112 protein-coding genes and 2 tRNA genes (2 of these 114 cut by a window edge) are annotated in these 113,773 nt (G+C 41.4%); 49 read left to right on the forward strand and 65 right to left on the reverse strand.

The genetic code is table 11. The features are described 5' to 3' along the window. The 6 genes in view from EWU21_RS07990 to EWU21_RS08010 are tightly spaced (at most 33 nt apart) and all read right to left on the reverse strand, a layout consistent with a single transcriptional unit that may run on beyond the window. Nucleotides 1-425: the 5' end (the start) of a DUF3078 domain-containing protein gene (locus tag EWU21_RS07990; protein WP_130896291.1), read on the reverse strand. Its footprint begins 466 nt before the window's first position; the window shows 425 of its 891 coding nt (coding positions 1-425); its start codon is at nt 423-425; its stop codon lies off the left edge, out of view. A gap of 33 nt (nt 426-458) precedes the next feature. Further along, a complete protein-coding gene (locus tag EWU21_RS07995; RefSeq protein ID WP_130896292.1) occupies nt 459-1,337 on the reverse strand; it encodes an aldose epimerase family protein in 879 nt (292 codons plus the stop codon). After that, on the reverse strand, nt 1,328-2,110 hold the full coding sequence (locus EWU21_RS08000; RefSeq protein ID WP_130896293.1) for a TIGR02757 family protein: 783 nt from the start codon (nt 2,108-2,110) through the stop codon (nt 1,328-1,330). The genes EWU21_RS07995 and EWU21_RS08000 overlap by 10 nt, the downstream gene beginning before the upstream one ends. Further along, nucleotides 2,107-2,268, reverse strand: a complete 162-nt coding sequence (locus EWU21_RS11290) for a hypothetical protein (RefSeq protein WP_161566450.1) — start codon at nt 2,266-2,268, stop codon at nt 2,107-2,109. Before EWU21_RS11290 ends, EWU21_RS08000 begins: the two co-directional genes overlap by 4 nt. Nucleotide 2,269: 1 nt before the next feature. Beyond that, nucleotides 2,270-3,130, reverse strand: a complete 861-nt coding sequence (locus EWU21_RS08005; protein WP_130896295.1) for a septal ring lytic transglycosylase RlpA family protein — start codon at nt 3,128-3,130, stop codon at nt 2,270-2,272. Beyond that, nucleotides 3,117-3,776, reverse strand: coding sequence for a hypothetical protein (locus tag EWU21_RS08010; protein WP_130896297.1), 660 nt, complete (start codon nt 3,774-3,776; stop codon nt 3,117-3,119). The genes EWU21_RS08005 and EWU21_RS08010 overlap by 14 nt, the downstream gene beginning before the upstream one ends. Before the next feature lie 63 nt (nt 3,777-3,839). On the opposite strand from EWU21_RS08010, the gene kdsB reads away from it, so the two are divergent. The 4 genes from kdsB to EWU21_RS08030 all read left to right on the forward strand — a co-directional run bounded on the left by kdsB (nt 3,840) and on the right by EWU21_RS08030 (nt 9,717). Further along, nucleotides 3,840-4,592: a 3-deoxy-manno-octulosonate cytidylyltransferase gene (kdsB, locus tag EWU21_RS08015; protein ID WP_130896299.1), complete on the forward strand. Its 753-nt coding sequence runs from the start codon at nt 3,840-3,842 to the stop codon at nt 4,590-4,592. Between the two features lie 64 nt (nt 4,593-4,656). Next, nucleotides 4,657-8,415 (forward strand): methionine synthase, encoded by a 3,759-nt coding sequence (metH, locus tag EWU21_RS08020; RefSeq protein ID WP_130896301.1) that lies wholly within the window; start codon nt 4,657-4,659, stop codon nt 8,413-8,415. Beyond that, on the forward strand, nt 8,408-9,361 hold the full coding sequence (gene metF, locus EWU21_RS08025) for a methylenetetrahydrofolate reductase [NAD(P)H] (protein WP_130896303.1): 954 nt from the start codon (nt 8,408-8,410) through the stop codon (nt 9,359-9,361). Before metH ends, metF begins: the two co-directional genes overlap by 8 nt. Beyond that, a complete protein-coding gene (locus tag EWU21_RS08030; RefSeq protein WP_130896305.1) occupies nt 9,361-9,717 on the forward strand; it encodes a CoA-binding protein in 357 nt (118 codons plus the stop codon). Before metF ends, EWU21_RS08030 begins: the two co-directional genes overlap by 1 nt. A 4-nt stretch (nt 9,718-9,721) precedes the next feature. On the opposite strand, the gene purS is transcribed toward EWU21_RS08030, so the two are convergent. From purS to selD, 6 genes are read right to left on the reverse strand one after another with little or no spacing between them, the layout of a single operon-like run. Beyond that, nucleotides 9,722-9,973: a phosphoribosylformylglycinamidine synthase subunit PurS gene (gene purS / locus EWU21_RS08035; RefSeq protein WP_130896307.1), complete on the reverse strand. Its 252-nt coding sequence runs from the start codon at nt 9,971-9,973 to the stop codon at nt 9,722-9,724. Beyond that, the gene (gene pssA, locus EWU21_RS08040; RefSeq protein ID WP_130896309.1) at nt 9,973-10,686 is read right to left on the reverse strand and encodes a CDP-diacylglycerol--serine O-phosphatidyltransferase; all 714 of its coding nucleotides are present in this window, start codon (nt 10,684-10,686) and stop codon (nt 9,973-9,975) included. The genes purS and pssA overlap by 1 nt, the downstream gene beginning before the upstream one ends. Further along, on the reverse strand, nt 10,683-11,324 hold the full coding sequence (locus tag EWU21_RS08045) for an MBL fold metallo-hydrolase (RefSeq protein WP_236633201.1): 642 nt from the start codon (nt 11,322-11,324) through the stop codon (nt 10,683-10,685). The genes pssA and EWU21_RS08045 overlap by 4 nt, the downstream gene beginning before the upstream one ends. 2 nt (nt 11,325-11,326) lie before the next feature. Continuing rightward, nucleotides 11,327-12,025, reverse strand: a complete 699-nt coding sequence (locus EWU21_RS08050; RefSeq protein WP_130896311.1) for an SAM-dependent methyltransferase — start codon at nt 12,023-12,025, stop codon at nt 11,327-11,329. Continuing rightward, nucleotides 12,022-12,783: an alpha/beta fold hydrolase gene (locus EWU21_RS08055; RefSeq protein ID WP_130896313.1), complete on the reverse strand. Its 762-nt coding sequence runs from the start codon at nt 12,781-12,783 to the stop codon at nt 12,022-12,024. The genes EWU21_RS08050 and EWU21_RS08055 overlap by 4 nt, the downstream gene beginning before the upstream one ends. Continuing rightward, nucleotides 12,783-13,820, reverse strand: a complete 1,038-nt coding sequence (selD, locus tag EWU21_RS08060; RefSeq protein ID WP_130896314.1) for a selenide, water dikinase SelD — start codon at nt 13,818-13,820, stop codon at nt 12,783-12,785. Before selD ends, EWU21_RS08055 begins: the two co-directional genes overlap by 1 nt. A gap of 256 nt (nt 13,821-14,076) precedes the next feature. Here selD and EWU21_RS08065 point away from each other — a divergent pair, with 256 nt between their 5' ends. After that, on the forward strand, nt 14,077-17,439 hold the full coding sequence (locus EWU21_RS08065) for a TonB-dependent receptor (RefSeq protein ID WP_130896316.1): 3,363 nt from the start codon (nt 14,077-14,079) through the stop codon (nt 17,437-17,439). A 332-nt stretch (nt 17,440-17,771) separates the two neighbouring features. Here the strand turns inward: EWU21_RS08065 and EWU21_RS08070 are convergent, their stop codons facing one another. Genes EWU21_RS08070 through EWU21_RS08085 form a run of 4 tightly spaced genes read right to left on the reverse strand, consistent with a single transcriptional unit; the run spans nt 17,772 to nt 22,092 of the window. Next, nucleotides 17,772-18,743: a UDP-glucuronic acid decarboxylase family protein gene (locus EWU21_RS08070; protein WP_130896318.1), complete on the reverse strand. Its 972-nt coding sequence runs from the start codon at nt 18,741-18,743 to the stop codon at nt 17,772-17,774. Nucleotide 18,744: 1 nt separating this feature from the next. Further along, nucleotides 18,745-20,055 (reverse strand): UDP-glucose dehydrogenase family protein, encoded by a 1,311-nt coding sequence (locus tag EWU21_RS08075; RefSeq protein WP_130896320.1) that lies wholly within the window; start codon nt 20,053-20,055, stop codon nt 18,745-18,747. A 4-nt stretch (nt 20,056-20,059) separates the two neighbouring features. After that, the gene (pafA, locus tag EWU21_RS08080; protein WP_130896322.1) at nt 20,060-21,652 is read right to left on the reverse strand and encodes an alkaline phosphatase PafA; all 1,593 of its coding nucleotides are present in this window, start codon (nt 21,650-21,652) and stop codon (nt 20,060-20,062) included. Next, complete coding sequence (locus EWU21_RS08085; RefSeq protein ID WP_130896324.1) at nt 21,649-22,092, reverse strand: type I restriction enzyme HsdR N-terminal domain-containing protein; 444 nt, start codon at nt 22,090-22,092, stop codon at nt 21,649-21,651. Before EWU21_RS08085 ends, pafA begins: the two co-directional genes overlap by 4 nt. Before the next feature lie 67 nt (nt 22,093-22,159). Between EWU21_RS08085 and EWU21_RS08090 the strand changes: the two genes are divergently transcribed. Beyond that, on the forward strand, nt 22,160-22,933 hold the full coding sequence (locus EWU21_RS08090) for an AMP nucleosidase (protein ID WP_130896326.1): 774 nt from the start codon (nt 22,160-22,162) through the stop codon (nt 22,931-22,933). Nucleotides 22,934-22,965: 32 nt separating this feature from the next. On the opposite strand, the gene EWU21_RS08095 is transcribed toward EWU21_RS08090, so the two are convergent. The 4 genes from EWU21_RS08095 to argS are packed head-to-tail and all read right to left on the reverse strand — an operon-like array spanning nt 22,966 to nt 27,657. After that, complete coding sequence (locus tag EWU21_RS08095; protein WP_130896328.1) at nt 22,966-24,318, reverse strand: tetratricopeptide repeat protein; 1,353 nt, start codon at nt 24,316-24,318, stop codon at nt 22,966-22,968. Between the two features lie 31 nt (nt 24,319-24,349). Further along, nucleotides 24,350-25,258 carry a 1,4-dihydroxy-2-naphthoate octaprenyltransferase gene (menA, locus tag EWU21_RS08100; protein ID WP_130896330.1) on the reverse strand — a complete coding sequence of 303 codons (909 nt, stop codon included), beginning with the start codon at nt 25,256-25,258 and terminating at the stop codon, nt 24,350-24,352. A gap of 1 nt (nt 25,259) precedes the next feature. Next, on the reverse strand, nt 25,260-25,841 hold the full coding sequence (locus tag EWU21_RS08105; protein ID WP_236633202.1) for a glutathione peroxidase: 582 nt from the start codon (nt 25,839-25,841) through the stop codon (nt 25,260-25,262). A 46-nt stretch (nt 25,842-25,887) separates the two neighbouring features. Then, entirely contained in the window at nt 25,888-27,657 is a 1,770-nt protein-coding gene (gene argS, locus EWU21_RS08110; protein WP_130896331.1) for an arginine--tRNA ligase, read from the reverse strand. 113 nt (nt 27,658-27,770) lie between these two features. Here argS and EWU21_RS08115 point away from each other — a divergent pair, with 113 nt between their 5' ends. Both EWU21_RS08115 and EWU21_RS08120 read left to right on the forward strand, forming a co-directional pair. Continuing rightward, a complete protein-coding gene (locus EWU21_RS08115; protein WP_201738100.1) occupies nt 27,771-28,325 on the forward strand; it encodes an L-threonylcarbamoyladenylate synthase in 555 nt (184 codons plus the stop codon). Further along, nucleotides 28,326-29,765 (forward strand): CCA tRNA nucleotidyltransferase, encoded by a 1,440-nt coding sequence (locus EWU21_RS08120; RefSeq protein ID WP_130896335.1) that lies wholly within the window; start codon nt 28,326-28,328, stop codon nt 29,763-29,765. 48 nt (nt 29,766-29,813) lie between these two features. Here the strand turns inward: EWU21_RS08120 and EWU21_RS08125 are convergent, their stop codons facing one another. From EWU21_RS08125 to EWU21_RS08135, 3 genes are all read right to left on the reverse strand, one after another. After that, nucleotides 29,814-30,443: an NAD(P)H-dependent oxidoreductase gene (locus EWU21_RS08125; protein ID WP_130896337.1), complete on the reverse strand. Its 630-nt coding sequence runs from the start codon at nt 30,441-30,443 to the stop codon at nt 29,814-29,816. A 240-nt stretch (nt 30,444-30,683) separates the two neighbouring features. After that, the gene (locus EWU21_RS08130; protein WP_130896339.1) at nt 30,684-31,259 is read right to left on the reverse strand and encodes a YceI family protein; all 576 of its coding nucleotides are present in this window, start codon (nt 31,257-31,259) and stop codon (nt 30,684-30,686) included. Between the two features lie 12 nt (nt 31,260-31,271). Beyond that, the gene (locus tag EWU21_RS08135) at nt 31,272-31,736 is read right to left on the reverse strand and encodes a MarR family winged helix-turn-helix transcriptional regulator (protein ID WP_130896341.1); all 465 of its coding nucleotides are present in this window, start codon (nt 31,734-31,736) and stop codon (nt 31,272-31,274) included. Nucleotides 31,737-31,846: 110 nt separating this feature from the next. On the opposite strand from EWU21_RS08135, the gene EWU21_RS08140 reads away from it, so the two are divergent. Then, nucleotides 31,847-32,455, forward strand: a complete 609-nt coding sequence (locus tag EWU21_RS08140) for a Maf family protein (protein WP_130896343.1) — start codon at nt 31,847-31,849, stop codon at nt 32,453-32,455. Here EWU21_RS08140 and EWU21_RS08145 read toward each other — a convergent pair. Beyond that, complete coding sequence (locus EWU21_RS08145) at nt 32,448-32,774, reverse strand: HesB/IscA family protein (RefSeq protein WP_130896345.1); 327 nt, start codon at nt 32,772-32,774, stop codon at nt 32,448-32,450. The two genes, EWU21_RS08140 and EWU21_RS08145, sit on opposite strands and share 8 nt — an antisense overlap. 150 nt (nt 32,775-32,924) lie before the next feature. Between EWU21_RS08145 and sufC the strand changes: the two genes are divergently transcribed. From sufC to EWU21_RS08175, 6 genes are read left to right on the forward strand one after another with little or no spacing between them, the layout of a single operon-like run. Beyond that, nucleotides 32,925-33,677 (forward strand): Fe-S cluster assembly ATPase SufC, encoded by a 753-nt coding sequence (gene sufC, locus EWU21_RS08150; protein WP_130896347.1) that lies wholly within the window; start codon nt 32,925-32,927, stop codon nt 33,675-33,677. A 1-nt stretch (nt 33,678) separates the two neighbouring features. Continuing rightward, nucleotides 33,679-34,890: a Fe-S cluster assembly protein SufD gene (gene sufD, locus EWU21_RS08155; RefSeq protein ID WP_130896349.1), complete on the forward strand. Its 1,212-nt coding sequence runs from the start codon at nt 33,679-33,681 to the stop codon at nt 34,888-34,890. A 2-nt stretch (nt 34,891-34,892) separates the two neighbouring features. Then, the gene (locus tag EWU21_RS08160) at nt 34,893-36,119 is read left to right on the forward strand and encodes a cysteine desulfurase (RefSeq protein WP_130896351.1); all 1,227 of its coding nucleotides are present in this window, start codon (nt 34,893-34,895) and stop codon (nt 36,117-36,119) included. Further along, nucleotides 36,119-36,535 carry a SufE family protein gene (locus EWU21_RS08165; protein WP_130896353.1) on the forward strand — a complete coding sequence of 139 codons (417 nt, stop codon included), beginning with the start codon at nt 36,119-36,121 and terminating at the stop codon, nt 36,533-36,535. The genes EWU21_RS08160 and EWU21_RS08165 overlap by 1 nt, the downstream gene beginning before the upstream one ends. A gap of 31 nt (nt 36,536-36,566) precedes the next feature. Next, nucleotides 36,567-36,878, forward strand: a complete 312-nt coding sequence (locus tag EWU21_RS08170) for an iron-sulfur cluster assembly protein (RefSeq protein WP_130896519.1) — start codon at nt 36,567-36,569, stop codon at nt 36,876-36,878. A 33-nt stretch (nt 36,879-36,911) separates the two neighbouring features. Next, entirely contained in the window at nt 36,912-37,325 is a 414-nt protein-coding gene (locus tag EWU21_RS08175; RefSeq protein ID WP_130896355.1) for a BrxA/BrxB family bacilliredoxin, read from the forward strand. A 66-nt stretch (nt 37,326-37,391) separates the two neighbouring features. On the opposite strand, the gene EWU21_RS11480 is transcribed toward EWU21_RS08175, so the two are convergent. Then, complete coding sequence (locus EWU21_RS11480) at nt 37,392-40,220, reverse strand: M16 family metallopeptidase (RefSeq protein WP_130896357.1); 2,829 nt, start codon at nt 40,218-40,220, stop codon at nt 37,392-37,394. A 78-nt stretch (nt 40,221-40,298) separates the two neighbouring features. After that, a complete protein-coding gene (locus EWU21_RS08185) occupies nt 40,299-41,702 on the reverse strand; it encodes a tetratricopeptide repeat protein (protein ID WP_130896359.1) in 1,404 nt (467 codons plus the stop codon). An 86-nt stretch (nt 41,703-41,788) separates the two neighbouring features. On the opposite strand from EWU21_RS08185, the gene EWU21_RS08190 reads away from it, so the two are divergent. From EWU21_RS08190 to EWU21_RS08210, 5 genes are all read left to right on the forward strand, one after another. Beyond that, nucleotides 41,789-42,718 (forward strand): Ppx/GppA phosphatase family protein, encoded by a 930-nt coding sequence (locus EWU21_RS08190; protein WP_130896361.1) that lies wholly within the window; start codon nt 41,789-41,791, stop codon nt 42,716-42,718. A gap of 54 nt (nt 42,719-42,772) precedes the next feature. After that, a complete protein-coding gene (locus EWU21_RS08195) occupies nt 42,773-43,525 on the forward strand; it encodes a MotA/TolQ/ExbB proton channel family protein (protein ID WP_130896363.1) in 753 nt (250 codons plus the stop codon). Between the two features lie 4 nt (nt 43,526-43,529). Further along, the gene (locus tag EWU21_RS08200) at nt 43,530-43,931 is read left to right on the forward strand and encodes an ExbD/TolR family protein (protein WP_130896365.1); all 402 of its coding nucleotides are present in this window, start codon (nt 43,530-43,532) and stop codon (nt 43,929-43,931) included. A 99-nt stretch (nt 43,932-44,030) separates the two neighbouring features. Continuing rightward, nucleotides 44,031-46,493 (forward strand): bifunctional aspartate kinase/homoserine dehydrogenase I, encoded by a 2,463-nt coding sequence (thrA, locus tag EWU21_RS08205; protein ID WP_130896367.1) that lies wholly within the window; start codon nt 44,031-44,033, stop codon nt 46,491-46,493. Between the two features lies 1 nt (nt 46,494). Then, a complete protein-coding gene (locus EWU21_RS08210; RefSeq protein WP_130896369.1) occupies nt 46,495-47,430 on the forward strand; it encodes a homoserine kinase in 936 nt (311 codons plus the stop codon). Here the strand turns inward: EWU21_RS08210 and EWU21_RS08215 are convergent. Both EWU21_RS08215 and rpsU read right to left on the reverse strand, forming a co-directional pair. Continuing rightward, complete coding sequence (locus EWU21_RS08215) at nt 47,427-48,293, reverse strand: tyrosine-type recombinase/integrase (protein WP_130896371.1); 867 nt, start codon at nt 48,291-48,293, stop codon at nt 47,427-47,429. The two genes, EWU21_RS08210 and EWU21_RS08215, sit on opposite strands and share 4 nt — an antisense overlap. Before the next feature lie 40 nt (nt 48,294-48,333). Further along, complete coding sequence (gene rpsU, locus EWU21_RS08220) at nt 48,334-48,528, reverse strand: 30S ribosomal protein S21 (RefSeq protein ID WP_130896373.1); 195 nt, start codon at nt 48,526-48,528, stop codon at nt 48,334-48,336. Nucleotides 48,529-48,653: 125 nt separating this feature from the next. Between rpsU and metG the strand changes: the two genes are divergently transcribed. Then, entirely contained in the window at nt 48,654-50,684 is a 2,031-nt protein-coding gene (gene metG / locus EWU21_RS08225) for a methionine--tRNA ligase (RefSeq protein WP_130896375.1), read from the forward strand. A 230-nt stretch (nt 50,685-50,914) separates the two neighbouring features. Here the strand turns inward: metG and EWU21_RS08230 are convergent, their stop codons facing one another. Further along, complete coding sequence (locus EWU21_RS08230; protein WP_130896377.1) at nt 50,915-51,373, reverse strand: hypothetical protein; 459 nt, start codon at nt 51,371-51,373, stop codon at nt 50,915-50,917. A 248-nt stretch (nt 51,374-51,621) separates the two neighbouring features. Beyond that, the gene (gene pth / locus EWU21_RS08235) at nt 51,622-52,182 is read right to left on the reverse strand and encodes an aminoacyl-tRNA hydrolase (protein ID WP_130896379.1); all 561 of its coding nucleotides are present in this window, start codon (nt 52,180-52,182) and stop codon (nt 51,622-51,624) included. Between the two features lie 82 nt (nt 52,183-52,264). On the opposite strand from pth, the gene EWU21_RS08240 reads away from it, so the two are divergent. After that, a complete protein-coding gene (locus EWU21_RS08240; RefSeq protein ID WP_130896380.1) occupies nt 52,265-53,014 on the forward strand; it encodes an SDR family NAD(P)-dependent oxidoreductase in 750 nt (249 codons plus the stop codon). On the opposite strand, the gene rlmB is transcribed toward EWU21_RS08240, so the two are convergent. Further along, entirely contained in the window at nt 53,011-53,805 is a 795-nt protein-coding gene (rlmB, locus tag EWU21_RS08245) for a 23S rRNA (guanosine(2251)-2'-O)-methyltransferase RlmB (protein WP_130896382.1), read from the reverse strand. The genes EWU21_RS08240 and rlmB overlap by 4 nt on opposite strands. A gap of 90 nt (nt 53,806-53,895) precedes the next feature. Between rlmB and EWU21_RS08250 the strand changes: the two genes are divergently transcribed. Together EWU21_RS08250 and EWU21_RS08255 are read left to right on the forward strand one after the other, a co-directional pair. Continuing rightward, complete coding sequence (locus EWU21_RS08250; protein WP_130896384.1) at nt 53,896-54,666, forward strand: class I SAM-dependent methyltransferase; 771 nt, start codon at nt 53,896-53,898, stop codon at nt 54,664-54,666. Then, the gene (locus tag EWU21_RS08255) at nt 54,666-55,304 is read left to right on the forward strand and encodes an O-methyltransferase (RefSeq protein WP_130896386.1); all 639 of its coding nucleotides are present in this window, start codon (nt 54,666-54,668) and stop codon (nt 55,302-55,304) included. Before EWU21_RS08250 ends, EWU21_RS08255 begins: the two co-directional genes overlap by 1 nt. Here the strand turns inward: EWU21_RS08255 and EWU21_RS08260 are convergent. After that, nucleotides 55,281-56,201 carry a lytic transglycosylase domain-containing protein gene (locus tag EWU21_RS08260; RefSeq protein ID WP_130896388.1) on the reverse strand — a complete coding sequence of 307 codons (921 nt, stop codon included), beginning with the start codon at nt 56,199-56,201 and terminating at the stop codon, nt 55,281-55,283. The two genes, EWU21_RS08255 and EWU21_RS08260, sit on opposite strands and share 24 nt — an antisense overlap. Before the next feature lie 58 nt (nt 56,202-56,259). Between EWU21_RS08260 and EWU21_RS08265 the strand changes: the two genes are divergently transcribed. Together EWU21_RS08265 and EWU21_RS08270 are read left to right on the forward strand one after the other, a co-directional pair. Continuing rightward, a complete protein-coding gene (locus EWU21_RS08265) occupies nt 56,260-56,832 on the forward strand; it encodes a DUF3109 family protein (RefSeq protein ID WP_130896389.1) in 573 nt (190 codons plus the stop codon). After that, a complete protein-coding gene (locus EWU21_RS08270; protein ID WP_130896391.1) occupies nt 56,832-57,149 on the forward strand; it encodes an MGMT family protein in 318 nt (105 codons plus the stop codon). The genes EWU21_RS08265 and EWU21_RS08270 overlap by 1 nt, the downstream gene beginning before the upstream one ends. Here EWU21_RS08270 and mtgA read toward each other — a convergent pair. From mtgA to EWU21_RS08285, 3 genes are read right to left on the reverse strand one after another with little or no spacing between them, the layout of a single operon-like run. Further along, nucleotides 57,144-57,923 (reverse strand): monofunctional biosynthetic peptidoglycan transglycosylase, encoded by a 780-nt coding sequence (gene mtgA / locus EWU21_RS08275; RefSeq protein ID WP_130896393.1) that lies wholly within the window; start codon nt 57,921-57,923, stop codon nt 57,144-57,146. The two genes, EWU21_RS08270 and mtgA, sit on opposite strands and share 6 nt — an antisense overlap. Before the next feature lie 25 nt (nt 57,924-57,948). Then, the gene (gene hemW, locus EWU21_RS08280; protein WP_130896395.1) at nt 57,949-59,064 is read right to left on the reverse strand and encodes a radical SAM family heme chaperone HemW; all 1,116 of its coding nucleotides are present in this window, start codon (nt 59,062-59,064) and stop codon (nt 57,949-57,951) included. A gap of 4 nt (nt 59,065-59,068) precedes the next feature. Continuing rightward, a complete protein-coding gene (locus tag EWU21_RS08285) occupies nt 59,069-60,298 on the reverse strand; it encodes a M16 family metallopeptidase (RefSeq protein WP_130896396.1) in 1,230 nt (409 codons plus the stop codon). 68 nt (nt 60,299-60,366) lie between these two features. On the opposite strand from EWU21_RS08285, the gene EWU21_RS08290 reads away from it, so the two are divergent. Beyond that, entirely contained in the window at nt 60,367-61,365 is a 999-nt protein-coding gene (locus EWU21_RS08290) for a glycosyltransferase family 9 protein (protein WP_130896398.1), read from the forward strand. Here the strand turns inward: EWU21_RS08290 and EWU21_RS08295 are convergent. The 3 genes from EWU21_RS08295 to rfbC are packed head-to-tail and all read right to left on the reverse strand — an operon-like array spanning nt 61,338 to nt 63,368. After that, nucleotides 61,338-62,258, reverse strand: a complete 921-nt coding sequence (locus tag EWU21_RS08295; RefSeq protein ID WP_130896400.1) for an aspartate carbamoyltransferase catalytic subunit — start codon at nt 62,256-62,258, stop codon at nt 61,338-61,340. The genes EWU21_RS08290 and EWU21_RS08295 overlap by 28 nt on opposite strands. 2 nt (nt 62,259-62,260) lie before the next feature. Further along, a complete protein-coding gene (gene pyrR, locus EWU21_RS08300; RefSeq protein ID WP_130896402.1) occupies nt 62,261-62,803 on the reverse strand; it encodes a bifunctional pyr operon transcriptional regulator/uracil phosphoribosyltransferase PyrR in 543 nt (180 codons plus the stop codon). 25 nt (nt 62,804-62,828) lie between these two features. After that, nucleotides 62,829-63,368 carry a dTDP-4-dehydrorhamnose 3,5-epimerase gene (rfbC, locus tag EWU21_RS08305; protein WP_130896404.1) on the reverse strand — a complete coding sequence of 180 codons (540 nt, stop codon included), beginning with the start codon at nt 63,366-63,368 and terminating at the stop codon, nt 62,829-62,831. 66 nt (nt 63,369-63,434) lie between these two features. Between rfbC and pyrF the strand changes: the two genes are divergently transcribed. Together pyrF and EWU21_RS08315 are read left to right on the forward strand one after the other, a co-directional pair. Next, nucleotides 63,435-64,259, forward strand: coding sequence for an orotidine-5'-phosphate decarboxylase (pyrF, locus tag EWU21_RS08310; protein WP_130896521.1), 825 nt, complete (start codon nt 63,435-63,437; stop codon nt 64,257-64,259). Between the two features lies 1 nt (nt 64,260). Next, on the forward strand, nt 64,261-64,668 hold the full coding sequence (locus tag EWU21_RS08315) for a DUF2721 domain-containing protein (RefSeq protein ID WP_130896405.1): 408 nt from the start codon (nt 64,261-64,263) through the stop codon (nt 64,666-64,668). Between the two features lie 202 nt (nt 64,669-64,870). Here the strand turns inward: EWU21_RS08315 and glgB are convergent, their stop codons facing one another. After that, nucleotides 64,871-66,769: a 1,4-alpha-glucan branching protein GlgB gene (gene glgB, locus EWU21_RS08320; RefSeq protein ID WP_130896406.1), complete on the reverse strand. Its 1,899-nt coding sequence runs from the start codon at nt 66,767-66,769 to the stop codon at nt 64,871-64,873. Nucleotides 66,770-66,897: 128 nt separating this feature from the next. Here glgB and EWU21_RS08325 point away from each other — a divergent pair. Then, nucleotides 66,898-66,969 (forward strand) — tRNA-Glu (locus tag EWU21_RS08325). Nucleotides 66,970-67,141: 172 nt separating this feature from the next. Continuing rightward, entirely contained in the window at nt 67,142-68,404 is a 1,263-nt protein-coding gene (locus EWU21_RS08330; protein WP_161566497.1) for an alginate export family protein, read from the forward strand. Here EWU21_RS08330 and EWU21_RS08335 read toward each other — a convergent pair. Then, a complete protein-coding gene (locus tag EWU21_RS08335; protein WP_130896408.1) occupies nt 68,381-69,838 on the reverse strand; it encodes a sodium:solute symporter in 1,458 nt (485 codons plus the stop codon). The two genes, EWU21_RS08330 and EWU21_RS08335, sit on opposite strands and share 24 nt — an antisense overlap. A 51-nt stretch (nt 69,839-69,889) precedes the next feature. Between EWU21_RS08335 and EWU21_RS08340 the strand changes: the two genes are divergently transcribed. From EWU21_RS08340 to chrA, 5 genes are read left to right on the forward strand one after another with little or no spacing between them, the layout of a single operon-like run. Then, nucleotides 69,890-70,222 carry an ATP-dependent Clp protease adaptor ClpS gene (locus EWU21_RS08340; RefSeq protein WP_130896409.1) on the forward strand — a complete coding sequence of 111 codons (333 nt, stop codon included), beginning with the start codon at nt 69,890-69,892 and terminating at the stop codon, nt 70,220-70,222. Further along, the gene (gene recR, locus EWU21_RS08345) at nt 70,222-70,827 is read left to right on the forward strand and encodes a recombination mediator RecR (RefSeq protein WP_130896410.1); all 606 of its coding nucleotides are present in this window, start codon (nt 70,222-70,224) and stop codon (nt 70,825-70,827) included. Before EWU21_RS08340 ends, recR begins: the two co-directional genes overlap by 1 nt. Before the next feature lie 16 nt (nt 70,828-70,843). Next, nucleotides 70,844-71,518 carry a superoxide dismutase gene (locus EWU21_RS08350; RefSeq protein WP_130896522.1) on the forward strand — a complete coding sequence of 225 codons (675 nt, stop codon included), beginning with the start codon at nt 70,844-70,846 and terminating at the stop codon, nt 71,516-71,518. A 1-nt stretch (nt 71,519) separates the two neighbouring features. Then, nucleotides 71,520-72,488 carry an isopenicillin N synthase family dioxygenase gene (locus EWU21_RS08355; RefSeq protein WP_130896411.1) on the forward strand — a complete coding sequence of 323 codons (969 nt, stop codon included), beginning with the start codon at nt 71,520-71,522 and terminating at the stop codon, nt 72,486-72,488. Beyond that, complete coding sequence (gene chrA, locus EWU21_RS08360) at nt 72,489-73,658, forward strand: chromate efflux transporter (protein WP_130896412.1); 1,170 nt, start codon at nt 72,489-72,491, stop codon at nt 73,656-73,658. Nucleotides 73,659-73,663: 5 nt separating this feature from the next. On the opposite strand, the gene rfbA is transcribed toward chrA, so the two are convergent. The 3 genes from rfbA to galE are packed head-to-tail and all read right to left on the reverse strand — an operon-like array spanning nt 73,664 to nt 76,596. Beyond that, entirely contained in the window at nt 73,664-74,524 is an 861-nt protein-coding gene (gene rfbA / locus EWU21_RS08365) for a glucose-1-phosphate thymidylyltransferase RfbA (protein WP_130896523.1), read from the reverse strand. A 1-nt stretch (nt 74,525) separates the two neighbouring features. After that, nucleotides 74,526-75,581, reverse strand: a complete 1,056-nt coding sequence (rfbB, locus tag EWU21_RS08370; protein ID WP_130896413.1) for a dTDP-glucose 4,6-dehydratase — start codon at nt 75,579-75,581, stop codon at nt 74,526-74,528. Nucleotide 75,582: 1 nt separating this feature from the next. Then, on the reverse strand, nt 75,583-76,596 hold the full coding sequence (gene galE / locus EWU21_RS08375) for a UDP-glucose 4-epimerase GalE (RefSeq protein WP_130896414.1): 1,014 nt from the start codon (nt 76,594-76,596) through the stop codon (nt 75,583-75,585). An 81-nt stretch (nt 76,597-76,677) separates the two neighbouring features. On the opposite strand from galE, the gene EWU21_RS08380 reads away from it, so the two are divergent. Next, complete coding sequence (locus tag EWU21_RS08380; protein WP_130896415.1) at nt 76,678-77,511, forward strand: transglutaminase-like domain-containing protein; 834 nt, start codon at nt 76,678-76,680, stop codon at nt 77,509-77,511. Here EWU21_RS08380 and EWU21_RS08385 read toward each other — a convergent pair. Beyond that, nucleotides 77,503-78,102 (reverse strand): 4'-phosphopantetheinyl transferase family protein, encoded by a 600-nt coding sequence (locus EWU21_RS08385; RefSeq protein WP_130896416.1) that lies wholly within the window; start codon nt 78,100-78,102, stop codon nt 77,503-77,505. The two genes, EWU21_RS08380 and EWU21_RS08385, sit on opposite strands and share 9 nt — an antisense overlap. A 57-nt stretch (nt 78,103-78,159) precedes the next feature. Here EWU21_RS08385 and EWU21_RS08390 point away from each other — a divergent pair, with 57 nt between their 5' ends. From EWU21_RS08390 to EWU21_RS08415, 6 genes are all read left to right on the forward strand, one after another. Then, on the forward strand, nt 78,160-79,044 hold the full coding sequence (locus EWU21_RS08390; protein WP_130896418.1) for a WD40 repeat domain-containing protein: 885 nt from the start codon (nt 78,160-78,162) through the stop codon (nt 79,042-79,044). 40 nt (nt 79,045-79,084) lie between these two features. Next, nucleotides 79,085-79,984 carry a DivIVA domain-containing protein gene (locus EWU21_RS08395; RefSeq protein ID WP_130896420.1) on the forward strand — a complete coding sequence of 300 codons (900 nt, stop codon included), beginning with the start codon at nt 79,085-79,087 and terminating at the stop codon, nt 79,982-79,984. 1 nt (nt 79,985) lies between these two features. Beyond that, nucleotides 79,986-80,342, forward strand: coding sequence for a dihydroneopterin aldolase (folB, locus tag EWU21_RS08400; protein WP_130896421.1), 357 nt, complete (start codon nt 79,986-79,988; stop codon nt 80,340-80,342). Between the two features lie 48 nt (nt 80,343-80,390). Beyond that, the gene (locus EWU21_RS08405; RefSeq protein ID WP_130896423.1) at nt 80,391-81,413 is read left to right on the forward strand and encodes a LacI family DNA-binding transcriptional regulator; all 1,023 of its coding nucleotides are present in this window, start codon (nt 80,391-80,393) and stop codon (nt 81,411-81,413) included. 114 nt (nt 81,414-81,527) lie between these two features. Further along, nucleotides 81,528-84,122 (forward strand): DNA gyrase subunit A, encoded by a 2,595-nt coding sequence (gene gyrA, locus EWU21_RS08410; protein WP_130896425.1) that lies wholly within the window; start codon nt 81,528-81,530, stop codon nt 84,120-84,122. 49 nt (nt 84,123-84,171) lie between these two features. Next, complete coding sequence (locus EWU21_RS08415; RefSeq protein ID WP_130896427.1) at nt 84,172-85,617, forward strand: tetratricopeptide repeat protein; 1,446 nt, start codon at nt 84,172-84,174, stop codon at nt 85,615-85,617. 189 nt (nt 85,618-85,806) lie between these two features. Here the strand turns inward: EWU21_RS08415 and EWU21_RS08420 are convergent, their stop codons facing one another. From EWU21_RS08420 to EWU21_RS08445, 6 genes are all read right to left on the reverse strand, one after another. Then, entirely contained in the window at nt 85,807-87,180 is a 1,374-nt protein-coding gene (locus EWU21_RS08420; RefSeq protein WP_130896429.1) for a sensor histidine kinase, read from the reverse strand. A 2-nt stretch (nt 87,181-87,182) separates the two neighbouring features. Beyond that, nucleotides 87,183-87,860 carry a response regulator transcription factor gene (locus EWU21_RS08425; RefSeq protein ID WP_130896525.1) on the reverse strand — a complete coding sequence of 226 codons (678 nt, stop codon included), beginning with the start codon at nt 87,858-87,860 and terminating at the stop codon, nt 87,183-87,185. Further along, nucleotides 87,860-88,327 carry a pyrophosphohydrolase domain-containing protein gene (locus EWU21_RS08430; protein ID WP_130896431.1) on the reverse strand — a complete coding sequence of 156 codons (468 nt, stop codon included), beginning with the start codon at nt 88,325-88,327 and terminating at the stop codon, nt 87,860-87,862. Before EWU21_RS08430 ends, EWU21_RS08425 begins: the two co-directional genes overlap by 1 nt. Before the next feature lie 164 nt (nt 88,328-88,491). Further along, complete coding sequence (locus EWU21_RS08435; protein ID WP_130896433.1) at nt 88,492-88,977, reverse strand: helix-turn-helix domain-containing protein; 486 nt, start codon at nt 88,975-88,977, stop codon at nt 88,492-88,494. A gap of 82 nt (nt 88,978-89,059) precedes the next feature. Then, the gene (locus EWU21_RS08440) at nt 89,060-89,908 is read right to left on the reverse strand and encodes a CvfB family protein (RefSeq protein WP_130896435.1); all 849 of its coding nucleotides are present in this window, start codon (nt 89,906-89,908) and stop codon (nt 89,060-89,062) included. 44 nt (nt 89,909-89,952) lie between these two features. Then, on the reverse strand, nt 89,953-90,771 hold the full coding sequence (locus EWU21_RS08445) for a 2,3,4,5-tetrahydropyridine-2,6-dicarboxylate N-succinyltransferase (RefSeq protein ID WP_130896437.1): 819 nt from the start codon (nt 90,769-90,771) through the stop codon (nt 89,953-89,955). 503 nt (nt 90,772-91,274) lie between these two features. Between EWU21_RS08445 and gap the strand changes: the two genes are divergently transcribed. Further along, a complete protein-coding gene (gene gap / locus EWU21_RS08450; RefSeq protein ID WP_130896439.1) occupies nt 91,275-92,267 on the forward strand; it encodes a type I glyceraldehyde-3-phosphate dehydrogenase in 993 nt (330 codons plus the stop codon). Between the two features lie 50 nt (nt 92,268-92,317). Here the strand turns inward: gap and trmB are convergent, their stop codons facing one another. From trmB to EWU21_RS08480, 6 genes are read right to left on the reverse strand one after another with little or no spacing between them, the layout of a single operon-like run. After that, nucleotides 92,318-92,977, reverse strand: a complete 660-nt coding sequence (gene trmB, locus EWU21_RS08455) for a tRNA (guanosine(46)-N7)-methyltransferase TrmB (RefSeq protein WP_130896441.1) — start codon at nt 92,975-92,977, stop codon at nt 92,318-92,320. 11 nt (nt 92,978-92,988) lie between these two features. Continuing rightward, nucleotides 92,989-94,245 carry a bifunctional folylpolyglutamate synthase/dihydrofolate synthase gene (locus EWU21_RS08460; RefSeq protein ID WP_130896443.1) on the reverse strand — a complete coding sequence of 419 codons (1,257 nt, stop codon included), beginning with the start codon at nt 94,243-94,245 and terminating at the stop codon, nt 92,989-92,991. A gap of 7 nt (nt 94,246-94,252) precedes the next feature. Next, nucleotides 94,253-95,125, reverse strand: coding sequence for a hypothetical protein (locus EWU21_RS08465; RefSeq protein WP_130896445.1), 873 nt, complete (start codon nt 95,123-95,125; stop codon nt 94,253-94,255). 3 nt (nt 95,126-95,128) lie between these two features. After that, entirely contained in the window at nt 95,129-96,109 is a 981-nt protein-coding gene (locus EWU21_RS08470; protein ID WP_130896447.1) for an HU domain-containing protein, read from the reverse strand. A gap of 2 nt (nt 96,110-96,111) precedes the next feature. Then, on the reverse strand, nt 96,112-97,776 hold the full coding sequence (locus EWU21_RS08475) for a TonB-dependent receptor (RefSeq protein ID WP_130896448.1): 1,665 nt from the start codon (nt 97,774-97,776) through the stop codon (nt 96,112-96,114). 5 nt (nt 97,777-97,781) lie between these two features. Further along, nucleotides 97,782-100,646 (reverse strand): tetratricopeptide repeat protein, encoded by a 2,865-nt coding sequence (locus tag EWU21_RS08480; protein ID WP_130896450.1) that lies wholly within the window; start codon nt 100,644-100,646, stop codon nt 97,782-97,784. A 157-nt stretch (nt 100,647-100,803) separates the two neighbouring features. Here EWU21_RS08480 and EWU21_RS08485 point away from each other — a divergent pair, with 157 nt between their 5' ends. Continuing rightward, nucleotides 100,804-102,567, forward strand: a complete 1,764-nt coding sequence (locus EWU21_RS08485) for a M61 family metallopeptidase (RefSeq protein ID WP_161566498.1) — start codon at nt 100,804-100,806, stop codon at nt 102,565-102,567. Here the strand turns inward: EWU21_RS08485 and EWU21_RS08490 are convergent. Both EWU21_RS08490 and EWU21_RS08495 read right to left on the reverse strand, forming a co-directional pair. Then, entirely contained in the window at nt 102,564-102,800 is a 237-nt protein-coding gene (locus EWU21_RS08490) for a hypothetical protein (protein ID WP_130896454.1), read from the reverse strand. The genes EWU21_RS08485 and EWU21_RS08490 overlap by 4 nt on opposite strands. After that, nucleotides 102,800-103,237 carry a peptidylprolyl isomerase gene (locus EWU21_RS08495; protein WP_130896456.1) on the reverse strand — a complete coding sequence of 146 codons (438 nt, stop codon included), beginning with the start codon at nt 103,235-103,237 and terminating at the stop codon, nt 102,800-102,802. Before EWU21_RS08495 ends, EWU21_RS08490 begins: the two co-directional genes overlap by 1 nt. Nucleotides 103,238-103,311: 74 nt before the next feature. Here EWU21_RS08495 and EWU21_RS08500 point away from each other — a divergent pair, with 74 nt between their 5' ends. After that, nucleotides 103,312-104,055 carry a tetratricopeptide repeat protein gene (locus EWU21_RS08500; RefSeq protein WP_130896458.1) on the forward strand — a complete coding sequence of 248 codons (744 nt, stop codon included), beginning with the start codon at nt 103,312-103,314 and terminating at the stop codon, nt 104,053-104,055. Here EWU21_RS08500 and menD read toward each other — a convergent pair. From menD to EWU21_RS08530, 6 genes are all read right to left on the reverse strand, one after another. Then, nucleotides 104,041-105,651 (reverse strand): 2-succinyl-5-enolpyruvyl-6-hydroxy-3-cyclohexene-1-carboxylic-acid synthase, encoded by a 1,611-nt coding sequence (menD, locus tag EWU21_RS08505; protein WP_161566499.1) that lies wholly within the window; start codon nt 105,649-105,651, stop codon nt 104,041-104,043. The two genes, EWU21_RS08500 and menD, sit on opposite strands and share 15 nt — an antisense overlap. A gap of 34 nt (nt 105,652-105,685) precedes the next feature. Then, nucleotides 105,686-106,549 carry a sigma-70 family RNA polymerase sigma factor gene (locus EWU21_RS08510; RefSeq protein WP_109323139.1) on the reverse strand — a complete coding sequence of 288 codons (864 nt, stop codon included), beginning with the start codon at nt 106,547-106,549 and terminating at the stop codon, nt 105,686-105,688. A 63-nt stretch (nt 106,550-106,612) separates the two neighbouring features. Further along, nucleotides 106,613-108,766: a polyribonucleotide nucleotidyltransferase gene (gene pnp, locus EWU21_RS08515; RefSeq protein ID WP_130896462.1), complete on the reverse strand. Its 2,154-nt coding sequence runs from the start codon at nt 108,764-108,766 to the stop codon at nt 106,613-106,615. Nucleotides 108,767-108,883: 117 nt separating this feature from the next. Beyond that, entirely contained in the window at nt 108,884-109,159 is a 276-nt protein-coding gene (gene rpsO, locus EWU21_RS08520) for a 30S ribosomal protein S15 (protein ID WP_130896464.1), read from the reverse strand. Nucleotides 109,160-109,233: 74 nt separating this feature from the next. Beyond that, nucleotides 109,234-110,673, reverse strand: coding sequence for an LptF/LptG family permease (locus EWU21_RS08525; RefSeq protein ID WP_130896466.1), 1,440 nt, complete (start codon nt 110,671-110,673; stop codon nt 109,234-109,236). Between the two features lies 1 nt (nt 110,674). Further along, the gene (locus EWU21_RS08530; protein WP_130896468.1) at nt 110,675-111,067 is read right to left on the reverse strand and encodes an START-like domain-containing protein; all 393 of its coding nucleotides are present in this window, start codon (nt 111,065-111,067) and stop codon (nt 110,675-110,677) included. A gap of 170 nt (nt 111,068-111,237) precedes the next feature. Between EWU21_RS08530 and EWU21_RS08535 the strand changes: the two genes are divergently transcribed. Together EWU21_RS08535 and EWU21_RS08540 are read left to right on the forward strand one after the other, a co-directional pair. Then, nucleotides 111,238-111,311: transfer RNA gene (locus EWU21_RS08535), tRNA-Met, on the forward strand. 33 nt (nt 111,312-111,344) lie between these two features. Next, the gene (locus EWU21_RS08540) at nt 111,345-111,803 is read left to right on the forward strand and encodes a deoxycytidylate deaminase (RefSeq protein WP_130896469.1); all 459 of its coding nucleotides are present in this window, start codon (nt 111,345-111,347) and stop codon (nt 111,801-111,803) included. A gap of 349 nt (nt 111,804-112,152) precedes the next feature. On the opposite strand, the gene EWU21_RS08545 is transcribed toward EWU21_RS08540, so the two are convergent. Next, complete coding sequence (locus EWU21_RS08545) at nt 112,153-112,665, reverse strand: FKBP-type peptidyl-prolyl cis-trans isomerase (protein WP_130896471.1); 513 nt, start codon at nt 112,663-112,665, stop codon at nt 112,153-112,155. 98 nt (nt 112,666-112,763) lie between these two features. Between EWU21_RS08545 and holA the strand changes: the two genes are divergently transcribed. After that, nucleotides 112,764-113,773 carry the 5' portion of a DNA polymerase III subunit delta gene (gene holA, locus EWU21_RS08550; protein WP_130896473.1) on the forward strand. It continues 37 nt past the right edge of the window, so only the first 1,010 of its 1,047 coding nucleotides appear in the window; its start codon is at nt 112,764-112,766; its stop codon lies beyond the right edge, outside the window.

Raw genomic sequence — 113,773 nt, forward strand, 5'->3', positions numbered from 1 at the left:
ACGCCCGCTTTATTTTTCTTGCCATAATCATATCCATTAAAGAATTGAGTCTGGAAGTTAGTCGATCCATAAAAGTCCCATTTAGGGCTGATGCGATAACCCGCCTTGAATTCGTATGCAATGCGGTCGATGTTTTTGCGTAGACTTTGAGTTCTGTTTTGGAGAAATCCGACTTGTAAATTCAGGTCAGAATTCAAGCGCCAAGATTCATTCGAAACGTTAGCGCTGTGATTCAAATACCAGCCTATCGCTAAGGTATTCGTTCCGCCACCTTTCCAGTTATCACTGAAACTGGACTGATTTAAGTTAATCCCAGAGGTCATCACTTGTTTCCATTTATTCGCTGTAGAATCCGCCTTAGATTCCCCGAATAGAGGGCTCCAAGCAGTTAAAAACAGTAAAATGACTAACAGATTAAACTTCATTTGACAAATGTACAAAAAACCTGAATGATTGATCTATTTTCCTATGGATAAACGGATCTGTCCTGAAAAGGCCTCCGAAGGGGCTAATTCGATCAAGCCATCACCGGTATTAAAGGCGTCTGTATTGGCAGTCATTGGCTCAATCGCCACCGAGTGATATCCTTCCGGTTGAAAGACCACTAAAAAGGGAAATTGAACAGAGGATTGAGTTAAAAAAAGCGAACGCTGGTGTTTATGATCGATGAATTCTGTGACGTGTTTTTCCCTAGGCTCTAGTCGAAAAACGTGGTCCACTTTCTCTTGACTGAAAACAAATTCGCTCTTACCTTGTAGATTTTCCTCTTTCAAAGGAATCATTTGGGAGTCTGATAAAAAACGGCTAGTGGGATGAAATTTGATAGATAAATCAGCTGCTTTTGTGTCTGGGAAGCTGAAATAAGGGTGCCAGCCACAGGCGAAAGGCATGGACGTTGAGCCCGTGTTCTGGGCCATAAAGGTAATTTCAAGACCGCCTTCCTCTGCTAAGGTATACGTATATCGGAAAGTAAATGGAAAGGGGTAATTAGGTTCAGCACCTTGGTACGCATGTTCTAATGTGACAGACGATTCTGTTTTTTGTAAAAGGGTAAACGGTACTCTAGCCAATAAACCGTGAATAGCGTTTCCTAAGGCGGGTTCGTTGATGGGTAATTGGTAATTTTTACCCTTGAATGAATAGTTTCCGTTACGAACTCGATTTACCCAGGGGGTTAACAAGGCGCTGGGGTGGTAAGGGTTGCTCGCTAAGGGATGATCGGAGCTTCCGGGAAGGTCGATTAATGATAGGCCACCAAGATTTAGTTCGATTAAACTCGCTCCCGTTTTTTCGTCGATACGAAGGTAATCACCCGTCTTTTTGTTGCTTATTTCCATAGCGTTTTTTCTTCGATGCCCATTCCGTAGAGGGCAAAATCATATTTGACAGGATCGCTTGGATCCAGTTCACGTAGCGTTTCGGTAAGGGCCAAAGCCGTTTTCCAATTCGCCTTCTCTTCTTTCATTAGACCCAGTTGGGCAGCTGTGCGCATCGCGTGCACATCGAGTGGACAAACTAATTGTGCTGGTTTGATGGTATTCCAAAGTCCAAAATCAACTCCAGCCTCATCTTTTCTCACCATCCACCGCAAAAACATTGAAATGCGTTTACAAGCCGAGTTTTTCAGAGGAGAAGCAATGTGTTTTTTTGTGCGCTCGGGAGCCCATTCGGATTGAAAGAAATAATCGTAAAAACCATTTAGTCCATTCTCCACACTTAAGTCCTCCGCTTTCAAACCTAGGTTGAACGCCGTTTCTAGGGAATTATTGTTTTGATAATGTCTTTGGAAGAAATCAATAAAATAAAGTGTATCTGGGTATTGAAAAGTCCGGTGTTTGAAATGCTCAAATCGTTTTAGATCAGTTGCTTGATGTCCTAAAATGAACTCATACGGTGTGCCATCCATCAATTCGATGAGTGTTTGCGCATTTTGAAGTATCGTTTTACGCTGACCCCAGGCTAAAATAGCGACCCAAAACCCCATTATCTCCTTGTCTTGCAAACGACTAAAGCGATGCGGAATTTGGATAGGATCGTGTTCAATAAAGCGCGGATGATTGAAAAAAGCGAATTTCTCGTCTAAGATGGCCGCTATTTTTTCTGAAATCATTTTCGGCTAAATAGGGCAATTAAACGGGAGGGAAGGGAGAATATCCAGACCAATACCGTTACCGCAACCGAAAACGCCGCAATAAAGGGATAAGATAAAATGAAGAATACCTCAAAAATAACGTGACCTGCGGTGATAGGCCTTTTTCTCTTGTTCATATTACTGTAATAAATAAGAGATTTCAGCTCTAACGCGCTTATCAACGGCATTCAATTTCTCAAAAGCTTTCGGAGAAAGTTTGATGATCACTTTGTTATCGCCGTTCGGCAAACGTCCGATGACCTTTACCCAAATGCTTTGATTATTCGTTAGATTTTTGACTAAAACCAAGGTTCCAATCGGAGCGGTGCGGTGCAAGGCTAAGAATTTGCCAGAATTATCAGGTACGTCAATCAGTTCCGCAATTCCTGTTTCAATCTTCTTTTTGATGTCCTCAGGGCCTTTTTCTTTCGCGGGAGCTACGACGGTTTCAGCTGGTGCGGATGCTGCTGGTGCTGCCGATTTTGCAGGCAATAAATTGCTCTTATCAACTGCCATAGCGGAACTGGATCCAGCTGGATCTGAGACGATTAAGCGTTGACCTTCTTGTAAACGATCTGAGGTTAGATTATTCCATTTACGCAATTCAGCCATCGTTACTTTGTGCATGTTCGCTACTGAAAGCAAACCTTGCTTAGGGGCTACAATGTGAATTTCTGCTTCCTTAGGTATTTCTGCTGCTTTTTCTTCCACTACTTTAGGGGCTGGATTGCTTTCTTCTAAGTAGTGCAAAGGAATATAAACGATTTCGCCCGTTTTCACAGGGATTTGGACATCGGTATTAGCCGATTTGAATTCGCTTAACGATAAATTATACCGTTTTAGGATCGAAAATAGGGATTGCTTGGGACCTACTTTGAACAATAAAAAAGTCTTGTTGTTCTCCTTTTTTAAGCCCAAGGAATCGAGGGTGCTCGCCTTTGTAGAAAACTGCAATGCAAATAAAAAGGCGATGAGTAAGGTTAGTTTATAATTTTTCATAAATCTTCAATTTCAGTTTATCCTTCACAAAAATCAATTGTTCATTGAGTAACGTAAAGGTTTGGTATCCGATGGTATCTCCTTCAGCGATCTGTTCTAATAAGATCGTGTCAAAGGCTAAATTACATACCCTGAGGTAGTTTTTCCAGCCATTATCGTAAAGATAATAAGAAAATAGTAGCTTATCCTCACCTTCAAAATAATCTATTCCTTTCGCGATCGTTTCGTTGAATTGCTGCTGGAAGAAGGTTTGGAAGTCTTTAAAATAGTCTTGGCTTTCTTCGTAATGCTGGGGTACTTGAAATGAAAAGTCGCTTTCTGTGCTTATTGGGCGAGGTTTTTCTTCTTTCAGTAGCTTCAGTGGCTCTAAAGAATAGGTTTTTATAGACTCTATTCCTGGATTTTTTGACTGCTGTAATTTGATGAAAAGCGCCTCGTTTTCTGAGCCGTGTACAAAGTTTAATTGGGCATAATCGGAGGGAGCCTTTCCTAAAAGGGAAACCTCTTTAGTCGCTAAATCGATCGAATGCCAAAATGCCTCAGCGTTTCCTCTCGTTTCCACCCACAAACGAGGTTCGTCTGGTTTTCCCCAGAAGCGGATGCTCCAGATTGGTTCAGCAAAGGAATGTTCGAAAAATACAGGCAAAGGCTCGAATGTTTGGAAATTATGTGCAAATTTGGCAAAATTCTATCAAAAAACGTAATTAGTATGATTCACGGCAAAAAGGTCGTCGCCATAATTCCGGCTCGATTCGCATCCACTCGCTTCCCGGGAAAACCACTGGTAGATCTGGGAGGAAAACCGATGATTCAGCGGACTTATGAACGCGTCAAGTCGGTCAAAGGCTTTGATCGTATTGTGATAGCGACAGATGATCAGCGAATTTTCGAGGTGGCTGTTGGCTTCGGGGCAGAGGTGATGTTGACAGCTGATACGCATTTAACCGGTACCGATCGATGTGCCGAAGTACTAAGTCGATTAGGTGAAACGGTCGATTATGTGGTGAATATCCAAGGGGATGAGCCTTTTATAGAGCCGGAACAATTACGCAAAGTGGCTTCAGGATTTGCGTCAGGAGCACCTGTTTTGACCCTAATTAAAAAAATAACAGACACAGAAACTTTATTCAATACCAATACACCTAAAGTGATTTGCGACCAGGAAGGTCATGCCCTTTATTTTTCCCGTCAAACCATTCCTTTTTTAAGAGGGGTGGAGCCTTCAGAATGGTTAAATAGGCATACTTTCTACAAACACATCGGATTGTACGCCTATCGGGCTGATATTTTGCCCGGTTTAAGTGCACTTAAGCCCACTTCACTAGAGCTGGCAGAATCCCTAGAACAGTTGCGTTGGATTCAAAATGGCATTCAAATAAAGGCCATCGAAACGCAATTTGAAACCATAGGAATTGATTCCCCGGAAGATCTTGAAAAAATTCAAAAAATGGGCCTCATTTAGGCTGAAAAGCGGTATATTTGCTAGATTTTTGGCATAAACATCTGTCAAAGATTCGATTATACTTATGCAAAGACCACAGATAAAAGACGTATTGCGCGAAAAGATTTTAATTCTTGACGGCGCGATGGGTTCTTTAATTCAACAATACAATTTAACGGATGCGGATTACCGCGGCGAACGCTTCAAGAATTTCCCGCACGAAGTGAAAGGAAACAATGATTTGTTGTCCATCACGCGTCCGGATGTGATCAAAGAAATTCACGCGAAATACTTTTCTGCAGGTGCGGACATCGCGGAAACAAATACCTTCTCTGGAACTTCCATCGCGATGGCGGATTACCACATGGAGGATTTGGTCTATGAATTAAATTTCGAGTCAGCGAAAATTGCCCGTGAAGTTGCGGATGAATTTACGGCCAAGGATCCCTCGAAGCCACGCTATGTAGCCGGTTCCATCGGGCCAACGAACCGTACTCTTTCGTTATCCCCAGATGTAAATGATCCAGGTTATAGAGCGGTTACTTTCGATGAATTAGTTGAAGCTTATACAGAACAAATTCGTGGTTTAGTCGACGGTGGGGCTGATTTGCTCCTAGTGGAAACTATTTTCGATACCTTAAATGCGAAGGCAGCCCTGTTTGCCATTGATCACTATTTCAAGCAAAATTCATCCAAGCCTTATTTGCCGGTGATGGTTTCTGGAACGATCACGGATGCTTCTGGGCGTACCTTATCAGGCCAAACAACGGAAGCCTTCTTGACTTCGGTATCCCACATGCCTTTGCTTTCAGTGGGCTTAAACTGCGCTTTAGGAGCAGATTTAATGCGTCCTTATGTAAAGACATTGAACGATAAATCCCCTTTCTTGGTTTCTGCTCACCCGAATGCGGGCTTGCCGAACGAAATGGGTGAATACGATCAATCTCCTGCAGAAATGGCAGTTATCATCGATGATTTCTTAGCAAATGGCTTCTTGAACATCATTGGAGGCTGTTGCGGAACTACGCCAGCGCACATTCAAGCGATTGCGGAAGTAGCTTCGAAGCACAAGCCACACGTGATTCCGGAAGAAAATGTGAATCAGAAATTGTCTGGTTTAGAGCCTTTAGAAATTACGGAATTAACGAATTTCGTGAACGTAGGGGAGCGTTGCAATGTGACGGGTTCGAAGAAATTCGCACGTTTAATTCGCGAGGAGAAATTCGAGGAAGCCATTGCGGTGGCCCGCGAACAGGTGGATGGTGGTGCGCAGATTTTGGACATCAATATGGATGAGGGGATGATTGATGGCGTGAAAATGATGCCTCAATTCCTGAATTTATTGATGGCTGAGCCTGATATCGCTCGTTTACCGATTATGATTGACTCTTCTAAGTGGGAAGTAATCGAAGCCGGTTTGAAATGCGTACAAGGTAAATCGGTGGTTAACTCGATCTCGTTGAAAGAAGGGGAAGAGAAATTCATTGAATCCGCGAACAAAGTGAAAATGTACGGTGCTTCGGTCGTCGTGATGGCCTTTGATGAAACGGGTCAAGCGGATTCATACCAGCGTCGTATCGAGATTTGTCAACGTGCTTACGATATTTTAGTCGATAAAGTAGGTTTCCCTGCGCAGGATATCATTTTCGACCCTAATATTTTAACGGTTGCGACCGGAATTGAGGAGCATAATAATTATGCAGTTGATTTCATCAAAGCAACCAAATGGATTAAAGAAAACTTGCCGCACGCGAAAGTTTCGGGTGGGGTTTCGAATATTTCCTTCTCCTTCCGCGGAAACGAATTAGTGCGGGAGGCAATGCACACCGTGTTCTTGTACCACGCGATTAAGGCGGGTATGGATATGGGTATCGTTAATGCCAGTCAATTAGGCGTTTATGATGACATTGATAAAACGTTACGCGATTTGTGCGAGGATGTTTTATTGAATCGCAATCCGGAATCGACGGAGAAATTAGTGGCTTATGCGGAGACAGTTAAGTCCGCAGGTAAAGAATTAGTTGTAGATGATGCCTGGAGAAAAGAACCAGTGAACAAGCGTTTAGAACACGCCTTGATTAAAGGTTTGACCGAATTCATCGATGAAGATGTAGAAGAAGCGCGTCAATTAGTCGAGCGTCCGATTCAGGTGATTGAAGGTCCGTTGATGGATGGGATGAATGTGGTGGGAGATTTGTTCGGAGAAGGAAAAATGTTCTTGCCACAGGTCGTGAAGTCCGCTCGTGTGATGAAGAAGGCTGTGGCCTATTTATTGCCTTATATTGAAGCAGAGAAGCAAGGAGGGGAGAGTTCGTCGGCTGGAAAGATCTTGATGGCGACGGTGAAAGGCGATGTGCATGATATTGGAAAGAATATTGTGGGTGTGGTTTTGGCATGTAATAACTACGAAGTAATCGACATCGGTGTGATGGTTCCTTGCGATAAGATCCTGGCTGCGGCGAAGGAGCATAACGTAGATATCATCGGTTTATCCGGTTTGATTACGCCGTCATTAGATGAGATGGTGTATGTGGCCAAAGAAATGGAGCGTCTTGGTTTCAAAGTGCCTCTTTTAATTGGTGGAGCTACAACGTCTCGTATTCACACCGCGGTGAAAATTGATCCTCACTACTCAGGACCCGTGATTCACGTATTAGATGCCTCCCGTTCTGTACCGGTGGCAGGTCGTTTATTGCAAAGTGAATTGACTTCTCAAGAAATCTTCAACGAGATTAAAACGGAATACGCTGAATTGAGAACGGCTCATGCTGCCCGTCAGCAAGAGAAAAATTACTTATCGATCGATCAAGCTCGTGCAAAATCGAGCGGCATTGATTGGACTGGATTTAAATCGAAACAACCGTCATTCTTAGGCGTGAAGTATTTTGAAGACTATTCGTTAGAGGAAATTGCGAAATACATCGACTGGACGCCGTTCTTCTCAACTTGGCAATTGTCCGGAAAATACCCGCGTATTTTCGATAACGAAGTGGTAGGCAAAGAGGCGAAGAAATTATTCGATGATGCCCAGGCTTTATTGAAAGAGATTATTGCGAATAAATCGCTTCAAGCGAAGGCGGCCTTAGGGTTTTTCCCGGCCAACTCGCTTGGAGATGACATTATCTTACACGATTACGTGGAGAAGGCGCTAGAGGTTGCTTGCGAGAAACACGGTTCACACAAACAGGTTTCTTATGAGATTCAACCCAAAGACGAATCTTCTGACAAGAGCCAATGGTTGCACCATTTACGTCAGCAAGGCCAAAAAGCGAGCACGCTTCCTAACCGTTGTTTAAGTGACTTTATTGCTCCTTTAAACTCGGGTGAGACGGATTATATCGGTGCCTTTGCGGTGACGACGGGTCTGGGAATCGAAGCGCTTTTAGATAAGTATGAAAAAGAGCATGATGACTATAACTCCATTATGGTCAAGGCTTTAGCAGATCGTTTAGCGGAAGCTTTTGCCGAATTATTGCACGAACGTGTGCGTAAAGAATTCTGGGGTTATGCTTCAGAAGAGACTTTAAGCAATGAAGACTTAATTTCAGAGAAATACGACGGAATTCGTCCGGCACCTGGTTATCCAGCTTGTCCAGATCACACGGAGAAGAAACGTTTGTTTGAATTATTGGATGCGGAGAAGCAGATCGGGATTCAATTAACGGAAAGTTATGCGATGTATCCGGCTTCCGCGGTGTCTGGATTCTATTTCTCTCATCCCGAGAGTACGTATTTTGGTTTAGGTAAGATTGCGAAAGACCAAGTAACAGATTACGCGAAGCGCAAAGGAATGTCATTAGATGACGTAGAAAGATGGTTAAGCCCCGTATTGAATTATGACTAAGATTACTAAATACTTTGAAGAAGCGGCGGGAAAAACACTTTTCTCGATCGAGATTATTCCACCGATGAAAGGCCAGCATTTGGGCGAATTAATGTCACACATTGAGCCTTTGATGGAATTTAAGCCGCCCTTTATTGAGGTGACGTATCACCGCGAGGAATTTGTAGAGAAAGTGATAGATGGGGTATCGAAACGTATTCCTATTCGCAAGCGTCCAGGTACCCTAGGCATCTGCGCATCCATCATGCAGCGTTTTCAAATCGAAGCCGTTCCGCACGTGATTTGTGGAGGGTTTACCAAAGAAGAAACGGAGGATTTCCTAATCGATTTACACTATTTGGGGATCGAAAATGCCCTTCTATTGCGCGGTGATCAAGAAAAAGGGGAACCTCATTTCATCCCTAAGCCAGGCGGTCACGCCTATGCTAACGAATTAGTGGAGCAAGTAGCGGCGATGAATCAAGGTATTTTATTGCACGAAGAAACGGAATCATTACCCACCAACTTTTGTATTGGCGTGGCAGGTTATCCGGAGAAACATATTGATGCTGTTTCCTTTGATCAAGACTTACGCTATTTGAAGCAAAAGGTGGATGCGGGTGCAGATTATATTGTTACTCAGATGTTCTTCGATAACGCGAAGTATTTTGATTTCGTTAAAAAATGCCGTGAAATGGGTATTCATGTGCCCATTATTCCAGGTCTAAAACCATTGGCAACAGAACGTCAATTAGACATTTTGCCAGAGATTTTCCATTTAGAGATTCCTGCTGAATTTGTCTCGGAGGCTCGTAAATGCTCGAATAATGCTGCCATCAAGCAATTAGGAATTGAGTGGGCAGTCCAACAAGGAAAAGAATTAATTCAAGCAGGTGTTCCTGCCTTGCATTTCTATACGATGAGTAAATCAGATAGCGTACGCGCTATCGCTGAAAAATTATTCTAATGAAAGTTCTGGTCTACGGTGCGAGTACGAATCCAAGTCGATATGCCTATATCGCAACGGAATTGCTTTTGCAACATGGACACGAGGTCTCATTAGTGGGGATTAAAAAAGGGGAGGTGTTGGGCTTGATCATTCAACAGGATCAACCTTTATTGCAAGATATCGACACTGTTACTTTGTACGTAGGTCCTGCGAATCAGGAGGGTCTTTTAGCATACCTTTCGGCTATATCACCCAGACGAGTGATATTCAATCCAGGCACAGAAAATTCGGTGCTAGAGAAAGCTTTACAGAATAAGGGAATAGAAGTAGAAGAGGCCTGCACGCTGGTATTATTGCATACAGGCCAGTTTTAGTCTCTTATTGAGCTGTTAATGTAAACTCAAATTCTTCCATAATCAAGTTCGCTAGCAATTTCTTGCAAGCGTTAGTTACCACCTCATTTGCCTCAGCTTCAGAAGCTGCATCCACTGTTAATGTGATGTGCTTGCCGATACGAACGCCTGCCACTTGGTTAATACCTAAGTTTTGTAAGCCAATAAGTACCGCTTTTCCCTGAGGATCAAGGATTTCTTTTTGAGGCATTACGTTGATTTCAGCTAAGAATTTCATTATTTGTTTGGATTTAAAAGGAAAATAAGGCCGGAAAGAAGGATGTATGCGATCACTAAAACCGGAATTGCTGCAAATTTAAGCATAACAAGGGCAGCAATGCAAAAAATAAGGAAAATGAATTTTACTTGATTGCTTTTCCAATCCCAGGTCTTAAACTTAAAGGCCAACAGGGGCAATTCGCAAACTAATAGATAACTCATGACTATCGCATAAATCAAAAGGCCTTTGAATGATAAAATATAAGCGCTGTATTCCGGCTGGAAATGTAGAATTAAGGGTAAAGACGCAATTAATAGACCATTTGCTGGTGTAGGGACACCGATAAACTGGTCGCTTTGACGTGTATCAATATTGAATTTAGCCAAACGATACGCGGACATCAGAGTCAAAGCAAACACCATAAAGGGCTTGTAGAACCCGAATAGACCCACGGTGCATTGAGTGCCGCAACTTTGTTCGACTAATGAAAACAAGATAAAAGCAGGCAGCACCCCAAAAGAGACCATATCTGCCAAAGAATCCAACTCTTTTCCTAGATCAGAATAAGCTTTCAAGGCGCGCGCTAAAAATCCATCGAAGAAATCGCATACCAATGAGATAAATATACAATAAGAGGCGCTCACTAAATCGCCTTGCATTACGAACCAAAGTCCGATGCAACCCGCTAATAAATTACCTAGCGTTAATAGGTTAGGGATTTCTTTTTTCATGCTTTTACGTAAGGATTAGATACTTTCTCCTCCCCGATGGTGGTGCTTCCCCCGTGTCCAGGATACACAATCGTCGAATCAGGTAAGGTATATAATTGCGTTTGAATACTCTGTACTAAATCAGCGTGGTTGCAAAGTGGGAAGTCCGTTCTGCCCACACTGCGTCTAAACAAGACATCCCCATCAAATAGAAGGCCTTCTTTTTCAAAATACAAGGCCACATGACCAGGTGCGTGACCCGGTACAAACAAGATCTTGATTTCCATTTCGCCAATGTGCAGCACTTGATTTTCCTCATACCAAACATCTACTTCAGAGGGTTGGTAGTGAGGAAATCCATATACTTGTGCCCGATTCGCTGCATCTTTTAATAGAGGCTCATCTTTCGGATGTAGGTAAAAGGGGATCTTGAATTCTTGTTTAAAATATTCTACCCCTAGCACATGATCGATGTGCGCGTGGGTATTTAATATATGAGTTAAGGTAATATTTTTCTCCTCGATGAAGTTTTTTAGCGTTTGGCGCTCTTCGTAGGTATAGCAACCAGGGTCTACAATAATTCCTGTTCCTTTGTTATCCCAAATAACATAGGTGTTTTCTTGAAAAGGATTTAGTGTGAAGGCTTGGTGAAAGATCATATTTATTTACCTAAAAGAAAAATACAAGGTTTTTTGTGCAAATCGGGTTGCGCTTTTGCCCAGTCGCTGGCTTTTTTTGTTTGGACAAAACCAGAGGGCGCGGTCACATCACAGGCAATGCAAATTAGGGAATCTGGGGCACATTGTGCAATCAAATCTTCTAGTAGTGCATTATTACGATAGGGTGTTTCGATGAAGATTTGTGTCTGATCCCATTTGGCTACATCTCTGTCTAGTTGCTCTATCTTGCGAATACGAGCGGCTTTATCGATAGGAAGGTAGCCGATGAAGGCGAAACTTTGGCCTGAAAATCCAGACCCCATTAATCCCAATAGGATAGAGGAGGGGCCTACTAAAGGAATGACTTCGATGTTTTGTTGCTGTGCAATCGAAACGGCTAAAGCTCCTGGATCCGCCACCCCAGGGCAACCCGCTTCTGAAATAACACCGATGTATTCGACTGAACTATGTTTTTTATAGAAGTCGGTGACCGTTTTAGACTGTGTATCCTTATCTAATACTTCAAAAGTCAAGCTCTCAATCTGAATTCCTAATTTCAATTCACTGATGAATCTCCTGGCCGTTCGCACATTTTCGACTAAAAAATGCGTCGTCTGCTGAAGGGCCGTTAAGATTTGAGGAGGTAGGACTTCGGTTGAAGTGTTTTCAGCAATCGGGCAGGGGATTAGAAAAATTTTCATAAATACGATTGAAGCGCTTGTAAAAATAGCTCCGGTTGGTCCGCTTGCACCCAATGGCCTGCGCCTGGAATTTCTACAAGTTCAAAATTAGGGAAAATTTCCGCAATGTATCGTTCGTCTTCCGGTTGAATATAATGGGAATCAGCTCCTTTAATGAATAACGTTTCAGTATTCGAGGCAGCAGGGACGAATAATTCGTGCCCCACTACATCAATATTTTTGGTGATTACTTTCAGATTAATTCGCCACGCAAATTGCTGCTCCGCGTTTCTGTACAGATTCTTTAAAAGGAATTGACGAACGCCTTCTTTTTCTTCAAAGCGCTTCAAATGCTCATTGGCTGCTTGGCGACTTTCCAATGTAGTTAAATTCAGGCTGTTTAATCCTTCCAAAATGTGCGTATGGTGTACTGGATAGAATTTAGGGGCGATATCGACTATCACGATGCGAGAAGCGATGCCCGGATGTAACAAATCAAATTGCATCACTACTTTGCCTCCCATGCTGTGGCCTATTAAAATAGGGTTTTCTAATTGATGCTCCTGGATGAATTCCAACAGATCAGCCGCCATCACCTCGTAATTGAATTCGTCTCCCCAGGGAGATTGTCCGTGGTTTCTTTGGTCCACTAAAAATACGCGGTGATTTTCTGAGATGGCTTTTCCAAAACCTAACCAATTATCGGAGGTCCCAAAAATGCCGTGTAGAATAATAACCGGCGTACCCGATTCACCAAGTGCGCGATAGAATAATTTCATTAGGCTAAGTAAATGGCTTTTTCTTTTCTGTCTGTTAATTCCCCAATCGGACTTAACTCTAATCCTTGCTCCAGTGCAAACTTTTCGAAGGCTGCCGTATGTTCCGCTTCTACAGCGATTAGTAATCCACCAGAAGTCTGAGGATCCGCTCCTATGTAACGTTGACGTTCTGAAATTTCTTCGCTTAAACGTTCGCCATAGCTGGCTAAATTGCGTGCTGTTCCACCTGGGAAGCACTTTTGGTCTAAATAATGATCAATATTGGGAAGCAATGGTAAGTTTTCGAACGCAATTTTAGCGCTCAATCCAGATCCATCCGCCATCTCCACTAAATGACCAAATAACCCGAATCCTGTCACATCCGTTAAAGAGGTAACATAAGGTAGTGGTCCAAGCTTTTCTCCAAATGAATTTAAGGTGCTCATTTGCTTCACCGCACGAGCCAAATCGGCAGGACTAACGATGCCTCGTTTTTGGCCTGTAGATAAAATACCCACGCCCAATGGCTTCGTTAAGTATAACATACAGCCTTTCGTGGCTGTATCATTCTGTTTCAAATGTTCTTTGCGCACTTTTCCAGTGACCGCAAGCCCAAAAATAGGTTCAGGGGAATCAATCGAATGGCCTCCAGCTAACGGAATTCCTGCTTCGGCACAAGCAGCGCGTCCACCTTCAAGTACTTGTGCCGCAATTTCTGGGGCTAATTTATCGATTGGCCAGCCTAAAATGGCGATGGCCATCAGAGGACTTCCGCCCATGGCATAGATATCAGAAATAGCATTGGTGGCTGCGATTTTCCCGAAATCAAAGGGGTCATCCACAATCGGCATAAAGAAATCCGTCGTTGAGATTACGGCTTCGCCATTCTGCCAATCAAATACGGCCGCATCATCTCGGCTCTCGTTTCCGACTAATAAGAGGGGATGGGAAGCCTTTGGTTTATCTGATTTAAGGATTTGGTCCAAAATCTGAGGGGATATTTTACATCCGCAACCTGCGCCGTGGCTAAAAGAAGTTAATTTGATATTTTCTGACATCTGGAATAATTAGGCTACAAAATTATTCTTTAAATAATTAAAAATTAAGTTTCTGTTAAATAAATGCGATTTATAGGACTATAAGAGGCTGCAGCTGTTAGGATATTGCAGGTTTTTTCGAGATTAGTCCTAAATATCAACGAATTAACCCATTTTCGGTGAAAATACTTTTTTGAGATATTTTGGAGTATTTGATTTTTCTCGTTTATTTTGTGCTATCATTTCTCAAATTATTATATAACTAAATTCCAAATTTATGCAGAGAAGGTTTATTACTAAATCAGTGTTATTGGGAGCGTTTTTCGCGCTTGTGATGGCACTACCTGTTGGGCAAGCCTTTGCTCAGGGGTCTACAACATCCGCTTTGTCGGGTATTGTTGTGGATGAAAAAGGAGAAGGATTACCAGGTGCTACGGTAATCGCAGTTCACGAGCCTACGGGTTCTCGTTACGGTGCCTCTACTCGTGGGGATGGCCGTTACAACATCGTTAACATGCGTGTGGGTGGTCCTTATAAAGTGACTGTATCTTTCGTAGGTTACAAAGAATCTGTTCAATCAGGTATTTCTTTGACGTTAGCTTCAGAACTTCGTCAAAACTTCAAATTAGAATTAAACCAAGCTCAACTAGAAGAAGTTAAGGTGGTTGCGTCTCGTTCCTCTGTGATTAACTCAGGTCGTACGGGTGCTGCTACAACGGTTTCTAACAGCTCTATCACTACTTTACCTACGTTAAACCGTTCGTTAGGTGATTTTGCTCGTTTAGATCCACGTGCAAATGGTTTGAACTTTGCTGGTCGTAATGCATTATATAACAACGTAACGGTAGACGGTGCGTTCTTTAACAATGCGTTCGCTTTATCACCTACCATTGGTGGACAAGCTGGTGCTTCTCCTATCTCAGTAGATGCGATCGATCAATTCCAAGTATTAATTGCTCCTTATGACGTTCGTCAAGGTATGGCAACGGGTGCTAACATCAACGTGGTAACGAAATCTGGTACAAACGATTGGTCTGGTTCTGCTTACTATTTTGGTACAGACCAAAACCAAGTAGGTAACAAGATCGGTGATGTGACAAACCAATATGGTAACTTCCAAAGGGGTCAATTCGGTGGTCGTATCGGTGGTGCTTTAGTAAAGAATAAATTGTTTGTTTTTGCCTCATTCGAGCAAGAATTACAAACACAACCAGGTTCTAACTTTGTAGCGCGCCGTGCTGGTTCTACAGCAGGTAATCAATCTATTGCGACAGTGGAGCAATTAGAAAGCATTAAGAGTTTGTTGAAATCGAAGTTCAACTATGATCCAGGTGCTTACGAGAACTGGGACAAAGAAAATTATTCTCAAAAAGCGAACGTTCGTTTAGACTGGAATATTTCTGACAAGCACAAGTTTAACTTGAAATACAACTACCTACGTTCTTATGCTGATGTTAGCCCATCATCATCAGGATCTTTATCAGGTGGTCGTAACCCATCAGCTACGGTTTTACCTTTCCAAGGTTCTTTATACCGTATTAACAACAACTTAGATTCGTACATTGCTGAATTGAACTCTACGTTCTCTGACAAATTAGCGAATAACTTGACTGTAGGTTATACACAAATGCGTGACTTCCGTCAATCACCTGTTAACAACACTCCGTTCCCAACAGTTGATATCGGTAACAATAACTTGAATGAGTTAACTGCTTTTGGTTTCGAGCCATTCTCAGCTAATAACCTTTTAGATTCTGATATCTTCCAAGCATCAGATAACTTAACTTACTATGCTGGAAAGCACGTATTTACGTTAGGTGCTGCATTTGAGATGAATGCATTTAGAAACGGTTTTGCTCCTAACTACTACGGTGGCTACCAATTCAAATCAGTAGATGATTTTATTGCCTCTGTAAACACGGGTGTTTCTAATGCGGTTCAATACCAACAATCTTGGTCTAATTACGCTACATTCCCATTTGCTGAAATGAAGGGTAACACAACTTCATTGTATGTACAAGATGAAATCACAGCAGCTAAAGGATTGAAATTAACTTTCGGTCTACGTGCAGATGGAACTTCATTCCCTGTGGATAATGATCCTAAGTACAACAACGCTTATGTTCCTAGCTTAACTTTCCGTAATAACACGGTATTAAGAACAAATCAGTTACCAGACTTTACGACTTTATGGTCTCCACGTTTTGGATTTAACTGGGATGTGAAAGATGACAAGACTACACAAGTACGTGGTGGTTTAGGTATCTTCTCTGGACGTGTTCCTTACGTTTGGTTATCTAACCAATTGTCTAATAATGGTGTATTATTTGGATCTGAGCGTTTAACAAATCCAACAAACCGTCCATTCAACGCGAATGTAGATGCTTACCGTCCGGCGGTAGCTACCTCTATTATCCCTACGTCTTATAACTTAGCGGTAACAGATCCTAACTTCAAATTCTCTCAAGTATTCCGTGCTAACTTAGCGGTAGACAAGAGCTTAGGAAATGGTTGGTTAGTATCATTAGAAGGTATCTACACGAAAGATATCAACGCAGTCTATTTGGAAAACGTCAACTTGCCAGATTCGAAAGTGAAGGCGGTAGGTGCTGATAACCGTGTTATTTATTACACAGCTTCTTCAGCGGGCATTCCAACGAATACGAAGATTAACCAAATATATGGTAACGTTAAAGGAGTTAATGCTCCAGCTGCAGGTAATTCAGGCTTGAATCCTAATATCTCAGATGCGATTGTGATCAAGAATACACAATTAGGTTATTCTTATGCCTTAACTGCAACGGTTTCTAAGGCATTTGATAATGGTCTATTTGCTTCCTTATCTTACACAAACTCTGATTCACGTTCAGTGAATGACGGTGGATCTATTGCTCAATCACAATGGAGAGATCGCGTTGTGTCTGGTGATCCGAACGAAAACGTAGCTTCTTATTCATCTTACATGCAATCACACCGTTTCAACGCGTATGGTTCATATAAATTGAATTACTTGAACGAAAAGGCAGCAACTACTTTTGGATTTACGTATTCAGTAGCTCCAGCAGGTCGTTTCTCTTATACGTACTCAGGTGATATGAATGGTGATGGCCAAACAGCTAATGACTTAATGTACATCCCTCGTGGAGAAGGTGAAATCATCTTGAAAGACAAAGTTATTTCTTACAACGTTTCTCAGAAATTCACTTACACAGCAGCACAACAATGGGCTGATTTAGATAAGTACATCTCTCAAGATGCTTATTTAAGCTCTCGTCGTGGTCAATATGCTGAGCGTAACGGAGCTGAATTACCTTGGGCTGCTAACTTTGATTTCAAAGTAATCCAAGATTTCTACATCCAGGTAGGTGGTAAGAAAAATACCTTACAATTCACGTTAGATGTATTTAACTTAGGTAATTATGCATCCTCACAGTGGGGCTTAAATCAAACACCTTTACGTGCTGGTTTATTATCTTATGTAGGTAATGACGCTACTACAGGTAAGCCAACGTTTGAATTCCCTCACCGTTACCAAGGTAACCCAACATCATCTGTTCCATTGACAGATTCATTCCAACGTAGCTTTGGTTTAGGGTCAAGATGGCAAGCACAGTTTGGTGTACGTTATATCTTTAATTAATAAAAAAGGGGACTTAGGTCCCCTTTTTTATAGAGTATAGAGTATAGAGCATAGAGTATAAAGTAGGTTAACAAAAAAGGCGCTTAAAGCGCCTTTTTTGTTTGTATAGGAAATAATTTTCTCCGGACTCATTGACTAAGCCGAGGGCGGCTCCGCCGCTTGAGGCGACTCTTTGACTACTGTTGTAGAGTAGAGATTGTCGAGTAGAGAGTAAAGATTTGGTTAACAAAAAAGGCGCAATCTGCGCCTTTTTTGTTTGTATAGTTCCCAGAAGTTTTAAAAAATGCGAGGGCACAAAATTATTGCAAAGCACAATTTTAGCCCTCGCTTTTTTAAAACTCTTTATGATGCGCCATTCGAAACAAATCGTCCTTACTCAACGACTTGAAGTAATCGTAAGTGATCTTCAATCCCTCTGCGCGACTCACTTTGGGTTCCCAGCCTAGAATGCTGCGCGCCTTGGTAATGTCAGGTTTACGTTGTTTGGGGTCATCTGTTGGCAATGGAAGAGAAATTAACTTCTGTGATGTACCTGTTAATTTGATGATCTCCTCACCAAATTCTTTGATCGTTATCTCATCCGGATTTCCAATATTCACAGGTTGTGCATAGTCGCTCAATAAGAGGCGATAAATGCCTTCGACTAAATCATCTACATAGCAGAACGAACGCGTCTGAGAACCATCGCCAAACATCGTTAAATCCTCGCCACGTAACGCTTGTCCAATAAACGCAGGCAATACACGACCATCGTTTAGTCGCATGCGTGGTCCATAGGTATTGAAAATACGAATGATGCGAGTTTCTAAACCGTGGTAAGTATGATACGCCATCGTCATGGCTTCTTGAAAGCGTTTGGCCTCATCATATACGCCACGTGGTCCCACTGGATTTACATTTCCCCAATACTCTTCTGGTTGTGGATGTACGTTCGGATCACCATACACTTCGGAAGTGGATGCAATCAAAACGCGCGCATTTTTCACGCGGGCTAAACCCAAGCAATTGTGGATACCTAATGATCCCACCTTTAAGGTTTGGATAGGTATCTTTAAATAGTCGATAGGAGAGGCTGGGGACGCAAAGTGTAGAATATAATCCAATTCACCTGGAACGTGGATGAATTTGGAAACATCATGGTGGTAGAATTCGAAATGTTCTAATTTGAACAAATGTTCGATGTTCTTTAGATCGCCCGTGATTAAATTATCCATCGCGATTACGTGGTAACCCTCTTTGATAAAACGATCACATAAATGAGATCCTAGAAATCCAGCTCCGCCGGTGATTAAAACTCTTTTCATATTAGTGTATGGTTTGACGGCCGATAGAATAATAGGTGTATCCTAGTTCCTGCATTTGGTTTAATTCGTATAAATTTCTGCCGTCAAAAATGACTTTGTTTTTCAATAAACTATCCATTCGCTCGAAGTCTGGCGTTCTGAATTGCGGCCATTCTGTGACGATTAAAAGCGCATCCGCATTCTCTAAAGCTTCGTATGGATTTTTAGTAAACGTAATTTTATCGCCCATTAATTGCTTCACGTGGCCCATTGCTTCAGGGTCATAGGCACTCACGGTGGCACCTAATTCCAGTAAAGCGTCGATATTGTACAAGGCGGGTGCCTCCCGGATATCATCGGTATAGGGTTTGAAGGCTAAACCCCACATCGCAATTTTCTTTCCAGCTAAATCGCCTTTAAAGTGTTTTGCCAAATGCGGAATAAGTTTCGTTTTCTGGCTTTCATTTACTTGCATCACGGAGTCCAAAATCTTAAACTCATAGTCGTTCTCTGCCGAAGTTTTAGCCAGCGCTTGCACGTCTTTAGGGAAACAGCTTCCACCGTATCCGATTCCTGCGAATAAAAAGCGTTTCCCGATCCGAGAATCCGTACCGATTCCTTTGCGCACCTCGTCTACATTCGCGCCTACGAGTTCGCATAGGTTCGCGATTTCGTTCATGAAGGTGATTTTGGTCGCTAAAAAGGCGTTTGCTGCGTATTTTGTTAACTCCGCAGATCGTTCATCCATAAAGATGATCGGATTTCCTTGGCGAACTAATGGCGCATACAAGCGAGACATTAAGTCCTTCGCACGGTCAGATTGGGTACCGATCACGACACGATCTGGTTTCATAAAATCCTCCACTGCCACGCCTTCGCGTAAGAATTCGGGATTAGAAACGACGTCGAAATCGACGGTAGCGTTTTTCGCGATGGCTACTCTCACTTTATCAGAGGTTCCTACGGGAACGGTGCTTTTATCGATGATAACGGTATAATCTGATAAGATAGGTCCTAAATCATTGGCCACCTGCAGAATGTATTTTAAATCGGCAGATCCATCCGCGCCCGGAGGGGTAGGGAGGGCTAAGAAAATGACTTTAGCTCCTTCGATACCCTCTTTTAACGAAGTGGTGAAATGAAGGCGTCCTTCTTGGGTATTTCTTTGGAATAAATCATCTAATCCAGGCTCATAAATGGGAATTTTCCCGTCCTGCATTTGCTGTACTTTTTCTTGATTGATGTCTACGCAAGTCACTTGGTTTCCTGTTTCGGCGAAACAAGTTCCTGTGACTAAACCTACGTATCCAGTTCCTACAACGGCTATTTTCATATAATTACTGTATTACTTTTCCGATACTTCCTGACGGTTCGTTGATTTTTAACCAATTGGCCAAGGTGCTAGAAATATCACTGATATGTGTTCTTTGGTTAATTTCTTTTGGTTTTACGTTCCAGCCAAAAAATAACAAAGGAACGTGTGTGTCGTAGGCATAAACAGCACTATGTGATGTGCCTGTTTTGTAGCCGGAGAACCATTGTGGCTTCAATAAATACATGTAGTCGCCACTTCTGGCTTGATTATAACCGTTGATGATCATTTCGCGGTAAATGGCAGGGATGGGACTTGAAGCGGCCGCTCTCATGTCCACTAATTCAGCGAATCCTGATTGGTTTTTAAACGATTTCTCCAAAACCTTAGCCACCGCATCCTTCGTAATATGTAATCTTTCTAGGTTAGCGTGATTCAAGTAAATTTGGTAATTATCCGCTCCAGTCATCAATTCCACCTCTCCAAATTCCTTCTTTAAAGCTGCTTTTGCTTCATTAATCGCTTTGCCATTATCAAATGATCCACCCGGAAGGCGTTTGCTTTTAATATAAGAAGGGATTTCTGCGACTGCGTGATCTGCGGTTAAGAAAACCAAGTATTGATTCTTGCCTAATTTGGCATCTAAATGTGCCAAGATGTCCGCAATATCTTGATCTAAACGTAAATAGGTGTCTTCTAATTCGATCGATTGTGGTCCAAAAGAGTGACCCACGTAATCCGTCGATGAGAAACTAATCGCTAAGAAATCGGTTGTCCCGTTCTTACCTAATTTTTCTTCGTCTATTGCTTTTATAGCGAAGTCTTTCGTTAGATTATTGCCATATGGTGTCGTACGAATAACTTCCAATGCATTACCCCCTTTCAGTTCATGCGGAAATACGGGTGCCTTCTCTCCACTTAATTTGCTCTCATACGGGCTATCATCCTCTGCTGAGCGAGTGTAGGATGCGATTGGATACAAGGTATTCCAGCCCTTTTGAATGTATTTCTGTGGGCGACCCTCTAGATTGAATTTCTGAACCCAGGTAGGTAATTCTTTGGCATAAAAAGAAGAGGTAATCCAATATCCTTCCGCTGAATCATACCAATAGGCTGCGTCTGCCGTATGTCCACCTGGCAAAATAGAACCTCTATCTTTCAGAGCGATGGCGATGGTCTTTGACTTGTAATTTTGCGCCATCTTTAACTGATCCGTGATGGTGGAGGTGAACATATTTTTAGGGGACATAAGACCCGCCTTGCTTTTGCTGCCCACGGTTTGTACTGTAGTGTCATCCACACAATACATCTTTTTACCCGTAGCTACTTCGATCCAATCATTTCCCACGATGCCGTGAATAGCAGGAACAGTGCCTGTGTAAACACTTGCGTGCCCAGCTGCCGTGACCGTAGGTGCGTAATTGTAGTGATTATCAGTGCAATTTATTCCCTCTCTCATCAAGCGCTTGAAACCCTTATCCGAATAGCGATCGTAATATTTATTGAGGTATTCATAGCGCATTTGGTCTACGACAATACCTACTACTAAGGCTGGTTTCTTTTGGGCTAAGCCGGAAAAAGATAAGAGTCCTAAGAAAATGAAAAGGGCTTTTTTCATGAGTATGAGGGGAATTCGTTTACTATTTCTGTTGAATGATGTAGTATAATATTTTGTAGGCCATTGGTGATGACTAGGTACTCTGCTTGCTGTATTTTTTGGTACTGGCTGATTTGTTGTAGGGTATTTAAACTAATATCCACATGAGGTGCTTTGCATTCTATCAGCATAAAAACCTCCCCATTGTTTTTAAATAGCCGGATATCCGTACGTCTGTTTAATTGATCTACCCTCATGCTTCCTTCTATTTGGAATAATGACGCTGGGTATTTTAAATCGTTCACTAAATAATGCAAGCAGTGTTGCCTAACCCATTCTTCAGGCGTAAGTAATCGATATTTCTTGGTGATCTCTTCCAAAATATACAATTTCCCTTCCTTTTTCTTTACTTTGTGTGAATAGGCAGGAAAGACTAAGTTTAATTCGGGAGATGTGATCATCTTTATCAATATAAGCTCTAAATTAATCTATTTGCTTAATTAATTCATCACAAAGGAGAGTATAAATATGAAAACCAAAGAGGAAATTGTACAGAACTGGTTACCCCGCTATACGGGAACGAATTCGGAAGATTTTGGACAGTATATCTTATTGACCAATTTTAAGAATTATGTGGATATGTTTGCGGAGAAATTTGGGGTTGATATTAAAGGCCTAGATCGCCCCATGCAGACGGCTACAGCACATAATATTACCATCATTAATTTTGGGATGGGTTCTCCTATGGCCGCGACGGTGATGGATATTTTATCAGCTATTAGTCCGAAAGCGGTGTTGTTTTTAGGTAAATGTGGCGGTTTGAAAAAGAATTTAGCCCTAGGGGATCTAATCCTTCCTATTGCCGCGGTACGAGGAGAGGGAACATCGGATGAGTATATGCCCAAAGAAGTGCCAGCCCTACCTTCCTTCCGTTTACAGCGCGCGGTTTCATCGATGATTAAGAAACACGAATTGGACTATTGGACTGGATTGATTTATACCACGAATCGTCGAGTTTGGGAGCACGATGAAGTGTTCAAGACCTATTTGTCTGATATTCGCGCGATGGGAATTGACATGGAAACGGCAACGATATTTACGGTCGGATTTAAAAATAAAATTCCTCACGGCGCCCTTTTGTTAGTATCTGATAATCCGATGACACCGGATGGAGTAAAGACAGATGCTAGCGATAAGAAGGTGACGGCTAATTTTGTCGACAAACACCTCCAAATCGGTATCGATGCGCTGGAGGAATTAGCGAATTCTGGTGAGTCCGTGAAACACTTACGATTTGATTAAAAAAAAAGGCCTTCTATTCAGAAGGCCTTTTTTTAGTTACAATAATCTCGAATCACATTATAGGCTACTGCGTAACCCAGTTCGCCTGCTTTGCTTAAATCCAGGCAACCTGTTGAATCGTTTAAGGCCAGCTTGATGATGCCTCGAATGAAATAGGCTTCGGCAAATTTGTCATTCAATTCGATGGCATTGTTGCAATCTTGAATGGCATTGCGTTGGTCTCCTAGACTTGATTTAGCGATACCACGTTGGAAATAAGCATCTGCATACGTAGGATGGAAGGAAATAGCTCGATTATAATCATCTATCGCGCTTTTAGGGTCACCAGATTTCACTTTGGCTAAGCCGCGTTGGAAAAACACTTCCGCTCTTCCTGAACTCATGTCGGTCATTTTCGTGCGATCAACTAATCCATTGCGGATTTCATCTAGTTGAATTTTACCTAGTTTCGCGGTGTAGAGAATCTTTGCATTTTCATTATTCCCAAATTCAATTGCCTTGGTATAATCTTCCATCGCCGCCCGCTGGTCTCCTAATTTGGCTTTGACGAATCCACGGCCATACATCGCTTCAATGTTCTCTGGATCTAATTCTAAGGCCTTATTGAAGTCCTCAAGGGCCCCTTTTTCTCCATTCTCTCCTCTGTAGTTTTCCAGTTGTGCTTTACATAATCCAGAATAATACCACTCCTCTGATTTCTCAGGACTCAATTTTAATACCTCAGTGAAATCCGCTATTGCGCCTTTGAAGTCGGCTATTTTCATCTTCGCAAAGGCGCGTCCTGATAGGTAATTCGTACGCTTTGGCGTTATCTCGATTGCTTTGTTGTAATCTTCAATGCTGCCAGCATACTCCCCTAATTTTGACTTACTATCTGCTCTCACGGCTAAGGTAGGGGCATAGTCGGGCAATAACTCCAGCGATTTGTTGAAATCAGTGATGGCTCCACGGTAGTTTTCTAATTTGTTTTTGGAAATACCTCTACTTAAATAGGCCGTTCCTTCTAACGGATTCAAACGAATCGCTTCGTTGTAATCTTGAATCGCTAAGGGGTGGTTGTCTTGCTTGCTGAAGCTTTGGCCACGTGCAATAAACGCCTCGAAGTAATTGGGCTTCAATTCCAGGGCTTTATTGAAGTCCAAAATCGCTCCTTGAAAATCTTTCAAATTGTATTTTGCAAAACCCCGGTTATAAAACGCAATGGGATTAGGGTTAGCAGCGTTTTTCTCAATTTCTAAACTGAAATTGCGTAAGGCGTCCGCATAATTTCCTGTTTTATTTTGGTTTAAACCGATCTCTAAATGATTGATTTCAGCTGTTTGCGCTGATAACGGGAATTGGAAAGCCAATAAGGCGAAGGCAAGAAAGCCCACTTTGAATTTCATAGTAACTTATTTTTTGTAAAAATAAGCGAAATTACTGGCTTGTTAAAATTTGGATGATCCCGAAAACGATGATCAAAAAAAGCGTTCTTAAAGCTGTTTTTTTCAAATAGGGATCAATTTGTTCCGAGTTCATCCCTGAATGTAATTCGCGGAACAACCCAATAATGGGGTATATACCCACAATAAGTAACTGTTGATTGACACCTATTTTTATTCCAGCTACGAAAGGATAGGCATAAAAGCAGGCGATAGCTGCTATATAAAGTGCTTTCTGGTAATAAAAACCAAAGGTTTTGCCTATTCGAACGGGAATTGAATTCTTACCTGTCTTGATATCATTATCGATGTCGCGTAAATTATTTAAATTCAATACTGCCACGGATAATAATCCACAGCCAGATGCCGGGAGGAAAATGGCTACATCTAAGTGATAAGTCTGTAAATAAAAGGTGCCTAGCGTCCCAATTAAACCGAAAAATAGAAAGACGGAAATATCTCCTAATCCCATGTAGCCATAAGGTCTTTTGCCTACCGTATACGCAATGGCTGCGGCAATGGCGGCTACACCTAAACCCAGAAAAGTGCCCCATACTTCTAGCGTGGCATTCTTTAGTCCGAAAAATAATAAGGAGATGCCTGAAACAAAAGAAAGAACTGCAGTCCCTATAACGGCAGTTCTCATCTCTTGTTGACTGATTTTTCCGGTTTGAACGGCTCTTAAAGCCACTTTGCGGTCTGCATTATCGACTCCATTCGAGTAGTCGCCTAAGTCATTCGCGAAGTTCGACAGGATTTGCAAAAGAAGCGTAGTGAGTGTCGCTAGAAGAGCAATTAGGAAATCAAATTTTCCAGACGCAAAAGCCAGAAAATTACCTAATAATATACTACCAACCGCCAGCGGTAAGGTTCTAGGTCTTGCCGCGTCTACCCATCTATTCATCTTATTTTCCGATCGCAGCTAAAAATTCTGGACTATTTGGTTTGATACCTGAAGCAAAGAAGTTTTGCAATTCGCCTTTTTCATTGATCACGTATTTGCAGAAGTTCCAGCTTGGCTCTTTTTCATTCCAACCATTCTTCGATTTGTCTGAAAGCCATTGGTATAATTCACATTTTTCGGATCCTTTTACCACGACTTTTTCCATCATTTGGAAGGAAACGCCATAGTTTAATGAGCAGAAAGAAGAAATCTCTGCGTTAGACCCTGGTTCTTGTCCACCAAATTCATTGGCAGGAAAGCCTAAAATAACGATGTCTTTGTTTTCTTTGTGGAATTTCTCCCAATCAGCGTATTGTGGTGTGTATCCGCATTTAGACGCGGTATTTAATACGATGATTTTCTTTCCTTTGAATTGAGAGAAATCAATCTCTTTTCCATCGATTCCTTTCATTTTGAAGGAATGGAAGTTGGTAGTTGCAGCGGGATTTTCCATTTTTTCTGGTCTGTTTAAGACGGTTTTTTGAGTGAATGGTAAGGCCAAAGCCGTTAATAACGATCCGATTTTCATAAAACTTGCGATCATGATAATGATGATTAAAAAGGTGAGGTAAAGGTATTTACGTTTCAAATTACATTCGATTAGGTGAAACTATACCTAATAACGACGTAGCATGCTGAATTGTTTTTCCTGTCAGCTCAGCTAAGGTAAGTCGAATGTTCCGCTTCACCTCATTTTCCTCCGATAGAATACTCAATTCATTATAGAACTTATTAAAAGTCTTCGCTAAATCATAGGCATAATTCGCGATGACCGAAGGAGCAAAGTTCGCCGCAGCTTGCGCAATAGACGCCTTGTATTCGCCTAATAAATAGATTAATTCTTGTTCCGATTCAGCTAATTCGGAATCGGTCGAAACAGCTGTAATCTCTCCTCCTTTACGTAAAATCGAGCAAATCCTAGCGTGTGTATATTGAATGAAAGGACCTGTATTACCTTGGAAGTCGATGGATTCTTCTGGATTAAATAACATGCGTTTCTTAGGCTCCACTTTTAATAAGAAATACTTTAAGGCTCCTAATCCTAGGTTATGGAATAATTCATTTGACTCCGCTTCTGTGAAGCCATCAATTTTCCCTAATTCTAGTGTGCGATCTTTCGCTGTTTGAATCATTTCAGCCATCAAATCATCGGCATCTACCACCGTTCCTTCGCGAGACTTCATCTTGCCACTCGGTAAATCAACCATGCCATAGGAAAGGTGGAAATTGCCTTGTGAGAAAGGTTTGTTTAATTTCTTTAGAATATGGAAAAGTACTTCGAAGTGGTAATCTTGCTCGTTACCCACCACATAAACTGATTGATTTGCTTTGAAATCTTCGTATTTTAACTGGGCTGTTCCCATATCTTGGGTGATGTAAACGGAAGTTCCGTCCTTACGTAACACCAGTTTTTCATCTAGTCCCTCGGCCTCTAAATTGATCCAAACCGATCCGTCAGGCTTTTGGAAAAATACACCCGCAGCTAATCCTTCGTCTACTAATTGCTTTCCTAACAAATAGGTATTGGATTCGCGGTAGATTTTATCGAATGAAACACCCATCGTTTGGTAGGATTTCTCAAAACCAGCGAAAACCCACGCATTCATGGTATTCCACAAGTTCATCACCTCTTCGTCACCTTGTTCCCATTTCAAAAGCATTTCTTGTGCCTTCAGTAGGATAGGGGCTTGTTTTTTAGCTTGTTCTTCGTCTAAACCTCCGGCCTTTAATGCTGCGATTTCTTCTTTATAAGCTACATCGAAAGCCACGTAGTATTTACCTACTAAGTGATCGCCTTTTAATCCAGAGGTTTCAGGTGTCTCATGATTGCCAAAAAGCTGGTAGGCTAACATCGATTTGCAGATGTGTATGCCGCGGTCGTTCACTAGGTTCGTTTTAACAACGTCATAGCCACCTGCCGCTAAGATTTGTGCTACAGAAAAACCTAAAAAGTTATTGCGTAAATGGCCTAAGTGTAAGGGTTTATTCGTGTTAGGAGAGGAGTATTCGATGAGTACTTTTTCGCCTTTTGATTCAATTTGGAATGGATTTTTATCCGAGGCTACGCTGGCTAATAAACCTAACCAAGCGGAATCTTGAATGGATAAATTTAAAAACCCTTGAACAACTTGATAAGCCTTCACGATGGAACAATTCGCTAACATATATTCCCCTAAATCCGTCGCAATGGATGCAGGAGCTTTTCCGGCTTGCTTGGTAAATGGGAAAACAACTAAGGTGTAAGCGCCTTCAAACTCTTTTTTCGTCTCTTGTAACACGATTTCGGTCACTTCGATTTGAAAGAGGGCCTTTAATCCTTTCGCTAGTTCTAGCTGTAATGTTTGTTGAATGTTTGACATCTAAATGGCTGTAATTTATCAATCAACAAAGGTAGCTAAATTCGGCCTAAACATTGCCTCTGATGCTCAGAAATGAATAAATTAATCTTACCTTTGCCCTAATTATGCAAAATATGTACCACGAGGCAATTCAAACTTTAAAATCAGGAGGCGTGCTGTTGTATCCCAGCGACACGATTTGGGGTTTAGGCTGTGATGTTCGAAATGAGCAAGCCATTGAGAAGATTTTGGAACTAAAAAATAGGCCTGCCTCTAAAGGTTTGATCGTATTGATCTCTAAAATCGAGCAATTGAGCGAATACGTGGAACAGGTGCCAGATCTCGCTTGGGATTTAGTGGAATTTGCGGAGGATCCTTTGACGATTATTTATCCCAAAGGAAAAAATGTTTCCCCCTCTTTATTAGCACCAGACGGTAGTATTGCTATTCGTTTGGTCAAAGATGAGTTTTGTAAAGGATTGATTTACCGCTACCAACGGGGAATTGTTTCTACTTCCGCGAATCTTTCTGGGGAACCTTCTCCATTGAATTTTGCTGGAATTGCGCCTTCCATTATAGCTGGGGTAGCTCATGTGTTGAAAAATCCAGCAGGAGAGGGACCCGCGAAGAAGGCGAGTAAAATTGTGCAATTAGGCCTTCACGGCGACTATAAGTTAATCAGAGGATAGATGAAAGAAGGGAAGGAGATTGTAGCAGATCCGATATTTTCCAAGATTGGCCTAGCAGCTGATCGTTTAGGGGTGGATAGTTACGTCATTGGAGGCTATGTGCGGGATGCGATTTTAGGTCGAGATTGCAAGGATATCGATGTGGTTTGCATCGGTTCTGGCATTGATTTAGCCCTAGAAGTAGCAAAGGAATTTGATTTGCCCGAGCATGCAGTGTCAGTTTTTAAGAATTTTGGCACGGCGATGATTAAAGTCGATGACTGGGATCTAGAGTTTGTAGGCGCGCGCAAAGAGTCGTACAATCGAGATTCTCGTAAGCCTGTAGTGGAAGAGGGAACTTTAGAAGACGACCAAAACCGCCGCGATTTTACCATCAACGCGATGGCGGTTCAATTGAATAAATCGAATTGGGGTAAATTATTAGACCCATTTAATGGTCTTGATGATTTAAAGGCCAAAATCATTCGCACCCCATTAGCCCCCGGCATTACTTTTTCAGATGATCCACTTCGGATGATGCGTGCGGTTCGTTTCGCAGCTCAACTCGGATTTGACATTTTACCTGAAACATTTGAAGCCCTAAAAACAGAAAAAGATCGCTTATCGATCATTTCGATGGAGCGCATTTCGGATGAATTGAACAAGATGATTCTCTGTAAAAAACCGTCTTACGGTTTTCTTTTGCTTGATGCCTGTGAAATTCTCCCCATCATTTTCCCCGAGTTTATGAAGCTGAAAGGCGTGGACACGGAGGATGGCAAGGGGCACAAAGATAATTTTTACCATACTTTACAGGTGCTGGATAATATTGCAGAAAACACAGATGACCTTTGGTGGCGCTGGGCTGCGATTTTACATGATATTGCCAAACCGCAAACCAAACGATTCGCCCAAGGTAAAGGCTGGACTTTTCATGGACATGAAGAAATGGGGGCACGTCAAGTACCGAACATCTTCAAACGCCTGAAATTGCCGCTAAATGAGAAGATGAAGCTAGTCCAAAAGCTAGTTCGCCTACATCTACGTCCCATTGCCTTATCGAAAGAAGAAATTACCGCTTCTGCCTTACGTCGTCTTTTATTCGAAGCGGGAGAGGAATTAGAAGCTTTGATGACCTTATGTAGGGCAGATATCACATCGAAAAACGGCGATAAAGTCAAACGTTACTTACGTAATTTCGATACCGTTGAGCAAAAACTAAAAGAAGTCGAGGAAAGCGATTCGCTTCGAAATTTTCAACCTGTTTTCTCTGGCGAAATCATCATGCAAGTATTCGATCTTGGTCCAGGCCGCGAAATTGGCTTGATTAAAATTGCGATGCGAGAAGCCGTTCTGGAAGGAACCATTCGAAATGAATTGGCCTCTGGTTGGGATTTGCTTCTAGAAGAGGGACGAAAATTGGATTTAAAACCGGTCGTTTCTCTCGCTGAAATTCAATAAAAAAGGCTCCTAATTAGGAGCCTTTTTACATTCTTAAGCGGATGTAAATTATAAGTTGATCACTAGATCTTCTTTCGCATAACGAACCTTAGTAGCAGTTGCCATAAAGTCATTCGCCGCATCGCGCTCACCTACGGCAAGCATCAATACAGAGTGTAAGCCCATCGCTTCTAATCCTAATAACTCATCTAATTGAGCTGGAATAAAACCTTCCATTGGAGTGGAATCAATTTGTAATTCGCCAGCCGCGGCTAAAGCAGTACCCATCGCTAAATACGCTTGGCGTGCTGCCCAATTTCTTTTTGCTTCTACTGGACGACCTAAAAGTGAACCAGCGATTGCTCCCCGGTAATCTCCTAGCATATCTACCGAAAGACCACGTGTGTCAGCCACTAATTGGATGAACGCATCGATTTGTGCTTCAGTGATATCATTCCAAGCTGCAAAAACTAATAAGTGTGACGATTCTACCGCCTGAGGTTGACCATAGGCGATCGGTTGAATTTTAGCTTTTAATTCGGGGTTTTCAATAACCAAAATTTTGTATGGCTGTAAACCAAAACCTGATGCTGATAGGCGGATTGCTTCCAATAAAGCATCCATTTTTTCTGCGGAAACTTTGTTTCCAGTCATTCTTTTGGTGGCGTAGCGCCACGTTAATGAGTCGATTAAAGACATATTGTTGAATGGTGAATGGTAAATGGTGAATGATAAATTTTAAGGCTTACTCTGGAAAATGGTCTGCGATTTATTTTCTGCGAATAAGCCTTAAATTTTATCGAATTAAATAATTCGAATTCTTTTACTCTATTCCTTCTTAATTGAGAGCGATAGAGTTATTAGATTATCGAATAAATATAAAAAATGGGATTCGCAGAAAATATGGCAAAGACCATTTTCTAGAATCCCTTTTTTATATTATTCTGAAACTAAAGATACGGTAAGAGCGAAATCATCATAAATCGCCTTATCACCAATTGAATCAAAGAATTTCTTAGATCCGTATTTGATATTGAAATCCGTACGATCAATCGTGATGTTCGCTTTCGCGTTCAATTTTCCGCCTTTAACAGCGATTTCAGCTGGAAAAGTGATTGATTTTGTAATTCCTTTGATCGTTAAATTACCCGTTACTTGGTTGCCAGCCACTTTAGTGATAACGAAAGACGCTGTTGGGAATTTTTCGATTTCGAAGAAATCACCTGAAGTGATGTGTCCAATGAATTTTTGGTTGTAACCTGGATCCGTGATATCCAATGCTTTGATAGTTTTCAAATCAATGGTGAAATTTCCTCCGATTAATTTGCTGCCATCAATGTTTAAAGCGCCAGCAGAGATTCCTACTGTTCCATTGTGCTCACCAGTTACTTTTTTAGCTAACCAAGCGATTGAACTAGCTGACTTGTTTACGTTCACTACTTTCGGTGCAGCTACACCAGCGAAAGTAAGTAGGCCTAATGCCAACGTTGCGATTACTACTTTTACAGATTTCATATAATTTATTGTTTAATTGTGAGAAAATACGGTTCTAAATTCGTCCAAAATTTGGTTCATTTCTTCGAGCCTTTTAACTCCTAAAGCGTCGAAATGTTTTCCCCAGTCATTTTGGACCTGGTCTACTTGGGTTAATAAATCCAGTCCAGCTGGTAAAATCAATACATCTACAGCTCTGCGATCTTGAGGACATTCGCGTCGAAGCACTAATTTCTTCTCTACTAATTTATCCACTAGGCGAGAGGCGTTGGACATTTTGTCAAGCATACGCTCTGTGATAGCTAAAACGGTCATTGGGTTTCCTTGTTGTCCACGAAGAATACGAAGTACGTTATATTGTTGTACCGTAAGTCCAAAAGGTTTCAATAATTCCTGTTGTTGCTGAACGATCCAGTTGCCTGTATAAATCGCGTTTACGACAGCTTTTGCGGCCTCAGACGGAAATTTTGACTGTTTTAAATCCTCGGAAATACCCATGACTAAAATTTGATGTCGTAAAATTAAATGTAATTACATTAAATACAAAGGAAAATAAATTTATTTTTTCAAAAACCCTGATATTTTTAATTTTTGGCCTATTTTTGAACATGCAGACATCCTTATCCCTCCAGTATCCTTTTATATTAGCTTCTAATTCACCTCGTAGAAAGGAGATCTTACGTTCCGCTGGTTTCGAATTTGCAGTTTTACCCAGTGATGTGGATGAATCCTTTTCTGCTGATATGAGGCCTCAAGAGGTGCCGGTACATTTGGCAGAAAGAAAAGCGAATGAATTAGCGCGAATTTCCCCTAATGCCTTAGTGTTAGCGGCTGATACGGTTGTTATACTTGGAAATGATATTCTGAATAAGCCGCAGGATAAATCGGAAGCAATCTATATGTTGCAGCAATTATCTGGAAAAACACACGAAGTGGTCACAGGGATTGCGTTACATACCCCTCAAGGTTTGTTTACCAAAGCAGACTCGGCCTTAGTCAAATTCAGGACTTTCGAAGACTGGGAAATTGATTTTTATGTTCGAGAAGGATCTTGCTTAGACAAGGCAGGCTCTTATGGTGTGCAAGATTTCTTAGGAATGGTAGGCATAGAGTCCATTCAGGGATCTTTTTACACGGTCATGGGTTTGCCCATATTTGACGTGTATCAATTCATGAAACCTTATATTTTAGACGGGAAGCAGCTTCTTATTAGATAGAGAAACTTTCGCCACAACCACAGGTGCGGCTTGCGTTCGGGTTTTTAAATTGAAAACCTTTTCCATTTAAGCCGTCTGAGAAATCTAATTCGGTGCCAGCCAAGTAGAGGATTGATTTCTTGTCTACCATTACTTTAACCCCTTTGTCTTCGAAAATCATATCGTTTGGCTGTGCTTCTGCGGCGAAATCTAAATTATACATTAAGCCAGAGCAACCGCCTCCTTCTACAGCCACGCGGATGTTGAATTCCTCCGTTAAACCTTCTTTAGAACGTAATTCCTTAATTCTATTGGCAGCTAAATCCGTTATCGTAAGCATGATGGTCGTATTTTGATGAAAATCTGATACAAAAGTAGCCCTTTTTTTGATAAAAAAAACCTTTATTTAGAGTGAATCTAAATAAAGTCTAGTTTTTCAAAACCATTGGTCTTAATTTTGTGTTTCAAATGCAGATTAAAAACACATACCATGCTTTCAATAAAGAATTTACAAGCGAGAATAGGGGAGAAGGAAATCTTGAAGGGGATTAATTTAGAAATCAAAGCCGGTGAGGTTCACGCTATTATGGGACCCAACGGATCAGGTAAATCGACCTTAGCGTCCGTTTTAGCGGGTCGTGAAGATTACGAAGTGACCGGTGGATCCGTGGAGTTTTTGGGTAAAGATTTATTGGATTTAGCTCCGGAAGAACGTGCAGCAGAGGGTTTATTCCTTGCTTTTCAATATCCTGTGGAGATTCCAGGGGTATCTACAACGAACTTTATGAAGTCAGCGGTGAACGAAATTCGCAAATACCGTGGCGAAGAGCCTTTGGACGCTGTTCAATTTTTGAAAATGTTCAAAGAGAAAATGAGCTATGTGAATATAGACCAAAGTTTATTGTCTCGTGCCTTGAACGAAGGTTTCTCCGGTGGAGAGAAGAAAAGAAATGAAATCTTCCAAATGGCGGTCTTAGAACCTAAGTTGGCCATTTTAGATGAAACAGACTCTGGTTTAGACATCGATGCCTTGCGTATCGTAGCAGAAGGAGTGAATAAATTGAAATCCCCAGATAACGCGACGATTGTGGTGACTCACTACCAACGTCTTTTGGACTACATCGTACCGGATTTTGTACACGTTTTGTACAAGGGAAAGATCGTGAAATCAGGTGGGAAAGAATTAGCGCTTGAATTAGAAGAGCGTGGGTATGATTGGATCATTTCAGCTTTAGGAGAATAAGATGTTGTATACAGAATTAACTTCGTCGGCTCAGAAAGAGGCTTTAGAGCGTTTTAAGGCCAAAGGATTTCCTACCAACAAGTGGGAAGAATGGAAGTATGCGTCCTTGAAATCGTGGAATGAAAAAGACCTAGATTGGGCTCCCGCTCCTTTAAATGAAACCTCCTCAGCGAGTTTACAAACGCAAAATGGGAACACTCGTTTTCATGGTGCATTGCCTGCAGGGGTAGAATTCATTTCATTTGATGCTTTCATTGCAGCTAATCCAACGATTGCAGCTACTTGGGAGCAACGTTTGCCTATTTTAGATCAGAACTCATTGTACGATTTAAACATAGCGCTTACCCTAAATACGCAGGTTTTATGGGTAAAAGCAGGTGTTTCAGTTGATCAGGCAATTACACACGATTATATTTTATCGGTGGCAAAAGCCTCAGCGGTTCAAAGTCGTTTAATCGTCTATCTAGAACCAGATGCTTCCTTAACCTTAATCGAGCGTGCCTTTACAATAGCGGGTTCTGCGGAGGTTTTGTCCAATTTTGTACAAGAAATATATGTGAGTGAGAAGGCGAATTTGACCTATGTGAAGGAGCAAGATTTGGCCCAAAACACGACCCACATCGATCATACGTTTATCACTCAGCTTTCGAATAGTCAGGTTGATTTGTTTACATTCTCCCTGAATGCGGCTTATTTACGTAATAATCTGCATTTCTACAGCGATGGCGAAAATGTGGTTTCGAATCTGAATGGCCTGTACGTGCCAGGAGAAGATCAATTAATGGATTCTCACACGGTGGTAGATCACCGCAAACCGAACTCCGAATCGCATGAATTGTACAAAGGCGTGTTACTAGGAAACGCGACTGGAGTGTTCAATGGTAAAATTTTTGTGCGTCCAGATGCGCAAAAGACCAATGCTTTCCAAAGTTGCAAAAACGTCCTTGCGTCCACTCGAGCTACGATGAACACGAAGCCTCAATTAGAGATTTGGGCGGATGATGTGAAATGTTCACATGGAACAACAACAGGTCAATTGAATCAAGAAGCTTTATTCTATTTACGTTCAAGAGGTATTTCTTTAGCGAATGCGCGAACTTTATTGTTACTCGCTTTTGTTCAAGAGGTAATCGATCGCGTAACACACGAGGAAACGAAGTTGCGTTTGACAGATAAAATTATTTCAAAAATCCAGACTTCCTTAGCGATTTAATCATGACGGAAACATTGAATATAGATCAAATTAGAGCGGATTTCCCTGTTTTACATCAGCAGGTGAACAAGGCTCCATTGATTTATTTTGATAATGCAGCGACCACTCAAAAGCCGAAAGCTGTCATTGACGCGCTTTCAGCTTATTATGAGCAGGATAATGCGAATATTCACCGAGGTATTCACACCTTGGCGGAACGTGCGACAACCGCTTATGAGTTGACTAGAAAAAAGCTAGCGGCCTTTTTGAATGCTCCTTCCACAGATCAGATCATATTCACTTCGGGGACGACAGCAGGGATTAATTTAGTGGCCCAAACTTTTGGACGCGCAAACGTCGGTAAAGGAGATCAAATCATCGTTTCTAACCTGGAACACCACTCGAACATCGTGCCTTGGCAGATGATTGCGGAGGAAAAAGGAGCAGAGATCAAGGTGATTCCTGTGAGTGATGCCGGTGTTTTAGATATCGAAGCTTATAAAGCTTTATTGAATCCCAAAGTCAAATTAGTCGCAGTCAATCACGTTTCTAACGCGATTGGGACGATTAATCCCATTGTTGAGATTATTTCTTTGGCACATGAAGTAGGGGCTAAGGTATTAATTGATGGGGCCCAATCTGTGGCGCATTTAGCCGTAGATGTGCAAGCCTTGGATATGGATTTCTTTGTGTTTTCTGCGCACAAACTTTTTGGGCCTACGGGCGTGGGAGTATTGTACGGGAAGCGTGATTTATTAGAGTCGATGCCGCCTTACCAAGGAGGAGGAGAGATGATTAAAGAGGTGAGTTTTTCGGGTACGACCTACAACGAATTACCTTATAAATTTGAGGCAGGAACGCCTAATATTGCAGATGTAATCGCATTTGGGGCTGCTTTGGACTATGTTCAGGCTATCCCTTCGGAAGCTTTAGCCGCGCAAGAAGAGGCGCTTTTAGCCTATGCTACACAAAAATTGCAATTGATTCCTGGTTTACGTATCGTGGGTACAGCTCCTGAAAAGATCGCCGTTATTTCATTTGTGATTGACGGAGTTCACCCGCAAGATATTGGGGTGTTATTAGATAAATTTGGCATTGCGATTCGTACCGGACATCACTGTGCGCAGCCATTGATGCAGCGCTACGAGTTAGTGGGTACGTGCCGTGCCTCCTTTGCTTTCTACAATACGTTCGAGGAGATCGATCGTTTTGTACTTTGTTTAGAGAAAACCTTACAGATGTTAGGATAATGGGAAAGTCGATTAATGAAATACAAGAGGAATTAATTGAAGAGTTCGGTCTTTTTGAAGATTGGGCGGATAAATACGAATATTTAATTGACCTAGGTAAGAAGTTAGCGCCTATGTCAGATGCCTTTAAAACGGAGGAAAATGTGATTAAAGGCTGCCAAAGCCGTGTTTGGTTACACGCCGAAAAGCAAGGCGATTTAGTCGTTTTTCAGGCGGATTCTGAGGCCATTATTGTGAAAGGAATGATATCGATGTTGATTCGGGTTTTGTCGAATCACACGCCAGCGGAGATTTTAGCCGCGGATTTATACTTTATCGAGCAAATTGGTATGAGCCAGCATTTGGCCCAAACCAGATCAAACGGATTAGTTTCCATGGTAAAACAAATGCAACATTATGCGTTGGCCTTCTCTTAAGCGATTATTTAGTATGGAAAATTCAAGTCAAATGAATGAGGTAGAATTAAAGGAAAAAGTGATCAAGGCGATCAAAACCGTCTATGATCCAGAAATCCCAGTGGATGTATACGAGCTCGGATTAATCTATGAAATCAAGATTTTTCCGGTCAATAACGTGTATATCTTAATGACTCTAACTTCACCCTCTTGCCCATCTGCAGAGAGTATTCCGGTGGATATTGAAAAAGCAGTGAGAGAGATAGAAGGTATTGCGGAAGTCTCAGTAGAATTAACATTTGATCCTCCTTACGAGCAGGATATGATGTCTGAAGTGGCCAAATTGGAACTTGGTTTTATGTAATTGCGTTTAATTTAAAATCTAATATAAAAATATATGTATCCAGAACATTTAGTACATCCTATGCGGATGGATATCGTTGCCGGAGGTTTCCAAGAATTGAAGTTAGCTTCAGAAGTGGAAGACGTGATGGCTAAGCCAGGTACTACCTTGGTATTTTTTAACTCAGTTTGTGGATGTTCAGCTTCTACAGCTCGTCCAGGTGTAAAACACGCAGTAGCTTCATCAGCTAAGAAGCCTAATCAATTAGTGACGGTTTTCGCGGGTGTAGATCCAGAAGCAGTTCAAAAAGCACGTGAGTATACTTTACCTTACCCTCCTTCATCTCCATCGATTGCTTTGTTCAAAGATGGCGAGTTAGTTCATTTCGTAGAGCGTCACCACATTGAAGGTCGTTCAGCAGATATGATTGCTGGACATTTAGAAGGTGTATTTGACGAGTTTTGTTAATATTAATACCATAAAAAAGGGAGCTTCCATCAGGAGCTCCCTTTTTTTATATCCTTTCAGTGAGGATTATTGCTTAGGCGCGCCGCCCATCGCTCCTGATTCTGACGTACTATTTTTGGCTTTCTCAGCCATTTTCTTCGCAGCACCTTCATAGTCACCCGCTTTAATGAAGGACATCTTCAATAAGTCGATTGATTTTTGAGTTGCTTCTTGAATTTGTGCTGGGGTTAAGCTCTTCACTTTGTTCTCTAATTCTTCAGACCATTTCATGTTACGGCCTAAGAACAAGTTGCTGTTCAAGCTTCCCACTAATGCATTATCTTGAGAACGCGTCACTTGACGAGATTGTAGCCAAGATTTCTTCGCTTCGTCGATTTCTTTCTGAGTGAAACCCTCTTTCAATACTTTTTCAATTTCTTCTTTGAAAGCAGATTCAAGCTTCGCTAAGTTCTCTGGTGCATAGATCGCATAGCCGATAAACGCGCCGCTTTGGTCTAAAGGACTAGCCACGAATTGTGAACCTACACCGTAAGATAAACCGTCTTTTTGACGGATACGGTTCATTAAACGGGAGCTTAAACCACTACCACCACCTAACATGTAGTTAGATAATTCTAAGGCAGCATAGTTAGGGTCGCTATCAGAAATTTTTAACGGTTGATAAGCTAAGAAGAACGCATTTGCTTTATCCGGCGTTTCGATGGAGATCGCTTTTCCTCCCGTCTCTTTGAATACATCCTGAACGCGTTTGTAAGGCTTAGGAGACTTCCAGTTAGCAAATTCTGCTGTAATTACATCTTTCAATTCTTTTTCATCAAAATCACCTACTGCAGAGAATGTTGCATTAGATGCGCCATAGAAGTTCTTGTAGAAATTAACAGACTCTTCTAATTTAACCGCACCATAATTAGCGATTTGCTCCGCCATCGTAGGTTGGTAACGAACGTCTTTCTTATCATAGTGACCCGCTCTTAATTGACCTAAAGCTTCTGAACCTTTTGCTTGTGGCTCACTTTTTTGGCCTTCAATAGCGGTTAAGTTCTCTTGCTTTAATTTCTCAAATTCAGCTGCTGGGAAAACGGGTTGCTTTAATGCTTCAGCTACTAATTTCATAGCCGGGATTAAATTCTCGCGAGTCGTCTCGATAGAAACGTTGGCTTGAGTAGCACCTCCAGAAATACTTACACGCGCTTTTAACTTGTCTAATTCGTCTTGGAATTGTTGACGTGTGTGTTTCGCTGTACCTTTTGTTAACATATCAGCTGCTAAGTCAGCCGCTGTCACTGTTCCCATTAATGATTTTTCATCACCAAAACGTAAAGTCATACGCGCATAAACTGAATTACCACGAGTTTTCTTAGCTAATAGCGCTAATTGAACTCCACCGATTTTCTCCGTCTTCGTGCGTGCATCAATGTTAGCTGGAGATGGATCAAAAGCCTCACCTTGGCTTACTGCTGCCTTTGGCTTGAAGTCTTTTAAAATCGTAGCTACGTCTTTCGCCTCAGGAATCTCTGCGCGTTCTGGTTTTTCGGTAGGATAGAAAGTTCCAGATGTTCTGTTAGAAGATTTGAAGTAAGCTGCTGCCACACGCTGAATATCCTCAGGAGTTATTTTCTCTAATTGATTACGTGTGTGGAATAATAAACGCCAATCGCCTTGAGCGATGTATTCTGATAAACCTACGCCCACACGTTGTGCGTTATTTAGTAATAACTCGATATTCTTGATGCCCTTCGTTTTGATGCGATCGACTTCTTCCTTAGTTGGAGGAGTTTTGGCAAAATTCTCAATAGTATTAAACATAATCTGACGAACAGAGTCCACAGATTTCTCTTTTAAAACTTCCGCGCCGAAATAAATTAATCCTGGCTCTTTTAATTGGAAGGAGAATCCAAACTGGCTACTTGCCTTCTTCGTGTCAATTAACGCCTTGTATAAACGTCCTGATGGTGCATCTGTCAATAAATCAGCCATCACATCTACCGCCACATAATCCGGGTGTAAGCCAGAAGGAATATGGTAGGCCATACCTACTACTTGCACATCACCCACGCGACGAAGAGACACTTCTCTTTCTCCATCCTGCGTAGGTTCAGCCGTGAAAGTAGGCGTTAAAACACGCTCAGGACGTGGAATAATGCCAAATTTCTCGTTAACTAACTTTAATGTTTTGATTGGGTCAAACTTACCTGCCACTAACAAAACCGCGTTATCTGGCTGGTAGTATTTACGATAATAAGCTTGTAAGTTCTCGATAGGCACTTTTTCGATATCAGAACGCGCACCGATAGTGGAGTTGCCATAGTTATGCCATAAGAAAGCGGTAGAAACGATACGCTCCATTAAGACACTACCTGGATCGTTTTCTCCACGCTCGAATTCGTTGCGAACTACCGTCATTTCGGTCTCTAATTCGCTCTTCGCAATACGAGAGTTGATCATGCGATCAGCCTCCATATCTAAAGCCCAATCTAGATTTTCATCCGTTGAGGCGAATGTTTCGAAGTAGTTCGTGCGGTCTAACCAAGTAGTTCCATTGAATTGAGCACCATGATCAGAGATTTCTTTCGCTACTTCTTTGTGTTTTTCTTTTGTACCCTTGAACACCATGTGCTCTAACAAGTGGGACATACCTGTTTCACCATAGCCCTCATGACGAGAACCTACTAAATAGGTGATGTTAACGGTAATGGTTTGCTTCGATGGGTCTGGAAATAATAATACTTTTAAGCCATTGGCTAATTTGTATTCCGTAATTCCTTCCGCTTCCGTTACCTTTTCAGGTATGGGAAGGCTAGCAGATGCCTTTTGTGTGGTTGGAGTGGGTTTAGGCTGAGCTAATGCAGGTTGCAAAAGACAAAGTAGTAAACCCGATAGAATAATTTTCTTCATAGGGGTATTTTGTTTTTAGAATAGAAAATTAAAAATTAATTAAATCGGTGATGCTGATAAAATGATGAACGGCAAAAATTATTTCTTGTATTGCTGGATTAACTTGTAAATCGCCTTTTGTGTTTCCATGTTTGGGAAATACTCGAAAATAATTTCGTGTTTATCATAGTCTAAAAGGAGACCAGATTCTAAAAAATGAAAGGCTTCCTTGAATTGACCTGCTTTAATTAAGAAGATCGCCGCGCGGTAATATAAATCTGCTTCTTCTGGCAGTTCATCGATGGCGGAAAGCATTATTTCGGCACACTTCTCGAAGTCATTCAAATCATAGTGCAATTGTGCCCATTTCACCCAAGTGGGAGCGAAGAAGGAGTCTAGATCTACGGATTTGGCATATGCCTCATCAGAAGAAACCGGATTGCCTAGGTAGGCCTCTACGTCCGCTAAACCTGTCCAATACAGAGGATTCGTATCATTTAATTTCAGTGCTTTCTTCAGAAAATGCAAGGCCTCAAACCATTTGTCCAATTCGGTCAAGCAAACGGCTAGACCATAATAGCCTTCATCCCAAAGAGGGTCGACCTTAATCGCCTCTTTGTAGTGAGTTAAAGCCTCGTCAAAACGACGTTGACGCTCAATACTAGCGCCTAAACAGCAATAAAGTTCCGGATTCGGATCATCGTATTTTAAACAAAGCTGATAAGATTCTTCCGCCTTCGCATACTCCTGAATATTCATGTAGGTATTCCCTAGATTGAATAAGGAGGACCCAAAGGTAGGTTCAATGGCCAGGGAATATTCGTAGGCATCAATCGCTTTTTCAAACTGCTTTAGCTTCGAATAAGCAATACCTAAATTGTACCAGGCTGTAAATGAAAAGGGATCTGCGTCGATGAATTGCTTGTAATAGGGGATACTTTCCTCGATTTTCCCGATTTCATCTAGACAATTAGCCAGTTCCACTAGCGCATTTTCATTTTCTGAATTGAGTTCTAAACATTTCTTCAGCATATCTACCGCCTCACGAGGTTTGCCCCAGGCTTGGTAGCTTAGGCCGATGCGAAAATAGACCTCGTCTTTTTCTTCAGTTCGGTCTAAAGAAGCTAGAAAAAGTTGTATGGATTCTTCGTGTTGCCCTAACTGGCTGAGTAAATAACCTTTTACGAGCGTTAATTCGATGTCATTGGGGAAGAGTAAAATGGCATTTTCAATTAATTCCATTGCCTCTTCTGGCTTCTGCATTTCGCCTAAAATTTGCGCTTTCAGGGTAATTAATTCCAGCGAATAGCTGTAATGGCTGAGGCCTAAATCCACCGCTTCTAAGGCTTGATCAAAACGCGACTGCACGAAGTAGTGTTCTGCGATTTGTTCCAAAGTTTCTGCATCGAAAAACGCGTTTTCTTGCTGATTAATCATGTTCTCGTACCGTTGAACGGAAGATTGAATGTCTTCTTTGTTCTCGTCGAATTCGGGATCTAGCATTTTTTTGGATACATTTTCACTAAAATAAAGAATATTATTTATTCTTGAACGCCTTTTCGGCTTAATTTTGTTCCAAACATCTGATAATGTCAAAAATCTGCGCCATTGCGGACCTCGGTACGAACACTTTTCAATTATTGATTTCTCCCTTGGCTGCCTTTCAGGTGGAGGAGCACTTGCAACGACCGGTCGGTTTAGGGATGGGGGCGATGGAAGAAGTGACTTTGCAAGCTGATGCGATGGATCGGGCAATCGCCTGTCTAGCTGAATTTAAGCAGGTTTTTCTCGCCAAAGGTGGGGATTTACGTGATTTTTATGCCATCGGGACGAGTATTCTACGCCGAGCCTCTAATACTAAAGAATTTCAGGAGCGTGTCTTTAGTGAATTAGGGATCCATATTCGTATTATTGATGGAATTCAAGAAGCAGAATATATTTATGCCGGCATACGAAATTCCTTGCCCGAACGTTGGGAGAAAACAAGTTTGGTGATGGATATAGGCGGGGGAAGTGTGGAGTTTATCTTATTTAAAGGTGAACAGGTATTATATCGAGTGAGTTTAGAAATAGGGGGATTACGGTTGAAATCGCTTTTTTCGGTAGATAATGAGTTTAATCTCTCTGTTGTAGGAGGTTTAGATGCGTATGTTTCGAAGGAAATGATTTCGCTTTTGGAAGCTTGTCGCGAGGCAAAACCCAGCGTTTTGATCGGAGCTGCGGGGGCTTTCGAAACTATTTTGGAATTAGAGAATAGGCCTGGTGGAGCTCCGGCCTCTTGTGAAATCGATGTTGACGTGTTTTTACAGCATAAGACAACTTTAGATGCTTTGCCCTATGAAGATCGAGTGGATTATCCAGGAATGAAGGCGTTCAGGGCAAGTATATTCCCTTATGCTACTTTTTTAGTGGAGAAAGTGCTTCGGGAATTGGAGATAAAGGAGCTTTGGTTTTCGTCGTATAGTTTGAAGGAAGGATTTTGGTTTACAGAACTCCAATCTTCCGTAAGTCAGCCTTAGAATTTCAAAAAAAAAGTGTAAACTTGTAGTTAATAAGATTAATCAATTCATCCTATGGCTTTATCGCTAGCAACTATTTTACTTCAGGCGGGTGCGACCGTCGATTCTCTTTCTTCTGCGGTAGCAGATTCTATCGTTAATGCTTCCGGTCCCGTTCAAGAGGTGACTAAAGTAGTCGTAGAAGAATTTTCGGTGTTAGACTTATTAGGAAAAGGGGGATATGTGATGTATCCTATCGGTTTCCTGTTCGCTGCTGCCGTTTTCTTGTTTGTTGAGCGCTATTTATACATTCGCAAGACAGCAAAATTAGATGAGAATTTCTTGCACACGATCAACGACATGTTGCAGGCTGGGAATGTGCAAGGGGCGATTAATTTTTGCAAAGCGACTTCTTATCCGATTGCGAAGCTTTTGGAAAAAGGTTTATCCCGTTTAGGTTCTCCTATACGTGATATTGAAGCGGCGATTGAAAATAAGGCCAAAGTAGAAATCTACAACATGGAGAAGAATTTAGGGATTCTGAGTGCTATCGCGCGTATTGCCCCGATGTTTGGATTCTTGGGAACGGTGACGGGTATGATTCGTACTTTCCACAATATTTCGATCTCGAATAAAATTGATATTTCAACGATTGCCGGTGGTATTTATGAGAAGATGGTGACTTCTGCGTCGGGATTGATCGTGGGTATTATTGCGTATGTTTTGTATACGTTATTGACGACGATGATTGATCGTACGATTAATAAAATGGAAATTACAGCCATTGATTTCTTAGATATTCTTCACAAACCAGCGTCTAAAGCCTAATTCGATGAACTTCAGAAAAAGAGCCAGAGAAGCATCGGAGGTAGAAACAGGAGCCCTAGCGGATATTCTTTTCTTTCTATTGATGTTCTTTTTAATGATCTCGACGTTAGCTTCGCCGGATGCAATCAAATTGCTTTTGCCTGAGACAGCAAAGCCCATGCCTACGCCTGCGAATGAAGTGATCCGTTTAACTGTGGACGAAAAATTGAACTATTATATCGATGATCGTTTAGTAGATGTCGCGAACTTAGAGACTGAACTTTCGAATGAGGTGACTTCTAAAAAAGCGGTGACTTTAGTAGTTCGAATGGATCGAAATCAGACAGTTCAAGAATTAACCAATATCTATGACCTGGCAGCTAAATTGAAGTTGTCAATGGTGATGGCAGCGGAAAAGAAAAAATAGAAAACACCGATTTTTTGGGCAAAATACGGCCTAAAATCGTATATTTGTCCTATATCTCAACTGTTTGTAGAGTTGAGAATCATTTTGTTTTCTTAATTAATGGAAAAAATCCTAAAATTCGGTGGGACCAGTTGTGGAAGCATCGAAAGCATTCAATCCGTTTTGGCGATTATCGAGTCAAACGGGAAATCCTCCTCAGATTTTGCTGTTGTCTTTTCTGCGATGAGCGGTGTGACCAATCGTTTGTTGGAAGCGGGCACACTGGCTGCTCAGCCGAAAAGCACGGTAAATACCCTGATTGAGACGATTGAAACACGTCATTTCGACGTAATTAAGCATTTTATTCCGGTGACAGGTCAGAGCCAAGTGATCGCACATGTGCGGACTTTGGTGAATGAATTGCGGGATGTGTTGAAAGGAATAAACTTGATTAAAGAGATATCGCCTAAGACTTCTGATGCGTTAGTTAGTTTTGGGGAGCGATTATCCACTTATTTAATCTTTGCCATTTTACAGCAAAAAGGTCTTCCCGTTTTCTATGTAGATGCTCGGGAAATTATTAAAACGAATAGTTCTTTTAGTCATTCCGAAGTAGATTTTGCGGTGACTAATCCGTTGATTTCTAGTTATTTTGAAGCGAATAAGGGTAAAATTGGTTTAGTTACCGGTTTTATTGCGTCTAATGCTAAAGGGGAGACAACAACCTTGGGTCGCGGTGGATCTGATTATACCGCTTCGGTAATTGGTGCTGCTTTAGGGGTAAAAGAGATTGAAATTTGGACAGATGTAGACGGAATGATGACAGCTGATCCGCGAAAAGTGAAATCAGCTTTTACGATTCCTTCGATTTCGTATGCGGAAGCAATGGAATTGACTCATTTTGGGGCTAAAGTCATTTATCCTCCTTCTTTACAGCCTGCTTTCGCAAAGAACATCCCGATTCGGGTACTTAATACGTTTAACCCCTCTTTTGAAGGCACCGTGGTTAGTAAAGAGCCTACAGGGAGTCCTTACATTATCACAGGAATTTCGTCGATTGACCAGCTTGCGTTAGTTAATTTACAAGGTTCAGGGATGATCGGTGTGGCTGGGGTTTCGGCCAAATTATTTACGGTTTTAGCCCGCGAAAAAATATCAGTTGTCTTGATTTCTCAAGCCTCTTCTGAGCACAGCATCTGTTTTGCCATCGATCCTTCTGTGGCTGATAAAGTGCGAAAAATACTTGAAAAAGAATTCGCGGCTGAAATGGCAGCGGGTGACATTGAGGGAATTGATATCCAAAAAGATTTATCAGTTATTGCTGTAGTGGGTGAGGGGATGCGTAAGCACACCGGTGTGAGTGGAAAGTTGTTCTCCTCTTTAGGGAAAAACGGGATCAATATTGTCGCTACAGCACAAGGTTCATCGGAGTTAAATATCTCAGTCGTCATTGAAAATAAGGATCTTTCTAAGGCCTTGAATGTTATTCATGAGACGTTCTTCTTCTCTCAGATTAAAACATTACATCTCTATTTAGTGGGTGCGGGTTTAATCGGAAAGACTTTAATTGAGCAAATTATTGGTCAGGAGCATTATTTGGCCAAATACAAAGGCATTAAAATTAGGTTAATCGGAATCGCGAATAGCCGCAAACAAGTGTTAAAAGAGGAAGGAATTGAGTTAGATCAAGCTTTGAGCTTGTTGGAATCCGCAGGCGAACCAGCCGATTTAGCTGGATTTATTGCCCAAATCAAAGCTTTAAACTTGCCTAATTCCATTTTCGCAGATTGTACAGCGAACAAAGAGATTTATACAAATTACTTAGGCTTATTCCAGTCCAATATTTCGGTCGTAACACCTAATAAGGTGGCTAATTCAGGGCCATATGATTTGTATGCACAATTGCATCAAACAGCTCTAGCTAAGGGAGTTAAGTTCTTATATGAGACGAATGTGGGGGCTGGTTTACCAGTAATTAATACCCTTCAAGGTTTGATTGCTTCTGGGGATCGCTTTGAGAAAATTGAAGGAATTTTATCCGGTACTCTATCTTTCTTGTTCAATCAATTTACGCCAGGGAAGTCATTCGGTGAAGTATTACGTACGGCCAAACAAAAAGGGTATACGGAACCTGATCCTCGCGAAGATTTAAGTGGAATGGATGTGGCGCGTAAAATTTTGATTTTGAGCCGCGAGATTGGATTGAAATTAGAATTCTCTGATATAACCATAGAAAAGATCATTCCTCCGGCTTGTGAGGCAGCTCCCACGGTGGATGCCTTCTTCGAGGAGATAGATAAGGCCAATGATTTCTTCGAGAAATTGGTGAATGAGGCTGCTGCGAAAGGCGAAGTTTTACGTTACATCGCTTGTTTAGAAGACCAAAAAATCACCATCGGTTTGCGTTCTGTCGGTCCCGCTCATCCATTCTACCAAATGGATGGGGCTGATAATGTGATTGCCTTTACCACAAAGCGTTACCATGACCGTCCTTTAGTGATTAAAGGGCCTGGTGCTGGAGCTGAAGTGACTGCATCGGGTGTTTTTGCAGATATTGTATCCATCGGTAGTCATCTCGCATAATATGGAAAAGATACGCGTATATGCGCCAGCGACGGTAGCGAATGTAGCTTGTGGATTTGATATCTTCGGCTTTGCTGTGAATCATCCTGGAGATGAGGTCGTGTTAGAAAAGAAAGCGACTCCAGGAATCGTTATTAAAGAAATCACAGGGGATGATGGCCGTTTGCCTAAGGCTGTAGAGAAAAATACCGCTGGTATTGCCATCCAAAAGTACTTAGCACATATCGGTCGCGAAGATCAAGGATTTGAATTGTCGCTGCATAAAGATATGCCTTTAGGCTCCGGCTTAGGGTCTTCAGCTGCTTCAGCGGTTGCGGGCGTTTTTGCAGCAAATGAATTAATGGGCCGCCCTTTATCACAAAAGGACCTCTTGCCCTTCGCGATGGAAGGCGAGCGCGTCGCCTGCGGCTCCGCGCACGCAGACAACGTAGGTCCTTCGCTCTTAGGAGGCTTTATTGTCATTCGTTCCTACGATCCCTTAGATATCATTCAAGTGCCTGTGCCTGCAGATCTATATGCGAGTATTGTCCACCCGCAAATCGAGGTGAATACGAAAGATGCGCGCGGAATTTTAGATAAAGAAATCTCATTGGCCACTACCATCACCCAAATGGGGAATGTTGCCGGACTAGTAGCAGGGTTACTATTGCCCGATTATGAGCTGATTGGTCGTTCCTTAGTCGATGTGATCATCGAGCCCTCTCGAGCGATCTTAATCCCTGGTTTTGCGGAAGTAAAAGCTGCTGCGATTGCTAGCGGTGCGCTAGGTTGTTCCATTTCAGGTTCCGGACCTTCGTTATTTGCCTTATCTAAAGGAGAAGAAACCGCCCAAAAAGTAGCGAAAGCGATGGCCGCAGAATTTGCCGCCTTGGGTATTGGATCAGAGCAATATGTTTCTCAAATCAACCAAAAAGGTCCAGTTGTTTTAGCCGATTAGGCCTTCGGATGCGCTTGTAAGTAGATCGCTTTCATTTTCTCCATCGAGTTATGGGTATATACTTGCGTAGCTGCCAAATTCGCATGTCCTAATAACTCTTTGATGGCATTCAAATCCGCCCCTTTGTTCAAAAGGTGTGTCGCATAGGTGTGACGCAATACGTGTGGAGAAAGCTTCTCTAGTTGGCTATATTCTCCTAGATTTTTCTTGACTAAACGTTGTACAAACATGGGGTACAGTGGTTCCCCTTTATCTGTGAGTAGTAAATGGGCGTGTTCTACGGTGCAAAAGCTGCGATACGTTGCTATTAAGTCAACAAGTAAGCCAGGAATAGGAATCATCCGTTCCTTATTTCGCTTTCCGATTACTCGAATTGTTTTAGCTGCTAGATTGACTTGATTGTTTTGCAGAGAAATCAATTCTGCCAGACGAATGCCTGTTCCGTAAAGTAAAAACAGGATAAGTTCGTCTCTCGCCTCGCTGAAATTCGTAGCGATTTTCCGGTTATTCACCAGGTTTTCCATCTCTGATTCCCGGACAAATTGGGGTATTTTCTTGGTGGTTTTGACCATCCGAATAGAGGTCATTGGATTTTCTGCTATTTTCCCCGTACGCAAAAGGTACTTATAGAAGGTACGAAGTGTGGCCAATTTGCGGTTAATACTTCGGTTTTGGATAGAATCATCGGATAAGCTGATGAGCCATTTTCGAATGGTTAACGCTTGGACTTGTGATAGCTCCGTAGAAGCGATGAAAGCGCTAAACTGTTCTAAGTCAGTGGAGTAGGAGGTAATTGTATGCGAACTGAGGCGCCTTTCGATGGACAGGTGGTCCAAAAAAAAATTGACTAATTCACGATTCATCATCGAAATTAGTCAATTCCTTTAAAGAATGTATAGGAAATTAGTTATTAATATTTCCGTAAGTGATTTGCTTGTAAGCAGCACGAATCATTTCTTTACGACGACCTACAGAAGGTTTTTCGAAAGCAGATCTTCTACGTAGTTCTTTTACTACACCTGTTTTTTCAAATTTCTTCTTGAAGCGCTTTAAAGCCTTATCAATTGATTCGTTCTCTTTTATCGAAATAATTAACATTTTCTTTTGTCTGTTTTTTTAAATTGTGTGCAAAGATAGTCATATTTTTTTGATGCGCAATAGGTAAATCGATTATTTCAATGAATGTTTTTGCCTATTTTTGTGCTTTCATTTTACCCAATTTTATGTCAGACTTTTCACGGACTACCGTTACTGCAGCGTTAATTTATGCGAATGGACCTATTCACATCGGTCACTTGGCCGGATGTTATTTACCTGCAGATATCTATGTGCGCTATTTGCGCTTGCAGAAAAAGGACGTGATTTTCGTGTCTGGAACAGATGAGCATGGCGTGCCTATTACCATTAAGGCTGCGAAAGAAGGGAAGACACCTCAGCAAGTAGTCGATTATTATTATAAAGAAATCAAGGATTCGTTCGAGCAATTCGGCATTTCCTTTGATATATATGGAAGAACTTCTGATCCAGTACATCACGAAGTTTCTCAAGAGTTCTTTTTGAAATTATATAACGAAGGGAAATTTATCGAGGAAGTGACGGAGCAATTCTATGATGAAGAAGCGAAACAATTCTTAGCGGATCGTTATATCACGGGCGATTGTCCTTCTTGTAAGCAGCCAGGCGCCTATGGCGATCAGTGTGAAAAGTGTGGAACGACGCTTTCTCCTACGGAATTATTGAATCCTAAATCGGCTTTGAGTGGTTCTAAACCTGTTTTAAAGCCGACCAAAAACTGGTTTTTGCCTTTAGATCAATGGCAGCCAGAATTAGAAAAATACATTAACTCACACCCTGAATGGAAGTCGAATGTGACGGGTCAGGTTAAATCTTGGTTGCAAGAAGGCTTGAAGCCTCGTGCGATGACGCGTGATTTGAACTGGGGTGTGCCTATTCCTTTGCCAGATACGGAAGGCAAAGTGCTTTATGTGTGGTTTGATGCTCCCATCGGATATATCTCGATGACAAAGCAATTAACGCCAGAATGGGAGACGTATTGGAAGGCAAAGGATAGCCGCATCGTGCATTTTATAGGGAAGGACAATATTGTGTTCCATTGTTTGATCTTCCCCGCCATGTGTATGGCGCACGGAGGTTATCAATTAGCGGATCAGGTGCCGGCGAATGAATTCATGAACCTGGAAGGGGATAAGATTTCTACCTCGCGTAATTGGGCGGTTTGGTTACATGAATATTTAGTGGATTTCCCGGGCAAGCAGGACGTATTGCGGTATGCGTTGACGGCTTCCAGTCCAGAAACGAAAGATGCCGATTTTACGTGGGCTGATTTTCAGACCAAAAACAACTCCGAATTAGTCGCCATTTTAGGCAATTTCGTGAACCGTGCTTTTGTATTAATTGATAAAAACTTCGGTTCTGTAGTGCCTCCTAAGAGAGAAGGAGCCGGATTAGAAGCCGATTTGATGGCTGCGGTGGCTGAAATTCCAGCTAAACTAGCGGTAGCATTAGAAAATTATAAATTCCGCGATGCACTTGTGTTAGCGATGGAGATTGCTCGATTAGGTAATAAATACTTAGCGGAAGCGGAGCCTTGGAAAATCATGAAAGAAGATCCGGCGAAGGCTGGAACGGTATTGAATTATGCGGTGCAATTAGTGGCTCAAGCAAGTATTGCCTTAGAGCCATTCATTCCGTTTAGTGCACAGAAATTGCGTACTGCGCTAGGTATGGAGAGCTTTGAGTGGTCAAGTATTGGTGATTTTGAGGTGATTGCTGCAGGGACAACCTTAAAAAATCCGGGCTTGTTATTCGAGAAAATAGAAGATGAAGCGGTTCAAAAGCAGGTAGATAAATTAGTTCAAACGAAAGCGCAGATGGAATTAGCGACTAAAACAGTGCCAGCTCTTAAAGAGACGGTGGCTTTTGATGATTTTGCCAAAATGGATATTCGCATCGGTGAAATTGTTGCGGCAGAGAAGATGGAGAAGAGTAAGAAGTTGTTAAAGCTTCAAGTGAATGATGGTTTTGTGAATAGAACGATTTTGTCTGGTATTGCAGAGCATTTCGCACCAGAAGATCTCGTAGGTAAGCAGGTGACCTTTTTAGCAAATCTAGCGCCGCGTAAAATGATGGGAATTGAGAGTGAGGGGATGATTTTGATGGCAGAAGATGCAGACGGAAGTCTGGCATTAGTACAACCTAACAAACAAATTTGGAATGGAGGGACTGTTAATTAGGTCCTCATTTTCAGGGTGGTATAAAATAAAAATAAGGTCAGAAGAAACTTCTGGCCTTATTTGTTTAACCTCTAAACCTATTTAACTATGAAAATTTATACAAATATAATGCTTTAGTGGATATTTTATAAGTTTAGTGCAAAAAAAATAAAAAAAAGGTGAAGTTAAAAACTTCACCTTTTTTGATTACCTCTAAACCTATTTAACTATGAAAACTACTAACAATCTACTTATAACATAACAATCAAGTGCTCTTGCTGTTCTGAGCTGTTATCAAAATTAGTATCGATAACGGGTTCAGTGCCTACAATTGACCACACTAGGTTGATCTTTTTAGCTGTTTGATTAATTTCTTTGATCCAGTTTAACGTCTTGGTGTCTGAAAAATTTTGACCTTGCTCAGAAATAGTTTTGATGGTTTGATTGAAAACCACTTTTTCTGACTCAGAAGCTTTTAAGAACTCTGTTTTGTTATTTTGGAAATCTTCTAAAATCGATATAGTCAAACTCGCAGCGCTTGCACTCTTCAGTTGAGCGTCTTTGCGAATCAACGAGGTGATCACTTCTGATAATGTTTCTGTTTTTACTGATAAATCGTTTGAACGATTAAATGAACGTGCTTCTTCTCCTGCAACCGCAACTAGGTTTAATCCAATTAAACAGCTAGCTAATAATAATGTCTTCTTCATATTTTTGTTATATTTATTATCTAAATCAACGATGCAAAATTATTGCATTTTTTTAATATGTCAAAACTTTATTTTAGTCTATTTTGTGTGTTATTTTTCAGTATATTCCGAATTTGAATTCAAAATCAGAATATTTAGTATAATTTATGAAGTATTGCAGAATAATATTTGGCTTATTATTTTAAATCGTTTGATTAATTCTTATTTAAAAATTACGGAAAAATTCAAAGATTCTTTAAAAAGTACAATTATTGGTTGTATTTGTTCATTGTTTTAGTGAGTCCTTCAACGCAGAATGTTTCTATTATCTCCGCGGTTTTGTCCAAAATGAAGGGGATTGTCTCTAATTCGGCTTCAGAAAAGTTACTTAAGACATAATCAGCCTGCCTTCCTTTGGCAAAATCGCTACCAATTCCCATACGCAAACGAGGGTATTCTGTGCCTCCTAGAACGCCTTCGATACTTTTAAGGCCATTGTGCCCGCCAGATGATCCTTTGGGCTTAAGACGCAAGGTATCGAATGGGATAGCTAAGTCATCCACTAATACGAGCATGTTCTCTTTTTCAATCTTATAATAGGAGAGCCAGTAATTAACCGCCTTACCGCTCAGGTTCATGAATGTCGTGGGTTTGATCAGGTATATCGTGTGTCCTTTTAATTTATAAGAAGCAACGGAGGCTAATCGATCGGTTTTGAAGTTGAGGTCCTTTTGTTTGGCCAAAAAATCCACCGCCATAAATCCAATATTATGGCGTGTAAATAAATATTGCGGGCCTATGTTGCCCAATCCAACGATTAAAAAGTTCATAGGGTATTGAATTTGGATACAAATTACGCTCAAATTTTTTAGAACACCTCTTTGCGCTTACCTTCGCATTAAATTAATTCCTATGAAAAAAATCGCCTGCATCACGGGTGCGAGTTCCGGAATCGGTCGCGCCACTGCTCAATCCTTAGCTAAAGAAGGTTTTCAATTAATCCTTTGTGGTAGAAGAAAGGAACGTTTAGAGGAGCTGCAGGCTAGTTTATCGGTTCATTCGACGCTGTTAACGTTCGATGTGAGCGTCCAATCTGCGGTTATTCAAGCGTTTGAATCTCTTCCAGCTGAATGGAAAAATATCGATGTCTTGGTAAATAATGCGGGTAATGCACATGGTATGTCTGCTATTCAAGATGGAGATGTAGCTGATTGGGATGCGATGATGGCCTCTAATGTGACAGGTTTATTATATGTGTCTAAGGAAGTGATCAAAGGAATGGTCGAAAGAAAATCGGGTCATATCATTAATTTGTCTTCTATTGCAGGAAAGCAAACATATCCGAATGGGAATGTGTATTGTGCCTCCAAAGCGGCAGTAGAGGCCTTATCAGCGGGGATGCGCCAGGATTTAAACCCGTTTGGGATTAAAGTTTCGAATGTGGCTCCAGGGGCAGTTGCTACCGAATTTTCCGAGGTTCGCTTTAAAGGAGATCAAGCAAAAGCAGAGGCGGTATATGCCGGATACGAACCTTTAGTCGCGGAAGATGTGGCAGAATTAATTCGTTATATCGTCGCAGCTCCAGCGCACGTCAATATTGCAGACGTGACTATTTTGCCGACAGCGCAAGCGTCGGCTTTTCAGATACTTCGTAAAAATTAAATAGAACGTTGGCGAACGGTCTCAAAAATGATGACACCCGCTGCAACTGATACGTTTAAGGATCCTACTTGACCTGCTTGAGGGATTTTAGCGATCTCATCTGATTTGCGGATGATTTCGACTGTGATTCCATCTTCTTCTGATCCCATAATGATGGCGATCGGGTCCTTGTAGTCTATTTCGTAGATCGTGCTTTTGGCTTTCTCTGTACAAGCTACCACGCGCAAGCCCGAATTTTGCAAGAAGTCAATCGTTTGGATTAAGCTGTCTTCCTTACATACGGGAATAAAGTTCAACGCTCCAGAGGATGTTTTCATCGCGTCTGCGTTGATTTGAGCGGCTCCACGAGAGGGTAAAACAATGGCGTGAACACCCGCGCATTCTGCTGTACGTGCGATAGCACCGAAGTTTCTTACATCTGTAACGCGGTCCAAAATCAAAATAAAGGGTATTTCGCCTTTCTCAAAGGTGTCTGCAATGACATTCTCTAATTTTGCATAGTGAATGGCAGAAACGAAAGCGATGGCTCCTTGGTGATTTTTCCGTGTAATGCGGTTTAATTTTTCCAAAGGTACCTTTTGTACTTGAATGCCTTTTTCTTTGGCTAAATCAAGGATTTCAGTGTTTCCTAGTTCTCTTTGGACTAATAAACGATCAATTTCTTTCCCAGAACGAAGCGTTTCTAAAACAGATTGCACCCCAAACACAAACTCTTTATTGTCTGTTACAGGAGCTGTAAAATGTCTAAATGGTCTCTTAAATGGGGGTCTTGATGCGTTTTCTTCTGACACGATGTTGCTTGAAATTTTGCACGAAGGTCGACATTTTTTTTAACATTTCAGCTAGATAATTCCTTACCTTTGTCTCTTAACTTTATTAGAATGTATAAAACTACCGAAATCGCTTCCTCTGATATTCCTTCAGATAATCCCGTTCACCAACGTTTATTGTATCCTTATATCCACGTCAGCCAATTACTTTCTGGCAATGTATTAGAGATTGGATGCGGCACAGGACGTGGTGTGGGTGTATTAGCTGACGCGGTAAGTGACTATACGGGAGTAGATAAGAACACAGAATTGATGGAGAGTTTATCGAAGACTTATCCTAAGTTCAAGTTCATCGATATGTTCTTACCTCCATTGAAAGATTTGCCTTCGAATCATTTCGATTATGTGGTGACTTTTCAAGTGATTGAGCACATCGAAAACGATGATTTCTTCTTAGCGGAAGCGGCTCGCGTGTTAAAGCCGGGCGGTAAATTGTATTTAACGACCGTGAATAGGAAATTCTCCTTAACCCGCAATCCATGGCACGTACGCGAATATTTGGCGCCAGAATTACGCGACTTGATGAAGAAACACTTCTCTGAGGTTATTACGGAAGGGGTGCACGGAAATCAAAAAGTGATGGATTACTATGAGGAAAATAAGGTAGCAGTCAAGAAAATCACGCGTTTCGATATTTTCAACTTACAATATAAATTACCAAGAACTTGGTTACAGGTACCTTATGATATCGCGAATCGCATGAGTCGCTTATCGATGTCTAAGTCGAATAATTCACTGGTTTCATCGATTCAGGTGGATGATTATTTCCTTAGCCAGGATCCTGATCATTCATTGGACTTCTTCTACACAGGGATTAAATAATGGAATTCATTGACGAAGGAATAGAGGAATATGCACGCCTGCACACGGAGCCAGAAAATGACTTGTTAAAGGAGTTAGTTCGGGAGACGCACGCGATGGTGTTGCAGCCTCGGATGCTTTCTGGTCATTTGCAGGGGCGTTTTTTGTCTTTCATTGCCAAAGTTTATCAACCTTCTCTCATCCTCGAAATAGGGACATATACCGGTTATTCTGCCCTTTGTATGGCGGAAGGTTTAAAAGCAGGTGGTCGTTTGATTACGATTGATGTGAATGAAGAGTTAGAGACGTTTACGCGTTCATTCTTTGATCGTTCTCCTTATAAGGAGCAAATTGATTACCGTATCGCGGATGCCGCTCACGAAATTCCTGCTATTGAAGGCCCTATCGATATGGTATTTATCGATGCGGATAAGCGTAATTATGCGCTGTATTTTGATCTTGTTATCGACAAAATGCGTCCAGGAGGACTTATTTTAGTGGATAATGTGCTGTGGAGCGGTAAAATTATTGAGGAAGCGGCTAAAGACAAATCGACACAAGCTTTGCGTGATTTCAATACCAAAGTGGCGAATGATCCACGTGTAGAGCCTTTACTACTTCCTATCCGGGATGGATTATTCCTTCTGCGGGTTATCTAACTTCTTTTTAGGCGGTAACAGAAAATCGTCTGGCTGTAAAATCTCAGGGATTTGGATAGAGTTATCAAAGAAGGTAACTGTGGATGGGTGATAAATAATGTAATTCTTATCGCTAGGCACGTAATCGTTCAATATCCATGGATTGTATTTCTTCAAATCATCGAAGCTGACATTTAGCTCATCCGCAATTTCATACAGGTTTTTGCCGCAGGAATTATCGTAACAAATTAGTTTAGACTGGTTAATTGGTTGAATACCAAGAGAATCATCTTTTTTGAATTCATCTGCCCAGAATTTTTGGTAAGCTAAAAAACGCAGCACATACCAATCCGTACTTGAATCCACCTGAATGTCCGATTTTCCCACCCAATCCATCACATAGGACGTTTTCTTCGCCGTTCCTAAACCTACTCGGTAGGAGAGAAGTGTTCCTACCCAGTTATTCAATACTCGATTATTGCGGGTGAAATAGTTCGCAGCGCCTTTTGTGGCCTCAATAATGTGCTTTCGTTCATCCACATTTGCATTTACTTTCATTCCCACATCTGTCGCAGTACCTGATTTGAATTGCCAATATCCCACAGCTTGCGAGCTCGAAACTGCGATCGGATTTAATCCACTTTCCTGAACCGAAAGGTATTTGAACTCATTGGGAATGCCTGCTGATTGTAATAAAGGCTCCATGACAGGAAAATAGAAGCGCATTTTTTCCTTCATACTCTCCACAAATTTCTTGCTGCTGCCTAAGCGCTTTTGCTCTGTTTCGAGGATGGATTTAGCAGAAGGATGAATGAATACCTTTACGTTTCCGATCAAAAGTGAGTCGGGAAACGAGGTTTTGGCAAAAACCGGTAAACAGATTAAAAGTATTAATAAAAGTATCCAAAGGGATTTCATAGTGTAAAATTACCTATATAAACTATAATATGTACCTTTGTGGTTCAAAAATAAGCAGATGATTTTAATTGACGATACGGTAATCTCTTCCGATGTAGCAGACGAATTTTTCGTGTGTGATTTAGCCAAATGCAAAGGCGCTTGCTGCGTAGAGGGCGATTTAGGGGCTCCGTTAGAGGAAGATGAATTAGAGATTTTAGAGCGAATTCAGGACGATATTAAGCCTTTTTTATCCGAAATAGGGTTAAAGGAAATTGAAAAATCGGGTGCCTGGGTGAAGGACGACGACGGTGATTTTTCCACGCCAGTGATTAAAGGAAGAGAATGCGCGTATGCCTTGTATGACGACAAAGGCCATTTGAAATGCGGCATCGAGCAAGCTTATTTTGCAGGAAAGACGGATTTTAGAAAGCCTATTTCATGTCATCTGTATCCAATTCGCTTAGCTAAATTAGCCGATTACACGGCCTTAAATTACGATCGTTGGTCTATCTGTTCAGATGCGTGTTCGAATGGTGCGTCCTTAGGTGTTCCCATCTATGTGTTTTTGAAAGAGCCTTTGATTCGCAAATTTGGGGAGAAATGGTATGCCGAGTTATGCCAAGAGATCGAAGAGCGTAAAGAAGAATAATGGCTGATTTTGAAGCAATTTACCAGGTGGTAGCGTTGATCCCTCCCGGCAAAGTGTCGACTTATGGTGCTATTGCAGGTTATTTAGGTTCCAAAGGAGGTGCTAGATTAGTGGGCTGGGCGATGAATGCGTCGCACGGTCAGGCAAATATTCCTGCTCATCGGGTTGTAAATCGTAATGGAGTTTTGACTGGTAAGAACTTTTTTGGAGCTAATCGAATGCAGGAATTACTAGAAGAAGAAGGCCTCACGATCAAAAACGATCAAATTCAACAATTCTCCAACCATTTCTGGGATCCTTCGGTCGAGTTATTATAGATTCTTCAGGTAGTTTTTACCTCCTAAAGCTTTCATTTGGCGTTGAATGGCTGAGGTACGTTTGCGCACATAAGCCGATGGATGTTCGATGGAAAAACGATTTGGGCTCGGTAATACGGCCGCAATTCTTGCCGCTTCTGAAGCTGAGATCTCGGTTCCACTGTGACCATAGTATTGGCGACAGGCCGCTTCTACGCCAAAAGTCATCGGTCCCGTTTCTGCCACATTCAGATAGACTTCTAAAATGCGTTCTTTTCCCCAGATTAATTCAATCAAGAACGTAAAGTATACTTCCAGTCCTTTTCGGATATAGCTTCTGCCTTGCCATAAAAAGACGTTTTTAGCCACTTGTTGCGAAATAGTGCTCGCTCCACGGATTTTTTTGCCCTTCATATTGTATTTCACTGCGCCCCACATCGCGTCGAAATCAAATCCGTGGTGATCTGGGAAAGCCTGGTCTTCCGAGGCTATCACGGCGATGGCTACATTTTTGTCTAGTTCTTTGTACGAGCTCCATTGGCTGTGAATCTTGGATGGTTTTCCTTCTAAAAGGGCATCAATCTTCCTTGAAGCCATGGTTGGCGTAAAATAGACGGGAAAGAATTTGAGAAATACGACCGTAAACAAGCTAAAAATCCATAGGTAGAGGAAGAAGAAGCCGATTTTCTTGAGCCAAGAGCGTTTTCTAGGGCTTTTCTTCGCTAATCGTTCAAACTTTTTACTTCCGTTAGAGGGGATAGGTGATTTCTTATCGTATTCGATTCGCTTTGCCATAGGGTTGTAAAATTACAAAAAGGGCTTAGACCACAAAAATATCACTGCTTAAACGATCGGCAATTAATTTGCCTTTGCCTTCTAGTAGTAAACTGTCATTTTCAATTCGAGCGAAACCTTTTGCAATCCAGGTTTCAAATTCCTTTTCAGGGTAAATTTGACCTATTTTTTCATAACAATCGCTCACATAGTTCAGGTCAATACCCCATTTTGTTCGTAAGCGAACCATGAGGTATTCATTGAGTTGATCGGCCGGACTAAGATTTTCTTTCTCCGCTAAAGCGAGACCCTCTGCCATATATTTGGCGTTATTTGCCACGTTCCATTGCCGCGAATGCCCATTGAAACTGTGCGCGGAAGGTCCAATACCTAAGTAGGGTTCTTGCTGCCAATAACTGGTGTTGTGGACAGAATAATGGCTCTCTTTGGCAAAATTAGAGGTTTCGTAGCCCTCGTAACCTTTGGACTCTAAATAATCTCGTACTTGATTGAAGGCGTTTGCCATCGCGAAATCCGGTATTTCCAGAAAAGTCCCTTTCTTTTTTTGAACGCCAAAAACCGTTTTAGGTTCCACCGTTAAGCTATAAGCTGAAATGTGTTGGACTCTCAGCGAGGTGGCCTTTTCCAAATCTTCGGCTAATTCTGCTTCAGAGTTTGAAGGAATTCCGTAAATCAAATCGATGCTGATGTTGTTGATACCTGCTTTTTGCGCATTCTGAATCGCCTGGATGGAATCGGATGCCTGATGGTTTCGGTTCATCAGAACTAGGTTTTTCTCTTGAAAGGATTGAATGCCGATACTCAGGCGATTGATTCCTTTTGAGGCAATCAGTTGGCAATAGTCTGATGTTAAATCTTCTGGATTCGCCTCTAAGGTAATCTCAGCGTTGTTAGCTATGGTGTGGTAATCGCGAATGGTATTGAATATCAAATCTAAATTGCCCGCATTTAAAAGAGATGGAGTACCTCCGCCAAAATAGATCGTCTTTAATTCTGCCCCTTTTAAATAGTCTTTCTGTTCCACTATTTCGCGACACATGGCGTTGACCATTTCTTCTTTTCGGCTCGTATTCGTCGAAAAATGAAAATCGCAATAATGACAGGCTTGTCTACAAAAGGGGATATGGAGGTAGAGGTGCACTGAATTAGGGTTCGAAAATCAAACAACTCAAGGTAGCTGGATCGAGCATTTCTTTCGCCAGCGATTGAATATGCGCGCTGTCGATGAGGTCAATTTGTTCGAAAATTTCGTCTAAACTCTCGATTTTCTCTCGATCCAAGAGATTCTTAGCCATCATTAACATGAAATTGAGGTTTCCCTCTTCCGCCATCGCTAATTGCCCTTTTAATTGACTTTTTATCTTAGTCAATTGAGGTGCCGTTAACTCTTTTTCTTGCAGTTTGGCAAACTCTTTATGAATCAATTTTAAGGATTTATTCACCTGATTAGGTTCAGTCCCAAAATAAATGGCCCAATAACCCGAGTCTAAAAACGAAGTCAAACTAGCTTCAATAGAATAAACTAAGCCATGTCTTTCCCTAACTGAAACATTTAACAAAGAATTCATTCCAGGCCCTCCCAATAGATTGACTAATAGGAAAAAGGCTAGTCGATTCGGGTTTTCAATGGCAAAAGATTGACGGCCTAAAGCCACGTGGGATTGCGTAATGCCTCTTTTGATGACTTTGGTCTGTGGAATCATAGGTGAAGGAGCAAGACGTTTTACGATTTGCTTCTTCGCTTTAATGGATCCTAAATGCTTTTCTGCCCAGGCAAAAACCTTCGCTGGATCTAATTTCCCAATCGAAGAAAAAACGATTCGGGAAGTGTCTAAATTACGTTCAATGAAGGATTCGAGGTCCTTTTTTTGGAAAGCTTGAACCGTCTCTGTGGTTCCTAAAATATTGACGCCTAAAGGGTGATTGGGAAATAATAATTCATCAAAATCATCCTGTATCGCTTCCTCCGGTGCGTCATAATACATCGACATCTCCTCTAAAATGACCGAACGCTCTTTCTCTAATTCCTTTTCAGGAAACACGGATTCAAACGTAATGTCAGTTAATAGTTCTAAGGCCCTTTCGAAATAGGGGCTTAAAATGGAGGCGTGGAAACAGATTTTTTCTTTAGTGGTATAAGCATTCAATTCCCCACCATAAATTTCAAGGCGGTTAATGATCTGCATATTGTTCTTTTTCTTCGTCCCTTTGAATGCCATATGCTCCCAAAAGTGCGCTAAACCCTCTTCTCCCGCTAATTCATCCCGACTTCCGATGTCTAACATAATCCCTAAATGCGAGATCTCTGTGTGAAGCACTTGCCTGTGCACCACCGTGATTCCGTTTGAGAGGGTATGCAGGTGAATGGAATTCATAAATGGAGTTTTGGTGAAAAATGTCTCAAAAATAAGTAATTTTATGGCTAATCGCTTCCTTTTCTTCTATGAATCCAGTGTCCAAGGTGTTAATTATTCAGACCGCTTTCCTCGGGGATGCGGTTTTAGTAACGTCATTATTGGAGAAAATCCGGATAGAATCCCCTGAAACGGCCATTCATTTGTTAGTTCGAAAAGGGAATGAGTCTATTTTTCAGGCTTATACACATCCTTGTTTGGAGCGCGTTTGGACCTATGATAAGTCGAATAAACGGGTTTCTTGGCTTGATTTGCGCACTCATTTGAAGCAAGAATCCTTCGATAAAGTCTTCGTGGTACAGCGATTCTTCGGAATGGGTTTGTTAAGTCTGATGATTGGAGCCAAACAGGTTTATGGGTTTGCAAAAAATCCACTATCCTGGTTTTTTACGAAGTCTTATCCACACCCTTTTGGGAATGGGATCCATGAAGTGGAACGAAATACGGCTTTATTGAGTGATTGGTTAGGGGAGAAGGTACACAAACCTTTCTTGAATCCTTCGAAGGCACCAGCTCCCGCTACAAATTACATCTGTATTTCCCCCGGAAGTGTGTGGGAGACGAAGCGTTTACCCATTCAGAAATGGATCGATTTTATTCATGTATTGCCTCGCGATCAGGCAGTTGTGTTAATGGGTTCGCCTAATGAAAAGTATTTGTCAGATGAGATTGAGCAAGCCTGTCTAGGTTGGCCTATCTTTAATGAAACAGGAAAACATGCGCTCTTAGCGTCTACGTCTATTTTTGCCCAAAGTAAAGGTAATTTCGTCAACGATTCAGGTCCGATGCACCTTTCCTCTGCGGTGAATGTGCCTACGGTTGCCTTATTCTGTTCTACGATTCCGGATTTTGGCTTTGGCCCTTTAGCGGATCAAAGTCAAGTCATTGAGGTATCAGAAAAATTAGATTGTCGTCCTTGTGGAGATCACGGCAAGAAAAATTGCCCGCTAGGCCATTATGCTTGCGGAAATCACATCTCTACCCAAAAAATGTTATTGGCTTACGAAGCTCTCGAAGCAAGTAAATAAAGGACAGCCATTCTCACGGCCACGCCATTTTCTACCTGATCTAAGATGATTGAATGCGGCGAATCTGCTGCATCAGAACTTAATTCCACCCCGCGGTTTATTGGGCCTGGGTGCATTAAAACGATTTCTTTAGGTAATTCCTCCAGCATCGCGCGATTGATTCCAAAGAACTGCGAATATTCGCGAAGACTCGGGAAGTACTTGATTTGTTGTCTCTCTAATTGGATACGCAATACGTTTGCGGCATCACACCAAGCTAAGGTACTCTTTACGTCGTGAGAAACTTCGACGCCTAAACTTTGTATGTGCTTCGGAATCAAGGTGCTAGGTCCGCAAAGGCGAACTTCTGCTCCTTGTTTTTTCAAGGCGTAAATATTGGAAAGGGCTACGCGAGAGTGCAAAATGTCACCGATAATGGCGATTTTTTTGCCGGCTAAGTCGCCTAGTTTTTCTTGCAAGGAGAACGTATCTAATAAGGCTTGCGTCGGATGCTCGTGCGTTCCGTCGCCTGCATTGACGATATTGGCTTTAATATGTTTCGCTAGATAATGAGGCGCTCCTGGACTCGCGTGGCGCATCACAATCATATCCACTTTCATCGCCAAGATATTATTGACCGTATCAAGCAATGTTTCCCCTTTTTTTACCGAACTGCCTGAGGCTGAGAAGTTAATGGTGTCAGCAGAAAGTCTTTTTTCGGCTAATTCGAAAGATAATCGGGTACGGGTGGAATTTTCAAAGAAGATATTAGCAATCGTCACATCGCGTAGAGAAGGAACTTTTTTAATGGGTCTGTTCAGGACCTCTTTAAATTCTCTGGCCGTTTTAACAATCAATTGAATGGATTCTTCATCCAGATCTTTGATTCCTAATAAATGTGGCGACTTTAACATAATTATTCAGGTTGAGGAATTAACCAAATTCTGTCCGCTTCGTGGCCTTGTTCTGTCCACTCTACGAGTACTTTTTCGGTGGGTAAGGTATTGACACTTTTACCCACGTAATCTGCGTTAATGGGCAAATCACGGTTATAGATACGGTCGATTAAGACACATAATTCCACTTTAGCCGGTCTCCCAAAACTATTCATCGCATCCAGCGCCGCCCGCACCATTCTGCCCGTAGCTAATACGTCATCTACTAGGATAACACGCTTGTTTTCGATTAAAAAGGGGACATCGGTTGAATTAGGCGATACCGTTTCTCTGCGGCGGTAATCGTCGCGGAAGAAGGTAGCGTCTATTTTTCCTACGCTAGGAGCTTTTTCAAGGTGTTTGCTTAATTCTTTCGCGATACGTTCTGCAAAGAAGATTCCGCGCGGCTGTAAGCCTAGAATTACCGTTTCAATACCGTTGATTTGATTCTCAATGAGCTCTTGACACAACCGAGAGATGGTTATTTCGAGTAATGGGCTTGATAAAATCAGCTTGCGAGTCATTGATGCAAAGATATCAAAATTTTAATTAAAAAATCGGATGATTGGGGTCAAAATCGGGTAGAATTTGGTCTTTATCCGATACAATTGGGTTTTCAACGCCCCATTCAATCCCTAATTGCGGGTCATTCCAGCGAATACCTGATTCTGCCTCTTTATTCCAAAAATTGGTGCATTTGTACACAAAAATGGTCTCTTCAAGGGCGATAAAGCCATGCGCGAAACCGATGGGTACATACAGCATATTGCCTTTATCTGCATCCAAGACGAATTTTTCGTGCTGTCCAAAGGTAGGGGAGTCCTTGCGTAAATCCACCACCACGTCTAATGCTTTCCCGGTCATTACACGCACTAATTTCCCTTGACCATTCGGATTATGTTGGAAGTGCAAGCCTCGCAATACACCTTTAGTTGAGAAGGAATAATTGTCTTGCACAAAATCTTCGGGGATTCCATTCGCAGCAAAACGCTTTTGGTTATAGGATTCGTAGAAAAATCCTCGTTCGTCATGATATTTTGTTGGTATGCACTCAATGACTCCTGATAAACGATGCTTAATGAATTCCATAAATTGTTTTTTGGCAGGGAAAGGGATAGATTTGTGGCAAAATTAATCCTATTTTCCTTCTTTCACATGAATTCAGCGGAATTAATTAAGCAGATTGAACAAAAGAGATCCTTTTTGTGCGTGGGTTTGGACACCGATATTTCGTTGATTCCAAGTCGATTTAAGACGGAAAAAGATCCCATTTTTGCCTTTAATAAAGCGGTCATCGATGCCACTTTGCCTTATACGGTGGCCTATAAACCGAATATCGCCTTTTACGAGGCTTTAGGGCCTGCTGGTTGGGAAAGTTTACAGAAAACGATGGAATATATGCCTAAGGACGTATTTTCTATCGCAGATGCGAAGCGTGGTGACATTGGAAATACGGCCACGAAATATGCTCAAACCTTTTTTGAGCCTGCTCGTGCTGGATTCGATTTCGATTCGGTAACGGTGGCTCCTTATATGGGGGAAGATTCGGTGACTCCCTTCTTACAGTTTGAAAATAAGTGGGTGATTCTGTTAGCCTTAACCTCTAATCCAGGAAGTAATGATTTTCAACAAATGAAAGACGAGAATGGCATTCCATTTTACGAGAATGTCATGCGTAAATCGATGGAATGGGGGAATGAGGATCAATTAATGTTTGTCATAGGAGCTACGAGGACGGATTATATTGCCAAAGTCCGGGAAATCGCTCCAGATAATTTCTTCCTAGTTCCTGGAGTAGGAGCGCAAGGGGGAAGTTTGTCTGATGTGGCCAAATTTGGTATGAATAGCCGTGTGGGTCTGTTAGTTAATTCCTCTCGTGGCATCATTTATGCAGGGGATGATACCTCCCTTTCTGCCGCTAGAGAGGCAAAAAAAGTACAAGAAGAAATGAATCAATTACTAGATCAATATTATAAGTAATATGGAATTAAGCATCGGTACTCCAGCCTTATTATTCTCAACCGTTTCCTTGTTGATGATTGCCTTTACGAATCGCTTTATGTCAATGGCTTCGTTAATTCGTGGTTTGCATGAAAAATTTCAACAGAATCCGGATGATGCGATTCGCATGCAAATCGATAACCTGCGTCTACGAATGAAATTGATTCAGCGTATGCAGATTATCGCCATTGTGAGTTTGATTTTGAGCGTAGTATGTATGTTCCTGTTATTTATGAATCAACAACTCATTGCTCGTTGGTTTTTTGGGATTGGTTTGCTAGGAATGAGTATTTCGTTAGCGTTAAGTGCTTGGGAAATAACGATTTCTACGAAAGCGTTAGAAGTGGAACTTTCCGATATGGAAGAAATTATAAATAAGAGGAAATAATGCTATTTTTTATCTGAATAGTAAAAAATATCTATCGAAATATTTTCCGCCTATAAAATATTTACTACTTTTGTGTACAATAATTACATTTCATACAAACGAAGATTTTGAATGACTTAGGTCATAAAAAATACTACTTAGGCGGATTGAATAAAGGCTCGGAATTTTTCTGAGTCTTTATTGTTTCTACCCATTTCGGATCTTAGGCCTTTAAAATAAGCGCTGAAAGAGGAGGGAGGTTGATCGCGATCGAAAATGCTTTCCCTTGCCAGTTGATTTCTTCCGTCATCGTAGCACCTGAAACAGGGTAATTGCTTCCCCCGAATTCCTCCTTATCAGAGTTGAAAATAGTCTTCCAAACCCCAGGAAGCGGCACACCTATCCGATATCCATCTCGAGGTGCCGGCGTTAAGTTCAAGATGACAATCACTTGTTGCTTCGCTGTTTCTCCTTTTCGGATATAAGCAATCACGGAATTGCCTTGATCGTTTGATTCAATCCACTCAAAGCCCTCGTAATCAAATTGCTTGCTGTAGAAAGCTGGTTCTGATCGGTAAAGCTGATTTAAAGCTTTTACGGTCTCTTGAATTCCTCTGTGGGAATGTTGTTCTGTCAAATGCCAGTCAAGGCTTTGGGTGTGATTCCATTCTTCTCTTTGGCCAAATTCGCCTCCCATAAATAATAAATGAGAGCCTGGATGCGTGAATTGTTCTGCTAAAAGCAATCGTAGATTCGCAAATTTCTGCCAATCATCGCCGGGCATTTTAGTCAAAAGGGAGCCTTTACCATAGACTACTTCGTCGTGCGAAAGTGGTAGACAGAAATTCTCTGTAAACGCATAAATGAGGGAGAATGTCAGCTCATTGAGGTGATGCTGACGGTAAATCGGATCTTTTTGGAAGAAACGCAGGGTGTCATTCATCCAACCCATCATCCATTTTTGGCCAAAACCTAAGCCACCCATATGTACCGGCTTAGTCACACCTGGGAAGCTCGTGGACTCCTCTGCAATCATTTGGATATGAGGGAATTCGCCGTATATATGACTGTTTAAGTCTTGTAAGAAAGAAATAACCTCTAGGTTATGGTTGCCACCAAACTGGTTAGGTTCCCATTCTCCGTCATTTCTCGAATAATCTAAATACAACATAGAAGCCACCGCATCCACGCGCAATCCGTCCACGTGGTAGCGATCGCACCAGAAAAAGGCATTTGACATTAAAAACGAACGAACCTCGTTCTTTCCATAATCGAAGATATAGGATTTCCAATCCGGGTGATAACCGCGTTTCGGATCTGGATGCTCGTAAGCGCTACTGCCATCAAAGTTAAATAACCCATGCGCATCGCCTGGGAAATGGGAGGGAACCCAGTCTAAAATCACCCCAATTTCCGCCTGATGAAAGGCTTCCACTAATCGCATAAATCCTTGAGGGTCACCAAAACGCGCCGTAGGAGCAAAGTATCCAGTGATTTGATATCCCCATGATGGATCATAAGGATATTCCATCACAGGCATAAATTCCACGTGCGTAAAGCCCATTTCTTTGACGTAATTCACCAGTTTTACCGCTAAATCGTCATAAGTTAGGTAGTCATTTTCTAAGGTCTTCATCCAAGAGGCTAAATGTACCTCATAGATAGACATAGGTGCATTCAGGGCATTTTTAGAAGCCCGAACTTCTTGCCATTTGGTATCTTTCCACTCTTTATAGGTATTCCAAACGATACTCGCCGTCTTAGGTGGAGCCTCGCAATACAAGCCCATGGGATCTAATTTTTCCAAATATTCCCCACCTGCCGTTTCAATACCATATTTATAGGTTTCTCCTGTTTTTACACCTGGAATGAAGCCTTCCCAGATACCAGATGAGTCCCAACGAGGAAATAAGGGGTGCGAATAGCGGTCCCAAAAATTAAAATTACCTGTTACAAAGACATTTTTCGCATTGGGAGCCCAAACCGCAAAAAAGGTTCCTACAGTCCCTTCGTGCTCTATCTCAAAAGCCCCTAATTTCTCATAAAGTCTTGTATGTTTGCCATTTAAGAATAGGGCAATGTCGAAATCTGTTAGTCGAGAATAGGGTTGTACGTTCGCCATAAGGGGTTCTGCTTCAATGATTAGGCTAAAATAGCGAAAATAAATTAGAAAATAATTAGTCTTTTTTTGGCTGGTAGTTTTGAATATAAAAGGGAAAAGCCTACCTTTGTGCCACCAAAATAAATAATGGTCCGTTCGTCTAGGGGTTAGGACACGTCCCTTTCACGGATGAAACACGGGTTCGATTCCCGTACGGACTACTTCGGTAGGCAAAAAACCACACAACACGTGTGGTTTTTTTGTTTTATAATGCCTTCATTTGTCTTTTGAATCTGTTATTTACCCTTGAGACTTTTCTTTTTCCTTTTTCTTTCCTTCTCTCTTTCTGCTCAGCAAATTGCTCGATTGCGATTTGATGATAATTTTTCGGCCTTGAAAAATGATAGTTTGAAGAAGGAAGCGGTGGATTATTTGAAAGAGATTCGCCTGGGAAAAGAAACGAGATTGAGCTTGGGAGGGGAATGGCGAGAACAATACCAGTCGTATACCCATTTTAATTTTGGGGAGGTACCTGCGGATTTTGTGACCCAAAGTCCGTATCAACTCATGCACCGCACGATGTTGCATGCGAATCTCGAATTTCCTCGAGGTTTTCGCGTATTTACACAACTAAACAGTACGGCACGTTTCTTAAATCCGAATCCGATCACCGGACAATTGGATCAGAATGTGTTATCGCTGCATCAATTATTTGTCGATATTCCTTTTTCTAGGCAATGGAAACTAAGGGTAGGAAAGCAGGAATATTCATTGGGTTTGGAGCGATTTGTGGCTACGAGGGAAGGGCCAAATACGAGAACGCCTTTTTACGGAATCAATCTTAAATACCAGCTGAAGAATCTACAGTGGGATGCTTTCGTTTCGCATCCAATTCGCATTAAACCGGGTGTGTTTGACGATGAGCCAACCGATGAGATACTAGGTGGTCTCTATGCGAATTACCGGGCTCAAAAAAGAATGCAGTTTGAACCCTATTATTTTTATTTCGAGAGTGATTTGCGGGAATATCAATTCAAACGCGGTTTGGAAAAGCGTCATACGTTTGGTTTACGATCATTTTCTAGTCCAGGAAATTGGAATTACGATATTGAATTAGCGGGCCAAACGGGTCAGTTTAATGACCTGTCTATCTCAGCCTTTATGGGTGTTTGGGACTTTAATGTGGCCCTTAAAAAGGCGTTTTATGTCGGATTTTCGGGAAATTATGTGCCTGGAGATCGTTCTGGATCCGATACTAAATTGAATACGTTTAATACCTTATTTGCGAGACCGCCTTTTGGCCAAACCGTCGCCTTAAATATCACGAATACATGGAATTTTAGCCCCTACATTCGGTATCAAGACTTCAAGAAGTGGTTAGTGACGGGTAGAGCCTCTTTCGTATCAAGAGAGAGCACGGCTGATGGTATTTTTACACCTAATATGACGCCAGCGAGGCCTATTCTAGGCAAAAACCTAGGAAGTGTTGCTACAGATATCTGCAACATTTATGCCTTAGATGCCCAGTTTTTCCCCACGAAACACTTTAGCTTTCAAGTAGAACTAGGTTATTGTGATGCGGGTGACTACCTAAAAGTAAGTGGATCAGGCCAAAACGTCCACTATTACGCCTTACGCAACGTGTACCGATTCTAGGTTTTTGTCCCGAATCATCCACAACATCACAAAGCAAATCGCTCCGTTCAAGATCAATTTAGCGAATCCAAATCCTCCAAATAAACTCTGCGCCTGTGTTTCTAACACGAATGTAATGATAGGCGAAAGCACACAGATAATAGGCACCCATTTATCCCGGATGGCATAGTTCGTAAACAAACCGAACGAGAATAAGCCTAACAAGGGCCCATAAGTATAACCCGCTAAATTGAAGACCGCGGCAATCAATTCAGAGGTATTGAAGATGTGGAATAAGCCAATCACGACGAAAAACAAAGCAGAAAACCCGATGTGCACGAAATGCTTCATCTTCTTTTGTTTTTCCTCCTTGAACTTCTCAATACTCAAGAAATCGATGCAGAAGGAGGTTGTTAATGCCGTTAAGGCTGAATCAGAGCTGGCATAAGAGGCCGCGATAATCCCTAATAAGAAGGTGACAGCAGCTAAGGTCCCAAATTCGCCACCTAAGGCTAACATCGGATATAATTCATCTGTTTTTGCAGGTACTTCGATTCCTTTAGATGCCGTATAAATGTACAATAAAGCACCTAAAGAAAGGAACAAGATGTTAATGAAAAGAAGCACCCAGTAGAACCAGAACATATTTTTCTGTGCTTCTCCGATCGATTTACAGGTCAGGTTCTTTTGCATCAAATCCTGATCTAATCCCGTCATAACGATGGCGATAAAAACACCCGCCAGGAAGTCTTTTCCGAAGAAATGGGGATTCTTCCAATCCCACTCAAACAGATGCGAATACTTGCTCGCGCTGACTTGCTGGATCATATCAGGGATGCTCATGTCCATTTTTTGGCCCACTAAAACAATGGTAATGAAGAGCGCAATCAATAAAAACAAAGTCTGTAAAGTATCCGTCCAAATAATCGTTTTAACCCCTCCGCGGTGCGTATACAGCCAAATTAAGAAGATCGAAACAAATACGGTCACGATAAAGGGTACGCCGATAGGGGCGAAGATCGCAATTTGTAACACGTTAACGGCTAGGTACAAACGAGCGGCAGAACCGATCGTTCTGGACAATAAAAAGAAGGCAGAACCGGTCTTATAAGACCAAAAACCAAAGCGTTTTTCTAAATAGCCATAGATGGAAATTAGATTCAATCGGTAATACAAGGGCATTAAAACCAGTGCAATAGTCAAATAACCAAAGGAGTGGCCTAAAATAACCTGATAATAGGTGAAATAGGTTTTTCCCACAGCACCTGGCACCGAAATAAAGGTTAAGCCAGAAATCGACGTTCCAATCATCCCAAAGGCCACCAGCCACCAAGGCGACTCGCGATTAGCTGTAAAAAATGCGTGGGTATCAGCGCCTCTGGAGGTAAAATAAGAGATCGCTAACAGCAGGCCAAAATAGAGGGCAAGAATTCCTCCAGCTAATTGTACAGACATAAGGTTTGGAACGGATTTTTTTTTAAATTTGATTTCAAATTCATCAAAAATATGGAATTCTGTGTAGATAGTATTTATCGTCTACCTTTTTCTTTTCAAAATCAGGAAAAATGGCAAGAAGACACGTCGACCCTCGTAGAGGAAGAGGTGATCGAGGCCCATCAGCTGATTGTTTACAATGATGAAGTCAATTCCTTTGAATATGTCATTTTAACGCTAATTGAAGTGTGTGAACACACGCCACAACAAGCGGAGCAATGTACCTTACAGATTCATTTCAGAGGGAAATGCGGCGTGAAAACTGGTGGATTTGATGAGTTAGTAGCTATGCGCAATGAGATTTGCCGTAGAGGAATTTCCGCAGAAATAGAAGCCAGCGCCTAATGAATAATTACCCCTCGAAGATGATTGAGCAAGCCGTGGAAGAGATTTCCAAACTGCCCGGCATCGGTAAAAAATCAGCACTGCGCCTCGCTTTGCACTTATTAAAGCGCCCAGAAGCCCAATCTTTGCAACTAGCCCACGCGGTAGTTCAACTGAGAACGGAGACGAAATACTGCCCCCAATGCCACATGATTTCAGATGGTGATTTATGCGGCATTTGTGCGAGTCATAAACGCGATGAAAGCATCATTTGTGTGGTGGAAGATCTACGCGATGTGTTAGCGATTGAAAATACGGGTCAGTTTATGGGGCTATATCACGTTTTGGGCGGGATTATTTCGCCTTTGTCCGGTATTTCACCAGGAGATTTGACGATTGAATCCTTAGTGGCGCGCGTCGCATCTGGGAAAGTGAGTGAAGTGATTTTAGGCTTGAGTCCTACGATGGAAGGAGATACGACGGCTTTTTATTTGACCAAAAAGCTGAAAGAGTTTCCCGTCAAATTATCCACGATTGCGCGTGGTATTCCCATTGGCGGCGATTTAGAGTATACCGACGAGATTACACTTGGCCGAAGTATAGTAGGTCGAGTTATGTATGAATAGTATAAACCGAAAAATGATGAAACGTGCTGAATTTCTTAAAAATTCACTAGTTCTTGCAGGAGCTAGCGTGGTTTTGCCTTCTTTTTCAGCTCCTGTAGCTGATTCTTTTAGTTTACCAGCCTTACCTTATGCTTTTGATGCGTTAGAGCCTCATATCGATCGTTTAACGATGGAAATCCACCACGACCGACACCACAAGGCCTATGTGGATAATTTAAACAAAGCTTTACCAGGTACTACTAGATCTCTTGAAGAGATTTTAGCCACCGTTTCTACTCAGCCTGTTGCCGTACGCAACAATGGGGGAGGACACTGGAATCACAGTTTTTTCTGGAATGTGTTAGGACCTGCCAAAGGCTCTAAACCTTCAGCATCCCTAGCGAAGCAAATAGAGTCTGATTTTGGCTCATTAGATGCCTTTAAGGCCGAATTTACGAAAGCGGCGACGTCTCGTTTTGGATCAGGCTGGGCTTGGTTAATCAAGAAAGACGGGAAATTGGTGATTTCTTCGACGCCTAATCAAGATAATCCATTGATGGATGTGGCGGAAGTAAAAGGTCAACCCATTTTAGCTCTAGACGTGTGGGAGCACGCGTATTATTTAAAATATATGAACAAACGCGCGGATTATATCGCGGCGTTTTGGAACCTAGTTAACTGGGACTTTGTATCAACAAACTTTAGTAAATAAGATGTTATTAGATGAAATTCCTTCGTTGGATTTAGCAGATTTCCTTTCTGGGGACGCGAATCGCAAGGCGAAATTTGTACAAGATTTAGGGGCTGCCTTCAACACGATTGGTTTTGTGGCGATTAAGGGTCACGGTTTGTCGAATGACTTTACGAAGAAGCTGTATTCGGATGTAGAGCAGTTTTTTCAATCGCCTGATTCGCTGAAGCAAACCTATGAAATAGAAGGAATTGCAGGCCAGCGTGGCTATATCGGAAAGCGAAAAGAAACGGCTAAAGGCTTTAAAGTACCTGATTTAAAGGAGTTTTACCACGTGGGTCAACCGCACAAGGAAGATGGAGATTCCGTTTGGTCTGAATATCCAGCGAACGTTTTTCCAGCGGAATACCCTGATTTCGAAAAGAACACAGTGGAAGCCTACCAAACTTTAGAGAAAGCTGGGAAAGCACTTTTGCAGGCGATTGCGCTCTATTTAGAATTGCCACAAGACTATTTTGAATCCCGTGTGAAAAACGGTAATTCCATATTACGTGCGATTCACTATTTCCCTATTTTGGATCCTGATTCCTTGCCAGAAGGAGCGGTGAGAGCGGCTGCACATGGCGATATTAACTTGATTACCTTATTGATGGGAGCTTCTGCGGAAGGCTTAGAAGTATTGCGTATGGATGGGAAATGGATTCCCATTACGGCTTTACCTGATCAGGTAGTGGTAAATGTGGGTGATATGTTAGATCGTTTGACGAATCATAAATTGAAATCAACGATTCATCGGGTGGTGAATCCACCGCGTGAGAAAATGGGTACATCTCGTTATTCGATCCCTTTCTTTATGCATCCGCGTTCTGAAATGGATTTGACTTGTTTACCATCTTGCGTTTCGACGGAATATCCGAAGATCTATACGGATATGACGGCTGGGGCGTTTTTGAATGAGCGATTGATTGAATTAGGACTTAAAAAGGCATAAATGAGGCGGCTAAAACACCTGGATTTCCTGTGGGATGTCTTGCTTTTAGCCTGCACCTCTTTTGGTGGCCCTCAAGTGCATTTTGCGCTCTTTTTAGATCGCTTAGTGAAGAAAAGAGCCTATTTAACGGAGGAAGAGTTGTTTGAAATTCAAGCGCTTTGTTCCGTATTACCAGGCCCTACCTCGACTCAAATGATCACTGCGATCGGTTTGAAGCTAGGTGGGGCTTCTTTGGCTTATTTAACATTACTTTGTTGGATTACGCCTGCGGTCTTAATTATGACCTTAGCGGCGTATGGAATGACTTTTTTACGGAATAGTTCGATTCTTCATTACGTTCTTCCTGTGGGTATTGGTTTGATTTTGCAGGCGGGATGGTATATGGCCAAAAAGGTCATTACAGGCCCCATGTATGTCATCATTCTACTCGTGACCTTGTTTTTAGGGATCGCGTTTCATAGTCCCTATATTTTTCCCTTGGTTTTAGTTCTAGGGGGTGTAGTGTCCTCTTTAAACTACAAAGATTTTCCTCGCCAGACTAAGCATAAATTCGTTATTCCTTGGGCTAATTTTCATTTGTATTGGGGTTTTTTGCTCTTTTTGGCGCTTTTAGGCCATTTTAGCGATTATTTCCCCATTCGTTTATTTGAGAATTTTTACCGAAACGGATCCCTTGTTTTTGGGGGCGGGCATATTTTAGCACCTGTTCTTTATACGGAATTTGTCGAGTTTAAACAGTTAATTAGTTCAGACGCCTTTTTGACGGGAATGGCTCTTTCGCAAACGCTTCCGGGTCCTGTATTTGCTTTTACGTCTTATTTGGGTGTATTATTGATGAAGGACTATGGTTTGTGGGGCGAATTGGCGGGTTCGTTAATCGGCGCCCTGGGAATCTTTTTGCCAGGTACTTTTTTGATCTTCTTCGTGTTTCGAATTTGGGGGCAATTGAAGCAATATCGCTTCATTCGCGCTTCTCTAGCAGGTATTCAAGCCGCTTCTGTGGGATTGACTTTAGTGGCCGTTTTTACCTTTACAAAGCCTATGGTGGTAGATGCGCAATTTGTCTCTCTTGGAATCGTAGCGGCAGCTTTTGTATTGGCCGAGAAAACAAAAATTCCCGCCATCTTGCTGTTTGGATTAGCGTTGATAGCGGGAATTCTAGGTATTTAAGCCGATTAGGCGATTAAATTCAAGAGGTATTGTCCATAACCACTTTTCACCAGTGGCTCAGCGATTTTCTTTAATTGTGCTTTGTCGATGTAACCCATTCGATAAGCCACCTCTTCGATACAACCTACTTTCATTCCTTGGCGTTCTTCGATCACTTGAACGAATTGACCAGCTTGCATTAAGGACGCAAAAGTACCCGTATCTAACCAAGCTGTTCCACGGTTCAAAATACCTACCGAAAGACGGCCTTGCTTCAAGTATTCCTTGTTTACATCCGTAATTTCGTATTCTCCGCGAGGGGATGGGGCGATGTTTTTGGCAATCTCCACCACATCATTATCGTAGAAATACAAGCCTGGGACGGCATAATTCGACTTAGGTTTCGCTGGTTTCTCTTCGATCGAGATCACTTTATTGTCTGCATCGAATTCCACCACACCATAACGCTCCGGATCATTCACTGAGTAAGCATAAACCACACCACCTGAAGGATCATTGTTCGCTTGTAATAACTTACTTAAGCCGGAACCGTAGAAGATGTTATCGCCTAAAACCAAGGCCACCTTATCTTTTCCAATGAATTTCTCGCCGATGACAAAGGCTTGCGCTAAACCATTCGGCTCCGGTTGGACGGCATATTCGAAACGACAGCCAATTTGGGATCCATCGCCCAATAACTTCTCGAAATGAGGCAAATCGTGCGGCGTAGAGATAATCAATATCTCTTTAATGCCTGATAACATCAAAATAGACAAGGGGTAATAGATCATCGGCTTGTCATAAACCGGCATTAATTGCTTACTAACCGCTAAAGTTAATGGGTGTAATCTCGTTCCGGATCCACCCGCTAAAATAATTCCTTTCATCTTATCTGCCTGCGTAGTTTTTTTCGTAATATTTCTGATAATCACCTGAAGTGACATCGTTTAACCATTTTTCATTCTCTAAATACCAATTCACGGTTTTCTCTAAACCCTCCGCAAATTGCAAACTAGGCTCCCAGCCTAATTCTTTCATAATCTTGTTCGCATCGATCGCGTAGCGCAAATCGTGACCCGCACGATCCGTCACATAGGTAATTAATTGAACCGACGTTCCGGCTGGACGACCTAGTTTCTCGTCCATAATTTTGCATAATAAATGGACTAAATCAATGTTCTTCCATTCATTAAAGCCACCTATGTTATAGGTTTCGCCTATTTTTCCATCGTGGAATACGGTATCAATAGCACGCGCGTGGTCAATTACAAATAGCCAATCACGTACATTTTCGCCTTTTCCATAAACCGGTAGCGGTTTGTGATGAATAATGTTGTGAATCATCAAGGGAATTAACTTCTCTGGGAAGTGATTAGGCCCATAATTATTTGAACAATTCGTGATCACTGTAGGTAAACCATAGGTCTCGTGGTAAGCCCGAACGAAGTGATCTGAGCTGGCTTTAGAGGCAGAATAAGGCGAACGAGGGTCATAAGACGTCGTTTCTAAGAAGAATTCTTTCGGATCGTGCAACTCACCATATACCTCATCCGTAGAGATGTGGTAAAAGCGCTTACCCTCCATTTTTCCTGCCCAATGTTTCTTCGCGGCTTGTAATAAATTCACCGTTCCGATAACATTTGTTCTAACGAAGGCCAAAGGATCCGTAATCGAGCGATCTACATGAGATTCAGCCGCTAGGTGCAGTACACCATCAAATTGATGCTCTGCAAAAAGGGCGTCGATATGCTCGGCATCCGTAATGTCTGCTTTAATGAAGTGGTAATTTGGGGCAGAAGCTACATCTTCATTGTTCGCTAAGTTGCCCGCATACGTCAAGGCATCCAAATTATAGATCTGGTACTCCGGGTATTTGTTCACAAACAAACGAACCACGTGCGATCCAATAAATCCGGCACCGCCGGTGATAACTAATTTTTTCATCTTATTGATTGATTGCTTCTTGCCATTTCCAGGCGTCTTGCAAGGCTTTTTCTAAACTAAATTGTGTTTTCCAACCCAAAACCTGGTTCGATTTATCGGTTGAGGCATAAACCGCCGTGATATCGCCTGCTCTGCGGTCTCTGATTTCATAAGGGACTTTCTTGCCAGTCGCCTTTTCGAAAGCGGTAATTACCTCCATGACAGAGCTTCCTTGACCTGTTCCGATGTTAAAGAAATCGTAGTTTTTGGTTGATTTTCCGTCGATTAAGTGGGCCAAAGCTTTCACATGCGCCCCAGCTAAATCCACTACGTGAATATAATCGCGAATCGCTGTTCCATCCGGAGTAGGATAATCCGTTCCCCATACCTGTAATGGTCCACGTAAACCTGCTACCGATTGTGTTAAAAACGGAATCAAATTTGCCGGAGGTCCGATGGGTAATTCCCCAATTAAGGCCGATTCGTGTGCTCCAATGGGGTTAAAGTACCGTAAAGCAATGGCTTTTAAAGCTGAAGACGCTGCTACCGTATCGCGAATAATCTCCTCACAAATTTGCTTCGAGTTGCCATAAGGGGAGGTAGCCGGTTGAACTGGCGATTCTTCCGTAGCTGGGAGTGTTTCTGGTTGACCGTATACCGTACAAGATGACGAGAATACTAAGTTTGAAAGACCGTATTCGGCCATTTTTTCTAAAAGGAGAACCGTCGACGCTACATTATTTCGGTAGTATTTTAAGGGGTTCTCCACTGATTCACCTACTGCTTTAGAAGCGGCAAAGTGGATAATTCCTCTAATATCGTATTTCTTGAATAGTTGATCGTAGGTCTCCGGATGGTTGACATCGCCTTCTTCGAAAATCACCGGTTCTTTTGTGATGATTTCTAGGTTTTTAATGACCTTTTTCGAAGAATTGGAGAAGTTATCTACGATAATAGGGGTGTAACCGTGTTCTTTCAAAACCACATAGGTATGCGATCCAATGAATCCAGCTCCTCCCGTAATTAAAATTTGCATACGTAAATGATAAGAATTAAAGACAAATTTAGGGGAAAATAGGCCAAATGTCTTTAATTTTGTCAAAAATATACGTTCTCTATGACGGAAGCTGCCATTAAAGCCATGATTCATTTATTAGACGATTCTGATCAGGAAGTCGTGACTATGGTAGAGCAGCAAATTCGGACCTTAGGACCCTCGATTATTCCGGTTTTAGAATCGGAATGGGAGACTGAGAGCTTAAATCCAATTCTCCAAACCAAGATTGAAAACTTGATTCACGATTTCCAATGGCAATCGGTGAAGACTCGTTTACAGCTTTGGAAGGAATCAGGAGGAATGGATTTATTAGAGGGAATGTGGATTTTAGCGACTTACCGCTATCCTGACTATACTTTTGAGCAGTTAAAAGTGGAAATGGATCAGTTATATTATGAGGTTTGGCCACAAATGCGGGAGGAATTACACCCAATGGACCAAGTGAAGGTCTTGAACACGGTGTTGTTTGATCAATTGAAGTTCGGTCCGAATTCGAAGAATTTCCATGCAGCCAATAACTCGTTCATTAACAATGTGTTATCCTCTAAAAAAGGGAATCCCATCAGCCTGTGTGTTATTTATATGTGGGTCGCACAGAAACTAGGTCTTCCTATCTACGGAGTCAACCTTCCTAATCTTTTCGTCTTAACTTACAAGCAGAAGGGTTTGCAGTTTTATATCAATGTGTTCAATAAAGGATTGATTTTCAATAAGATAGATATCGATAACTATATTGCTCAATTGAACTTGACTCCTAACGAGATCTATTATAATCCTTGCACTAATTTAGAAATCATCCGCCGTGTCATTCGCAATTTACTGATGGCTTATGAAAAAGCAGGAGAGCAGGAATACAAGGATGAACTAACGGATCTGATTGATCTATTAGATTAAGGCAACAGTCAGGCTAAATTCCGGGAATTCTTCCCAATAGATAGCGATCTCTTCCTTGGTAGAAATCTGCGCTTTGCAAGGATTTTGATTAAAATCGATTATCTCCATTTCTTTTTGAAACGATAGCCCCGGTTTTCCGACCGCTTTATAGATGGATTCTTTGGCGGACCAGGCCAAAGTCAACAGATTTGAGGTATCTTTCCATTTGGCTAATTCCGCGGGGCATAAGAAACGTGGGGCAATTTTCTCGATATTTCTACCCGGTTTCTCCAGATCAATTCCGATGCGTTTCTCAGGTGAACAGGCCGCTGCCACATAAGGATAGGAGTGGGTAAGGCTGATGTGCCATTCAGAATTTTGGAAATAAGGTCTATTACGGTCGTTTTGGACGAGAACTAGGCTTTCAAATTCGGGTGACAGCTGATACAAGCAATACCTTGCTGCTATCGATTCCCGTTTTTTAATCGGATTTTCAATTTCTGGCGTGGACCAGGATGCCGGAAAAGTTTCAAAAAAAGCGAGCGGTTCATCGATTTTCCAAACCAAGATTTGGAAATCATTCGCGCTAATTTTTGAAAATAGTTGGGGCATAAAATGAAATTATGCTTGTAAAATTATCATTTTTGTAGCTAAATCGATGGAAATAATTTGAGTACGCTACAAATTGAACGTATTGATACCTTTTCAGGGCACCGTGGACCAGTTTATTCGCTGGAAAAGGGTGTTGATTCCTTGTTTTATTCGGCGGGTTCTGATGGCTGGGTAGTACAATGGAATCTCGCAAAACCGGATTTGGGGAAAGTCATTGCCCAAGTTGAAGGTTCTGTCTATGCGATGAAGCTGGATGCTGCCGGTATCTTATGGGTAGGCCATAACTACGAAGGTATTCAGGGAATCCAAGTAGCCGATCAGGCGCAGGTATTCTCGATTCCAACGAAGGGTTTATCCTTATTTTCTATTGCTTTTGTGGGTTCTAATGCCTGGATTGGACATAATGAGGGTTTGATTACGGTGGTGGATATGGCTACAAAATCGGTCATAAAGCACATCAAAGCGAGTTCAAAAAGCGTGCGTTGTTTCTGTACTTTAGCGGATGATTTCGTGGCTGTAGGCTATTCTGATGGTTTTATTCGTGTTTTTGACACTACTTTTCAATTAGTGCACTCATTCAAGGCGCATGAATCGTCTGTTTTTTCGCTCCAAAGCAGGGGAGGGGAACTCTTCAGCGTAGGCAAAGATGCGCGAATTAAGCGTTGGAGTGCTGATTTTCAGCTTCTAAACGAAGTGATTGGGCATATATATGCCATTCATGATTTACAGTTTTCTCCGGATGGCAAATGGTTTGCGACGGCCAGTATGGATAAGACGGTGAAAGTTTGGGAAAGTGAGACTTTAACCTTACGAAAAGTACTAGATGCTTCCAGGCACGGAGGGCATAAGAATTCGGTTAATAAACTAATCTGGTCTTCATTCGACGATTTGCTGGTGTCTGCTTCAGACGACAAAAATCTTTCTATTTGGAAAATTCACTAAATAATTTCCTATTTTAGCGTTTCTATATCTAAATCAATCAATGTTGGAAGCTTCCTTTTCTAAATCTTTTCGCGGTTATGATGTCTCAGAAGTAGACGCTTATGTTCAAAGTGTACAAGACTTTGAGACCGAATCACAAAACTCTTTGGCTAAATCAAATCAGAAAGTAGCTGATTTAGAAGCGGAAGTAGCTCGTTTAAGAGAAATTGAATCCAGTTTATTTAGAGCGCTAAAACTAGCCGAAGAAAGTCAGCAAAACTTCAGTGCTAAGATGGAGAAAGAGGCAAAAGGAATCCTTGATAAAGCGTCAAAGGAGGCCGATGCCATCAAAAAGAAAGCAGAAACAGAGGCTCAAAAGCAGTCGTTATTATCCGAAAATGAGCGTAAACAAACCCTAGCGCAAGCTGGTCAGGAATTAAAGGAACAAGAGCGCCAATTGCGCAATTTGCAAGAGGCACAGAAGGAAATAGCGGCGCAATTAAAGCAAATAGCGGAGCAAACATTAGGGTCTATTTCCCAATGGAACGCGACCGAATTAGTGAAGCCAGTGGCTTCTATCGATACTGTTGCTGCACCAGCGGCTAAAAGAGGTCGCAAGCCAGGTGTGAAAAATAAGCCTAAATCTAAGGCAAAATCAGCTACCAAAGCTAAAGTCGCGAAATCTAAGGCCGTAGCGAAACCAAAAGCTGTTTCTAAACCGAAAGCAGTCGCGAAACCTAAGGCAGTTAAAGCGGAAGTTCCTGCTAAGCCCAAAGCTGTTCCAGCAAAACGTGGTCCTAAGCCGAAAGTGCAAGCCGCAATGCCAGCTGCTAAACGCGGTCCTAAGCCTAAAATCACTTTGGAAACTGTATCTGACGAAGGCCTACCTACCTTGAACAAGGTGTTAGAGGCATACGCAAAGTCATCAGGTCCACGCGGTAAAGTAGGGGAGATCAACTAAGATGGCAAATTACCAAGTTTCTATTGATGACATACGTATTTTTGCGTTTCACGGATTATATCCCGAAGAGCGCATTTTAGGGAATTGGTATACGCTGGATGTAGTAGTGGAGTCTGAAACGCAGCCTGCTTTTTCAGATGATATCGCTAACACGATCGACTATTCTCAGATTTATGCCATTTGCAAGCAGCTAATGGCAGAACCGGTGGATTTATTAGAAACCGTTGCAGAAGCCATTGCTCAAAAAATCAAGTCTGAGCTAACGGAAGAAGTAGCTGTTTTAGTTCAAATTTCAAAGGAAAATCCCCCTATGGGAGTCTCGGCTGGTAGAAGTACAGTCGTTTATCGTCTCAATTGAATTTTGTAAAGATTTATTGTGTAATTTTGGATAAGCTAAACTTAGAAAATGCGTCACCAAGTTACCATTAAAGATATTGCCAAACAGCTGGGAGTTTCAGTTGCGACCGTATCCAGGGCTTTACGTGATTTGCCAGATATTCATCCAGATACGAAGAAATTAGTCTTGGATCTTGCTAAAGAGCTTGATTATCAGCCTAATGTACTCGCTACCAGTTTAGTTAAATCCAAGACTAAAACACTTGGTCTCATCGTTCCTGATCTAGGTTACTATTTTTTTTCTACGGTAGTGAAAGCTGTTGAAGATGCCGCTATTGCTGCCGGATATTCCTTACTTATCGCTCAAACTCAAGAGTCTTTCGAGCGTGAATTAACGAACATTCAAAACCTTTCTCGTTCCCAAGTGGAAGGCATTATTATTTCCTTATCGCGTGAAACGGTCAATTTTGAACATTTGACTCGTTTGCAACGAAGAGGAATTCCACTGGTCTTTTTTGACCGAGATAGTGAAGAAATAGATGCATCTAAGGTAATGGTCGATAATGAGCAGTCTGCTTATGAGGCTGTTAAGCACCTGATTGAAAATGGGTGCAAGCGCATTGCTTTTTTAGCAGGGCCCAAGAACGTTTCTGTTAGTAACCAACGGCGCTTAGGTTATTCAAGAGCGCTTCAGGAGGCTGGAATTGAAGCTGACCCTTCCCTTATCATACATAGTGATTACTTCCAGGACTCAGCGATTGCGAAGACTCATCAGTTGATGAAAGAGCCGAATCGTCCAGATGGTATATTGGTTGTATCTGATCGTTTAGCGATTGGTGTGTTAATTGCGCTTCGGGAATTAAATATCTCGATTCCAGAAGAGGTTAAAATAGTGAGTTTTAATAATGAACCTATTTGTTCTTTAGTTTCCCCTACGATTTCCTCTATTGCCCAGCCTTTAGAAGAAATAGGCCGCTTATCCGTTGAATTATTAATAGAGCAGATCGAACATAAAACGGATAATCCGGTTCCTAGAGTGGAAGTTTTAAAGACAAAATTGATTGTACGGGAATCTTCCGTTCGCAAAAAATAATCCCCTCATTTTACCCTCTTTTTTTCTTGGAAAAATAGGCAAAATTTAAGATATTTGTTCTATTGAAAAATACCGCTTTTCGCTGTGTTTTTCTCTTGAATCAAAACAGTTTTTATGTCATTACAAAGCAATGTTATCCCTATCAACATCGAAGATGAAATGAGAGGGGCGTACATCGATTATTCGATGTCAGTAATTGTGTCTCGTGCGCTTCCAGACGTACGTGATGGGTTGAAGCCAGTTCACAGAAGGGTTTTATTCGGAATGGAGGAACTGGGGGTTAGTTACAACAAATCCTATAAAAAGTCTGCTCGTATTGTGGGTGAGGTGCTGGGTAAGTATCACCCACACGGTGATTCATCTGTGTATGACACGATGGTGCGTATGGCCCAAGATTGGTCTTTGCGTTATCCGTTAGTGGATGGTCAGGGTAACTTTGGATCCGTGGATGGTGATTCTCCGGCAGCGATGCGTTATACGGAGGCTCGTTTAAAGCGAATTGCGGATGAGTTGCTTTCTGATTTGAACAAAGAAACGGTTGATTTTCAACCTAACTTCGATGATTCCCTAGAAGAGCCTACGGTTTTACCAGCTAAGATTCCTAATCTATTACTGAACGGTACTTCGGGTATCGCAGTAGGTATGGCGACTAATATGGCGCCACACAACCTGAATGAGGTGGTAGATGGTATTTCTGCTTATATCGATAACCGCGATATCACGATTCTGGAGTTAATGCAATACATCAAGGCGCCAGATTTCCCTACGGGAGGTACGATTTATGGCGTTCAGGGTATTCGCAATGCATTCGAGACAGGTAGAGGTCGTATTGTGGTGCGTGGAAACGCTACTTTTGATACGTCTAAAACGGGTAAAGAGCAGATCGTCGTTTCGGAGATTCCATATATGGTCAATAAGGCTTCCTTAATCAAGCAATGTGCTGATTTAGTGAACGATAAAAAGATCGAAGGTATTTCTGAGATTCGCGATGAGTCTGACCGTCAAGGGATGCGTATCGTATTCGATTTAAAGCGTGATGCGGTAGCGAATGTCGTATTGAACAACCTGTACAAGCATACGGCTTTACAATCATCGTTCTCGGTGAATAACGTAGCCTTAGTAAAAGGTCGACCGATGATGTTGAATCTAAAAGACTTGATTCACCACTTCGTAGAGCATAGAAATGAGATTATCGTACGTCGTACACAATACGATTTGCGTGAGGCGCGTAAGCGTGCACATATTTTGGAAGGCTTCATTATTGCCCTAGATAATCTAGATGCGGTAATTAAGTTAATCCGTGAGTCGAAAGATCCGAATTCGGCTCAAGAGGGCTTAATGTCTAAATTCAACTTGTCTGAACTTCAATCGAAGGCTATCCTGGAGATGCGTTTACAACGCTTAACCGGTATGGAGCGTGAGAAGATTATGAATGAGTTTGCGGAGATTATGAAGTTGATCGAAGATTTGGAAGATATTTTGGCCAAACCAGAGCGTCAATTACAGATCATCAAAGACGAATTAACAGATATTAAGCAACGTTATGGTGATGAGCGTAGAACGCAAATCAACATGACGGATGAAGAATTCTCGGTAGAGGATATGATCGCGGATGACGAAATGTTAATCACCGTTTCTGCACAAGGTTATATCAAACGTACACCGATCACAGAATACCGTTCACAATCACGTGGTGGCGTAGGTTCTCGTGCTGTTGCAACGAAAGATGACGATTACACGGAGCATTTGTTCTCTGCAACGATGCACAACTGGTTATTGTTCTTCACAGAGCGCGGTAAATGCTTCTGGTTACGTGTTTATGCGGTTCCTGAAGGATCGAAAGTATCGAAAGGTCGTCCTATCCAAAACTTGATGAACATCGAGAACGGTGACACCATTAGAGCCGTGATCAATGTGAAGTCGATTTCTGATCCAGATTATATTGATAATAACTTTATTGTGATGTGTACAGAAGACGGTACGATCAAGAAAACGTCGTTAGAGGCGTATTCTCGTCCACGTCAAAATGGTATCATCGCCATCACCATCCGCGAGGGAGACCGTCTATTAGACGTTGCCTTAACAAATGGTAATAACCAAATTGTTATTGCTACTAATACAGGCCGTTCTGTTCGTTTCGAAGAGACACGCGTTCGCCCAATGGGACGTTCTGCCGCTGGTGTGAAAGGTATTTGGATCGATGAGGATATTCCAACGGAGAAAGTAATCGGAATGGTTTGTGTATCTGATCCAGAGGTACAACAATTGTTAGTGGTATCGGAGAAAGGATTTGGTAAGCGTTCTGAAGTAGAGGATTACCGTTTAACTAACCGCGGTGGTAAAGGGGTTAAAGCCTTGAATATCACGGAGAAAACGGGTAATCTAGTCGCTATCAAAGAGGTGAATGATAACAATGACTTGATGATTATTACTAAAGCGGGTATCTTAATCCGTACAAGCGTTGCAGAACTTCGCGTGATGGGACGTAATACACAAGGGGTTAAATTAATTCGCTTGAAAAATGAATCTGATGAGATTTCATCTGTAACGAAGATCGAAAAAGAGCCGGAGCCGGAAGAGGTTGAGGTTTTAGAGGGTGCTGAGTTAACAGAAGGAGTAGTGGATACAACAAATGCCGTTACTGAAGCTCCAGAAGGAGGGGAGGAGACCGCATCTGAAGCAGCCTCAGAAGAAGTAACTGAAGAATAATACCTGAGCCCAGACGAAAGTCTGGGCTATTTTTTAATTAAATAAAACAATGAAAAAACTACTTTTATCCCTGTTTACGGTGGCTTTGGCGATGAATGCTTCATTTGGCCAAGCAGAAAAAGCACTAGTTGATGCACAAAAGAAAAACATCAGCGAAGCGATCAAAAAATCTGACGAAGACGTTAAAAAGGCCCCTACAAAGGCTCGTTTATGGTTGACTCGTTCACAAGCTTATTTGGATTTAGCTTCTTTTCCAGATTCTACTTTCGCATTAACTAACCCAGAAGCAGCTTTCCAAGCGTTGGAATATGCTAATGAGGCGATCAAATTAGATACGAAAGAAGGTAAAAAAGGTTCTGTAGCAAAAGAAGCTGACCAAATGATGGTTGACAAGAAATTCTCTAATGCCTTTTTAAATATGGGTGTGGTGAAATACCAAGGGAAAGATTACAAAGCTTCTCTACGTTATATGGCAAAAGCTTCTGAAGTAGCTCCTAATGACACGATTACAGCGATGTACACAGGTGTGACGGCTCAACTTTGCCAAGAAGATAAAATAGCACAAGCGGCTTACGAGAAGTATTTGACTATTGGAGGAAAAGACTTAGCTATCTTGTACGGTTTATCTCAAATCTACAAAAACAACAAAGAAGAGGACAAGGCGATCGGTTTGATCGAAAAAGCCATCGCTATTTATCCTTCAAACAAAGATTTGAAAGGGGAGAGGTTCAATATGTTAATTGCATTCAACCGCATCGATCAAGCGATTGTTCAATTGACTCAAACGACGGCTAACGATCCTAAAGACGGTATTTCTTGGTTAAACTTAGGTTTATTATACGAAAATAAGGTTTCTGGTTTGAATGAGGAGATTAGAAAGATTCAAGACAAATCATTCAAAGTACAGGAGGCAGATCGCCGTTTAGTAGCTCAAAATGATCAAATTTCTGCTTTCCAAGACGAAGTGAAGCGTACGAAAGCGAAGTTAAAAACAGCCACAACACCTAAGGCGAAAGCATCTGTAAACAGCCAAGTAGCGAGCCTAGAAACTAAAGTAAAGGATTTAGTTGAGGTTCAAAAAGGGATCCAAACAGAGAAAGCAGCCGCAGAAGCTGCAGCAGGGGATGCCGCAGCAAACAAAGCTAAAATTGATGAATTAACAGCTAAAGTGAAGGAAATTCGTACTAATTTACCTAATTACTATACGAAAGCGTTAGAAGTTGATCCAACGAATTATGACGCTTTATACCAAATGGGTGCATACTACTACAATGATGCCGTTGAAATTAAGCGTCAAGTAAACAGTATGGATATGAACGAATACAAGAAGACTGGTAAGGATTTAGAAGCTAAATTAGCGGTTAAATACAACGAAGCTTTACCGTATTTCGAGCGTGGTTATAAAGTAAAGAAAGACGAAGACTTGAAAGAAATTTTAAAGCAAGTCTATCGTGAATTGAAAGATGAGGCTAAATTAGCTGAGTTAGATAAATAATAGTCACTAGATTATTGTGGAAAGGGTCACTTAGAAATAGGTGGCCCTTTTCTTGTGGTTTACAATCTATTTAACATAATATAAATTATATAACAAATCAGTATCCAGTAATCAGTATCCAGTAAACTGTATGTTAATTCATCTATACTCTATACTCTTCTAATCTATTTCCTGACTACTGTCCACTGACTACTGGTTACTGACCTGAAATGTCACTGTAAACTCCGTATAGGAATCCGGTACCGAAACCACCGATATTTGGCCATTGTGTAATTGAACGATGCGTTCAACGAGGGATAATCCGATACCGTATCCCTTGGAAGAAGCCGTATTTTCGCCTCTAAAGAACGGTTGGAAGATATAAGGTAAATCGTTCGCTGGGATGCCTTTTCCTTCGTTTCTGACGAAAATTTGGATGGAATTTCCGGAGTTCTTGAAGCTAACTTGTGCCGAATTTGACGGGCTGAATTTACAAGCATTCTCCATTAAATTCTTAAGGGCCGTTAAGATTAGTTTGTCATCTGCCTTGATTAATAGCATTTCCTCATCTTCCGGCATATGTGAAGTGTCGATGCTGACTTTATAGGCGGAGTTTAGTTTTTGGGTTAGACTTCTTGCTTCCCAAAGAATTTCATCGATTCTCCATTCATGAAAGCCTGCCTGGCTGTCAGATAAGCTTAATTTGTTTAACTCTAATAAGGATTCCGTGATGGCAGCTAATTCTTGGGTATCTTCTAAGACTGAGCTGATCGTTTTTTTGTAGTCACCTGATTCTCTTTCCTTTAATAAACTCACTTCTAATTGAGAGGATATTTTTGTCAAAGGATTTTTCAATTCATGCGAAACGTTCGCAATAAAGGTCTTTTGCAATTTAAAGGCGTTCTCAATACGTTCTAGTAAGCGGTTGACCGTGGACACCATCTTCCCTATTTCGTCCTCAAAATCAGGCGATTTGAGACGTTCTTCCAGGCGTTTGGGTGATAATTTATCAACTTGTTGGATAACTTCAGAGATCGGATTGACTGCTTGACCGGCAAAAAACCAGCCTGATAGTACTACAATAAGGATAAATAAGAGAAATAAGGCGATGAGGATGTTCTTTAAATCTTTGGCATTCTCTGCCGAATATTGATCCACTGCCCCCGCAAAGACGACTAAACGACCCTGTGGAGTGGCGAAAACGGTCCCTAAAACCTCGATATCTTCCCGTTGGAAGGTGATTTCTTGCTTTTGGCGGACTTGTTTAATGAGATCAACATCGATATGAAGATTGATGCTGTCATTCGATGCGTAGATACGCTCGTTGCATAAATCGTAGACCAAAATGCTCTCCCGGAATAGTAAATCGCGGTTCGTTTGCCCGATGATCCCCATTAATTTGGAGTCTACTTGGTTTACATTGACCAATAGTTGGGCCGTAGTGTTCGCTTTTTGGCGTAAACGGCTATAAAATTTGTCTTTGTAATTCTCTTGCGTGAAAATGTAGATGATGAAATAGGATACGAATAAAATCGCAGACACGAGGTAGGTAAACTGGTAGGTCAGCCTGGATCTAATCTGCATAATTATTCGTTTTTAAGGATATAACCTCTGCCAAATTGAGTGTGAATCAACTTACTTGCAAAGCCTTTATCTACCTTTTTACGTAAGTAATTGACATAAACTTCGATCAAATTCGAGCTATTTTCATCCTCTACTTCCCAAATATTCTCGGCTATTTGAGCCTTCGAAATCACCATTTCTTGGTTTCTTAGAAAGTACTCCAATAATTGAAACTCTTTGGAAGTCAAATTGATGGATTGCCCAGAGCGCGTGACTAATTTACTGATGAGATCCATCTCTAAATCAGCGAATTTCAGCACTTGCGCATCTAATTGGGTTTGTGATGAACGTTTTAATAGGGCCTTGATACGTGCCAAAAACTCCTTAAAATCAAAGGGTTTGCCCAGATAATCATCTGCACCAGCATCAAAACCAAGCAGCTTGTCGTCCGTTGTACTCAAGGCTGTCAGCATTAAAATGGGCGTCTGAATTCCCTCTGCTCTCAACTGTTTACATAATTCAAGGCCATTGATGCCCGGAATAATGATGTCCGATACAATCAAGGAGTAATTATTTCGCAAGGCTAATTGCTTCGCGATAGTTCCGTCATAGGCCACTTCAACCTCATAGCTGTTCTCTTCTAATCCTTGTTTCAGGGATTGAACAGTTTTAGGTTCGTCTTCTATGAGGAGTATTTTGATCATTTTAGGATGGATTTCAAGTCCGCTGGAGAGTAATTAATGGACTTTAATACTTTATTATCAGCCTTACGGTACACTTTCCAAACACCGTTTTCTTCCTTTATCTCCGCTTCTGTACCATCTTTATCTTTGTAAAATTTCACGGTATATTCTGCTTCTTCTAAGGATGCACAGGCTTTGGACATATTCGAACGCTGTACTTCATTAAATAATTCGACGAATTTTTCACCCATTCCAAACTCCAAAACAGCTCCGGATAAAACATATTGAAGATCACAAAGTGCATCAGCAACCTCCACTAAATCGTTCGCCGCTATCGCTTCTTTTAATTCGTCTAATTCTTCTGCTAAAAGGCTTACACGCAGATTGCAACGTTCGATAGCTGGAATAGCCGGTTGAGCAACGACAGGGGCTCCAAAGGTGTGATGAAATTGTGCTACCTGGTTTAATGAGTCTAATTTTTCCATATAAATGATTAATAGAATAAAATTAATCAATTAATGCGGGGGAAGCAATAAGGTTCAGAACCAGAATATCGAAAATACAATTGTGCACAAGTGTGGATAACTTGTGGATAACTCAAGAGCAATATGTGGATAAGTCTACTATTTGTTCACAATTCTCATTTTGTTTACACGGGTTTACTTTCAGAGAAAGTACCATCTGTATAAAAAATAAGGACGCGTTCAATCTTTTTAGCGAGATGAGTAGTAGTCGTGGGAGCTGCCACCACAGGTTGACTTGCTTTAGGGCTACTTTCTCTAGGGCGTCTGAGATTCGATTGTACGATCGTTTGTTCAGGTAAACTATTTCTAAGCGATTCTGGAGCGCTAGGTGTAACAGCATCAAAAAGTGATGGAGTGGAAGCGATCGGAGAAGGAGCTGTTTTAGGAGCGGGTGCCGAAATAGATAAATCCCGTTTATCATCTAATAACTCCTCCGCGGGGATTTCAGGGAAAGCGATGAGAATCTTTTGTACAACATCTAAGCTAGGCTTATTTCTGCCCGATAGAATATGAGAAATACTACTGCGAGGAATTCCTAAGGTATCTGCAAACTGAGAGGCACTTAACTTCTTAGCCTGAATTAACAATTCTATTTTTGCGCTTAGATTCATTTTTGTAAACTTGATTAATATGTTACAAATTTAAACAATCTAATCAAGTTTACAAATTGAAATTTGAGTAATAAGTGATAGTTTACAAAAGTGACACACAATCAGAATGCAATGCAATCAGTTTACTTTTGTATAATCCTCCAATCGCTTTTTTGAAGTCCTTTTTAGACATACCTAACTGATCGTAGATATCTTCGGCTGGGCTTTTATCGTGTAGATATAGAACACCTTTGTTATCTTTAATTGCTTGTAATACTTTCTCTACTTGCGCATCTAAACGTATACGTCCTACCGGTTCCAAACGTAAATCCAGGCGCCCGTCTTCGCGTAAGTTCTCGATGTATACAAATGTACTTCTGCCTAATATCACATTTGCAAATATTTCATTTTTGAACAGCATTCCGATTTTACAATTGTCAACTAAGCATTTAATGCCTAAGTCAGTGTATTCAAATGGAACTGCTTCTATTTTTGTACCAGCTGCAAAACGATTCTCCTCATCTTCTATGAAGGCGGGTAAGAAGTTTTCTATTCTAGCTGATGCGACGATGCGATCTGTTTGTGCATCGAGGTATATATAAACGAGGTAGAATTTCCCTACCACCATTTTTTGATACTGTTGACTAAAGGGAACAAATAAGTCTTTTGCTAATCCCCATTCTAGGAATACACCTAATGGAGTAACTGATTTAACCTCCAAATAAGCGAATTGCTTAATAGTGGCGTAGGGTTTTAAGGTGGTGGCGATGATGCGATCTTCCGAGTCACGGTAGATAAATACATCAATCGATGAATCGATTTCATACGTTTCTGGAACGTATTGCAAGGGTAAAAGGATTTCATCTTCGTAACCATCTAAATAGAGGCCAAAAGGTACTTCTTTGATAATACGAAGGTGATTGTATTCACCAATTTTCAATTCATTTTCCATAAAAAAAGCCCGGCTGTGAACCGGGCATTTATTCTTGTTATTAACTAAACGACTACGTTGTTCTCTCTTAATGCTTGATTAAGCGATGTTTTTAAGTCTGTACTTTCTTTTCTTTTACCAATGATTAAGGCGCAAGGTACGCCATACGTTCCTGCTGCAAAACTCTTTTGTATGCTACCGGGAATGACTACTGAGTTTTCTGGTACATAACCAATGTATTCAACGGGCTCTGGGCCTGATACATCGATGATCTTAGAAGAGCCTGTTATCGTAACTCCAGCGCCTAAAACGGCTTTTTTACCAATATGTGCACCTTCCACCACGATACAACGAGAACCAATAAAGGCGCCGTCTTCAATGATGACAGGAGAAGCTTGAGGTGGTTCTAATACGCCACCGATACCTACTCCACCACTTAAGTGTACATGTTTACCAATTTGAGCGCAAGATCCAACCGTAGCCCACGTGTCTACCATAGTTCCTTCATCCACATAGGCACCAATATTTACATAAGAAGGCATTAAGATCGTCCCTTTCGCTAAGAATGCGCCATAACGGGCTACTGCAGGAGGAACAACACGAACACCCAGTTCTTTGTAATTAGATTTCAACTTCATTTTATCGTGGAATTCGAAGATACCCACTTCTGAAACGGCCATTTGGCGAATAGGGAAATACATCACGATCGCTTTCTTTACCCATTCGTTCACTTGCCAGCTACCATCAGCTTTAGGTTCTGCGGTACGCAATTCTCCTTTATCCACTAAGTCTACGACTTTTTCAATCGCCTCGATGGTTTCAGCCTTCGAACGAAGCTCCGGGTTGTCCCAGGCAGCTACAATAGTTTTTTCTAATGAATTCATAAAAATGATATGCAATAAATGAAGATGCAAATTAATCAAAAAAGGCTTGTCTTCTCCAGAACGGTGGAAATAAAATCGGTATCTACTGGCTATGAATAGGCAAAATGCCTGAAAAATAGAAATAAATTTAACTTGAACTTTAATAAGTCATTTATATGATTATCAGTTAGTTATGCTTCGGCACAAAATTATATTTCGGTAAATTACGCTAGAAAATTAGCTAAAAAGACAAGTGACATTCTGTCACTCTCCTACCCCATCGATCTGGAGCGTTTGTTTCTTATGTAAATATGCGAAAAACTTTTGGATAAAAAACGTATCCGAGTAATTTTTTCTGCAAAAGTATTTAATTAGCAATAATGCTAAATTAAAAATGAGTGATTTACTTTTGTAAAATAGGCCTTGTAAACGTTTAATTGGGTTTATTTTATCCTATTGCTCTTGGAATAATACATTTTAAATGCTATATTTGGTCTTTGTATGAAATCAAATTAATTTATTCAATGAAAAAAATTAAAGTTGCTATTAATGGTTTTGGTCGTATCGGTCGACTTACTTTCCGTCGTTTATTGGAAAAAGAAAATGTGGAAATCGTTGCTATTAACGATTTAACTGACAATGCTACTTTGGTACACTTACTAAAGTATGATTCAGTTCATGGTCGTTTTAATGGTACTGTTACTTCTGATGCAGACAGCATTACTGTTAATGGTAACGTGATTAAGGCTTTTGCAGAACGTGATCCTAAGCAATTACCTTGGGGTGCTTTAGGAATCGATGTTGTTTTAGAATCTACTGGTCGTTTCATCGATCAAGAAGGTGCTGGTCAACACTTAGTGGCTGGTGCTCGTAAAGTAATTATCTCCGCTCCTGCTAAAGGTGATATTCCTACAGTCGTTTTAGGTGTTAATGATGATACATTGACAGATGATATGACGATTATCTCAAACGCATCTTGTACAACTAACTGTTTAGCTCCAATGGCTAAAGTATTAGATGATGCTTTTGGAATCGAAAAAGGATTCATGACTACCGTTCACGCTTATACAGCGGATCAAAACTTACAAGATGCACCTCACTCCGATTTACGTCGTTCTCGTGCTGCAGCTTATTCTATCATCCCTACATCTACAGGTGCTGCTAAAGCGGTAGGTTTAGTTTTACCTCATTTGAAAGGTAAATTAGATGGTAACGCGATGCGTGTTCCTACTCCAGATGGATCAGTTACTGATTTCACGGTAGTATTGAAGAAAGACGCAACGGTTGCGGAAATCAACGCTGCTTTGAAAGCTGCTGCTGATGGCCCAATGAAAGGTATCTTAGAATTCACGACAGATGAAATCGTTTCTATCGATATCATCGGAAACCAACACTCTTGTATCTTAGATTCTAAGTTAACAACAGCGATGGGTAACTTAGTGAAGGTAGTAGGTTGGTATGATAACGAATTTGGTTATTCATCTCGTGCAGCAGATTTGATCGCTCGCGTAGGTTAATCAACCAATTTGATATAAATGAAAAAGCCTCTCGATCTGAGAGGCTTTTTTTATTTCGAATTTATAGCTCTGAGGTAATTGATGTTAAATCCTTTTTCGTAGAACATCTCCTCGAAGCGTGTTTTGATTCCAAAGTGATCGTCCATCCATTCGGATGTGTATAGATCATTCGTCTTGACGATGACGTCCCATCCATTTTCTGCTAGCGAGCCCTCAGAAAATTCGAAGAAAGGCAAGGAATCTGTTTTTAGGTGAAGAATTCCGCCGGGCTTCAAGATTTTCTTGTAGCGGTTAAGAAAGGTATGAAAAGTGAGGCGGCGTTTCTCATCGCGATCTCGAAGACGTGGGTCCGGAAAAGTAATCCAAATTTCATCGACCTCATTTTCTCCAAACTGTTCGTCTATCTCTTGCATATGGATACGCAGAAAGGCTGTGTTTGTTAATTCAAGTTCTCTCGCAGCTCTCCCTCCTTGCGCTAAACGATCTCCTTTGACATCCACCCCAATGAAATTCATATCGGGGAATAGTTTACCTAGGCCATTGGTGTATTCTCCTCTGCCACAGCCCAGTTCTAAAACTAATGAGCTGTCGTTTTTAAAGTAATCCGATTTCCATTTGCCCGCTAATGTTCCGAAAATGGGTTTCGGACTTTGGATGACATTGTCTAAGGCGATGGCTAAATTGTATTTGGCTGTTTTTCTTCTGCTCAAGGGTACGCGAATTAAAAGGTAATTTCTCCTACGAGATAGGTGGATCCACAGATAAGAATTCCATCTGAAGGTTTTGAATTTAATTTTGCCAGGGCAATGGCGTCGTTTACGGAAGGAACGACTTTGCCATTCAGTCCTTTAGTTGCTGCTAATTTTTGAAGTTCTAAAGCGGAGATCGCTCTCGGGTTATTTGCTTGGGAAAAATAGTAGCTGGCCTCTGTCGGAAATAAGGATAGGACCGAATTGATGTCCTTATCTGCGACCATCCCTAGAATAATGGTCAAATGATCGAAACCTTCCTGTTTTATTTGCTGCATAATCTCTGTTATGCCACTTTTGTTATGCCCAGTGTCCGCAATGATTTTAGGGCTTTCGCCTAAAATTTCCCATCTGCCTTGTAAACCCGTATTTAATCGGGTTCGCTCGATTCCGGATTTGATTTTTACAGCTTCTAGGGGAATGATGGATTGAATCTGCTCGCACCAAGCCCAAACACCACGTATGTTTTTTTGCTGGTAATGACCTTTATAAGGGCTATTTACTTTCATTTCACCCCAAGTGGGGCTTGTGAAAGTGAAATCTACAGCGCTAATAATATCTGAAGCAAATTGTAAAGGGGCATTTACGGAGGTAGCTTTGGCTAGAAAAACCTCAGACGTTTCTGGCTGTTTTTCACTGATCGTAACCGGAATCAGAGATTTAATGATTCCAGCCTTTTCTGATGCAATTTTTTCCAACGTATCCCCCAATAAATCTTGGTGGTCAAAACTGATGTTCGTGATCAGGCAAGCCAAAGGTGAAATGATATTCGTTGAATCCAATCGACCGCCTAAGCCCGTTTCAATGATTGCATAATCGACCTGCTGTTCCTTGAAATAGGTGAAGGCCATAATGACGGTCCATTCAAAAAAAGACGGGCGCACAGTTTCAATCAGATTTTGATGGTTCGTGACAAAATCAGCCACCCATTCTTCTGCGACCTGAATACCATTTATTTTAATCCGCTCTGTAAAGGAATGCAGGTGTGGTGAAGTATATAATCCCACCTTGTAACCATGTTCCTGAAGAATAGAGGCCATAAAATGGGAGGAACTCCCCTTTCCATTCGTACCTGCAATATGCAAGGACTTAAATGAATCCTGCGGTTGCCCCATGAGATTACAAAGTGCTTCAATATTGCCTAAACCAGGTTTGTAGGCTTTGGCCCCTTCCCGGTGAAATACCGGCAATTGTGCATATAAAAAGGAAATGGACTCGGAATAATTCATCAGATGCCTATCTTTCTCCTACGCGGAAGGTGATAGACCCGGTCGCCTCTTTCGGGCTTGGGCCTGAAGACGTTTTGATAAATTTAGATTTTTCGATGGCTCTTTTATATTTCTGTGCCAAAGAGTTAGAGAATGAATTCTCCGCAATCACTAATTTGATGATATTTCCGTCTTCATCGATTTTGATTGTGAATCGAATCATACCCGTTTCACCTGTATCATCTTTGACATTCGGACGATTAGCGATTCTCCAGCCAGCAATATTCACAGAAGAGGATCCAGAACCCTCTCCGCTTCCGCCATTACCGGAGTAATTCGTCGAATTGTTGATTTTTCCGTTCGGGCTACCTTTATCCCCTATTTTTCCAGCATCTGGTCCATTGGAATTTCCTCCTGGATTCGGATTGGTGCCTCGAGTACCGTTACTGGTTGTTTTCTTTTTGAATAATGCACCCTCATCGATTTTTTCGACTGGTTCTGGTGTCGGCTTCGTTGAAACGGTAGTAGTCTTTTTTGTATTCTCTGAAATACTAACTGGGCTTTTAACCACGGATGAAATCACCGTTTCTTTCGAGCTAGGTGTCGGTTTCGCTTTCGTAACAGAGGCTACTTCGGTTTCTTTTTCCGCTGGTTGTGATTCGTCGTTATTCGGTAAATCACTCGCTTGATTATAAGATTGGACATTTCCTCCGCCCTCGTCATCTGTTCCGTAATTCACTTCGAATCCAGGCTCAGGCAATTCCAGCTTCATTTCTTCTGCGGACCAAATCTTTGCATACCAAAACAACAAGAACAGCAAACCTTGAATCACGATCGTGATGGCCAAAGCTTTCCGTTGGTTTTTGCGTTCTATTGCTTGTTGTTCGATGCGTTGGTTCATATCTTATAGCGCCTTATACACCCAAATGTCTACTTTCTTGGACGCTTTCAATTCACTAGCTCTGGCATAACCCGCATCCATCGAATGCTCTGTGCCTAAACTAATACGGTAAAATTTCGTCTGCTCGTTCTTAAGTATAATCTCTGCTTGATCGAAACCGCGTGATTTGAACTCCTTAAGTCCTTTTTCGGCTTGTGTTAAGGATTGAAAACTCGCCGCGACTAAATAAATCACCTCTTGATCTGCAGGTGCCTCTACTGAAGCGGGGGTAGCAATCACTTCTTTCTGAACAGTATCTACTTGCACTGGCGTTGGAACCGCAGGTTCCGCAACGGCTACAGGAGTGGCCACTTTTTTCTCGATTTTGATCGGATTTAACGAACTCTGCGATTGATTACCAGCGGGTTCTGTCAGGAAAAATGCTCCTATTCCCCCTATAATAAAGGCCATTAGCGCATAAACGTAAGCGGATCTGCTGACCTTGATTGGGGAAGGTTCTGGCGTATAGCTTGGAAGATCTTCTGCCACCGGCGCTTCTTCCAATACCGTTTTCTTCTCTTTAGGTAATGCGTGTCCTAAGCCCACTGGAAATAGTCCGAAAACGGATAAATCCGCATTAAAATCAGGATTTGGAGAGAAAGATAAGCGGTTTTCTGAATTCAAGGTAAACGCTCCTAATTCTCCTATAGTCAAATAGCCTTGAGTGGATATTTGGGATTTTAATTCCTTAGAAATGGCTGTTATTTCAATGGAAGCCTCTTTTTGTGAGATGGACTTCTTTTTAGCCCATTCTGTCGTTAAGAAACGATCATCTGTTTTTAGCTTCTCGTTGAAAGCAACGCACTTTCTCTTCGGATAAATCTTACCTTCTTGAGCATTGAACTGAAAATCTTGTGCATTCACTACGAATCCACCAAATTGTGGAATAATCACACATTCGTGATCGTAGAGTAAGTGCTCGAGAAAGGTATAAAATTCAGTCATTCTTAAAATGAATATGCGAGAGTTGCTGTAAAGTTAAAACCTTGTGTTGGATAAAATAAATATCGCTGGTAATTTTTTCCTACTATATTATTTGCGGATAAAGTAGCCGTCAATTTCTCTGTAATCGCATACTCCCCTTTTACATTGATATCCACGATGTTATCTAAAGTCGTCGCCTTTTGAGTTCTCGGATTGAAGCCATAAAGACCTCCTAGATAATAGATTTCCGGTGAAATTTTGAATTTAGGAAGCACTGCAATGGTATTTCTCCAAGCGATCTGGATATTAGGACGGTGGTAAGCGTACAAGAAATTACCTAGGTTTCCGTAATTCGTATAATCTACTTGTATGTCTGACTGGATTTTATCCGTGACAGTCATCTTCACGTTTGCCTGTAGGGAAAGTACTGAAACAGCTGCATCTGCAGTAGAATATTGGATATCAAATTGCGACAGGTCCGCTGCTGAAGCTGTGAAGAAGGCCATTTTAGCATATTCTCCATACGTAGCTTTCAATTCATAAGATACATTGCGCTCGTTTGTTCCCGTTAAACCTCCCGATACCGCCCATTTTTGTTGGGTATTTTGTAAGGTGATGGATTGAGAAAGCCAAGGGTTGGTTAACAAGTTACTGTGATAAGAGTTAAACTGGGTATCTCCTTCAAATCCAGCGAACAAGCGAATGAAGTCATTTGCACGAAAGCGAACTTGAACGCTTGGGTAAATGCTCAATTCTTCCTCTTGTACCGCATTAATGCCCGCTTGCAGATTTAAACGAGGTAAAACATCATAAGATAAACTTGGTTTCAAACGGAAGAAATTGCGATTAGTTGACGTATTGCTCGTAAAATTGGATAAGATGGCATCTCCATTGATGCGAAGCGATAATCCTTCCGAAATCGCATAATTTGCCTTTACGTAAGAAGTTGACATCCACTCTTTAGGGGCTAAATTTCCGGCTAAAGAGGAGAATTCGGTGCCAGCCTGGTAGGAGAATTTCTTGCCTTCTGTTTGGCTGTAGACATCGCCATTGAACTTAATCTGATCGTAACGTACCCCAAACGCATCTTCTGGCGTGTTCGCAGGTATGCTTTCTTTGCCGTAAAAATTCGTCGCGATACGGCGGTAATCCACTGAACCTTTCAATAAGGCTTTAGACCAAAGGGATTGGCTGTAAATTTTCACTTCATTTTCTGAGCGACTTGAAAAGGCATTATCTGTGGGTCCAATCGAGTTTGCGTCGTGATTGATGTACAAACCACGCAATTCTTTAGCCGTAGGATTATAGCCAAAATGTCCATTCAATAAGGTATGGCCATAATTACCAGCTCCGATTTTAATGGAGTTTTTTGCCTTCGAGGCATAAGGGGACTTTAGCTCCTCTCCTGTTCTAGGTCCTAAGACATTCGTTTGAATGCCGGGTAAAACGAGGGATTGCGGCTTAGAAAGGTCAAAATTAAAATCAACTTTATGGTCTTTGCTGTAGTCCGGAATTTCATTCAAGGCCTCAAATGAACGACTCATTGTGGGCTGTACCTCAATTTTACGCACTTTTTCCGTGACAAATTCTTCATTTTGGATAGTACCTTCCTTTTTCTGTTGACCAAAACTTAGGATGGAAATCAGGCTGAAAGAGGACGCTAAAACGATTTTGGATGGGAATCTCATATGCATTATTTAGGGAAATAGGTTTTCAAAAGGGCTTTAGCAGCTTCTACGCTTTCTTTGTCCTCTGAATTATCAATAATGGATTTTAAGGTAGCTTTCGCCTGAGCGAGGTTTTTTAATTCGTATAGGTTTTTGGCCAAAATCAAATAGGCCTTCCCTAGCGTCGCATCAGAAACCTCTGCAAATTCATTTCTGAATTTGTCTAAAATCATCTCATTTGAAGTGGCATAATTACCTTTCGCATTATTCAATTGAATGATATCTAAGTATTTAACTGCCGCTTCTTCTAAACCTTCAGCTTCTTTTACAGCAAGCGTGTGGTAATCCGCATAAGCAATCATAGCTGAATCAAGCTCTTTTAATTGAATGAAGGACTCTAAAATCCGCTTGTTTGAACGTTGAATAACAGTCGAATCGACTCCTTTCTCCTTCAATAGTCGGTAGTGGCCGATAGCTTCTCTATAGGCTGCAGAATCAAATTCAATATCAGCCACCTTCGTAATGACCGAATTCAATGATGGGTGTACATTTTGTTCGATGACCTTTTTGTAGAATTGGAAAGCCAAAGCTTTGTTATTCGAGCGGTTAGCCGCATCTGCGATTAAATAGGTCACTTCTGAAACGCGTTCATCCGCTGGGAAATGCTCCACGAATTTCTTCAAAGGCTCGATTGCCTTATCGTATTTCTCCCCTAAATAGATTCCTTTCGCCGCTTGGTACTCTAAATCAGTCTTCTCCTCTTCGTTTAGGCTACCGCTTTGATAGATGCTCAAATAAGCGCTCATCTCTTCTGGACGACCTACTTCATTCAATTCCTCTTGTAAACCGGCGACCGCATCTTTCGCGAAAGCCTCTTTCGAGTATTTCTCGATCACTACCTTGTAATCTGTAATGGCCTTCTCTGGTTGCTTCGAGTTAGAATACGATTGCGCTCTTTTTAAGATGGATTCAGCGTAATAGGGACTATTCGGTTGATTGTTAATTAAATCAGTGAAGCCAGCAATCGCTTCTGCATATTTACCTGTACGGAAGGAAATTAAGTTTTCTTGGAAACTCGCATCATCACCAAATTTCGTATTAGGGAATGACTTTTTCAAAGCCTGGAACGTCGCTTTCGCTTCTGCATCGCGTTCAAGGTAGACTAGCGTGATTCCTTTTTGGTACATCGCATAATCCTTCTCCGTCTTCGCATTTTCAATGGCCTGGTTGTAATAGCTCAAGGCCTCTGTGTAATTTTTAGCTACTAAATAAGTGTCAGCTAAACGTAGAACGGCATTTGCATTTGCTTTACTAGATGGATTCGCTTTTAATTGATCTACATAGGTCTTGAAATAGGTATTTGCATTCGTGAAATCCTTCACGGAGAAATAGGCATAGGCAATCCCAATGCGGTTTCTTTGTAAAAAATCAGCCGAATGCTTGCCTGAAAGCAAGGGTTTATAGACTAAAATGGCAGCCTCAAAGTCTTTCAATTGAGATAGACATTCCGCCTTTCCAAACGCTGCCTCATCCGTTACATTTTGATTAGCGCCTTGTGAAATTGCTTTGTCAAAGTAGGAAATGGCCTCTTTGTATTGTTCTTTATTGTAGGCCTTGATGCCCAGATTATACGTTAACGTCTGGTAAGCCACTTTCAATTCATCTGAAACGGGTACTCCAGATTTCATAAAATCGGTGGCTGGAGCTAATTCAGGCAATTTAAGGATAGCATCTGCAGCGAAACTTTGGTAAGCAGCTGTAAAGGAACTGGATGGATAGGTTTTGCTAAATTGCGCAATCGACTTCAATCCTTTCAGCCAATTTCCTAGGTCAATAGCAATGCTGATGGACTTGAATTGGGCTTCTTCTTGTTGATTAGGATCAAAAGCAAGAGCGCCTGATTGATTAAAGGATTCTGCCGCCTCCGTTTTTTTACCCAACTTTAACTGCGCTAAACCTTGTAAATAGTAGGCTTTCTGACCTAGTGAATCTGATTTTAATAATCCGCTGATGGTTTGAATCGCGTCTTCGTATTTATCGATGGAATAGAGTGCGAAGCCTTTCTTGTATGTAGCCGCTTCGTTTTTATGCTCCTTTAAGTAATCGCTGAAACTCTTCGCTGCCTTTGCAAATAGGCCTTTCTTAAATTGAACCTCTGCTACTAACAGGGCTAAATCGGGGTGAGTTGAAATGATTGGCTCCGCATATTTCAATAGTTCATCCCATTGTGCCGTTTGTTGATACGATGAAATCAACCAATAAGGTAAATCTTTGCGGTATTTCGAATGGCCATTGGATTTTTTGAAGTCTGCAATCGCTTCAAGGTAATTCTTTTGTTGGTAATGAATGACACCTGCGTAATAGGCCGCAGAGAAGGCATATTCTTCGTCTGGGTCCGTTTTTACTTCATTGAATAAGGCAAGGGCATTATCGAAATCTTTATTCTCAAAATAGGCAACGCCTAGTTTATAACGGGCTTCTACGTTTCCTAAAGACGAATTTTCGAGGTAGCGTATCGCTTTTGCATAGTTAGCTACATCATAGAAATACAAACCTATTTTTCTAAATAATAAATTACTCTGTGGTGAATTCGGGTGATTTAAGCTGAAATGATAGCCTAAGACATCGATTTCGGGTTGATTTAAATAAAGCGCACACAATACTTGGTAGTATTCTGCCAAAATCACTTCACTCTTATTTGCATCCGTTTGTCTGCCTAAAAAGTTCGCGAATTCTTCGCGGGCTGCGACATAGTTTTGTGCCTCAAAATACTCTTTGCCTAAACTATAATGTATCTGATTACTCTCAAAAGCCAGAGATTGCTGCGCAAAAGAGGAGAAATGAAGGGATAAAAATAGGACGAGGCAGTAAAAGGAAGATTTAAATACCATAGGTTTATTGTCAATAGTCACGACTAAACAATAATACGATTTTTATGTGAATTAATTGTCCCGTCATTTAGAATTATTTGGAAAAAAATAGCATATGCTAGACTATACGGCTGATTTTTATAATTTTACTGAAATCTATTTCTCAACAAAAATCAAAATGAATTTAAAACTACTATTCCTTAGTGTTATCCTGTCTTTTGGCTGTTTTGCCGGACCGATTAAACATGAAATCAGCATGCCTGAACCTTTCTCTCACTATTTTGAGGTGAAAACGACGGTGGATGTCAGTAAAGAGACCTCCTACTTCGATCTTAAAATGGCAGCCTGGACGCCTGGCTCCTATTTAATTCGAGAATTTGCGAAAAACGTAGAATCGGTTAGCGCTGAATCAAATGGATCTAAAGTCGCTATTTCGAAGATTAGCAAAAATACCTGGCGCATCGCTCTAAGCCCAGGATTAAAGCAAGTTTCTGTGCATTATCGCGTCTATGCGTATGAAATGTCTGTTCGCACTTCTTTCTTAGATGATGCACATGGCTATATTAACCCGGCAAGTGTATTGATGTATGCCCCTAAATTTGCAGCTCAGCCTCAGGAATTGACGATTGTCCCGCACAAAGACTTCAAAAAAGTTTCTACTGCCATGAAAAATGTGGGTGGATTTAATTTCGTGGCGAAGAACTTAGATGAATTGATTGACTCCCCTATCGAGATTGGGAATCACAAGGTTTGGGACTTCAAAGTGAACAATATTCCGCATCAAATTGCCTTTTACGGCCCCGCTAAAGTGGATTCAGTTAAATTTTTAGCAGATGTGCAGAAGATGGCGGAAGAAGCGCAGAAAGTAGTGGGCGAACATCCTTGCGATCATTATTTGTTTATCATTCACAACTTAAATCGCGGTGGTGGCGGTCTAGAGCACTTGTATTCAACGACTTGTCAGGTAACTCGTTCAAATTATGAAACGACAAAGGGCTACCAAGGAATTATGAATTTGTTAGCGCATGAGTATTTCCATCTTTGGAATGTTAAGCGTATTCGTCCCAAAGCACTAGGGCCATTTGACTATGAAAATGAGAACTATACCCATAATTTATGGTTCTCAGAAGGCATTACGAGCTATTATGCAGATGTGATTAATCAACGTACTGGTATGGTTTCGACTACCGAGTACATAAAGGCGTTAGGCGATGAAATTGCGGGTGTAGAGAATACACCGGGTAATCAAGTGGAATCTGCGGCTGAATCGAGCTGGGATGCGTGGATTAAGTATTACCGCCCCAATGAAAACTCCCGTAATGCTTCTGTCTCATATTATGACAAAGGTTCTTTATTAGGTGGCGTTTTAAACATGTGGATCATTCAGCAATCGAAGGGCACGAAATGCTTAGATGATGTATTTAAGTTCTTATACCAAACCTATTACCTAAAAGCAGGTCGCGGATTTACGGATCAAGAATTAGAGGATGCGTTCTCTAAAGTGGCAGGTGCATCAGCGGCTGAGTTCTTTAAAACCCATATTTATGGGGTGAAGACCCCAGCTTATGCTTCAATGTTCAAGGCTTTTGGCTATCAATTTTCGGATGCAAATGTAACCAAAACGGTTCCTTACATAGGAGTTGGTATTGTTGCTGGACGTGTTACTTCGGTATACAAAGGTGGAGCAGCTTATGTGGCTGGCTTGAACGTAGGTGATGAAGTATTGAAAGTGAATGGGGCTGACTTCCCAGGAATCGATAAATTGTTAGCGGATAAGAAACCGGGGGACTCGTTAGTGTTCTCTGTTAAAAGAGATGGAATGGAGCGTACGTTCTTAGTGGCCGTACAACAAACACCATTAAAGTCTTTTGTAATTGAATCAGAGGCTACACCGACAGAAGCGCAATTGAAATTACGCCATAAATGGTTAGGCGGGAATTAATCAGCCTGTTTGGCCATTTCGGCATACATATTTTTAAAGGTCTGTAAGACGAAATCTTGAAAGGAGGAGCTGGATACCAGCTCCTCTATTTCATTTTGGGAAGAAAAGTCCATCACTGAATACTTATAGCTCTGCTCTAGATGCGGAGTCTCAAATTTCACGATGTATTTCGAATTCCACTCAAAAAGGGAGATTCGCATCTGTGGATGGCTTATTTCCTTGATAAAATGCATTAGTCTTGAATGATTTTAACGCTTTGGATTTTATCTCCTTCACGTACTAAATCGATTACGTCTAATCCTTCTACTACTTTACCAAAACACGTGTGTTTACGATCTAAGTGTGCCGTATTGTTACGAGAGTGGCAGATAAAGAATTGAGAACCACCTGTGTTAGGTCCACGGTGAGCCATCGATAAAACGCCACGATCGTGGAACTGGTTGTTTCCTGTTAATTCGCAAGGAATCGTGTAGCCTGGGCCACCTGCTCCAGTTCCGTCTGGACAACCTCCTTGGATCACGAAATCATTGATGACGCGGTGAAAAGTAATTCCATCATAAAAGCCTTTTTCAGCTAAGTCGATGAAGTTTTTAACGTGGATAGGTGCATCCTCTGTGTAGAATTCGATTTTCATTAACCCTTTATCGGTTAACATTTCTGCGTATGCCATAATTTTACATTTAATTAAGCTACAAAGATGCGAATGAAATTTGAATTATTTAAATTGAACTTTCTTTTAGATCGATGAAATACCTACTATTCTTTTTTGCCTCTTTGTTCCTTTTGAGTTGTTCCACTTCTTCTGAAGAAGAGAAACGTGAATCAAGCGCCTTCTTTTTGCGTGGAAATGCGAAATGGAAAGAAAAAGAATACCACGAAGCGATTAAATGGTATTCAGAAGCGATCGAAATACGTCCAGATTTCTCAGATGCCTATTACAATCGGGGTTTAGTGTACCAAATCTTAGAAAAGAATGACGAGGCTTTAGCGGACTTTACGAAGGCGACGGAATTAGATGTAAAATTCGCTCCTGCCCTCTTTAAGAAGGCCGAAATGCTGCAAACCTTGCAACAATCAGAGCAAGCCGCAACCGCAGTAGAATTATTAGTTAAAATTTTTCCTGATTCTGCCGCTAATTGGACATTAAAAGGGGATATTTTGCTTCAAAAAGCTGATTTATCAGGTTCTTTGTCTTCATACGAACGTTCATTGGCACTAGATTCTACATCAGTAGAAACGTTGATTAATAAGGGCGTCGTATTACAGGAGATGAATGAAATAGATTTAGCGGAAGCGGTTTTCAAGAAAGCATTAAAATCAGGTAAATACACTGATTTGCTCAATAATAACCTGGGTTACCTCGCTATTCAGCGAATGCAATGGGATTTAGCCGCTTCTTATGTCAAGAAGGCGTTAGAAAAAGATCCTAAAAATGAGTTGTATCTAAAGAATTGGGCCAAAATTCAGGCTAAATCAAGCCTTAAATAAGGCCATATACTTTTTCAATTCTGCCGCGTTTTCGATCGAATTCGTGTGAATTTCTAACAGCGCAGGGCCTTGGTTGTGAAGAAATGCGTTAAGGTCTAATTCACTTGGGTTCGAAGCAGAAAAATAGTTTATTCCTGCGTCCTTGGCTGTATTTTCAGCGGTAAACCCTTGACGCGTTTCCATAAACTCATCCAGTTCTGGCAGGTCTTTCGCTCCATCTAGATTGCGGAAAATACCCCCACCCCCATTATTAAAGACGATGATGCGCAAATTTGCTGGAATGTAGTGATTCCAAAGGGCATTGCGATCGTATTGAAAGGCCACATCCCCAATAATGGAGATGCATAATTTGTCCGTTTTTTGAGCGGCACCTACGGCTGTACTTAGGCATCCATCAATTCCAGAAGTACCTCGATTAGAGTAAACTTCGGTTTTTATGAATTTTGCCAAAGTCCAGTTAATGTATCTGACAGCTAATGAGTTAGCAATATGAACTTCAGCCTCCTTTTGTTCAATCGCTTCGGTTACTTGGTTATACAGATGTAATTCCGTCCAACTGGGATTAGCAAAAAACTCGGTTTGCTTAGAGTCAATTTTGGCTGAATTCCAGCTATTCCAAGTTTTCGAACTCCACTCGGCACCTTCCATAAAGCTATTTGAATCCGTATTTACCACGTGAGTCAAACACAAGAAGGGATCCGGTCTTCCGATCGGATTCGGATGAATGAGCCACGATTGCTTCGGCTTGTGAGTGCGTAAAAACTGCTTAATTCGCTTGGAAACAAAGGATTTACCGAAGTGAATGTGCAAATCAGGTTGCAAAGCTGGCCATACGGATTCGTCAGCTAAGAGTAAATCGTGTGCAATCGTACTGCCACAATTAGACGTCGCATCGCCTATTACAGGAATCCCATAAGCGGAAAGCGTTTCGAAGATCGAATTATCTTCCATTTGACCTACGGTAACGAGAATTTTCTCTGCAGAAGCGATAGCTTGGTTGAAATAGGCAAAGTCAACTTTATTCTTTGTGCTTTGTGCTTTGTGCTTTGCTAGTGTTTCATTTTGGAAAATAGCTGAGCTATTTTCCAAAATGAAACCTGGCTCCGGATAAAACGGCTCACTTATCGGCACATTAATCTGCACAGGACCTTTCGGTTCCGCCATAGCCGTCAATGGTGCAGAAGTGCAATCATCCGTTTCAAAGTCAAAAAAGGCTTTTGCGTGTTTCCCAAATAGGTTTTCTTGGTAGATCGTCTGTCCATCCCATTGTCCGATCCATTCCTTGGGACGATCTGCTGTTAAAACAATTAGCGGAACTTCTTGGAAGAAGGCTTCGACTACAGCAGGAGCAAAATTTAATCCGGCAGAACCTGAGGTACAGCAAATAACGACAGGACGTTCTGTTTTCAGGGCGATACCTAGGCCAAAAAATCCAGCCGAACGTTCATCTGCTATGGAGTAGCATTTGAAACCGCCGTGGCGGGTTAAGGCAATCATTAAGGGGGCATTTCGGGATCCCGGGCATATAACCGCCTCATTTACACCTTGTTGGTATAAAGAGTCCACTAGTTCGATGATGCCTTTTGGAAATGCCATAGCAAAAAAAAGCCTCATAAGAGGCTTTCAAAAATTATCCAAGATATGTTTTTAGTGCTTTGCTTCGAGAAGTGTGTCGTAAACGACGGATCGCTTTCTCTTTAATTTGTCTTACACGCTCACGCGTTAAATTAAATTTCTCGCCGATCTCTTCTAAAGTCATTGCATGTTCGCCATTTAAGCCGAAATACAAGGTAACCACATCCGCCTCACGTTGAGTTAAGGTAGATAAAGCGCGTTGTACCTCACGACGAAGGGAATCGTTGATCAAACCAGAATCTGGCTTGTCTTCAGAATCATTCTCTAATACGTCTAATAGCGAGTTTTCTTCTCCTTGAACGAAAGGTGCATCCATAGAAACATGACGACCTGAAATTTTCAAGGTATCTACTACTTCACCAGTTGAGATCTCTAAAACCTCTGCTAATTCTTCTGGTGAAGGCTCACGCTCGAATTTTTGCTCTAATTCAGAGAATGTTTTTGAAATCTTGTTCAAAGAACCTACTCTGTTCAAAGGCAAACGTACGATACGCGACTGCTCTGCTAAAGCCTGAAGGATCGATTGACGAATCCACCAAACCGCGTAGGAGATAAATTTAAATCCACGAGTTTCATCAAAACGTTGTGCAGCTTTGATCAAACCTAAGTTTCCTTCATTAATTAAGTCACCTAAGCTAAGACCTTGGTTTTGGTATTGTTTTGCAACGGATACCACGAAACGAAGGTTCGCTTTTGTTAAACGCTCTAAAGACAATTGATCTCCATCACGGATTTTCTGCGCGAGAATTACCTCTTCATCCGGAGTCAATAAATCGACTTTACCGATCTCTTGAAGGTATTTATCTAGAGATTGACTTTCCCTGTTGGTAATTTGTTTGCTAATTTTTAGCTGTCTCATAAGATCTTACAACAGAATGAAAGCGTCGCGCACGAATGCGCGACGCTTGAATAAACATTTTTATTATTCAGCTGAAGCAGCTGGAGCCTCTGGTTTTTCTGGCTTAGGTAAAAGAACCTTAGCAGATAAACGGAATTTGCCCGTTTTCTTATCTACCTCGACTAATTTAACCTTGATTTTATCTCCTTCTTTGAAAACACCGTCCATCGTGTCGATGCGATCCCATGAAATCTCAGAGATATGTAATAAACCATCTTTACCCGGTAAAAATTCCACAAAAGCTCCGAATGCTTGAATATTCTTCACTTTTCCTTCATAAACCTCTCCTACTTCCGGTAAAGTGACGATTCCACGAACCATACTTACCGCTTTCGCCATGGCATCTCCGTTAGAAGAGAAGATACTTACGTATCCACCGTCTTCTTTTTCTTCGATGGTAACGGTTGCACCTGATTGTTTTTGGATATCTTGAACGACTTTACCACCTGGTCCGATTACGGATCCGATTTGGTCTTTCATAATCTTGATAACCGTAGCACGAGGAGTTTGAGGTTTGAAATCTTCTCTCACGGCTGGCATCGCCTTCTTCATCTCGTTTAAGATGTGTAAACGACCTTCTTTCGCTTGAGTTAACGCTTCCGCTAATACTTCGTAAGATAAACCTTGAACTTTGATGTCCATTTGGCAAGCGGTGATACCGTTCTCCGTACCCGTTACCTTAAAGTCCATATCGCCTAAGTGATCTTCATCACCTAAGATATCAGATAAAACCGCGTATTTTCCTGTTTTTGAATCAGAAATTAATCCCATCGCGATACCTGACACTGGAGCTTTGATTTTTACACCTGCATCCATTAAGGCCAAAGTACCTGCGCAAACTGTCGCCATCGAAGACGAACCGTTTGATTCTAGGATATCAGAAACGATACGTAAGGTATAAGGGAAGTCTTCCATTTTAGGTAAAACCTTCTTAATCGCACGCATCGCTAAGTTTCCGTGACCTACTTCACGACGACCTACTCCACGGTTTGGTTTAACCTCACCTGTTGAGAAGCCTGGGAAGTTGTAGTGCAACATAAATTTGTTGTACCCTTGAGTCATTGGTTGGTCGATGATTTGCTCATCCATTTTCGTACCTAAAGTAACAGTAGTCAAGGATTGAGTTTCACCACGAGTGAAAACAGACGAACCGTGAGGAGTAGGTAAATAATCTACTTCACAAGTAATCTGACGGATTTCATTCAATTTACGACCATCTAGACGGTAACGCTCTTGCAATACTAATTGACGAGCAGCTTCTTTTTCGATATCGTGTAAATACATTTTTGCCATTGAAAGGTTCACTAAGTGATCTTCAGGCAACGTAGCAATGTACTCATCAACGATCGCCTTGAAACCAGCTTTACGCTCGTCTTTCTTCGGATTCGCTAATTTTGCAACCGCTAAGTATTTATCGTAGTAGTTTTTCCACAATTCAGCACGCAACTCTTCGTTGTGTGATTCGTGTGAGTAGCTACGTTTTTCTGTCTTGCCACAAGCTACGGTCAATTCATTCAATGCAGCGCATTGGATTTTGATCGCGTCGTGCGCAATACGTAAAGCCTCTAGCATTTCGGTTTCAGAAACTTCGTCTCCTTCTCCTTCTACCATCAAAATATCGTTTGCGTTTGCCGCTACTAATAATTCTAAGGAAGCACCTGCTAATTCGCTAACGCTTGGGTTTACTTTATATTCACCGTTGATTTTCGCTACGCGAACTTCTGAGATAGGACCATTGAATGGAATATCGGATACGGCCAAAGCTGCCGCTGCCGCTAAACCGACAAATGCATCTGGTAATACTTCTGAATCTGCTGAGATCAAGTTAATTAGTACTTGAACATCTGCGTGGTAATCATCTGGGAAAGTAGGGCGCAATGCGCGGTCTACTAAACGAGAGATCAAGATTTCGTAATCAGAAAGGCGCGCCTCTCTTTTTAAGAATGATCCTGGAATACGTCCATTTGACGCAAATTTTTCTTGATAGTCTACTGATAAAGGAAGGAAATCAACTCCTTCTTTGGCCTCCTTGTTAGCCACTACAGTAGCTAACAACATCATATTTCCTGATTTGACTACGACTGCTCCGTCCGCTTGCTTGGCTAATTTGCCTGTTTCAATCGAGACTTCTTTGCCGTCAGGCATTGAAATATGCTTTATAATGATGTTAAATGACATACGTTTCTGAATAAATTTCACGCAACCTCGCGTGATTTAAGATGTTGTTTGAACAGTTCAAACGTTTACAGCGGGGAAATAAAAGAGGGCTCCATCGAAATGAAGCCCTTTTTTATCTTATTTACGAATACCTAACTCCGCGATGATCGCACGGTAACGTGAGATATCTGTACGTGTTAAATAATCTAGCAAGCTACGACGCTTACCTACTAATTTTAAAAGTCCTAAGCGTGTGCTGTGGTCTTTCTTGTTTTTCTTAAGGTGCTCAGTCAAGTGATTGATTCTGTACGTGAATAACGCAATTTGCGATTCAGAAGAACCAGTATCGATCTTAGACTTTGCTTTACCTTTTGCTTCGAAAATTTCTTGTTTTTTCTCAGGTGACAAATACATCTTTTACCAGTTTAAGTTTAAAATATTTATTGAATTTGCAAAAGTACTCTTTTTCTTGCTACGAAGCAAATGTTTTAGGCGTCTGTTTTTACGCTTACGAATTTACCTTTTAGTCTGTCCCAAACCACTCGATAGAAGTCTGTTTCAAACAAACGCGAATCAGCTAAGGCGATCTTGAGGAAGTAGGCTCCTATTAAAGCTAATATGCCATTTGCGAGCCACGCTCCTATCTGGATGATTAAGGCGCCTTCTTTGGCCATCTTATCTCCTTGCTGCGTTAAAATGTACAACAATATAAAGAAAGAAACCGCTACCACGACCGGTACGCCGAATCCCCCCTTCTTAATAATGGCCCCTAGCGGAGCTCCGATTAGGAACATCACTAAAATGGCAATCGCATTTGTGAACTTGTGGTGCCACTCTAGGTTTGTCTTGTTTAATTTTGACTCGAAATCCTCTAAAATGGCCTTATTCGTTTCGCCAGCCGTCATCATGTTCTTCGCTTGTTGCGCTGCTAGATCGTAGGGAACAGGATTTTTAGCCGCCAAACCCTTCGCTAAACGAGGCTTGATCCAATCCGTCTTCTGAAAGAATTGCAAGGTTTTCTTCACTGGCGTCACCTGGTAAAGGAAATTAATGGAAGATGACTTGAAAAAGCCCTTTTTAACGGTTGAAATCGTATTGGCTAAGGAATCTGCATCATCCGCCAGCTGGTAATTATTGCGCATAATCTCGTGGTGCGCGAATTGTTGCTCATCCGTTTTTTGGAGATCAAACACGGCCAGCGACATCACCACCTTGCTTTTCTTGAAATCATGCACCGCTAATTCCGTCGGATTTACCACCGAACCTTGGTCCGCATCTTCTAAATAATCCTTGCCATTAAACAGTTCAAACACTAAATAGCGTTTGTTCATAATAGTATACATCAGCGCAGAATCCGCCAAAGTCACGTGGCGATTTCCATCATTGTGTGTATGATCATAAATAATCAGGTTCTTCAGGGTCTTATTATCCGGGTACTTCTTCCCTACTTTGATAGAATAGCCTGTCAAATCCGTATAGAATATGCCCTCCTTGATGTTCAACGTCGTTTTAGTCGTCTTAATGTCATAGAGTAAACTCCAACCTTTGATGTTCGCCCAAGGCAAAGCCACGTTCATAAACCAGAACATAAACAAGCTCAAAAACACCGCCACGGTTAAAATAGGACGCATAATTCGGAAAATCGAGATGCCCGCACTCTTCAGTGCTGTCAACTCAAAGTTCTCGCCTAATTTCCCAAAAGTCATCAGCGAAGAAAGCAATACTGACAACGGCATCGCTAAGGGAATGGTGATTAACGAGAAGTAAAAAAACAACTCCACGTACACAAATGCCCCTAAATCCTTGCCAAAAAGATCAGCAAAGTAAAATAAAACCAAACGCAACAGGAAAATAAAGATGACAACAAGAAGTGTCAAAAAAAATGGTCCAAAAAACGCCTGCAGTACTAATTTATCAATCTTACGCATCCTAACTCCCTACTATTTCTTTCAGTTTGTCGATTAAATAATCCCACAATTCTTCTGCATCCGCATCCATTTTAAAGGTCGAAGCCCCATCGATAACCGTTAGATAGGTCGTATTCGAAACCTCACTCACATCCAGGCTTAACTCAATAATGTGCTTTCCTGGCTCAGAATTCCCTCTTTTAAAATCAAATTTGACTGATTTATTGGCTTTTCCAGGTAAAACCAAAGCTGGATGGTTCTCATTATCCCAATAAAAATGCAATTCAGAGCTTCCTCTCACGATTACTTTGTCAGCAAACCACTGTTGTAATCCGGATGGACTACTTAAGTAAGGATAAAGCACCTTAGGCGACGCTTTTATCTCATATTCAAAAGTATATGGAGTTTGTGACATATGAACGGGGATAAATGAACTAGTAAACCTACCTGTAAAACTACCTGTAAAACTACCTGTAAACAAAGGTATTAACTCTGGGCTAAATCCCAAATCCTGTGCAAAATTAATAAGTATTGTGAAAATATTTGTGTTCTACGGTGGGAACGCTTACCTTTGCACCATAATTTGGCGGGGTAGCTCAGATGGTTAGAGCGTTGGATTCATAACCCAAAGGTCGGCAGTTCGATTCTGCTCCCCGCTACATAAAATCCCTTTATGGGATTTTTTTATGCCTATGAAAAAGCCCTCGTTTGATGTAATTTTTATGGAATTGGCTCAGAATCTGGCGCTTCGTTCTCATTGCACCCGCGCTCAAGTGGGTTGTGTATTAACCAAAGATACCCGCATTATTTCGATCGGTTACAACGGGCCTCCCGCAGGAACTCACAATTGTGATGATGAATTTGGCGAGGATGGTTGTCCTCGTGATTCGAAAGGAAGCTGTTCTTTAGCCTTGCACGCAGAGCAGAATGCCATTTTATATGCCTCTAAGAACGGTGTTTCAGTCGAAGGTTCTACAATTTACGTTACTTTATCCCCTTGCATCTCTTGTGCTCGTATTATTTTTAGCATGAAGATTAAGAAAGTGATCTTCTTGAATTCCTATGCCGCCTACAAGGGTTTAGCGTCTGATGAAGGGGTTGATTTCTTGAGGAAGTTTGGGGTGGAGGTTCAATGTTATTCAGATTTATAGCATTGCTATAAATCTGAATAACATTGAAATGTTCAAAGAGCAAAGTTCAAAGAAGGAATCAAAAAAGGGGCGCTAGCCCCTTTTTTGATGATTTAGGTATGTCAAAACTCAAAATTCAAAATTCAAAGAGCAAAGTTCAAAGTTCAAAGGTTGAATCAAAAAGGCGAAATTTTCGCCTTTTTGATGATTTTAGTAAAAACACTTCATATACTCATCGCCGCAGGCGATACGATATTTGAACTTTGAACTTTGGTCTTTGATAATTGCCGAAGGCAATACGAACTCTGAACTTTGGTCTTTGCTCTTTGAACTTTACATTAATAAAAAAGAGGCCTAAGCCTCATTTTTATTAATGATGAACTCCCCCTTCCCCATGCACGTGGCCGTGGGCAAGTTCGTCTGGAGTAGCTTCTCTGATTTTTAAGATTTTTCCTTGGAACATCAAGGTTTTCTCCGCTAATGGGTGATTAAAGTCCATGGTAACGGTTTCTCCTTCGATGGAAACGACTAAACCTTGCATGCGGTTTCCTTGGTCGTCCGTCATCGGGATGAAGTTTCCGATTTGTAAGATATCGTCTGCCGTTTGGTCTTCGGCTTGGAAAATAGATTTAGGCAATTGAATGATTGCGTTAGGATCTACGTTACCGTAAGCGTCTTCAGCTGAGATGCTGAAATCGAACGTGTCGCCTTCGTTTAAGCCTAAAAGGTTCTTTTCAAACGCTTCTGGTAAGCCGCTAAGGCCGTGAATAAAAACCATTGGTTCTTTTTCGTCTACGATTTCTACGACATCTGGTTGTCCGTCTTCATCTGGAAAAGCTAGTTGATACGAGATGAATACGACGTTATTTTTTGCAATTGACATGGTTTGAGCTGTTTTTTTGCCTGCAAACCTACGGGAAATACTTGAGATATTTTTCCATCCCTTAGCTTTTGCCTATTTTTGTTTAACTAAATTCACCTATGCAACAGAGCGCTCAAGAAGTTTTAAAGGATATTAAGCAGAAAAAACTGGCTCCTATTTATTTGTTGCATGGTGATGAGCCCTATTTGATTGATCAGCTGGTGGATGCTTTTGAAAAGCAGGTGTTGCCAGAGGATCAGCAGAGTTTTAATCAATTTGTCCTTTTTGGCAAAGATCATAGTCTAGGATCTATTATTGCGACGGCGCGTCGGTATCCGATGATGGCGGAGCGTCAGGTGGTGATTGTGAAGGAGGCGGCGTTCATCGAAGCGATGGCGAAAGCGAAGGAAAATGCGAAGGCCAAAGAGGATGATTTAAAGGTTTGGGAAGATTATTGCGCGAATCCGACGCCCTCTACCCTACTTGTTTTGACCGTTAAATCCTTGCTTTCTGATAAATCAAAGGTATTTTCTGCGCTGGTGAAGCACGGTGTGATTATCACATCGAAGAAAGTGTCGGAAGATAAATTGGGTGCTTGGTTAGTAGATTATTTGGGCCAAAAAGGGATCAAAATTCAACCTTCTACTGTCGAATTGATGGTTTCCTATGTGGGTGCGGATTTGTCTAGGATGGCGCACGAGGCGGATAAATTAGCTGTGAATGTGCCTGCTGGTGCTGAGGTAGGCTCTGCAGAGGTGGAGAAATACATCGGTATTAGCCGGGAATACAATTATTTTGAGTTCCAAAAAGCGATCATCCAGCGCAACACCGAAAAAGCGCAGAAAATAGCTTTCCACTTTGCAGAAAACGCCAAGCAGAATCCTGCTGCGCCTATGCTGGTCTTGTTATTTAACTTCTTTTCTAAAGTATTGCAGGTTCACGACGTGGGAAATGTCTCTGACGGGGAGATTGCGAAGCTGATTGGAGTGAATCCTTATTTTGTGCGTGATTACACGACAGCGGCGAGAAATTACCCTTTGGCGAAGGTTGTTCGTATTATCGAGGCAGTGAAGAACGCTGATTTAAAAGTAAAAGGGGTTATCGGCAGTGCGGAGACGGACCGCGAAAT

It is taken from the genome of Aquirufa antheringensis (assembly GCF_004307425.1).
Taxonomy (GTDB): domain Bacteria; phylum Bacteroidota; class Bacteroidia; order Cytophagales; family Spirosomataceae; genus Aquirufa; species Aquirufa antheringensis.

Bases quoted from the DNA above. Each gene is read 5' to 3' on its own strand.
- pssA (WP_130896309.1), bottom strand. From the start codon at position 10,686: ATGAAAAAAGAAATCCCTAACCTATTAACGCTAGGTAATTTATTAGCG.
- EWU21_RS08140 (WP_130896343.1), top strand. From the start codon at position 31,847: ATGCAGACATCCTTATCCCTCCAGTATCCTTTTATATTAGCTTCTAAT.
- EWU21_RS08075 (WP_130896320.1), bottom strand. From the start codon at position 20,055: ATGAAAATAGCCGTTGTAGGAACTGGATACGTAGGTTTAGTCACAGGA.
- EWU21_RS08145 (WP_130896345.1), bottom strand. From the start codon at position 32,774: ATGCTTACGATAACGGATTTAGCTGCCAATAGAATTAAGGAATTACGT.
- EWU21_RS08270 (WP_130896391.1), top strand. From the start codon at position 56,832: ATGGCTGATTTTGAAGCAATTTACCAGGTGGTAGCGTTGATCCCTCCC.
- EWU21_RS08120 (WP_130896335.1), top strand. From the start codon at position 28,326: ATGAAAGAAGGGAAGGAGATTGTAGCAGATCCGATATTTTCCAAGATT.
- menD (WP_161566499.1), bottom strand. From the start codon at position 105,651: ATGGCATTTCCAAAAGGCATCATCGAACTAGTGGACTCTTTATACCAA.
- metH (WP_130896301.1), top strand. From the start codon at position 4,657: ATGCAAAGACCACAGATAAAAGACGTATTGCGCGAAAAGATTTTAATT.
- kdsB (WP_130896299.1), top strand. From the start codon at position 3,840: ATGATTCACGGCAAAAAGGTCGTCGCCATAATTCCGGCTCGATTCGCA.
- EWU21_RS08000 (WP_130896293.1), bottom strand. From the start codon at position 2,110: ATGATTTCAGAAAAAATAGCGGCCATCTTAGACGAGAAATTCGCTTTT.
- EWU21_RS08055 (WP_130896313.1), bottom strand. From the start codon at position 12,783: ATGAAATTATTCTATCGCGCACTTGGTGAATCGGGTACGCCGGTTATT.
- pyrF (WP_130896521.1), top strand. From the start codon at position 63,435: ATGAATTCAGCGGAATTAATTAAGCAGATTGAACAAAAGAGATCCTTT.
- EWU21_RS08065 (WP_130896316.1), top strand. From the start codon at position 14,077: ATGCAGAGAAGGTTTATTACTAAATCAGTGTTATTGGGAGCGTTTTTC.
- argS (WP_130896331.1), bottom strand. From the start codon at position 27,657: ATGTCAAACATTCAACAAACATTACAGCTAGAACTAGCGAAAGGATTA.
- EWU21_RS11480 (WP_130896357.1), bottom strand. From the start codon at position 40,220: ATGAAGAAAATTATTCTATCGGGTTTACTACTTTGTCTTTTGCAACCT.
- EWU21_RS08230 (WP_130896377.1), bottom strand. From the start codon at position 51,373: ATGAAGAAGACATTATTATTAGCTAGCTGTTTAATTGGATTAAACCTA.
- EWU21_RS08255 (WP_130896386.1), top strand. From the start codon at position 54,666: ATGGAATTCATTGACGAAGGAATAGAGGAATATGCACGCCTGCACACG.
- EWU21_RS08485 (WP_161566498.1), top strand. From the start codon at position 100,804: ATGAATTTAAAACTACTATTCCTTAGTGTTATCCTGTCTTTTGGCTGT.
- EWU21_RS08545 (WP_130896471.1), bottom strand. From the start codon at position 112,665: ATGTCAATTGCAAAAAATAACGTCGTATTCATCTCGTATCAACTAGCT.
- EWU21_RS08500 (WP_130896458.1), top strand. From the start codon at position 103,312: ATGAAATACCTACTATTCTTTTTTGCCTCTTTGTTCCTTTTGAGTTGT.
- EWU21_RS08445 (WP_130896437.1), bottom strand. From the start codon at position 90,771: ATGAATTCATTAGAAAAAACTATTGTAGCTGCCTGGGACAACCCGGAG.
- EWU21_RS08095 (WP_130896328.1), bottom strand. From the start codon at position 24,318: ATGAAATTCAAAGTGGGCTTTCTTGCCTTCGCCTTATTGGCTTTCCAA.
- mtgA (WP_130896393.1), bottom strand. From the start codon at position 57,923: ATGGCAAAGCGAATCGAATACGATAAGAAATCACCTATCCCCTCTAAC.
- EWU21_RS08030 (WP_130896305.1), top strand. From the start codon at position 9,361: ATGAAAGTTCTGGTCTACGGTGCGAGTACGAATCCAAGTCGATATGCC.
- purS (WP_130896307.1), bottom strand. From the start codon at position 9,973: ATGAAATTCTTAGCTGAAATCAACGTAATGCCTCAAAAAGAAATCCTT.
- EWU21_RS08265 (WP_130896389.1), top strand. From the start codon at position 56,260: ATGATTTTAATTGACGATACGGTAATCTCTTCCGATGTAGCAGACGAA.
- EWU21_RS08495 (WP_130896456.1), bottom strand. From the start codon at position 103,237: ATGGCATACGCAGAAATGTTAACCGATAAAGGGTTAATGAAAATCGAA.
- EWU21_RS08160 (WP_130896351.1), top strand. From the start codon at position 34,893: ATGACGGAAACATTGAATATAGATCAAATTAGAGCGGATTTCCCTGTT.
- pth (WP_130896379.1), bottom strand. From the start codon at position 52,182: ATGAACTTTTTAATCGTTGGATTGGGCAACATAGGCCCGCAATATTTA.
- rpsU (WP_130896373.1), bottom strand. From the start codon at position 48,528: ATGTTAATTATTTCGATAAAAGAGAACGAATCAATTGATAAGGCTTTA.
- gyrA (WP_130896425.1), top strand. From the start codon at position 81,528: ATGTCATTACAAAGCAATGTTATCCCTATCAACATCGAAGATGAAATG.
- EWU21_RS07995 (WP_130896292.1), bottom strand. From the start codon at position 1,337: ATGGAAATAAGCAACAAAAAGACGGGTGATTACCTTCGTATCGACGAA.
- EWU21_RS08210 (WP_130896369.1), top strand. From the start codon at position 46,495: ATGGAAAAGATACGCGTATATGCGCCAGCGACGGTAGCGAATGTAGCT.
- galE (WP_130896414.1), bottom strand. From the start codon at position 76,596: ATGCAAATTTTAATTACGGGAGGAGCTGGATTCATTGGATCGCATACC.
- rfbC (WP_130896404.1), bottom strand. From the start codon at position 63,368: ATGGAATTCATTAAGCATCGTTTATCAGGAGTCATTGAGTGCATACCA.
- pnp (WP_130896462.1), bottom strand. From the start codon at position 108,766: ATGTCATTTAACATCATTATAAAGCATATTTCAATGCCTGACGGCAAA.
- EWU21_RS08350 (WP_130896522.1), top strand. From the start codon at position 70,844: ATGAAACGTGCTGAATTTCTTAAAAATTCACTAGTTCTTGCAGGAGCT.
- EWU21_RS08260 (WP_130896388.1), bottom strand. From the start codon at position 56,201: ATGAAATCCCTTTGGATACTTTTATTAATACTTTTAATCTGTTTACCG.
- EWU21_RS08315 (WP_130896405.1), top strand. From the start codon at position 64,261: ATGGAATTAAGCATCGGTACTCCAGCCTTATTATTCTCAACCGTTTCC.
- rfbA (WP_130896523.1), bottom strand. From the start codon at position 74,524: ATGAAAGGAATTATTTTAGCGGGTGGATCCGGAACGAGATTACACCCA.
- sufC (WP_130896347.1), top strand. From the start codon at position 32,925: ATGCTTTCAATAAAGAATTTACAAGCGAGAATAGGGGAGAAGGAAATC.
- EWU21_RS08480 (WP_130896450.1), bottom strand. From the start codon at position 100,646: ATGGTATTTAAATCTTCCTTTTACTGCCTCGTCCTATTTTTATCCCTT.
- EWU21_RS08420 (WP_130896429.1), bottom strand. From the start codon at position 87,180: ATGCAGATTAGATCCAGGCTGACCTACCAGTTTACCTACCTCGTGTCT.
- EWU21_RS08285 (WP_130896396.1), bottom strand. From the start codon at position 60,298: ATGAATTCCATTCACCTGCATACCCTCTCAAACGGAATCACGGTGGTG.
- EWU21_RS08165 (WP_130896353.1), top strand. From the start codon at position 36,119: ATGGGAAAGTCGATTAATGAAATACAAGAGGAATTAATTGAAGAGTTC.
- EWU21_RS08415 (WP_130896427.1), top strand. From the start codon at position 84,172: ATGAAAAAACTACTTTTATCCCTGTTTACGGTGGCTTTGGCGATGAAT.
- EWU21_RS08540 (WP_130896469.1), top strand. From the start codon at position 111,345: ATGAAAAAGCCCTCGTTTGATGTAATTTTTATGGAATTGGCTCAGAAT.
- EWU21_RS08335 (WP_130896408.1), bottom strand. From the start codon at position 69,838: ATGTCTGTACAATTAGCTGGAGGAATTCTTGCCCTCTATTTTGGCCTG.
- EWU21_RS08460 (WP_130896443.1), bottom strand. From the start codon at position 94,245: ATGAATTATTCCGAGTCCATTTCCTTTTTATATGCACAATTGCCGGTA.
- recR (WP_130896410.1), top strand. From the start codon at position 70,222: ATGAATAATTACCCCTCGAAGATGATTGAGCAAGCCGTGGAAGAGATT.
- EWU21_RS08385 (WP_130896416.1), bottom strand. From the start codon at position 78,102: ATGCCCCAACTATTTTCAAAAATTAGCGCGAATGATTTCCAAATCTTG.
- pafA (WP_130896322.1), bottom strand. From the start codon at position 21,652: ATGAAAAAAGCCCTTTTCATTTTCTTAGGACTCTTATCTTTTTCCGGC.
- EWU21_RS08405 (WP_130896423.1), top strand. From the start codon at position 80,391: ATGCGTCACCAAGTTACCATTAAAGATATTGCCAAACAGCTGGGAGTT.
- EWU21_RS08470 (WP_130896447.1), bottom strand. From the start codon at position 96,109: ATGACTGAATTTTATACCTTTCTCGAGCACTTACTCTACGATCACGAA.
- EWU21_RS08465 (WP_130896445.1), bottom strand. From the start codon at position 95,125: ATGAACCAACGCATCGAACAACAAGCAATAGAACGCAAAAACCAACGG.
- EWU21_RS08130 (WP_130896339.1), bottom strand. From the start codon at position 31,259: ATGAAATCTGTAAAAGTAGTAATCGCAACGTTGGCATTAGGCCTACTT.
- EWU21_RS08440 (WP_130896435.1), bottom strand. From the start codon at position 89,908: ATGGAAAATGAATTGAAAATTGGTGAATACAATCACCTTCGTATTATC.
- EWU21_RS08085 (WP_130896324.1), bottom strand. From the start codon at position 22,092: ATGATCACATCTCCCGAATTAAACTTAGTCTTTCCTGCCTATTCACAC.
- EWU21_RS08430 (WP_130896431.1), bottom strand. From the start codon at position 88,327: ATGGAAAAATTAGACTCATTAAACCAGGTAGCACAATTTCATCACACC.
- rpsO (WP_130896464.1), bottom strand. From the start codon at position 109,159: ATGTATTTGTCACCTGAGAAAAAACAAGAAATTTTCGAAGCAAAAGGT.
- EWU21_RS08175 (WP_130896355.1), top strand. From the start codon at position 36,912: ATGTATCCAGAACATTTAGTACATCCTATGCGGATGGATATCGTTGCC.
- metG (WP_130896375.1), top strand. From the start codon at position 48,654: ATGTCAGACTTTTCACGGACTACCGTTACTGCAGCGTTAATTTATGCG.
- gap (WP_130896439.1), top strand. From the start codon at position 91,275: ATGAAAAAAATTAAAGTTGCTATTAATGGTTTTGGTCGTATCGGTCGA.
- EWU21_RS08070 (WP_130896318.1), bottom strand. From the start codon at position 18,743: ATGAAAAGAGTTTTAATCACCGGCGGAGCTGGATTTCTAGGATCTCAT.
- EWU21_RS08185 (WP_130896359.1), bottom strand. From the start codon at position 41,702: ATGCTAGATCCCGAATTCGACGAGAACAAAGAAGACATTCAATCTTCC.
- metF (WP_130896303.1), top strand. From the start codon at position 8,408: ATGACTAAGATTACTAAATACTTTGAAGAAGCGGCGGGAAAAACACTT.
- EWU21_RS08090 (WP_130896326.1), top strand. From the start codon at position 22,160: ATGAAAACCAAAGAGGAAATTGTACAGAACTGGTTACCCCGCTATACG.
- EWU21_RS08170 (WP_130896519.1), top strand. From the start codon at position 36,567: ATGAATGAGGTAGAATTAAAGGAAAAAGTGATCAAGGCGATCAAAACC.
- folB (WP_130896421.1), top strand. From the start codon at position 79,986: ATGGCAAATTACCAAGTTTCTATTGATGACATACGTATTTTTGCGTTT.
- EWU21_RS08530 (WP_130896468.1), bottom strand. From the start codon at position 111,067: ATGTCACAAACTCCATATACTTTTGAATATGAGATAAAAGCGTCGCCT.
- EWU21_RS11290 (WP_161566450.1), bottom strand. From the start codon at position 2,268: ATGAACAAGAGAAAAAGGCCTATCACCGCAGGTCACGTTATTTTTGAG.
- EWU21_RS08295 (WP_130896400.1), bottom strand. From the start codon at position 62,258: ATGTTAAAGTCGCCACATTTATTAGGAATCAAAGATCTGGATGAAGAA.
- EWU21_RS08380 (WP_130896415.1), top strand. From the start codon at position 76,678: ATGACGGAAGCTGCCATTAAAGCCATGATTCATTTATTAGACGATTCT.
- EWU21_RS08215 (WP_130896371.1), bottom strand. From the start codon at position 48,293: ATGAATCGTGAATTAGTCAATTTTTTTTTGGACCACCTGTCCATCGAA.
- rfbB (WP_130896413.1), bottom strand. From the start codon at position 75,581: ATGAAAAAATTAGTTATCACCGGCGGTGCCGGATTTATTGGATCGCAC.
- EWU21_RS08125 (WP_130896337.1), bottom strand. From the start codon at position 30,443: ATGTCTTTAATCGACTCATTAACGTGGCGCTACGCCACCAAAAGAATG.
- EWU21_RS08340 (WP_130896409.1), top strand. From the start codon at position 69,890: ATGGAATTCTGTGTAGATAGTATTTATCGTCTACCTTTTTCTTTTCAA.
- thrA (WP_130896367.1), top strand. From the start codon at position 44,031: ATGGAAAAAATCCTAAAATTCGGTGGGACCAGTTGTGGAAGCATCGAA.
- EWU21_RS08250 (WP_130896384.1), top strand. From the start codon at position 53,896: ATGTATAAAACTACCGAAATCGCTTCCTCTGATATTCCTTCAGATAAT.
- EWU21_RS08355 (WP_130896411.1), top strand. From the start codon at position 71,520: ATGTTATTAGATGAAATTCCTTCGTTGGATTTAGCAGATTTCCTTTCT.
- EWU21_RS08510 (WP_109323139.1), bottom strand. From the start codon at position 106,549: ATGAGACAGCTAAAAATTAGCAAACAAATTACCAACAGGGAAAGTCAA.
- EWU21_RS08195 (WP_130896363.1), top strand. From the start codon at position 42,773: ATGGCTTTATCGCTAGCAACTATTTTACTTCAGGCGGGTGCGACCGTC.
- EWU21_RS08395 (WP_130896420.1), top strand. From the start codon at position 79,085: ATGTTGGAAGCTTCCTTTTCTAAATCTTTTCGCGGTTATGATGTCTCA.
- EWU21_RS08105 (WP_236633202.1), bottom strand. From the start codon at position 25,841: ATGATCGCAAGTTTTATGAAAATCGGATCGTTATTAACGGCTTTGGCC.
- EWU21_RS08490 (WP_130896454.1), bottom strand. From the start codon at position 102,800: ATGCATTTTATCAAGGAAATAAGCCATCCACAGATGCGAATCTCCCTT.
- EWU21_RS08525 (WP_130896466.1), bottom strand. From the start codon at position 110,673: ATGCGTAAGATTGATAAATTAGTACTGCAGGCGTTTTTTGGACCATTT.
- EWU21_RS08115 (WP_201738100.1), top strand. From the start codon at position 27,771: ATGTACCACGAGGCAATTCAAACTTTAAAATCAGGAGGCGTGCTGTTG.
- EWU21_RS08240 (WP_130896380.1), top strand. From the start codon at position 52,265: ATGAAAAAAATCGCCTGCATCACGGGTGCGAGTTCCGGAATCGGTCGC.
- EWU21_RS08135 (WP_130896341.1), bottom strand. From the start codon at position 31,736: ATGGGTATTTCCGAGGATTTAAAACAGTCAAAATTTCCGTCTGAGGCC.
- EWU21_RS08475 (WP_130896448.1), bottom strand. From the start codon at position 97,776: ATGAGATTCCCATCCAAAATCGTTTTAGCGTCCTCTTTCAGCCTGATT.
- EWU21_RS08200 (WP_130896365.1), top strand. From the start codon at position 43,530: ATGAACTTCAGAAAAAGAGCCAGAGAAGCATCGGAGGTAGAAACAGGA.
- EWU21_RS08435 (WP_130896433.1), bottom strand. From the start codon at position 88,977: ATGAATCTAAGCGCAAAAATAGAATTGTTAATTCAGGCTAAGAAGTTA.
- EWU21_RS08045 (WP_236633201.1), bottom strand. From the start codon at position 11,324: ATGATCTTTCACCAAGCCTTCACACTAAATCCTTTTCAAGAAAACACC.
- sufD (WP_130896349.1), top strand. From the start codon at position 33,679: ATGTTGTATACAGAATTAACTTCGTCGGCTCAGAAAGAGGCTTTAGAG.
- chrA (WP_130896412.1), top strand. From the start codon at position 72,489: ATGAGGCGGCTAAAACACCTGGATTTCCTGTGGGATGTCTTGCTTTTA.
- EWU21_RS08005 (WP_130896295.1), bottom strand. From the start codon at position 3,130: ATGAAAAATTATAAACTAACCTTACTCATCGCCTTTTTATTTGCATTG.
- glgB (WP_130896406.1), bottom strand. From the start codon at position 66,769: ATGGCGAACGTACAACCCTATTCTCGACTAACAGATTTCGACATTGCC.
- menA (WP_130896330.1), bottom strand. From the start codon at position 25,258: ATGAATAGATGGGTAGACGCGGCAAGACCTAGAACCTTACCGCTGGCG.
- EWU21_RS08190 (WP_130896361.1), top strand. From the start codon at position 41,789: ATGTCAAAAATCTGCGCCATTGCGGACCTCGGTACGAACACTTTTCAA.
- pyrR (WP_130896402.1), bottom strand. From the start codon at position 62,803: ATGACTCGCAAGCTGATTTTATCAAGCCCATTACTCGAAATAACCATC.
- selD (WP_130896314.1), bottom strand. From the start codon at position 13,820: ATGTCAGAAAATATCAAATTAACTTCTTTTAGCCACGGCGCAGGTTGC.
- EWU21_RS08290 (WP_130896398.1), top strand. From the start codon at position 60,367: ATGAATCCAGTGTCCAAGGTGTTAATTATTCAGACCGCTTTCCTCGGG.
- EWU21_RS08050 (WP_130896311.1), bottom strand. From the start codon at position 12,025: ATGAAAATTTTTCTAATCCCCTGCCCGATTGCTGAAAACACTTCAACC.